At 41.6% G+C, this 115343-nt stretch carries 118 protein-coding genes and 1 riboswitch (1 of these 119 running past the window's edge); of the genes, 2 read left to right on the top strand and 116 right to left on the bottom strand.

Translation table 11 applies throughout. The features are described 5' to 3' along the window. The 78 genes from ABEQ24_RS05395 to ABEQ24_RS05010 form a co-directional block, all read right to left on the bottom strand. Positions 1–1539 carry the start of a PolC-type DNA polymerase III gene (locus ABEQ24_RS05395; protein ID WP_430005811.1) on the bottom strand. It extends 2763 nt beyond the left edge of the window, so only the first 1539 of its 4302 coding nucleotides appear in the window; it begins with the start codon at positions 1537–1539; its stop codon lies off the left edge, out of view. Positions 1540–1660: 121 nt separating this feature from the next. Then, positions 1661–3364, bottom strand: a complete 1704-nt coding sequence (locus ABEQ24_RS05390; protein ID WP_430005810.1) for a proline--tRNA ligase — start codon at positions 3362–3364, stop codon at positions 1661–1663. Positions 3365–3469: 105 nt separating this feature from the next. Then, positions 3470–4732: an RIP metalloprotease RseP gene (rseP, locus tag ABEQ24_RS05385; RefSeq protein WP_430005809.1), complete on the bottom strand. Its 1263-nt coding sequence runs from the start codon at positions 4730–4732 to the stop codon at positions 3470–3472. A 15-nt stretch (positions 4733–4747) separates the two neighbouring features. Next, positions 4748–5893 (bottom strand): 1-deoxy-D-xylulose-5-phosphate reductoisomerase, encoded by a 1146-nt coding sequence (gene dxr / locus ABEQ24_RS05380; protein WP_430005808.1) that lies wholly within the window; start codon positions 5891–5893, stop codon positions 4748–4750. Between the two features lie 36 nt (positions 5894–5929). Beyond that, the gene (locus tag ABEQ24_RS05375; protein WP_430005807.1) at positions 5930–6724 is read right to left on the bottom strand and encodes a phosphatidate cytidylyltransferase; all 795 of its coding nucleotides are present in this window, start codon (positions 6722–6724) and stop codon (positions 5930–5932) included. A gap of 15 nt (positions 6725–6739) precedes the next feature. Continuing rightward, positions 6740–7513 carry an isoprenyl transferase gene (locus ABEQ24_RS05370; RefSeq protein ID WP_430005806.1) on the bottom strand — a complete coding sequence of 258 codons (774 nt, stop codon included), beginning with the start codon at positions 7511–7513 and terminating at the stop codon, positions 6740–6742. A gap of 124 nt (positions 7514–7637) precedes the next feature. Next, complete coding sequence (gene frr, locus ABEQ24_RS05365) at positions 7638–8195, bottom strand: ribosome recycling factor (protein WP_430005805.1); 558 nt, start codon at positions 8193–8195, stop codon at positions 7638–7640. A 2-nt stretch (positions 8196–8197) separates the two neighbouring features. Continuing rightward, complete coding sequence (gene pyrH, locus ABEQ24_RS05360; protein WP_430005804.1) at positions 8198–8920, bottom strand: UMP kinase; 723 nt, start codon at positions 8918–8920, stop codon at positions 8198–8200. Positions 8921–9069: 149 nt separating this feature from the next. Next, positions 9070–9951, bottom strand: a complete 882-nt coding sequence (tsf, locus tag ABEQ24_RS05355) for a translation elongation factor Ts (protein WP_430005803.1) — start codon at positions 9949–9951, stop codon at positions 9070–9072. Positions 9952–10117: 166 nt separating this feature from the next. Next, positions 10118–10816: a 30S ribosomal protein S2 gene (rpsB, locus tag ABEQ24_RS05350; protein ID WP_223442384.1), complete on the bottom strand. Its 699-nt coding sequence runs from the start codon at positions 10814–10816 to the stop codon at positions 10118–10120. 152 nt (positions 10817–10968) lie between these two features. After that, on the bottom strand, positions 10969–11442 hold the full coding sequence (locus tag ABEQ24_RS05345) for a DUF6115 domain-containing protein (protein WP_430005802.1): 474 nt from the start codon (positions 11440–11442) through the stop codon (positions 10969–10971). Positions 11443–11484: 42 nt separating this feature from the next. Continuing rightward, on the bottom strand, positions 11485–12252 hold the full coding sequence (locus tag ABEQ24_RS05340) for a FliA/WhiG family RNA polymerase sigma factor (protein ID WP_430005986.1): 768 nt from the start codon (positions 12250–12252) through the stop codon (positions 11485–11487). Between the two features lie 48 nt (positions 12253–12300). Then, complete coding sequence (locus ABEQ24_RS05335; protein WP_430005801.1) at positions 12301–12798, bottom strand: chemotaxis protein CheD; 498 nt, start codon at positions 12796–12798, stop codon at positions 12301–12303. Between the two features lie 4 nt (positions 12799–12802). After that, positions 12803–13432 (bottom strand): chemotaxis protein CheC, encoded by a 630-nt coding sequence (locus ABEQ24_RS05330; RefSeq protein WP_430005800.1) that lies wholly within the window; start codon positions 13430–13432, stop codon positions 12803–12805. 11 nt (positions 13433–13443) lie between these two features. Then, positions 13444–13905 carry a chemotaxis protein CheW gene (locus ABEQ24_RS05325; protein WP_430005799.1) on the bottom strand — a complete coding sequence of 154 codons (462 nt, stop codon included), beginning with the start codon at positions 13903–13905 and terminating at the stop codon, positions 13444–13446. 27 nt (positions 13906–13932) lie between these two features. Then, a complete protein-coding gene (locus ABEQ24_RS05320; protein ID WP_430005798.1) occupies positions 13933–15933 on the bottom strand; it encodes a chemotaxis protein CheW in 2001 nt (666 codons plus the stop codon). A 15-nt stretch (positions 15934–15948) separates the two neighbouring features. Next, on the bottom strand, positions 15949–16995 hold the full coding sequence (locus ABEQ24_RS05315; RefSeq protein ID WP_430005797.1) for a protein-glutamate methylesterase/protein-glutamine glutaminase: 1047 nt from the start codon (positions 16993–16995) through the stop codon (positions 15949–15951). A 3-nt stretch (positions 16996–16998) separates the two neighbouring features. Further along, entirely contained in the window at positions 16999–17877 is an 879-nt protein-coding gene (locus ABEQ24_RS05310) for a MinD/ParA family protein (protein ID WP_430005796.1), read from the bottom strand. Continuing rightward, on the bottom strand, positions 17877–18977 hold the full coding sequence (flhF, locus tag ABEQ24_RS05305) for a flagellar biosynthesis protein FlhF (protein ID WP_430005795.1): 1101 nt from the start codon (positions 18975–18977) through the stop codon (positions 17877–17879). Before flhF ends, ABEQ24_RS05310 begins: the two co-directional genes overlap by 1 nt. Beyond that, positions 18974–21007 (bottom strand): flagellar biosynthesis protein FlhA, encoded by a 2034-nt coding sequence (gene flhA, locus ABEQ24_RS05300; protein WP_430005794.1) that lies wholly within the window; start codon positions 21005–21007, stop codon positions 18974–18976. Before flhA ends, flhF begins: the two co-directional genes overlap by 4 nt. A 42-nt stretch (positions 21008–21049) precedes the next feature. Continuing rightward, positions 21050–22132: a flagellar biosynthesis protein FlhB gene (gene flhB / locus ABEQ24_RS05295; RefSeq protein ID WP_430005793.1), complete on the bottom strand. Its 1083-nt coding sequence runs from the start codon at positions 22130–22132 to the stop codon at positions 21050–21052. Between the two features lies 1 nt (position 22133). Beyond that, entirely contained in the window at positions 22134–22907 is a 774-nt protein-coding gene (gene fliR / locus ABEQ24_RS05290) for a flagellar biosynthetic protein FliR (protein ID WP_430005792.1), read from the bottom strand. Between the two features lie 3 nt (positions 22908–22910). After that, on the bottom strand, positions 22911–23180 hold the full coding sequence (gene fliQ / locus ABEQ24_RS05285; RefSeq protein WP_430005791.1) for a flagellar biosynthesis protein FliQ: 270 nt from the start codon (positions 23178–23180) through the stop codon (positions 22911–22913). 16 nt (positions 23181–23196) lie between these two features. Then, a complete protein-coding gene (gene fliP / locus ABEQ24_RS05280) occupies positions 23197–23862 on the bottom strand; it encodes a flagellar type III secretion system pore protein FliP (protein ID WP_430005790.1) in 666 nt (221 codons plus the stop codon). Next, on the bottom strand, positions 23859–24515 hold the full coding sequence (gene fliO / locus ABEQ24_RS05275) for a flagellar biosynthetic protein FliO (RefSeq protein ID WP_430005985.1): 657 nt from the start codon (positions 24513–24515) through the stop codon (positions 23859–23861). The genes fliP and fliO overlap by 4 nt, the downstream gene beginning before the upstream one ends. Before the next feature lie 21 nt (positions 24516–24536). After that, entirely contained in the window at positions 24537–24899 is a 363-nt protein-coding gene (locus ABEQ24_RS05270; protein ID WP_070877260.1) for a response regulator, read from the bottom strand. Positions 24900–24920: 21 nt separating this feature from the next. After that, positions 24921–26045 carry a flagellar motor switch phosphatase FliY gene (fliY, locus tag ABEQ24_RS05265; RefSeq protein ID WP_430005984.1) on the bottom strand — a complete coding sequence of 375 codons (1125 nt, stop codon included), beginning with the start codon at positions 26043–26045 and terminating at the stop codon, positions 24921–24923. Positions 26046–26049: 4 nt separating this feature from the next. Then, positions 26050–27048, bottom strand: coding sequence for a flagellar motor switch protein FliM (fliM, locus tag ABEQ24_RS05260; RefSeq protein WP_430005789.1), 999 nt, complete (start codon positions 27046–27048; stop codon positions 26050–26052). Positions 27049–27084: 36 nt separating this feature from the next. Next, on the bottom strand, positions 27085–27516 hold the full coding sequence (gene fliL / locus ABEQ24_RS05255) for a flagellar basal body-associated protein FliL (protein ID WP_430005788.1): 432 nt from the start codon (positions 27514–27516) through the stop codon (positions 27085–27087). Beyond that, positions 27509–27730, bottom strand: coding sequence for a flagellar FlbD family protein (locus tag ABEQ24_RS05250; RefSeq protein ID WP_430005787.1), 222 nt, complete (start codon positions 27728–27730; stop codon positions 27509–27511). The genes fliL and ABEQ24_RS05250 overlap by 8 nt, the downstream gene beginning before the upstream one ends. Before the next feature lie 45 nt (positions 27731–27775). Further along, positions 27776–28729, bottom strand: coding sequence for a flagellar basal body rod protein FlgG (gene flgG, locus ABEQ24_RS05245; protein ID WP_430005786.1), 954 nt, complete (start codon positions 28727–28729; stop codon positions 27776–27778). Positions 28730–28812: 83 nt separating this feature from the next. Further along, positions 28813–29178 (bottom strand): TIGR02530 family flagellar biosynthesis protein, encoded by a 366-nt coding sequence (locus ABEQ24_RS05240; RefSeq protein WP_430005785.1) that lies wholly within the window; start codon positions 29176–29178, stop codon positions 28813–28815. A gap of 8 nt (positions 29179–29186) precedes the next feature. After that, positions 29187–29624 carry a flagellar hook assembly protein FlgD gene (gene flgD, locus ABEQ24_RS05235; protein WP_430005784.1) on the bottom strand — a complete coding sequence of 146 codons (438 nt, stop codon included), beginning with the start codon at positions 29622–29624 and terminating at the stop codon, positions 29187–29189. A gap of 14 nt (positions 29625–29638) precedes the next feature. Then, positions 29639–31882 carry a flagellar hook-length control protein FliK gene (locus ABEQ24_RS05230; protein ID WP_430005783.1) on the bottom strand — a complete coding sequence of 748 codons (2244 nt, stop codon included), beginning with the start codon at positions 31880–31882 and terminating at the stop codon, positions 29639–29641. Positions 31883–31915: 33 nt separating this feature from the next. Next, positions 31916–32512 (bottom strand): MotE family protein, encoded by a 597-nt coding sequence (locus tag ABEQ24_RS05225; RefSeq protein WP_430005782.1) that lies wholly within the window; start codon positions 32510–32512, stop codon positions 31916–31918. After that, entirely contained in the window at positions 32513–32956 is a 444-nt protein-coding gene (fliJ, locus tag ABEQ24_RS05220) for a flagellar export protein FliJ (RefSeq protein ID WP_430005781.1), read from the bottom strand. Further along, positions 32953–34275, bottom strand: a complete 1323-nt coding sequence (fliI, locus tag ABEQ24_RS05215) for a flagellar protein export ATPase FliI (protein WP_430005780.1) — start codon at positions 34273–34275, stop codon at positions 32953–32955. Before fliI ends, fliJ begins: the two co-directional genes overlap by 4 nt. 7 nt (positions 34276–34282) lie before the next feature. Beyond that, on the bottom strand, positions 34283–35041 hold the full coding sequence (gene fliH / locus ABEQ24_RS05210) for a flagellar assembly protein FliH (RefSeq protein ID WP_430005779.1): 759 nt from the start codon (positions 35039–35041) through the stop codon (positions 34283–34285). Then, positions 35034–36053, bottom strand: a complete 1020-nt coding sequence (gene fliG, locus ABEQ24_RS05205; protein ID WP_430005778.1) for a flagellar motor switch protein FliG — start codon at positions 36051–36053, stop codon at positions 35034–35036. Before fliG ends, fliH begins: the two co-directional genes overlap by 8 nt. A gap of 13 nt (positions 36054–36066) precedes the next feature. Continuing rightward, entirely contained in the window at positions 36067–37659 is a 1593-nt protein-coding gene (gene fliF / locus ABEQ24_RS05200; RefSeq protein WP_430005777.1) for a flagellar basal-body MS-ring/collar protein FliF, read from the bottom strand. 81 nt (positions 37660–37740) lie between these two features. Continuing rightward, positions 37741–38046, bottom strand: coding sequence for a flagellar hook-basal body complex protein FliE (gene fliE, locus ABEQ24_RS05195; protein ID WP_430005776.1), 306 nt, complete (start codon positions 38044–38046; stop codon positions 37741–37743). A 12-nt stretch (positions 38047–38058) separates the two neighbouring features. Next, the gene (gene flgC, locus ABEQ24_RS05190; RefSeq protein WP_430005775.1) at positions 38059–38511 is read right to left on the bottom strand and encodes a flagellar basal body rod protein FlgC; all 453 of its coding nucleotides are present in this window, start codon (positions 38509–38511) and stop codon (positions 38059–38061) included. Positions 38512–38513: 2 nt separating this feature from the next. After that, entirely contained in the window at positions 38514–38903 is a 390-nt protein-coding gene (flgB, locus tag ABEQ24_RS05185) for a flagellar basal body rod protein FlgB (protein ID WP_430005774.1), read from the bottom strand. Positions 38904–39189: 286 nt separating this feature from the next. Continuing rightward, positions 39190–39969 carry a GTP-sensing pleiotropic transcriptional regulator CodY gene (gene codY, locus ABEQ24_RS05180; RefSeq protein WP_070877243.1) on the bottom strand — a complete coding sequence of 260 codons (780 nt, stop codon included), beginning with the start codon at positions 39967–39969 and terminating at the stop codon, positions 39190–39192. A 27-nt stretch (positions 39970–39996) separates the two neighbouring features. Beyond that, positions 39997–41400 carry an HslU--HslV peptidase ATPase subunit gene (gene hslU, locus ABEQ24_RS05175; RefSeq protein ID WP_430005773.1) on the bottom strand — a complete coding sequence of 468 codons (1404 nt, stop codon included), beginning with the start codon at positions 41398–41400 and terminating at the stop codon, positions 39997–39999. A gap of 19 nt (positions 41401–41419) precedes the next feature. Beyond that, positions 41420–41962 (bottom strand): ATP-dependent protease subunit HslV, encoded by a 543-nt coding sequence (hslV, locus tag ABEQ24_RS05170; protein WP_430005772.1) that lies wholly within the window; start codon positions 41960–41962, stop codon positions 41420–41422. Positions 41963–41987: 25 nt separating this feature from the next. Continuing rightward, positions 41988–42896: a tyrosine recombinase XerC gene (xerC, locus tag ABEQ24_RS05165; RefSeq protein WP_430005771.1), complete on the bottom strand. Its 909-nt coding sequence runs from the start codon at positions 42894–42896 to the stop codon at positions 41988–41990. A 65-nt stretch (positions 42897–42961) separates the two neighbouring features. Beyond that, positions 42962–44266 (bottom strand): FADH(2)-oxidizing methylenetetrahydrofolate--tRNA-(uracil(54)-C(5))-methyltransferase TrmFO, encoded by a 1305-nt coding sequence (gene trmFO / locus ABEQ24_RS05160; protein WP_430005770.1) that lies wholly within the window; start codon positions 44264–44266, stop codon positions 42962–42964. A gap of 53 nt (positions 44267–44319) precedes the next feature. Continuing rightward, positions 44320–46395, bottom strand: a complete 2076-nt coding sequence (gene topA, locus ABEQ24_RS05155; protein WP_430005769.1) for a type I DNA topoisomerase — start codon at positions 46393–46395, stop codon at positions 44320–44322. A 223-nt stretch (positions 46396–46618) separates the two neighbouring features. Next, a complete protein-coding gene (dprA, locus tag ABEQ24_RS05150) occupies positions 46619–47443 on the bottom strand; it encodes a DNA-processing protein DprA (RefSeq protein WP_430005768.1) in 825 nt (274 codons plus the stop codon). A gap of 161 nt (positions 47444–47604) precedes the next feature. Next, complete coding sequence (sucD, locus tag ABEQ24_RS05145) at positions 47605–48507, bottom strand: succinate--CoA ligase subunit alpha (RefSeq protein WP_070877236.1); 903 nt, start codon at positions 48505–48507, stop codon at positions 47605–47607. A gap of 18 nt (positions 48508–48525) precedes the next feature. Next, complete coding sequence (gene sucC / locus ABEQ24_RS05140; RefSeq protein WP_430005767.1) at positions 48526–49686, bottom strand: ADP-forming succinate--CoA ligase subunit beta; 1161 nt, start codon at positions 49684–49686, stop codon at positions 48526–48528. Between the two features lie 157 nt (positions 49687–49843). Then, positions 49844–50146 carry an EscU/YscU/HrcU family type III secretion system export apparatus switch protein gene (locus ABEQ24_RS05135; protein ID WP_430005766.1) on the bottom strand — a complete coding sequence of 101 codons (303 nt, stop codon included), beginning with the start codon at positions 50144–50146 and terminating at the stop codon, positions 49844–49846. Next, complete coding sequence (locus ABEQ24_RS05130) at positions 50143–51405, bottom strand: hypothetical protein (RefSeq protein ID WP_430005765.1); 1263 nt, start codon at positions 51403–51405, stop codon at positions 50143–50145. The genes ABEQ24_RS05135 and ABEQ24_RS05130 overlap by 4 nt, the downstream gene beginning before the upstream one ends. A 13-nt stretch (positions 51406–51418) precedes the next feature. After that, positions 51419–52195: a ribonuclease HII gene (locus ABEQ24_RS05125; protein ID WP_430005764.1), complete on the bottom strand. Its 777-nt coding sequence runs from the start codon at positions 52193–52195 to the stop codon at positions 51419–51421. Between the two features lie 103 nt (positions 52196–52298). Continuing rightward, positions 52299–53156, bottom strand: a complete 858-nt coding sequence (ylqF, locus tag ABEQ24_RS05120) for a ribosome biogenesis GTPase YlqF (RefSeq protein ID WP_430005763.1) — start codon at positions 53154–53156, stop codon at positions 52299–52301. Positions 53157–53239: 83 nt separating this feature from the next. Next, positions 53240–53773, bottom strand: a complete 534-nt coding sequence (gene lepB, locus ABEQ24_RS05115) for a signal peptidase I (protein ID WP_133311082.1) — start codon at positions 53771–53773, stop codon at positions 53240–53242. Positions 53774–53905: 132 nt separating this feature from the next. Continuing rightward, positions 53906–54250, bottom strand: coding sequence for a 50S ribosomal protein L19 (gene rplS / locus ABEQ24_RS05110; protein WP_029281375.1), 345 nt, complete (start codon positions 54248–54250; stop codon positions 53906–53908). A 165-nt stretch (positions 54251–54415) separates the two neighbouring features. Beyond that, entirely contained in the window at positions 54416–55147 is a 732-nt protein-coding gene (gene trmD / locus ABEQ24_RS05105) for a tRNA (guanosine(37)-N1)-methyltransferase TrmD (protein ID WP_430005762.1), read from the bottom strand. Then, on the bottom strand, positions 55144–55668 hold the full coding sequence (gene rimM, locus ABEQ24_RS05100) for a ribosome maturation factor RimM (RefSeq protein WP_430005761.1): 525 nt from the start codon (positions 55666–55668) through the stop codon (positions 55144–55146). Before rimM ends, trmD begins: the two co-directional genes overlap by 4 nt. Before the next feature lie 11 nt (positions 55669–55679). Beyond that, positions 55680–56060, bottom strand: a complete 381-nt coding sequence (locus ABEQ24_RS05095) for a YlqD family protein (RefSeq protein ID WP_430005760.1) — start codon at positions 56058–56060, stop codon at positions 55680–55682. Between the two features lie 92 nt (positions 56061–56152). Beyond that, on the bottom strand, positions 56153–56383 hold the full coding sequence (locus tag ABEQ24_RS05090) for a KH domain-containing protein (protein WP_223442256.1): 231 nt from the start codon (positions 56381–56383) through the stop codon (positions 56153–56155). Between the two features lie 11 nt (positions 56384–56394). Next, entirely contained in the window at positions 56395–56667 is a 273-nt protein-coding gene (rpsP, locus tag ABEQ24_RS05085; protein ID WP_070877225.1) for a 30S ribosomal protein S16, read from the bottom strand. 94 nt (positions 56668–56761) lie between these two features. Further along, positions 56762–58105, bottom strand: coding sequence for a signal recognition particle protein (gene ffh, locus ABEQ24_RS05080; RefSeq protein WP_070877224.1), 1344 nt, complete (start codon positions 58103–58105; stop codon positions 56762–56764). A gap of 12 nt (positions 58106–58117) precedes the next feature. Continuing rightward, complete coding sequence (locus ABEQ24_RS05075; protein WP_139149128.1) at positions 58118–58450, bottom strand: putative DNA-binding protein; 333 nt, start codon at positions 58448–58450, stop codon at positions 58118–58120. 722 nt (positions 58451–59172) lie between these two features. Then, positions 59173–60162 (bottom strand): signal recognition particle-docking protein FtsY, encoded by a 990-nt coding sequence (gene ftsY / locus ABEQ24_RS05070; protein WP_430005759.1) that lies wholly within the window; start codon positions 60160–60162, stop codon positions 59173–59175. A gap of 14 nt (positions 60163–60176) precedes the next feature. After that, on the bottom strand, positions 60177–63743 hold the full coding sequence (gene smc / locus ABEQ24_RS05065) for a chromosome segregation protein SMC (protein ID WP_430005758.1): 3567 nt from the start codon (positions 63741–63743) through the stop codon (positions 60177–60179). A 199-nt stretch (positions 63744–63942) separates the two neighbouring features. Further along, on the bottom strand, positions 63943–64674 hold the full coding sequence (rnc, locus tag ABEQ24_RS05060) for a ribonuclease III (protein ID WP_191556393.1): 732 nt from the start codon (positions 64672–64674) through the stop codon (positions 63943–63945). A 99-nt stretch (positions 64675–64773) separates the two neighbouring features. Then, positions 64774–65007, bottom strand: coding sequence for an acyl carrier protein (gene acpP, locus ABEQ24_RS05055; RefSeq protein WP_070879146.1), 234 nt, complete (start codon positions 65005–65007; stop codon positions 64774–64776). Between the two features lie 93 nt (positions 65008–65100). Beyond that, the gene (fabG, locus tag ABEQ24_RS05050) at positions 65101–65841 is read right to left on the bottom strand and encodes a 3-oxoacyl-[acyl-carrier-protein] reductase (protein ID WP_430005757.1); all 741 of its coding nucleotides are present in this window, start codon (positions 65839–65841) and stop codon (positions 65101–65103) included. Further along, positions 65841–66785 carry an ACP S-malonyltransferase gene (gene fabD / locus ABEQ24_RS05045; RefSeq protein ID WP_430005756.1) on the bottom strand — a complete coding sequence of 315 codons (945 nt, stop codon included), beginning with the start codon at positions 66783–66785 and terminating at the stop codon, positions 65841–65843. The genes fabG and fabD overlap by 1 nt, the downstream gene beginning before the upstream one ends. Before the next feature lie 3 nt (positions 66786–66788). Next, positions 66789–67799, bottom strand: coding sequence for a phosphate acyltransferase PlsX (gene plsX, locus ABEQ24_RS05040; RefSeq protein WP_430005755.1), 1011 nt, complete (start codon positions 67797–67799; stop codon positions 66789–66791). Then, positions 67783–68382: a transcription factor FapR gene (fapR, locus tag ABEQ24_RS05035; RefSeq protein WP_070879142.1), complete on the bottom strand. Its 600-nt coding sequence runs from the start codon at positions 68380–68382 to the stop codon at positions 67783–67785. The genes plsX and fapR overlap by 17 nt, the downstream gene beginning before the upstream one ends. A 112-nt stretch (positions 68383–68494) precedes the next feature. Continuing rightward, positions 68495–70549 carry an ATP-dependent DNA helicase RecG gene (gene recG, locus ABEQ24_RS05030; protein ID WP_430005754.1) on the bottom strand — a complete coding sequence of 685 codons (2055 nt, stop codon included), beginning with the start codon at positions 70547–70549 and terminating at the stop codon, positions 68495–68497. Further along, positions 70536–71423, bottom strand: coding sequence for an L-serine ammonia-lyase, iron-sulfur-dependent, subunit alpha (gene sdaAA / locus ABEQ24_RS05025; RefSeq protein WP_430005753.1), 888 nt, complete (start codon positions 71421–71423; stop codon positions 70536–70538). Before sdaAA ends, recG begins: the two co-directional genes overlap by 14 nt. 36 nt (positions 71424–71459) lie before the next feature. Next, positions 71460–72122, bottom strand: a complete 663-nt coding sequence (gene sdaAB / locus ABEQ24_RS05020) for an L-serine ammonia-lyase, iron-sulfur-dependent subunit beta (protein WP_430005752.1) — start codon at positions 72120–72122, stop codon at positions 71460–71462. 167 nt (positions 72123–72289) lie between these two features. After that, positions 72290–73966 (bottom strand): DAK2 domain-containing protein, encoded by a 1677-nt coding sequence (locus tag ABEQ24_RS05015; protein ID WP_430005751.1) that lies wholly within the window; start codon positions 73964–73966, stop codon positions 72290–72292. Between the two features lie 17 nt (positions 73967–73983). Then, complete coding sequence (locus tag ABEQ24_RS05010; protein WP_070879137.1) at positions 73984–74346, bottom strand: Asp23/Gls24 family envelope stress response protein; 363 nt, start codon at positions 74344–74346, stop codon at positions 73984–73986. Between the two features lie 276 nt (positions 74347–74622). Between ABEQ24_RS05010 and rpmB the strand changes: the two genes are divergently transcribed. Continuing rightward, the gene (gene rpmB, locus ABEQ24_RS05005) at positions 74623–74811 is read left to right on the top strand and encodes a 50S ribosomal protein L28 (protein ID WP_070879136.1); all 189 of its coding nucleotides are present in this window, start codon (positions 74623–74625) and stop codon (positions 74809–74811) included. Positions 74812–75021: 210 nt separating this feature from the next. On the opposite strand, the gene spoVM is transcribed toward rpmB, so the two are convergent. The 17 genes from spoVM to ABEQ24_RS04920 all read right to left on the bottom strand — a co-directional run bounded on the left by spoVM (position 75022) and on the right by ABEQ24_RS04920 (position 92774). Continuing rightward, positions 75022–75102, bottom strand: a complete 81-nt coding sequence (gene spoVM / locus ABEQ24_RS05000) for a stage V sporulation protein SpoVM (protein WP_003328987.1) — start codon at positions 75100–75102, stop codon at positions 75022–75024. Between the two features lie 139 nt (positions 75103–75241). Beyond that, positions 75242–75883, bottom strand: a complete 642-nt coding sequence (locus ABEQ24_RS04995) for a thiamine diphosphokinase (RefSeq protein ID WP_430005750.1) — start codon at positions 75881–75883, stop codon at positions 75242–75244. A gap of 84 nt (positions 75884–75967) precedes the next feature. Continuing rightward, positions 75968–76615 carry a ribulose-phosphate 3-epimerase gene (gene rpe, locus ABEQ24_RS04990; protein WP_430005749.1) on the bottom strand — a complete coding sequence of 216 codons (648 nt, stop codon included), beginning with the start codon at positions 76613–76615 and terminating at the stop codon, positions 75968–75970. Between the two features lie 2 nt (positions 76616–76617). Continuing rightward, a complete protein-coding gene (gene rsgA / locus ABEQ24_RS04985; RefSeq protein ID WP_430005748.1) occupies positions 76618–77502 on the bottom strand; it encodes a ribosome small subunit-dependent GTPase A in 885 nt (294 codons plus the stop codon). 27 nt (positions 77503–77529) lie between these two features. Then, positions 77530–79506 (bottom strand): Stk1 family PASTA domain-containing Ser/Thr kinase, encoded by a 1977-nt coding sequence (gene pknB, locus ABEQ24_RS04980; RefSeq protein WP_430005747.1) that lies wholly within the window; start codon positions 79504–79506, stop codon positions 77530–77532. Continuing rightward, positions 79500–80261 (bottom strand): Stp1/IreP family PP2C-type Ser/Thr phosphatase, encoded by a 762-nt coding sequence (locus ABEQ24_RS04975; protein WP_430005746.1) that lies wholly within the window; start codon positions 80259–80261, stop codon positions 79500–79502. Before ABEQ24_RS04975 ends, pknB begins: the two co-directional genes overlap by 7 nt. Before the next feature lie 4 nt (positions 80262–80265). Continuing rightward, a complete protein-coding gene (gene rlmN, locus ABEQ24_RS04970) occupies positions 80266–81357 on the bottom strand; it encodes a 23S rRNA (adenine(2503)-C(2))-methyltransferase RlmN (RefSeq protein ID WP_430005745.1) in 1092 nt (363 codons plus the stop codon). 2 nt (positions 81358–81359) lie between these two features. Further along, positions 81360–82706 carry a 16S rRNA (cytosine(967)-C(5))-methyltransferase RsmB gene (gene rsmB, locus ABEQ24_RS04965; RefSeq protein WP_430005744.1) on the bottom strand — a complete coding sequence of 449 codons (1347 nt, stop codon included), beginning with the start codon at positions 82704–82706 and terminating at the stop codon, positions 81360–81362. Further along, positions 82690–83646, bottom strand: a complete 957-nt coding sequence (gene fmt / locus ABEQ24_RS04960; RefSeq protein WP_430005743.1) for a methionyl-tRNA formyltransferase — start codon at positions 83644–83646, stop codon at positions 82690–82692. Before fmt ends, rsmB begins: the two co-directional genes overlap by 17 nt. Positions 83647–83651: 5 nt before the next feature. Beyond that, a complete protein-coding gene (gene def / locus ABEQ24_RS04955; protein ID WP_430005742.1) occupies positions 83652–84134 on the bottom strand; it encodes a peptide deformylase in 483 nt (160 codons plus the stop codon). Positions 84135–84197: 63 nt separating this feature from the next. Then, positions 84198–86615: a primosomal protein N' gene (gene priA, locus ABEQ24_RS04950; protein ID WP_430005741.1), complete on the bottom strand. Its 2418-nt coding sequence runs from the start codon at positions 86613–86615 to the stop codon at positions 84198–84200. A gap of 3 nt (positions 86616–86618) precedes the next feature. Then, positions 86619–87821, bottom strand: coding sequence for a bifunctional phosphopantothenoylcysteine decarboxylase/phosphopantothenate--cysteine ligase CoaBC (gene coaBC, locus ABEQ24_RS04945; RefSeq protein ID WP_430005740.1), 1203 nt, complete (start codon positions 87819–87821; stop codon positions 86619–86621). Between the two features lie 109 nt (positions 87822–87930). Beyond that, the gene (gene rpoZ, locus ABEQ24_RS04940; protein WP_070879124.1) at positions 87931–88128 is read right to left on the bottom strand and encodes a DNA-directed RNA polymerase subunit omega; all 198 of its coding nucleotides are present in this window, start codon (positions 88126–88128) and stop codon (positions 87931–87933) included. Between the two features lie 5 nt (positions 88129–88133). Next, a complete protein-coding gene (gene gmk, locus ABEQ24_RS04935) occupies positions 88134–88748 on the bottom strand; it encodes a guanylate kinase (RefSeq protein ID WP_430005739.1) in 615 nt (204 codons plus the stop codon). Between the two features lie 14 nt (positions 88749–88762). Next, positions 88763–89026, bottom strand: coding sequence for an extracellular matrix/biofilm regulator RemA (gene remA, locus ABEQ24_RS04930; RefSeq protein ID WP_029281439.1), 264 nt, complete (start codon positions 89024–89026; stop codon positions 88763–88765). Positions 89027–89100: 74 nt separating this feature from the next. Beyond that, complete coding sequence (locus ABEQ24_RS04925) at positions 89101–89976, bottom strand: YicC/YloC family endoribonuclease (RefSeq protein ID WP_430005738.1); 876 nt, start codon at positions 89974–89976, stop codon at positions 89101–89103. Between the two features lie 122 nt (positions 89977–90098). Then, the gene (locus tag ABEQ24_RS04920) at positions 90099–92774 is read right to left on the bottom strand and encodes a calcium-translocating P-type ATPase, SERCA-type (protein WP_430005737.1); all 2676 of its coding nucleotides are present in this window, start codon (positions 92772–92774) and stop codon (positions 90099–90101) included. A 143-nt stretch (positions 92775–92917) separates the two neighbouring features. Between ABEQ24_RS04920 and ABEQ24_RS04915 the strand changes: the two genes are divergently transcribed. Next, the gene (locus ABEQ24_RS04915; RefSeq protein WP_430005736.1) at positions 92918–94624 is read left to right on the top strand and encodes an Rqc2 family fibronectin-binding protein; all 1707 of its coding nucleotides are present in this window, start codon (positions 92918–92920) and stop codon (positions 94622–94624) included. Between the two features lie 5 nt (positions 94625–94629). On the opposite strand, the gene ABEQ24_RS04910 is transcribed toward ABEQ24_RS04915, so the two are convergent. The 21 genes from ABEQ24_RS04910 to ABEQ24_RS04810 form a co-directional block, all read right to left on the bottom strand. Beyond that, on the bottom strand, positions 94630–95190 hold the full coding sequence (locus ABEQ24_RS04910) for an NAD(P)-dependent oxidoreductase (RefSeq protein WP_430005735.1): 561 nt from the start codon (positions 95188–95190) through the stop codon (positions 94630–94632). Continuing rightward, entirely contained in the window at positions 95171–95956 is a 786-nt protein-coding gene (locus ABEQ24_RS04905) for a sirohydrochlorin chelatase (RefSeq protein WP_430005734.1), read from the bottom strand. The genes ABEQ24_RS04910 and ABEQ24_RS04905 overlap by 20 nt, the downstream gene beginning before the upstream one ends. A gap of 1 nt (position 95957) precedes the next feature. After that, a complete protein-coding gene (gene cobA, locus ABEQ24_RS04900; RefSeq protein ID WP_430005733.1) occupies positions 95958–96734 on the bottom strand; it encodes a uroporphyrinogen-III C-methyltransferase in 777 nt (258 codons plus the stop codon). A 156-nt stretch (positions 96735–96890) separates the two neighbouring features. Continuing rightward, positions 96891–97484, bottom strand: a complete 594-nt coding sequence (gene cysC / locus ABEQ24_RS04895) for an adenylyl-sulfate kinase (RefSeq protein ID WP_430005732.1) — start codon at positions 97482–97484, stop codon at positions 96891–96893. 16 nt (positions 97485–97500) lie between these two features. After that, positions 97501–98640, bottom strand: coding sequence for a sulfate adenylyltransferase (gene sat, locus ABEQ24_RS04890; RefSeq protein ID WP_430005731.1), 1140 nt, complete (start codon positions 98638–98640; stop codon positions 97501–97503). A gap of 44 nt (positions 98641–98684) precedes the next feature. Then, entirely contained in the window at positions 98685–99749 is a 1065-nt protein-coding gene (locus tag ABEQ24_RS04885; RefSeq protein WP_430005730.1) for an inorganic phosphate transporter, read from the bottom strand. Positions 99750–99761: 12 nt separating this feature from the next. Continuing rightward, entirely contained in the window at positions 99762–100463 is a 702-nt protein-coding gene (locus ABEQ24_RS04880; RefSeq protein ID WP_430005729.1) for a phosphoadenylyl-sulfate reductase, read from the bottom strand. Positions 100464–100576: 113 nt separating this feature from the next. Further along, positions 100577–100687: a YezD family protein gene (locus ABEQ24_RS04875; RefSeq protein WP_430005983.1), complete on the bottom strand. Its 111-nt coding sequence runs from the start codon at positions 100685–100687 to the stop codon at positions 100577–100579. A 134-nt stretch (positions 100688–100821) separates the two neighbouring features. Continuing rightward, positions 100822–100927: riboswitch (SAM riboswitch) on the bottom strand. A gap of 470 nt (positions 100928–101397) precedes the next feature. Further along, on the bottom strand, positions 101398–102030 hold the full coding sequence (gene pyrE, locus ABEQ24_RS04870; protein WP_430005728.1) for an orotate phosphoribosyltransferase: 633 nt from the start codon (positions 102028–102030) through the stop codon (positions 101398–101400). Beyond that, positions 102027–102743, bottom strand: a complete 717-nt coding sequence (gene pyrF / locus ABEQ24_RS04865) for an orotidine-5'-phosphate decarboxylase (RefSeq protein WP_430005727.1) — start codon at positions 102741–102743, stop codon at positions 102027–102029. The genes pyrE and pyrF overlap by 4 nt, the downstream gene beginning before the upstream one ends. Continuing rightward, positions 102715–103647 carry a dihydroorotate dehydrogenase gene (locus ABEQ24_RS04860; protein ID WP_430005726.1) on the bottom strand — a complete coding sequence of 311 codons (933 nt, stop codon included), beginning with the start codon at positions 103645–103647 and terminating at the stop codon, positions 102715–102717. The genes pyrF and ABEQ24_RS04860 overlap by 29 nt, the downstream gene beginning before the upstream one ends. Continuing rightward, on the bottom strand, positions 103641–104426 hold the full coding sequence (locus tag ABEQ24_RS04855) for a dihydroorotate dehydrogenase electron transfer subunit (RefSeq protein WP_430005725.1): 786 nt from the start codon (positions 104424–104426) through the stop codon (positions 103641–103643). Before ABEQ24_RS04855 ends, ABEQ24_RS04860 begins: the two co-directional genes overlap by 7 nt. After that, positions 104423–107635 (bottom strand): carbamoyl-phosphate synthase large subunit, encoded by a 3213-nt coding sequence (gene carB / locus ABEQ24_RS04850; protein WP_430005724.1) that lies wholly within the window; start codon positions 107633–107635, stop codon positions 104423–104425. Before carB ends, ABEQ24_RS04855 begins: the two co-directional genes overlap by 4 nt. After that, positions 107620–108720, bottom strand: coding sequence for a carbamoyl phosphate synthase small subunit (locus tag ABEQ24_RS04845; protein ID WP_430005723.1), 1101 nt, complete (start codon positions 108718–108720; stop codon positions 107620–107622). The genes carB and ABEQ24_RS04845 overlap by 16 nt, the downstream gene beginning before the upstream one ends. Further along, a complete protein-coding gene (locus ABEQ24_RS04840) occupies positions 108717–110003 on the bottom strand; it encodes a dihydroorotase (RefSeq protein WP_430005722.1) in 1287 nt (428 codons plus the stop codon). Before ABEQ24_RS04840 ends, ABEQ24_RS04845 begins: the two co-directional genes overlap by 4 nt. Continuing rightward, on the bottom strand, positions 109987–110907 hold the full coding sequence (locus ABEQ24_RS04835) for an aspartate carbamoyltransferase catalytic subunit (protein ID WP_430005721.1): 921 nt from the start codon (positions 110905–110907) through the stop codon (positions 109987–109989). Before ABEQ24_RS04835 ends, ABEQ24_RS04840 begins: the two co-directional genes overlap by 17 nt. A gap of 206 nt (positions 110908–111113) precedes the next feature. Continuing rightward, positions 111114–112421, bottom strand: a complete 1308-nt coding sequence (locus ABEQ24_RS04830) for a solute carrier family 23 protein (RefSeq protein ID WP_430005720.1) — start codon at positions 112419–112421, stop codon at positions 111114–111116. A gap of 151 nt (positions 112422–112572) precedes the next feature. After that, complete coding sequence (gene pyrR, locus ABEQ24_RS04825) at positions 112573–113118, bottom strand: bifunctional pyr operon transcriptional regulator/uracil phosphoribosyltransferase PyrR (protein ID WP_070879104.1); 546 nt, start codon at positions 113116–113118, stop codon at positions 112573–112575. Positions 113119–113307: 189 nt separating this feature from the next. Then, positions 113308–114222, bottom strand: a complete 915-nt coding sequence (locus ABEQ24_RS04820; protein ID WP_430005719.1) for an RluA family pseudouridine synthase — start codon at positions 114220–114222, stop codon at positions 113308–113310. Next, positions 114203–114685 carry a signal peptidase II gene (gene lspA, locus ABEQ24_RS04815; RefSeq protein WP_430005718.1) on the bottom strand — a complete coding sequence of 161 codons (483 nt, stop codon included), beginning with the start codon at positions 114683–114685 and terminating at the stop codon, positions 114203–114205. Before lspA ends, ABEQ24_RS04820 begins: the two co-directional genes overlap by 20 nt. Positions 114686–114775: 90 nt before the next feature. Next, positions 114776–115147 (bottom strand): TraR/DksA family transcriptional regulator, encoded by a 372-nt coding sequence (locus ABEQ24_RS04810; RefSeq protein WP_430005717.1) that lies wholly within the window; start codon positions 115145–115147, stop codon positions 114776–114778. Positions 115148–115343: the final 196 nt, after the last annotated feature.

Genomic DNA, 115343 nt, shown 5'->3' with positions numbered 1-115343 from the left:
GCCGACGTTTAAAAAGCCCATGTCGAAGCTTGCATTATGCGCAACCAAAATGTCGTCTCCTGCCCACTCTTTGAACCTGCGGAGCACTTCGTCAACATTTGGAGCTGTTGCCACCATATCATCTGTAATGCCTGTTAACTCAATGGTTGTCGCTGATAGACGGTGATGTGGATTTGCAAACGACTCAAAACGGTCGATGATTTCGCCGTTTTTGATTTTAACGGCTGCAAGCTCGATAATCGTGTCGTATACAGCTGATAAGCCGGTTGTCTCTACGTCAAATACGATATAGGCCGCTTCAGGCAATAGCCGATCCTGCTCGTTATAAGCAATCGGCACCCCATCATCTACAAGGTTAATTTCAACACCGTACAGGACTTTGATGCCGTTTTTCTTTCCTGCAGAATACGCTTCTGGGAACGACTGTGCAACAGCGTGATCAGTGATTGCTACAGCAGGATGTCCCCATTTACTTGCCTGTCCCACTAATGAACTGACAGATGATACAGCATCCATTTGGCTCATTGGAGTGTGCAAATGAAGCTCTATTCTTTTTTCATCAGACGTATCTTGACGAATTTCAGGCTTGATTTCATTAATATCATTTGCAATCATGACTAAATCTCTTACAAATGTATCATTCTGAATACTGCCGCGGGCCTTAACCCACATGCCTTTTTTCAATGTTTGCAAAAGAACTGCGTCTTCTTTATCACGGGCAAACATTTTTACTAAAATGGAGTTTGTATAGTCCGTTACTTTAAACGTGCATAATGTTCTTCCGCTCCGGAGCTCTCTTGTTTCGGCATCGAATACATAACCTTGAATAGTGATGCGGCGCTCCTCATCTTCTATCGTGCTGATCTGTTTGATTTCTTCGTCATTCTTAATGGCATAGCCGATCATCAGAGGACCTTGAGGTGCCTCCTGTTCTTGATCTTTCTTATCCATTTCTGTAATGGCTTGCATCATTTTTTCTTGATCTTCAAGCTTCTTCTGCTCTTGGAACTTTTGAATTTCTTCTTTTGATATCTTTACGGTCGTATCCAGCTGAATGAGCGGAAAGCCATATTGTGCAAAGCTGTCCTGAAGAACTGAAGTGTATTTTTTCTTGATGGCCATTGCTTCGGTTTCATTTCTCGTTTTTACAATCAGCTTTAACCCTTGTACTTCAGGGGTTTGCTCATTTAACAAGGAGAGCATAGGGGGGGAAATCCCCTGCATTTCCTGGACACAAACCGACCAATAGTCTGCAATTAAATTTTCATCAAATGTTTGATCATTTACGGTAATTTTAAATGATACATCAGCTATATGTGAAAACGATTTAGTTAATTTCGCATAAAATATCCGGTATACTTCAAAAGGAAGAATCCGCTCAAATGAAAATAGAAATTCCCATTTCTTTGACAGCTTATGGACCGTAAGTTTTGTAATTGCACCGTTTCTAAAATGATTAAAAACAGTGTCGTCTGTTAAATCGATTTGCTGAAGCAGAAGCTGAAACCGCTCTTTTTGAGCTTTCGAAAGTTCGTCCATTCTAACCGTCCCCTCTTACAATAATCGATCCTCATAATTGAAGGTACCTCGCTCTTTGCGAGGTACCTTTGAATGTTTTATTCACTTATCATAACATGAATATATCAGAGCTTCATGTTTTTTATTTGGATAATAAATTGGAAATGGTGCCAGTTAAATCAGACAATGCGACATCCATTCCTTCACCTGTTTTGCGGACTTTCACTTCAACGATTCCGTCAGCAGCCTGTTTTCCGACCACAACTCTTACTGGAATGCCGATGAGATCAGAATCTGCAAATTTCACACCTGCACGTTCAATTCGATCATCGTATAGCACTTCAAATCCAGCATCTAAAAGATCTTCATATAATTTATCACTTAATTCAGCCTGAACGTCATTTTTAGCATTGGCACTGATTAAGTGAACCTGGAACGGGGCAACAGCTGCAGGCCATACAATGCCCTTGTCATCGTTGAATTGCTCGACGATGGCTGCAAGAGTTCTTGAAACTCCAATTCCGTAGCAGCCCATGATCATCGGCTGCGCTCTGCCGTTTTCATCCAGGAACACAGCATTCATAGCTTCACTGTAGCGTGTGCCAAGTTTAAATACATGGCCTACTTCAATGCCTTTTGCAAATTGAATGATGCCTTGTCCATCAGGAGATAAGTCTCCTTCTTCAATAAATCTTAAATCAGTGAATTGAGATACGTTTGCATCACGTTCAATATTCACGCCTTTGTAATGATAGTTTTCTTCGTTCGCTCCGCACACACCGTTTACGATTGCCTGAACGGCCATATCTGCAATTATCTCCACTTCAGAACTGACAGCAACAGGACCTACATATCCCGGCAGTACTCCGACTGCCTGCTTTGTCTCTTCAGCCGATGCAAGCTCTACAACGGAAGCTCCATATAAGTTTTTAATTTTGATGTCATTAACCTCATGATCACCGCGCACTAAAACTAATACGAATTTCTCATCCACTTTAAAAAGAAGAGACTTAATTAATTTTTCTTTAGCTGTATTTAAATACGCAGAAATCTCTTCAATTGTTTTTTGATCTGGTGTTTCCACCTTTTCAAGACTCTGAGCTTCTTCGCCGCTTTTTTCATATTGATTAATGACAGGAGCCATTTCAATGTTAGCAGCATACTGGGAAGTATCGGAGTATGCAATTGTATCTTCTCCTACATCAGAAAGCACCATGAATTCATGCGTATCTTTCCCGCCCATTGCACCTGAATCTGCGATGACTGCACGGAAATTTAAGCCGCAGCGCGAGAAGATATTGCTGTATGCCTGAAACATTTTTTCGTAGACATCATCCAGACTTTCAAAAGATGCGTGGAAAGAATAGGCGTCTTTCATAATAAACTCACGGCCGCGAAGCAGGCCGAAGCGAGGACGTTTTTCATCTCTGAATTTAGATTGAATTTGAAATAGATTCAAAGGCAGTCTTTTATACGATTTTACCTCGTCTCTAACAAGAGAAGTAATAACTTCTTCATGTGTTGCACCAAGTGCAAATTCACGGCTGTGACGGTCTTTCATCCGCATTAATTCAGGGCCGTATGAATACCATCTGCCAGACTCCTGCCAAAGTTCTGACTGCTGTAGTGCCGGCATTAACAGTTCGGAAGACCCTGCACGGTTCATTTCTTCACGCACAATTTGCTCGATTTTTTTCAGGACAATGGAAGCAAGCGGCAAGTAACTGTAAATCCCGCTTGCATTTTGCCGCATGAAGCCTGCACGCAGTAAAAGCTGATGGCTTTTAATATCAGCGTCTGCAGGCACTTCTCTTAAAGTAGGAATAAATGTCATACTTTGTTTCATCTTCAAGCACCTCTATCTATTTATACATTTTAAAAGTCTGGTTTAAGAATAAGAGAGAACGGTCTGAGTAAGAATGACAGCGCCCTCTCATGTCATAGCTAAGCCTTATAAAAAGAATCTTTGAATATCATTCCATGTTACAACCAGCATTAACAGCATCAATAAGGCAAAACCGATAAAATGGACGACGCCTTCTTTTTGGCGGTCAATCGGTTTCCCTCTCAGCGCTTCTACAAGGAAGAATAATAATCTACCTCCGTCGAGTGCAGGAATCGGAAGCAGATTGACAATACCTAAGTTGATGCTGAGAATGGCAGCCCAGCTCATTAAATTGATGATGCCTGTTTTTGCAACTTGATCTGTCATGTCATAAATGCCGACCGGACCTGAAAGCATGTCAATTGAAAACTGCCCAGTGATCAATTTTCCAAGTCCAAGCACAATTTCCTTTGTCCAATTGAATGTTTCCGTTACTCCATATTTCAATGAGCCTACAAATGATTTTTCAACAGGATTATAAGCGCCAATTCTGCCGATCGTTTCTTCCCCTACTTTACTCGCTTCGGGAACTACTTCCACTTCAATGTTTTGACCGCCGCGGTTAATGGCAAAAGTCAGTTCTTGTTCTGGATTTGCCTGAATGACAGAAACGACCTGTTTCCATGAAGACATTACTTTTCCCTCAATGGATGTAATTTCATCGCCTTCTTTAAGTCCGGATTCTACAGCTGAACCGTCTGGGGTCAGCTTACCTAAAATCGGTTCATCAATTGGAGCCCCTTGAATAAAACCCAGGGAGAATAATAGGACAAAAGCTAATATAAAATTCATCAGAGGTCCAGCAATAATCGCTGCTGTCCGCTGACCAAGCGTTTTCGATCCAAACTGGCGGTTATAAGGGGCAATTTGAACTTCAGAACCATCAACAATGAAGAACGATTTTTCGCTCACTTCAAAGTTTTTCAGAATTTCATCCTCTTCGCCCTGTTCATAACCTGAAATGAACATTTTATGTTCAAGGTCAGCCTGTTCTACTTCAATGATTCTTGCACGCGGATATTTTTCCTTATTATTAAGGATGATCTTTTCTACTTTATCTTCTTTATTAAACAGCAATCCTACATTATATCCAGGCTTCACTTCTATCATTTCTGGATCTTCACCAGCCATGCGGACAAATCCGCCAAGGGGAAGGAGTCTGATGGTATAGACAGTTTCATCTTTCATGAATGAAAAGATTTTCGGTCCAAACCCAATTGCAAATTCACGGCATAAAATACCTGCCCGTTTTGCTAAAACTAAATGTCCCAGCTCGTGAAAGAATACGAGTGCTCCAAAAATAATAACAAACGCTAAAACGGTATTCACGTTTCATGACCACCTTTATGAATATAATGTTTGAACAAATTGTCTTGTCTCTTTGTCCACTTCTTGAATGATATGCAAATCCGGGTTTGATATCACACTATGTTTTGTCAAAGCTTTTTCAATGAGATCTTCAATTTGAAGGAAAGCAATTTGTCCTTTTAAAAATGCTCCTACTGCTTCTTCGTTTGCGGCATTCAGCACAGTTGGCATTGTACCGCCTATTTTACCTGAATCATACGCAAATTGTAAGCAGCGGTATCTTTCAAAGTCTGCTTTCTCAAAATGAAGCTTGCCTACTTCCCACAGATTCAATTGCTTGGTTGATGAAAGCGGCAATCGTTCTGGATAGGATAATGCATATTGAATGGGCACTCTCATATCCGGAGATCCAAGCTGCGCAATCACACTTCTGTCATGAAACTCTGCCATAGAGTGAATAATGCTTTCTTTATGAAGCAGAACCTCTATTTTTTCGTACGGCAAATCAAAGAGCCAGTGTGCCTCAATCACTTCAAGGCCTTTGTTCATCATAGTAGCAGAATCGATTGTGATTTTGGCACCCATGGACCAATTCGGATGATTGAGCGCATCCTCCACTGTTACATCTGCCAACTCTTCCCTTTTTCTGTCGCGGAAGCTTCCGCCGGACGCTGTCACAATCAGTCTTTCCAGTGATTTAGGATTTTCACCCTGCAGACATTGAAAAATAGCGGAATGTTCGCTGTCTACCGGAAGAAGATCCACACCATGTTTCCTTGCATGTTCTGTTACAAGATGTCCGGCAGTAACCAGAGTTTCTTTATTTGCAAGCGCAATCGTTTTTCCGCATTCAATAGCTCTTAAAGTCGGCAATAGACCGACACTCCCAACAACTGCATTAACTACTATTTCAGCTTCTGAAATAACAGCTGCTTCTATAAGGCCTTCTGCACCATATGTAAACGTTATGTTCGAAAATTCTTCTTTCAGCTGTGAATATGCTTTAAAATCATTAACAGCTACAAGACTTGGAGAAAAATCACAAATCGCTTTTCTGCCAAGCTCCAAATTACTTCCAAAAGACAAGGCAACAAGCTGAAATTGATCGGGATGACATTTAATTACATCCAGCGTTTGCTGACCAATTGAACCTGTTGCACCCAATAAGCTAATCTTCTTCACCATGTCACTCCCATTCGTTTGTCACAGAGAATCTATTCAGTTAAAGAACAAAAACAAGAAATGCATGATCGGCAACACAAAAATCAGACTGTCAAAGCGATCTAAGATTCCCCCGTGTCCAGGCAGAATATGCCCTGAATCTTTCACTTGATAATGACGCTTTAGTGCTGATTCGGCCAAATCCCCAATTTGTCCAAAAATCGACAGCAAAACAGTGATTAGCGTGATGCTGAAATAGGAGTCGGCAAAGTCAGTCAAAGATTGAAAGATCCACGCGAAGATAACGGCACAGAAGATGCCTCCAATTGAACCCTCTATCGTTTTGTTTGGACTTATTTCCGGCCACAGCTTTCTTTTACCTGCAGATTTCCCGATAAAATAAGCGCCTGAATCTGTAGCCCAAATAATCAGCAGGGCATAAATGATTGAATAAAGGCCAATGTTTCGCATTTCAATAAAATAAAAAAATCCGATTCCGATGTACATGGTTGCTATAATAGTGAATCCTACATCATCAAAGGAAAATCTGTTTTTTGTCACAACGGTGTAACACAAGAATAACAGTACACCAAGCAATGCAATTTCTATTTTTGTTATGCTGAATTCATCTAATAAGTTTATGTAGTTACTGGGGATTAATAGAACCCAAAGCAAGAATAAACTGAGAAGCCCCGGTACACTGTGGATCGTAATTCGCTTCATCTTCAGCAGTTCATATAGGGCAATGGAAGCTAATAAATATATAAATATAGTAAAAGGAACACGTCCATAGATAACGGCCGGCAAAAAAACGGCCAAAGCGATTATGGCAGTTATTATTCGTTGTTTCACTCTGTCACCTTTTTCTTATAAGCCGCCAAATCTTCGCCCTCTATGCTGGTATTCATCAATGGCTGCAAGTAAATGATCCTCGCTGAAGTCCGGCCAAAGCACGTCTGTAAAGACAAATTCAGAATATGCAAGCTGCCATAGCATAAAATTGCTCAGTCTGATTTCTCCGCTTGTTCGAATCAGCAAATCCGGATCTCTCATGTCTTTTGTCATTAAGTATTGTGAAAATAATGCTTCATTAATGTCTTCAGAGCTGATGCTGCCCTTCTCAACGTCCTGAACAATTCCCTGGACCGCATAAATCATTTCAGCTCGGCTGCCATAATTCAGGGCAAAGTTCAGGATAAGTCCATCATTATTTTTCGTATCTTCCTTTGCCTTTTTCACAGCGCGAAGTGTATGTACAGGAATTTTGGATTCTTCTCCAATAATTCTCACTTGCACATTTTCTTCTACAAGTTCCGGCAGGAATGTTCCCAAAAATTCTTCAGGCAGCTTCATTAAGTAATCTACTTCCGTTTTTGGTCTTTTCCAGTTCTCTGTAGAAAAAGCATATAAAGTTAAGGCTTTAACTCCTAGTTCATTAGAAAGCTTCGTTATTTTTCTGACAACTTTCATGCCTTCATGATGTCCGGCAATTCGGGGAAGAGCTCTTTTTTTAGCCCAGCGGCCATTTCCATCCATAATAATTGCAATATGTTCCGGAATTTCCCGTTTCAGAATTTCTTCTTTTGAGAATTCCGATTGCTCGCGGTTAGGATTTCTCCATTTTTTCAGTTTGCCAAGCATGTGATTCCTCCATCACCATTCTGCGGTCTCATATACTGCAACAATGTTAACAGTATTAACAAAAAAACCCCCTGTAAACATTAGAGGGTCTTTTAAGCACAATTCCATTGTACAGAGTTTTTTCTTAAACTTCCATGATTTCTTTTTCTTTATCTTTTGCAATTGCATCAATTTTGCTGATGAAATCATCTGTTGCTTTTTGAACATTCTCATTGTTGCTGCGAAGTTCATCTTCTGTGATTTCGCCATTTTTTTCAAGCTTTTTCAAGTCGTCGTTTGCATCGCGGCGAACATTGCGGACAGCAACTTTCGCTTCTTCTGCATATTTTTTAACAAGCTTTGCAAGCTCTTTGCGTCGTTCCTCTGTAAGTGCAGGAATAGCAAGACGAATTAAAGATCCGTCATTTGTCGGGTTTAAACCAAGATCTGATTTTAAAATCGCTTTTTCAATTTCGCCTAAGACTGTTTTGTCATAAGGCTGGATAACAAGCAATCTTGCTTCAGGAATATTGATAGAAGCTAATTGATTTACAGGTGTTGGAGCACCGTAATAGTCTACAACGATTTTATCAAGCAATGATGCATTTGCACGTCCGGCACGGACAGTAGAAAGTTCCCTGCTGAATGCAGATACTGCTTTTTCCATTTTGTCTTTCGCTTGTGACAGCACTTGTTTTGCCATAATTATTTCCCCCTTACAATAGTTCCGATATTTTCGCCTAATACCGCACGTTTAATATTTCCTTCTTCCATTACAGAGAAGACAATAAGCGGAATATCATTATCCATGCATAGTGATGAAGCCGTTGAATCCATTACTTCTAAACCTTCTTTTAGAACATCCAGATAAGAAAGTGTTTCATATTTAACGGCTGTTGCGTCTTTTTTAGGATCAGCTGTATAAACTCCGTCGACATTGTTTTTTGCCATCAGAATGACATCAGCTTCAATTTCTGCAGCACGCAGTGCAGCTGTTGTGTCAGTAGAGAAATACGGATTTCCTGTACCGGCAGCAAAGATGACAACCCGTTTTTTCTCAAGGTGTCTGATCGCTTTTCTTCTTATGTACGGTTCTGCCACTTGACGCATCTCAATGGAAGTTTGAACACGGGTTTGAATGCCAAACGTTTCAAGGCTGTCCTGCAGAGCAAGTGAATTCATGACTGTAGCAAGCATCCCCATATAGTCTGCTGTCGCACGGTCCATGCCCATCTCACTGCCGATTTTACCGCGCCAGATGTTTCCGCCGCCGACTACAACAGCAACTTCTACGTCCAGTTCTGCTATTTCCTTTACTTGCTTAGCAATGGATTGAATGACGGCAGGCTTTATGCCAAAGCTGTCGTTTCCAGCTAAAGCTTCACCGCTTAATTTAAGTACAATACGATTATATTTAGGTTTGCTCATAATGACCTCCAAGTCTTTTCCAATAGATCTAAATATCGTGTAAATGATTTTTTAAAAAGAGGGAACACAGATGTGTGTTCCCTGTCTTTCATTTACTCATTTCTGTCTTCTGCTAAAGCTGTTGCTTTTAGCAGGCGGAACAGACTTGATTATTTTTTGACTTGGTTCATAACTTCTTCAGCGAAATTATCCTGGCGTTTTTCAATGCCTTCGCCAACTTCGTAGCGAGTAAAGCTCTTCACTGAAGCGCCTTTAGATTCTACGAATTGTTTAACTTTTAAATCAGGGTTTTTAACGAAGCTTTGCTCAAGAAGGCAAATGTCTTCGAAGAATTTGCCAAGACGGCCTTCTACCATTTTCTCAACGATATTAGCAGGCTTGCCTTCGTTTAGAGCTTGCTGAGATAATACTTCGCGCTCGCGAGTTACTTCTTCTTCGCTAACAGCGTCGCGTCCGATATATTTAGGGTTAACTGCAGCAACATGCATAGCAACATCTTTTGCAGTTTCTTCTTCAGTAGTTCCTTCAAGAACAGTTAATACAGCAATGCGTCCGCCCATGTGCAGGTAAGCACCAAATGCGTCGCTGTCTGTTTTTGTTACAATTTCAAAGCGGCGAAGCGTGATTTTCTCGCCGATTTTTGCGATTGCAGCATTAATGAAATCAGCAACTGATGAACCGTTGTCCATTGTTTGAGTCATAGCTTCATCAAGGTTTGCAGGTTTTTTAGCAAGCAAATGAGTTGCAAGTGCATCAAGAAGTTCTTTGAAGCCTTCGTTTTTAGCTACGAAGTCAGTTTCTGAGTTTACTTCAAGGATAACAGCTTCGTTGCCTTCTGACTTAACAAGTGCTAAGCCTTCTGCAGCAACGCGGTCTGCTTTTTTAGATGCAGAAGCGATTCCTTTTTCACGAAGGAAGTCGATTGCTTTTTCCATGTCACCGTTTGTTTCTGTTAAAGCTTTTTTGCAGTCCATCATGCCTGCACCAGTTTTTTCGCGAAGTTCTTTTACCATTTGAGCAGTAATTGCCATGAGAGTTTTCCTCCTTATTATGTGGCCGTTTTCGGCGTTATGTATTGTTTTCATTCATAAATGAATGCTGTTTGCTTCAATATTAAAGGTCGCCCCCTTCAGTGTAAGGGAGCCTCTTTAAAAAAGGTGATAAAAGGCATTCCCCTCTTATCACCTTTCAACCTAATTAAGCAGTTGTTTCTTCACCTTGTTTTGTTTCAAGAATTGCATCAGCAATTTTAGAAGTTAAAAGCTTAACTGCACGGATAGCATCATCGTTTGCAGGGATAACGTAATCAATTTCATCTGGATCACAGTTCGTATCAACGATACCAACGATCGGAATGTTTAATTTACGAGCTTCAGCAACTGCAATACGCTCTTTGCGAGGGTCAATGATGAACAATGCATCAGGAAGACCTTTCATGTCTTTGATTCCGCCTAAGAATTTTTCAAGACGCTCAAGCTCTTTGTTAAGCTGAACAACTTCTTTCTTAGGTAGTACTTCGAAAGTGCCGTCTTCTTGCATTCTTTCGATGTCTTTAAGACGTTTGATGCGCTTTTGAATTGTTTCAAAGTTTGTTAACGTTCCGCCTAACCAGCGTTGGTTAACGAAGTACATGCCTGAACGCTCAGCTTCTTCTTTAACAGAATCTTGAGCTTGTTTTTTTGTACCAACGAAAAGAATAGTACCGCCGTTTGCAGCAAGTTCTTTCGTGAATTGGTAAGCTTCTTCAACCTTTTTAACTGTTTTTTGAAGGTCGATGATGTAGATGCCGTTACGCTCTGTGAAGATGTAACGTTTCATTTTAGGGTTCCAGCGGCGTGTTTGATGACCGAAGTGAACACCTGCTTCAAGTAGTTGCTTCATTGAAATGACTGACATTGTATTTCCTCCTAAATGGTTTTTGCTCCTCCGCACATATCATCTTTAGGCAAAACTGTTATAAACAGCACCATTGCCCAAATCTATGGCGTGTGTATTAACACCAAAAATTAATATATCATAAGGATTGATCATAAGCAAGCAAATATCGACTAGTTTTGACGGAATTTAAGCAAAAGCTCAACTTCTGTTTTCCCTTTATTTAATTTTTTCGCTATTTCCTCAGAAGATAACCCTTGTTGAAACAGGGAAATAATCTTTTTCTCTTCTGATTCCGGCTGGACTTTTTCAATCGGGTCTGATAACTCCAGCTGATCTTCATGGGCTATACGGACAACCGGAAATTCCGGTTCTTCGGGTTCTGTCACTGGTTTATGCGGATGAGAGCTGTTTCTACCTATATTTATATCTGTCTGCTTGGCCATTTTAATTCCGGCTATCAGTTTTTCATTCTCTTCCTTAAATTCAATCATATAAGCTGCAAGCGACTGCTCTGCTTCTTCAAGGATGGCTGCTTGCTTTTCTTCTGATTGTTTAACTGATTGATATTTTAAGTATAAAAGGGCAATAAAATAAAACCCTGCAGCATGGAGAATCATGCTGATGATTAATAAAACGACAGTCATATAGTTTGTTCACTCACTTGTTTTAAGACTTATGCTGATTCATTATTGAATCATTTTTTCAAGTAAATTTCTTAATTTGAACAGTGCTTTCGAGTGGATTTGGGAAATGCGCGATGTCGAAAGCCCCATTACTTGTCCGATTTCTGTAAGCGTCAGTTCTTCTTTATAAAATAAACTGACTACAAGCTGTTCTTTTTCAGAGAGGCCGGTGATGACTTCACTTAATTGCATGATCAGCTCATCCTTCACGATTTTTTCTTCGGGAGAAATCGACTTCTCGTCTCTAAGAACCATTTTCGAATGATGCTCCTGTTCATCCTGATCGTGATTTTGGTCGTCTATTGAAAGAACATTTGCAAAGAAACCTTCATTCATTATGTGGGTTACTTCATCTTCTGACATTTCAAGGTCCTTTGCAACTTCGCTTGGCATCACGTTCCGCAAATACTTTTGCTCAAGACGCTCTATGCTCGCATCCACTTTTTTAGCTTTTTCCCTTGCACTTCGCGGCAGCCAGTCTTCTTTTCTGAGACCGTCTAAAATGGCGCCTCTTATCCGGAAAGAAGCATACGTTTCAAACTTTAGATCTCTTTTGTAATCAAATTTTTCAAGAGCGTCATATAACCCGATCATTCCGATGCTCTTTAAATCCTCTTTATTTACTGATTTTGGCAGACTTACTGAGATGCGCTGCACATGGTAGCTTACAAGCGGCATGTATCTCTTAATCAGCGCATCGCACGCATCATTGTCGCGGCAGTGAATCCATTTGTCCCAATGCTCTTGTTCTTCGATTTTTGCTGCTTGTATCATTTTTCTCCCCTTCAGATTTGTGATTTTTAATTTCTGGTGTGTTTTTTATATCGTTTTAGATCCTTGATTGACCGTTCTAATATGCATCATGCAGGTAGCGGGATCGAATTCGATTGTTCTTCCGCTGCTTCCCCCTACATCCATGCTGACAACGGGAATGTGCAATTGATGAAGCTGTTTGAGTATAGCTTCAACATTTCTTGGACCGATGCGCATCATGCTGTTTTCAGAATGAAATTGAAACATTTGCGCACCTCCTGCAAGTTTTGCTTTTAACAATCCTTTGCGTCCTCCGCATGAAATAACATGTCTGATAAGTTCTTTGACTGCGGTATCTGCATACTTTGAAGGATTTTGCACTCCTGACTTGGCGAGTGCTGAATCAGGAAGCATGACATGAACCAGACCTGCTATTTTTCTGAATTCATCATAAAGTACAAGCCCGACACAAGAACCAAGGCCGGATGTGCGAATCCACTTTGGCGGTTCTACAACATCTTTTTCAGCTATTCCGACTTTTACAATCTCCACTATTTGAGTCATGCTGTTATACCCCTATTGATTTGAAGAGTTTATCAAAAGAGTCCGGGTCCGGCATCAGGAAAAAATGGCCTTGAATCACTTCTGTGCTCTCACCGCCGAATTCTTGGATAGCTGTGTCAATAACAATGGCGTAATCGCTCACATGCGAAACTTCGATCAGTCCATGTGTAATGACGGCTGCGAACATATCAATAGAAAGGCCTGGAACAGATGGATACAGGCTGAGACCTGTAAAGTCAGACAATGCAGTCAAATATGACCCTGTCACAATATTACCGAGCTCTTTGAGGGCAGAAGTTCCAATTTCTTCTTGTTCAATATTTTCTATGTTAAACCCTGGATCCTTAGTCAAATTCCTGATAAACCTTTCGGCCTGTTCAATTGATAAGATAAAATACATGGAACCCGGCAGATCCCCCTCAATTCTAAAGTAAAGGCTGGCCACTGCCATTTCCGGCCCGCCTAAACGTTCTGTCAGCTCATTAAATGAAAGCAGGCTGACATCAGGAATCTTTATTTCAATTCTTTTATTCAAAAGAGCCGAAAGTGCTGTAGCCGAATGACCGGCTCCTATATTTCCCGCTTCTTTTAAAATATCCAAATGCATTGCTGTAAGCTGATTAAAATCATTCATAAATAAGAACCTTAAGATTGAAGAGCAAACGTTTTGTCTGCTGTCATCACTTTATTCAAATCAAGAAGAATAATCAGGCGTCTGCCGATTTTAGCAATACCTTCTACATACTCTGCCTCTACTGCACCGACAACCTCAGGAGCAGGTTCCACTTCATCCATTGCCAAATCGATGACATCATTAGCAGCATCGACGATCAACCCGACCTCAAATTGATCTAATGAAGCAACAATGATCCTGGTACTGTCTGTAAATGGCTTCTGCTCGAGATGAAATCTTGTCCGCAGATCAATAATCGGCGTGACAATCCCTCTTAAATTGATAACACCTTTAACAAAAGGCTCTGTCCCGGGAACACGTGTAAAGGTCTGTATTTTTTCAATAGAGCGCACTTTATCGACTGAAATTCCGTATTCTTCGTGATTTAATTGAAAAACAATCATTTTCATCTGTTTTTTGATTGTATCCGTCATTTCTACATCCCCTATTCGATAACTAAACTATTTGATAAGAGCATTGCAATCTATGATTAAAGCTACTTGTCCATCGCCAAGTATCGTTGCACCTGATACAGCAAAAACAGAGTGAAGGTACTGACCCAGTGACTTTAGAACAATTTCCTGCTGGCCAATAAATGAACTCACTGTCAATGCAGCCGTTTTATCTCCTTTTTTTACAATAACAATAGCAAGATGTGAATCTTCTTCGTTTTCAGCCGGAACTTCAAATACTTCTGAAAGGGAGATAAGCGGTACAATTCTGCCTCTGAAGTCAATGACTTTCTGATTATGTGCACTCATCACTTCATCTTTGCTGATCACGGCCGTTTCAATGATTGAAGATATCGGAATAGCAAATGTTTCATTCGAAAGTTTGACAAGCATCACAGAAATGATAGACAGTGTGAGGGGAAGCTGGATGGAAAATAAAGAACCAGCACCTTCTTTTGAATCGATTGAAATTGAGCCTCCAAGAGCTTCAATGGTATTCTTGACCACATCAAGCCCAACACCTCTTCCGGATATGTCTGATATCGTTTCTGCCGTAGAAAACCCGGAAGAGAAAATCAATTCATATACCTGCTTATCAGAAAGTGTCTCAGCCATTTTTTCTGATACAATTGCTCTGTCAATCGCTTTCTTTAACACTCTTTCTCTGCTGATGCCATTTCCGTCATCTTCAATTTCAATGAAGACATAGTTTCCGCTGTGATAAGCCCTGAGGACAACTTTGCCTTCTTCTGGCTTTCCGTGCTTAAGCCGTGTTTCAGGCGATTCAATTCCATGATCAATTGCATTTCTTAAAAGATGTACGAGCGGATCTCCGATTTCGTCAATAACAGTCCTGTCAAGCTCCGTTTCAGCACCGTTAATTTCAAGATTTATTTTTTTATTTAAGTCTTTAGCAAGCTGCCTGATCATGCGGGGAAAACGGTTGAAAACAGTTTCAACAGGTACCATTCTCATGTTCAGGATAATTGTTTGAAGATCTCCTGATATTCGCGACATATGCTCCACTGTTTCATGCAGCTCGTTATTTTTCAGCTGCTTTGAGATTTGCTCAAGCCTTCCTCTGTCAATCACAAGTTCTTCAAAAAGATTCATGAGACTGTCAAGCCTGTCAATATTCACGCGGATCGTTTTTGAGCTTGCTTGTACGGCAGCTTTAGATACAGCTGCTTCATCTTTTGCAGCTGTCTGTTCGGAATTTGCAGCACTTTCATCAGATTGAGCAGGTTCTTTTTCTATCAATCTTTCATCCATCGAAAGCGGAGAAATTTCAACAGATTGAATTTCAGAAACCTTCATAATTTGTCTTTCGATTTCATTTGCAGATTCCTTAGTAACAAAAGCAAGCTGAAATTGCTGATCAAATTTTTCTTCTTCAAGCAAATCAACTGAAGGAACAGATTTTATGACTTCTCCGAGCTTTTCAGCTATTTCAAAAACCATAAAAACACGCGCTGCTTTCAAGAGACAATCATCTCTTAATTTAATCGTCAATTCATATGTATGAAAGCCTTGCTCTTTAGACTGCTGAAGGACTGTCCGTTCAAAATCATCAAATTCTTTCATGGCTGTGAGGGCTGTTGCTTCAACTGCATGTTCCATTTTCTCAGATTCACCCGTTTCAATCTTTTTCAGCTTGGCAATCACGTTGTTGACATCTTTTTTTCCGTCTCCGCCTTCAGCAATGGATAAAACCATTTCTTCAAGGTCATCAACGGCCTGAAAGACCGCATCAAGAAGGACATCGGATACTTGCAGTTTTTCATTGCGGATGGCATCGAGCACGTTTTCCATTTGGTGGGTTAAATTAGCTAAATCACTGTAGCCCATCGTTGCACTCATGCCTTTTAATGTGTGGGCTGAACGGAAAATTTCATTAACAATCAATAAATCTGCAGGATTTTTTTCCAGCTCCAGCAGCTTTTCATTACAAGACTGCAAATGTTCTTTACTTTCTTCAATGAAGACCTCTAAGTATTGACTCATATCCATTTAAGTTTACTCCCCTTAGCCTCGAATAAATTTCATAATAGAAGCAGCAATATTCTGTACATCTAAAACTTCATCAATTGCTTTTGTCTGAAAAGCGTTCTTCGGCATTCCAAAAACAATCGACGTTTTTTCAGATTCTGAGATGGCATGCAGATCTCCTGACTGCTTTAATTTCTTTAATCCTTCTGTTCCGTCTGCCCCCATGCCTGTCATAATAACAGCCACTTTATGAATATTTTGAAGCATGCTTATTGATTCAAACATTGTATCAACAGAGGGTCTGTGGCCGCTCCGCGGATTTTCTTTATCAAGCCTGATGACCATCCGGTTTTTATCCCCTGCAATCTTCATATGAAATCCGCCTGGCGCAATATAGGCTGTTCCATTTAATGCAAGCTCGCCATCTTCAGCTTCTTTTACATTTATGGCTGAAAGAGCATGCAGTCTTGCAGCTAAAGAAGAAGTAAACCCTTCTGGCATATGCTGTACAATAAAAACTGGAGCTTCAAGATCTGCCGGCAACCTTGGCAAGACCTGCTGAAGAGCTCTTGGGCCTCCTGTGGAAGTTCCGATGCAGACGAGATGTTTAGTGTACCTTTGCACGCAAGTCTTCTTATTTGATTGGATGGGTTCAATTCTTATAGAACTGATTTTTTTAACCCCTGAACGGCTTGCCGTCTTTACTTTTTGAATTAATTCCTGTTTTACTTTATGGAGGTCAAGAGAGATCGCTCCCGAAGGTTTTGCGATAAAATCTATCGCGCCAAGCTGCAGGGACTGAATCGTATGATCTGCCCCTTCTTTTGTGGTGCTGGACAGCATAATCACAGGTTTTGGGGAATCCTCCATGATCTGTTTTAATATCTGCAGACCGTTTTGGCCAGGCATTTCGATATCTAGCGTAATAACATCAGGATCCAATTGGCTGATTTTTGACAGGGCATCTTGCCCATTGCGCGCTGCAGCCACCACTTCTATAAAGCCGCTTTCTTCTAAAAAATCGGTGATCAGCTTCCTCATAAAGGCAGAGTCGTCTACCACCAGAACCCGAATCTTTGTCATTTATTATCTGCCTCCTCTGAAGAATTGCGACATTTTTAAGAGAAACGAAGCAGGTTTTGGCTGAATTTCCGAATCCTTTTTCCCCCGGTCCAAAAAAGAAGCAGCAATCTCATGCAGCGCCCTGCTTGCGGCGCTTTTGGGAAATAGTATAGTAAATGGCATCTGTCTGGTTACAGCCTGTGAAACAAAACCATCATCCGGCATCCATCCTGCATATGACGAATTCATACCTAGAAACTGTTCAATTGCAGCCTGCATCCTCAAAGATGTCTGATGTGCAGCTTTTGCATGATCAGCCCTGTTTACTACAATGGAAATCGGGATGCTTTTATCATGCATGCTTATTTGCTTGATGGCTGAATAGGCATCCGTAATTGAAGTTGGTTCAGGTGTTGTAAGGATAAACAGCTCATCAGCTGACAAAACAAATTTCAAGCTTTCCTCTGTCATACCGGCACCCATATCAAAAATGATGTAATCGTATCTGTTAAACAGCGCTTCAAGCTTAGCCGAGAAAGAATCGAACTGAGGTTTTTCCATTTTGAATAAATAAGACAATCCTGTTCCCCCGCATATATAATCAAATCCTCCGGGACCTGAATGTATCAGTTCTTCCAGCTCCTTTTTCAGATTAAAAAAATCTAAGATTGTTGAAGAGCTGGATTGCCCAATAAGAATGTCAATGTTCCCATATCCAATATCCAGATCAATAACAAGCACACGTTTTCCCTTTTCTGCTAACCTGACAGCGAAATTAATGGTGAAATTTGATTTGCCGACTCCGCCTTTTCCGCTGATGACCGCAATGGATTTAGCCTCATTCTTATTCAGTTGCTGATTCAATTGCTGTAAATGCTGCCTTAACTGCTCTGCCTGATCCATTACCTCAAAATCTCTTTCGCTGTCAGTCTTGCGGTAGCCGTCAAGATATCATCCGGAACGTTCTGACCGTTCGTCATATAAGCAGCACCTTTTTCAGCAGACAGGATAAAATCATACATCGCTCCCCTTGAATTCGTTTCATCAAGCTTTGTAAAGATAATCTTATCAATTTGAATGGAAGAGAAATTCTCATAGATTTCAAGCATGTCAGTTAATTTAGAAGTAACTGAAAGCACGAGGAATGTTTCCACTTCTTCGGTAAAATCAATCAGCTTTTCTAAATCTGATACAAGCTGCCGGTTCCTGAAATTTCTTCCGGCAGTATCAATAAAAACCATATCCATTTCTTTGAATTTTTCTTTAGCGTTCTGAAAGTCTTCAAGTGAATAACAGACCTCAACCGGTGCATTAAATATTTTGGCGTACGTTTTGATCTGTTCGATTGCTGCAATTCTGTATGTATCCGTTGTGATAAAGGCAATTTTCTTTTGATTTTCAAGCATACTTTCAGCTGCGAGCTTTGCAAGTGTAGTTGTTTTTCCGACCCCTGTTGGACCGACAACATTTATATATTTTTTTTGATAAGAGATTCCTCCAAACGACAGGTGTCCCATCTTTTTCTCTATTACCTTAACTGCTTCTGCATGTAATTCAGATGGTGATGGCTCTTCCGGGTCACCCATGAAGGTTGAAAGGATGTCATTTCTGCCTTCAGAACCTATTTCTTTTTCTTGAAGAAATTGATTGAGCTTTATCAGCTGAGGCGGAAGATTCTTTTGCTGTTCATTCATATTTATGGATTTGACTAGTTTTTTCAGTTCAAGAACCTCTGACATCAGGGAATGCTCATGATTCATCTCATATGCCGCTTTCTCTGCAGGCTCATCTTGTACATATCCGGTTTTCAAATGGTTTTTATGAATCAGCGGATCCGGATCGTGCCCGGCAATCACTTCTATCTTTTTTTTCGTAAAAAGACCAAAGATTCCACCGGTATGAACGACCTTTGAGTTTAGAATCACGGCATCATGACCGAGTTCACTTTTGATTTTTTTCATCGCTTCCTGCATATTCGGAGCTATATATTTCTTTACTTTCATGCGATATTCACCACCCCGACACTTTGAACTTCCACATTGGCCTCAAGCTCATTATAGGAGAGCACAGGCAGCTGAGGAAAATAGCGGTCTATTAATTGTCTTACATACATCCTTACAGCTGGCGAACACAGAAGGATCGGCGACTGCTCCTGCAAGGCTAATTGTTCGATCTCTTTTGCAATAGATTCAATAATAGCTTGTGAGATGTCCGGTTCAATTGACAGGTAATTTCCATGCTCTGTTTGCTGCACACCTTCTGCAACAGCTTTTTCGACCCTTCCTGAAAGAGTCACTACTTTTAGGGTTTCACCAGATGAATACTGGCTTGTAATTTGTTTTGCTAATGCCTGTCTGACGTATTCTCCCAATAATTCTGTATCTGACGTCATTTTTCCATAATCAGCCAAAGATTCAAAAATCACCGGCAAATTCCGAATCGACACTTTCTCTTTTAATAGCTTTGCAAGCACTTTTTGAATGTCACCGATTGAAAGCGGAGATGGTGTGACCTCTTCTGAGAGAATCGGATAGGACTCTTTCAAATGGTCAATAAGCTGTTTCGTCTCCTGACGCCCAAGAAGCTCATGTGCATGCTGTTTTATCGTTTCAGTAATATGCGTTGATACAACTGACGGAGGATCAACGACGGTATAGCCGAACATTTCAGCCGCATCCTTGTTTTCTTCATTAATCCATTTAGCCGGAAGCCCAAACGCAGGCTCGATTGTATCAATCCCATCAATGGAATCATCTTCAATTCCAGGAGCCATTGCCAAATAATGATCCAGAAGAACCTCCCCTTTTGCGACTTCATTTCCTTTTAGCTTCAGCCTGTATTCGTTGGGCTGAAGCTGGATGTTGTCACGTATTCGCACAACTGGAATAACAAGTCCAAGTTCAATTGCAAGCTGCCTCCTGATCATCACGATCCGGTCAAGCAGATCACCTCCCTGATTCGTGTCCGCAAGCGGAATCAGACCATAACCAAATTCAAATTCAATGGGATCCACATTCAGCAGCTGTACGACACTCTCAGGTGTTTTCATTTCATCAATCTCAACTTCCTCTTCCACTTCTTCTTCCAATTTAAGCTGATCCTGATTTGATTTAGAAATAAAATAGCCTCCGAAACCAAATGCAGACGCAATCGGCACTGTAACAAATAAACCAATCGGTGTGAAAATTCCGAGCAGGAGTATCGTTCCCGCTGCGACATACATCATTTTCGGATAAGCAAACAATTGACTTGTAATATCTGTACCTAAATTGCCGTCAGAAGCAGCTCGTGTCACAACGATGCCGGTTGCGGTTGAAATAAGCAGGGCAGGTATTTGACTGACAATACCGTCACCAACTGTAAGCATTGTAAAGTGAGCAGCAGCATCTCCAAAACCCATGCCAAGCTGCATCATTCCAATAATGATTCCAAAAATCATATTGATAATCACAATGATGATCCCAGCAATCGCATCTCCCTTTACAAACTTGCTCGCTCCATCCATGGCACCGTAGAAATCTGCTTCTCTGGACACTTTTTCACGGCGTGTCCGGGCCTGCTGCTCAGAAATGACGCCTGCATTTAAATCAGCATCAATGCTCATCTGTTTTCCGGGCATCGCATCAAGAGTAAATCTTGCCGCAACTTCAGACACCCTTTCTGATCCTTTTGTGATAACCACAAACTGAATGATAATCAGGATAAGAAAGACAACAAATCCCACTAATACATTTCCGCCTACTACGAACGTTCCAAACGTTTCAACTACACCGCCTGCTTCTCCATGAGAGAGAATTGCACGTGTAGTAGAAACATTCAACCCAAGACGAAAAAGAGTAAGCAGCAGCAATAAGGATGGAAAAATGGCAAAATCAAGCGGCTCCCTCATATTCATTGAAGTTAAAAGAACGAGCAGGGCAAGGGTAATATTCATCATGATCAAGAGGCTCAGCAGCCATGTTGGAAACGGGATAATCAGCATTGCAACAATCAATATTACACTTAATAAAACAGATAAATCTCGAGCTTGCATGGTTAACCTCTCTTTCAAACAGAAGCAATATCCTATAAAACTTTACATCTTATTTTTCAGCTGATAGACATAAGCCAATATTTCTGCAATGGCTTTAAAAAACTCTTCAGGCACCGCTTTTCCGATTTCAACTTGATCGTAAAGCGCTCTAGCTAAAGGCCGATTTTCAACCATTGTCACTTCATTTGCTTTTGCCGTCTCTTTGATTTTTTGAGCAACAAAATCGACTCCTTTAGCGACAACGAACGGTGCATCCATTTTGTCTTCGTCATATTTTAAGGCGATAGCAAAGTGCGTTGGATTTGTAATGACCACATCTGCATTCGGCACTTCCTGCATCATGCGCCTTGCAGCCATTTCTCTTTGCTTTTGTTTTATGCGGGATTTTATTAAAGGATCTCCCTCTGACTTTTTATATTCATCTTTAAGATCCTGCTTTGACATGCGGATGTTCTTTTCAAAATCGAATTTTTGATAAAAATAGTCAAGCAGCGAGAGAAACAATAGAGCAATGGAAGCGAACAAACCCATTTGGAAGGTTAGTTTTGCAATGAAGATGAATGCTTTTTCTACTGATAATTTTGAAAGAGACAGAATTTCCGCCATCTGAAACCAGATGACAGAAAAGGTTACAGCTCCGACAAAAGATATTTTCAATATTGATTTAAGCAGTTCAACAATCGCCCTCAGAGAGTAAATTCGTTTGAAGCCTTGAATTGGATTAATTTTCTCAAGCTTCATCTGTATAGCTTCCGTTGAAAATAAAAAACCGACCTGCATGTAGTTTCCTGCGATTCCTGCAACTAATGCAACTCCCATAACGGGAGCACTTATATAGGCTGATTCAATGACCATTTCAACCATCAGCTCATGAACATTTTTTTCTGTCAGATTCATTAAAATCGTCTCCTGCAAAGACGCATTCATCATTGTCATGATCCGTTCAAACATGAAAGGCCCGATAAACAGCAAAGATAAAAAAATGGCCAGCAGACTGATTGCCGTATTTACATCTGCACTTTTTGCAACCTGTCCTTTTTTTCTGACATCATCACGTTTTCGCGGTGTAGCCTTTTCTGTTTTTTCACCTGAGAAGAACTGCAGATCAAGTTTAAGAAATTCCATTTCATGCTCCTCCGATTAATTCCATTAAACTCCGCATCGTATAAATCATCGTACTAAACACATCCTTGATGAGCATAAACATCGTTCCCATTACCAATATGAGCATAATAAAGCTCACGCCAATTTTCAGCGGCAGTCCTACAACAAAAATGTTCAGCTGAGGCACTGTGCGTGCAACAATTCCAAGTGCAAGATCCACGAGGAACAGCGATGCCACTATAGGAAAGGACATTTGAAAAGCGATCAAAAACATCGAGCTAAACGATTTGGTGATCATTTTGGCGATATTCCCATCTCCAAAAGGAAAAGCAGAACCCTCAAGCGGAATGTATTGGAAACTGTAAAAAACACCGTCCAGCAACAGATGATGGGCGTTTACACTCAGCATGAAAAGCAAGGCTAATATATTCAGGAATTGACCAATAAGCGGACTTTGCGCTCCTGTTTGCGGATCGATAATATTAGCAATGGCAAAACCCATTTGAAAATCAATCAAGCTTCCTGCCAGTTGAACAGCAGCCATCATAAGATAGGCAGAAAAACCGATGAAAAGTCCGATCATGACTTCTTTTACTGCAAGGAGAATAAATGCTCCGCTAAGTTCCAACGGTTCCGGGTTTATTGCAGTAAATACAATAAGAGATAGAAAAAAAGAAATACCGATTTTATGCGCGGACGGAATTGTGCGATATGAAAAGAGCGGCAGTGTGACAAAAAAGGCACTCACTCTCGCAAATATAAGCAAAAATGCCGGAAAATTTTCAATTACATACATGCTTTAACCTACAAATCTATTAAGATTGCCGAAAATATCCTGTGCATACGAGATGATGATCGACAGCATCCAAGGGCCGAAAAAGACGAGCCCGATCAGCACTCCCACAATTTTAGGAACGAACGCAAGCGTCTGCTCCTGAATTTGGGTTGTTGCCTGAAAAACACTGACAACTAATCCAATGATCAGGGCGATCGCCAATAGAGGACCGCATATGATCAACGTTGTATAAATCGCCTTTTCAGCAATCGAAATGACAAATTCTGAACTCATTTATTTAATCTCCTACTCAGAAACTTTGAAGAAGTGATTTCACGACCAAATACCATCCATCTACAAGGACAAACAGCAGAATTTTAAATGGCAGTGAGATCATCACAGGCGGCAGCATCATCATTCCCATTGACATCAAAATACTTGCAACGACCATGTCGATGACTAAGAATGGGATAAAGATCATAAAACCTATTTGAAAAGCCGTTTTTATTTCACTGATGGCAAACGCAGGGACAAGTGCTGTAAGAGGAATATCTGCTACAGATTCAGGCTTGTCCATCTTTGCGTATTCAAGAAACAAAGCTAAATCCTTTTGCCTTGTATGCTTGCTCATAAATTCCTTCAAGGGAAAAGCAGCTTTCTCATAAGCTTCCTCGAGGCCGATTTCTTCATTAAATAGTGGCGTCAGAGCCTGCTTATTTATCTCTGAAAAAGTCGGGGCCATAATGAAAAATGTCAGAAACAAGGCAATCCCGATCAGAACCTGGTTCGGCGGCATCTGCTGCGTAGCAAGCGACGTTCTGACAAATGACAGGACAATAATGATTCTTGTAAAACATGTCATTAAGATTAAGATGCTTGGTGCTAGAGAAAGGACAGTCAGCAGCAGCAGCAGCTTGATGGACGTGCTGACATTTTCTGCATCACTATTGCTGAAAATTTCCACAAATTCATTCATTTTGTGTCATCCTTTCCAGCTAAATCCTCCAAGCTGCTTCGTCTTTCTTTTTTTAATTGTTCAAGCTGTTCTTTAAAGGAAAATGATTGTCCATCCGCCATCCCATTATTTTTATGACGGAACAACGGTGCTGACACGTTTTTAAGCCAGTCTTTTGTGTCGATTGCAGCAGCAAACCTCTGCTGATGCTCTTCTGTAATTTCCCTGTATTCATCTTCATCGTCAATCTCTTTTAACAGCTGAACAGAATCTGAGACACCTACTACAAGGATTTTTTTCCCTACTTTTATTAATTGAATCGACCGATTTTGTCCGACATTTGTCCCGCCAAGGTTTTCAATAAACTTTGAAGAAGAAGTGAATTTGTTTCGTTTACTCACAAATTTCAAAAGTATGTAAATCAAAACTAGGATAAATGCAGTTGCCAGGATCATCTTAATGAAATCCCATGCTGTTACAGATGTGTCAGCAGCCTGGTATTCTGCATCCGATGTCCCGCTGTTTTTTTCACTCTTGCCGTCAGTCTTTTTTTCATCTGACCCGACCCAGTCTGCCACAGATTCAGCCCCCTGCTCCGCATGAACTGCGGAATGACTAAGCGGATGCAGGAAGATTAGAAGAATCACAGCTATTGGTATCCATTTTATTTTCACTTGCAAGTGGAAAGACTCCTTTTAGCTTAATGTTTTATTTATAGCTTCAAGCACTCTGTCTGCCTGAAAGGGCTTCACGATAAAATCTTTTGCACCCGCTTGAATCGCATCAATAACCATAGCCTGCTGTCCCATTGCAGAACACATGATGACTTTAGCGTGAGCGTTGATTTTTTTTATTTCTTTAAGGGCGGTAATGCCATCCATCTCCGGCATTGTGATATCCATTGTGATTAAATCCGGAAAATGCTCTTTATATTTCTCTACGGCTTGTGCACCGTCAGCTGCTTCTGCTACGACATCAAATCCATTTTTTGTTAAGATATCTTTAATCATCATTCTCATAAATGCTGCATCGTCCACGATCATTATTTTATGTGCCATTCCAGTCACTCCCATGATTGATTACTTTAATTTATTTAAACGCTCAGACTGACTTAATATATCCGTCACCCGCACGCCGAAATTCTCTTCTATTACTACGACTTCCCCTTGAGCGACGATTTTATTGTTGATTAGAATATCAACTGGTTCGCCTGCCAGTTTATCCAATTCAATAATGGAACCGGATGATAATTCCAGGATTTCTTTCACTGAACGCTTCGTGCGGCCAAGTTCAACCGTTACCTGAAGCGGGATATCCAGCAGCATATCAAGATTTTTCATTTCACTTTGATACATTGGAACAGATTCGAAAGAAGAAAATTCTGCCGGCTTAACATCAACTGGAGGTCTCTCTATTCTTTGCTGAACCGGTTGAGCAGGGTGAGCCGCATTACTGCGCTGTTTTTCTGAATAAGCAGGTGCAGGTGCGGGGTCTGGCCGAACTTCTTTTTCTATAGCTTCAACTGTCGCTGCTTGCTGCTGTGGGTTCATCAGCTCTTCAACAAGATCTTTTCCAAATTGCAGAGGCAGCAGCTGCATAATCTCAGAATCTATCAAAAGTCCCACTTTGAGCCTGAACGCAACTTTTAAAAATAGATCTTCTTTTGGAAATGCTCCTGTTCCTTCTCCTTCTTTTATATCTAAAAGCTCTATAGATGGAGGAGAGATATCTACTTTTTTGTTGAAAATCGTAGACATTGAAGTTGCGGCTGAGCCCATCATTTGATTCATTGCTTCCTGAACAGCACTGATCATGATGTCATCCAATGATGAATCGTTTATCTCCCCGTTGCCGCCTATCATTAAGTCCGCGATAATTGCTGCATCACTTTGCTTAATGACCAGTAAATTACTTCCTATAAATCCTTCAGTATAATTCACTTCTATCGCAACATAAGGATGTGGAAACTCATCAGATATTCTTTGCCTTTGAACAACCGAAACAGTTGGAGTTGTAATTTCCACTTTTTGCTGAAGCAAGGTAGAAAGCGCAGTTGCAGAACTGCCAAACGAAATATTGCCAATTTCTCCAATTGCATCTTTTTCCATATCATCTAAATAATCTTTTGTCTCTATCGTAAATTCTTCTGCATCATTTGAATCTGTACCCTTTAAAAGAGCATCAATTTCATCCTGAGATAACATCCCATTACTCACCTTCTTCGCGCCCCCTCTGATAATGGCCGATTACTTGCACTGCAGCTTTTCTTTTTAGTTTACCCGGCTGACCATAAAATTTAGGTTTATCCCCAATTTTAATAACCAAAGGCTGATCAATGGCTGTTTCCAGCTGTATAACATCTCCTGCTTGAATGTCTAAAAATTCTTGAATCGTGATCTCTGATATTCCCAGTTCTGCAGTAATTTTAAGTTCTGCTGAATGAATTTTCCTCTCCAAAGCTTCAACTTCATTTGGCTTCGGTTCTTTTCTTTCCGACTGCATCCAAAAGTGAACACTCAGACGAGGAATAATCGGCTCTAAAATGACATGAGGAATACAGAGATTTATCATGCCGCTGATTTCACCGATCTGTGTATTCAGCGATATGACAACCACCGTTTCATTCGGGGAAACCATCTGCAGGAACTGCGGATTGACTTCCAGATTGTTCATGACCGGGTTTATATCATAGATGGAACTCCATGCCTCTTTGTAATTATCAAGTGATTTTTCAAACAGGTTTGACATAATTCTGCTTTCAATTTCCGTTAATTGATCCGATTTGCTTAATCCCGTTCCAAGACCGCCCATCAGTCTGTCCATCATGGCATAAGCAATATTCGGATTGACTTCCATTAAAATCCGCCCATTTAAAGGACGTACTTCAAATACATTAAGCACTGTCATCTTTGGAATCGAGCGGATAAACTCTTCATAAGGGAGCTGATCTACAGATCCAACGCTGATTTGCACATAAGTTCTCAGCTGAGCTGAAAAATAGGTAGTTAGCAGCCTTGCAAAATTCTCATGTATCCGTGTTAAACTTCTAATTTGATCTTTTGAAAACCTGAGTGCCCTTTTAAAATCGTAAACTTTCACTTTTCGCTCGGTCTCTTCTTTTTTTAATTCATCAGCATCCATTTCACCTGACGAGATTGCAGAAAGCAAAGCATCGATTTCATTTTGAGACAGTATTTCAGTTGACATGCATTCACACCTCCTGCGCATGGGATTTATGCCAAATTATTGAATGATATAGGAGGTTGTGTAGACCTTCTGAATTTTGCCTTTTTGCATTAATTCGTTTGCATGCTTTTTCACCGTTTCTTTAAATGAATTCATGCCGTCTTTTCCATCCAATTCTTCAGCGGAAATATTAGACAGCTCTGAAATGATAATGTCTCTTATTTGAAATTCTCTTTTTTCAAGCTCTTCTTTCGCTTTCTTGCTGTCCGTTTCTAATTTGAATGACAAACGGACAATGTTGTCACTTTCAAGGTTTGTTGTGATTTCCGGAAGATCAAAGGAATATTCGATGACTTCATCGATGGATGGCTCTTTGTCTTTAGCTTCAGCCGTATCCATAAAATTTGTTACGATAACTAATGCTGTTACACCTATTAACGTAATAGATGTAACGATGACAAGCATGATGGTTAATAATTTTTTATTCATGATCATCCACCTCCTGCGGGCCTGATGCATGTAATAGATGAATTTCCTTATAAAAATTGCGGGTTAATAACGAAACGTCGGCTTCTGATTCTTTTACAACAAACTTTTTGCCGCTAGTCAGCGTGATAGTTGTGTCCGGAAAAGACTCGACCTGCTCTATGTAAATCGCATTTAATGTAAAAGGCTTTCCGTTTAAACGAGTTAATAAAATCAAATGCTGCGGGGGTCATAAATAGTTATGAGCCCCCTGCCCCCTAACTTAACGTTTTAAATTCATTAGTTCCTGTAAAATTTCATCAGAAGTCGTAATAATTTTTGTATTGGACTGGAAACCGCGCTGAGCCACAATCATTTCTGTGAATTCATCTGCAAGGTCCACGTTTGACATTTCAAGCATTCCGGCCATGATTGTGGCTGAGCCGTCTTGGCCAGGGACTGAAAGTTCGTCAATTTGTATACCTGCAGTGCCGTTATTATTCACGGTTCCTGAATTACTGGATTCTTTGTATAAATTTCCTCCAACTTTTTCAAGACCGCCTTCGTTTGCAAAATTGGCAACTCTGATTTGACCGGCTGTGTTTAAATTTCCTCCAGCGTCTACAAAGCTGACTTTTCCATCTGGTCCGATATTAAAGCTTTTTGCATCAAGAGGAATTTGGATAAGACCTGCAGCGCCGCTCAGCTGATTATTCCATGTAGAATTTGCCGGATTTTTATTTCCAGTTTCTCCCACTAAGTAATAACCATCTGAAGTTACTAAATAACCCTTGTCATCTAAATAGAAATTCCCTGAACGTGTATAGCTAAGATCCATCGCATTATCAATTGGTCCAATTATTTTATTGTCGCCTTTTGCCGTTTGAGTATCTTCATTAACTGATCCAGGTGCTTTAATCGTCCCAACTACAAAAAATCCATCTCCCGCCAAAGCAAGGTCAAGTGTTCTTCCTGTTGTCTGATTAGACCCTGCTGTGTGAATCGTATCAATAGAACTCAGTGCTGAACCTAGTCCAACCTGTTTGGCATTCATACCGCTTGTATTTCCGGTAGCGGCACTTGCGCCGGCAATCTGCTGATTGATTAGATCTTTATATGTGACACGGCCTTTCTTAAAACCGTATGTATTAACGTTTGCGATGTTATTTCCGATCACATCAAGCTTTGTCTGGAAATTTTTCATACCGCTGACACCTGAGTACATTGAACGCAACATATTTTTTCTCTCCCTATTGAATCTATTTTATTTGCTGCTTCGCTCGTTCCGCAGCAAAGGCTTCCTTTAAAGGTCCAGCCCGTTTAATTTAAGATGATGGTTCCGTTAATATTTGTGAAAATTTGATCGTTTGCTTCTTTTCGGTTCATTGCTGTAATTACGATGCTGTTTTTAACGTTTACGATGAATGCAGCCTGTTCTAATAAAACCAGCGAATCGTTAACACCTTTAGATCTTGCTTCAGACAATTTTACTTTCATTTTGCTCCATTGATGTTCTTCTACCACAATTCCCCGATCAGACATTCTTTGTTTGGCATGTTTGCTTATTTTAATAGGTGAATGCTCATCATGAAGCAGTTCCTGAAAAGTTGGCTTGTGACTTGTTTTTACTTCAGTTGTTATTGGTATTAAAGACAGGGGATGCTTATTTAAATGACTGATTTTCATTGAAAGATTTAGCTTGCATCATTCTGAGCTGTTACTTTTGTAATCAAAGCACTCGGTATCTCTTTCCCGTTTTGCATTTCAAGGATAATATCTGTCCCGGATTGTTTAATGGATTTAACTGTGCCTTTTTCCACTGCCCCGTCTTCTGTGTTCCATTCGACTTGTTTGCCAATCATTTCTGAATATTTTAAGATTCCATCATTTACTTGAACCTGTATAAAGTTGCTTAGCTGTGTATTCATGTTTGTCATTTGCTCAAGCGATGAGAAGCTTGCCATTTGTGAAATAAATTCTTTATCCTCCATCGGGTTTAAAGGATCCTGATTTTGCAGCTGGGCAATCAGAATCTTTAAAAAATCATCTTTGCCGAGATTTGATTTGCCGCCAGATCTTTCAGCGGTCACAGATGATAAAAGCAGCCCTGTGTCAATCGTGTTTTGTGTCATAAGAAACCTCCTTTTTAAGTCAGCATATTTAAGTGAGCCTTAAAGGAATCTTTTTCATCTTCGTTTTCAGTTTCCTCCTTTTCACCGTCTCGTTCATAGCGATTATGATTATTTTCTTCCTGCCTTCGATTAAACGATGTCTCCATTTGCTCTCCGTAAACTTCAAACCTGTCAACTTGAATATTTAATGAAGGCAGTGCCTGCTTCAATTGATGAATGCTTTGTTCAACAAGTTCTTTAGCGGACTTTGTGGAAGTAATAATTTTAGCTGTCATTTCACCATTCTGCTGTTGAAGCTTAACAGTAAGCATTCCTAAATGTTCAGGAGAAAGCCTGATTGTCATTTGTGAAAAACCGCTGGATAGAAATCTCGTTTTCGACCTTTTAAAGACATCTGTCAATTGACTTAACATAAGTTGATTACTGGAATGGACCGTTTTTTCTTTTACAGATGGGGTATCATTATTCAGTTTCAATAAATCGGATTGCAGGATATTTTCGATTGACGTTTGATTGCTTAAGCGATTATTTCTAAAATCATTTACAGCTATATCGTGATCCTTTGACATGGGAAGTTCGCTAGCAGCAGGATTCATTTGATCAGGTTCTTCACTATGTGCTGCAGGAAAGATATCTTGGCTGGTGAATTGATTTTGCTTATTAATCTGACTGTCTGTTTTTATATCGCTATGCAGCAAGCTGCCTTGGCCATTCGCTATCTGGCCTGCTGCTTTCTGCATTATCGCTTTTATAGGAGTTTCAGAAGTCCCGCTGTCTATTTTTAAGAAGGCTCCAGTCATTTCATTGCTTTCCGGTGTCTTATCCATTTTGCTTCCTGTACTGTTTGGCATTTCCATCAATAACTGTTTTGACAGCTGCGCTTGTAGATGGTGAATATTTTCAGCATTCTTGATTGAAACCAGTATGCCTTTCAATGAAGGAATAGAAAGTGTTAATGCCGGCTGATTCAATTGATGTATCACTTGTGTGTACTTTGTTCTGATTTCTGCTGTTTCTCTGTTTTGGCCAATATCTGTCATCCCATTAAAGTGAATCAGTTTAGTAAAGGATTTTAATAATTCAAGCATCTGAGAAGTCTGTGCAGCTTCTTTCGAACTCATTTCAGACATATATGCCTCAAGCGGCTTTATGGCAGATGAAATCTTTGCAGACAATCTCAATCTGTCACCTGATAATTGATCCTTAGATAATTTCCCGCTTATTAAGGACACAAATTTTTCAGCATCCAAAGTTATCATTCCATCTGGAAATCCTGTGGCAGAGTTTGGACTTGCACCCTTCATCCAATCGCTCATTGCTTCCTGAACTGCAGCTATCATTGTTTGAAATCGTTCCTCTTTTAAAACTGACTTGTTATCATAAAAACTTCGCGAAATGGTTTCGAACTTGCTTACCCGGGGGAAATCACCAGTTTTATTAGCTATGAATTCATTTTCTTTATTTAATCTATTTATCAGCTTTTGAACATCATATAAAAAATCAACAACTGATTTTGAATCAGAAACTGATTCAACATTCTTGATTTGTTCGCTGGAGTTTTCTCTCTTATTTATAGCCTGAGTTATTACACCGTTTAGTAAGGATACAGCTTCATTGATTAATTGTGTTTCTTTAACTACTGCTGAATTATACTCAAGCAATTTTCTAGAATCTGCTGTCTGATTGATGTTCATTTCTTCATCTTGACGATTCAATAAAATTGGAACAGCTTTTTCAAAGAGGGTTTTGTTTTCACCATGTTCTGGGTATTTTTGTGATATATAATGACTGACTTGAGCTTCAATCTGTTTTTTTTGATCTGTGTCAGGCAGCTGAATGACTCCAGCCATTAAAGATATTATTTTCACTGTTTCAGGTTGATCAGAGAGCTGAGAAAGAATTCCTTCTATTGATACAGCTTTACTGAGAATTCTTTTTACAGCTTTTATTTCAACCTCATTTCCTAAGATCAATAATTCATTGACTTTCTCATTGGCGATAGGAGTTTCTCTAAAAAAACCTTCTTCTATCGGAATTTCCTGCAGGGCTTTCACTATACCGTCTTCAAGGTTCTGAAATTCAACTTCTATATTTTCCGCTTCAGGCAATCCTTCCGTTTCGGCTGTAAAAGAATTTTCTTTTCCGGTTTCAATCGGAACTTGATTTAAGAACATTTGAAAAGAAACTGAATTTCGGCTTTTTTCAGTGCTGTTTTGCATAAGTGGTGCAACGTTAAATACAGAAAATGGAATTTTCATATTTTCACCCCCTCTCAGACCCTTTATCCCGGGTTAGGAATCCGCAAGCATCTTTGTATATCGCGCAGCATCTTCCGCTGGCATTTTTTCCATGACTGCAATGACCTGATCGTCGTTAATAGACGTTAATATCTTTAATGCCTCTTCATCTGATAGAAAAGGAATGATTTCAGCCGCTTTTTTGCTTGACATCTTTTCATAAAGTTTGGCAATGTCTTTGCCTTCTTTTTCTTTGTTGTCAGATGCCTGAAGCTGTTCTTTAAGAGACTTAACTTCTTGGCTGAGCTGCTCTATTTCTCTCACTTTAAGGTCCGCTTCATTTTCCAAAGCCGAGATTTCCTGCTGCTGTTTTTCAATGGTGGTTTTCTGACGTTCATTTTCTTCCTTAAGCTCTGCTGAAGGAGCGATATTTGTATTTTCGCTGTTATTTTTCTCTTCAACACTCGTAAGATCTGCTGTTCCTGGTATATGCGAGATTGCTTCTTTCATTTTCCCGGCCACATCAACGCCTGCGACTGTTAGAATAACCGTAATGAAAGTGACCGTAAAAAGGACGGGAATAACAATTACAAATAACGTCCATTGAAGCTTGCTTGAATCATTCTCATTGTTTTTCACAGTATTTTTCACCTAATTCCCCCGAAGTGCAAAGGCTTGAATCGAGAGATCATCCATAAACTTTGATTCTGACGCTTTCACGTGTTCGAGATGTACTTCATAATGCTTTTCTTTCATTTTTTCATATTTCTTTACTTCGATATTTTTTTCCGTAAGCTCAAGCTGTTTTTCTTGCATGTTGTCCCGGGTAATGACCACAAGCCTCTGATAATGAGTGATCGTTTTTTCTAAGTTTGCTACAAACTGCTGAAAATGGCGGATTTCCTGAACATGCATGCCCGTGTTCAGCTCTCTTGCTGTTCTCTCTTCAAGCACTTCTTTTTTCTTGAGACAGTCATACAGCTTTTCTGCTGCATTTTCAAACTCAGTAACAGAGCGGTTATAGTCTTCAAGAGACTTTTCTTTTTCATTTTCTTTTAATTCGAGCACCTTTTGAAACCGGTATGTATATTTCACCCATTCTCACCTTTTTCAATCAATCGTTCTAATGAAGCCGCACTCTCTTCAAACGTGATTTTATCGTGCACATTCTGTTTTAAAAATGAAAGAATCTTTGGATAAAACCGGATGGCGTCATCAATTTCTCTGTTAGAACCTCTTTTGTATGCGCCAATATTTATCAAGTCTTCAGAGTTCATATAAGTGGCCAGGTATTCTCTTAGTTTTGCCGCGTTCTTTTTCTGAGGTTCCGACACAATTTGATTCATGACTCTGCTTATGCTTTTTAATACATTGACGGCAGGAAACTGGCCCTTGTTAGCTAAACCCCGGTCAAGCACTATGTGCCCATCGAGTATTCCCCGCACAGTATCCGCAATCGGCTCATTCATATCATCACCATCAACCAGCACGGTATAAAACGCAGTGATGGTTCCTTTTTCATTTGTCCCTGTCCGCTCTAAAAGCTTTGGTAATACAGCAAAAACACTTGGTGTATAGCCTTTTGTTGTTGGAGGCTCACCTACTGCAAGCCCTATTTCTCTCTGAGCCATGGCAACCCTTGTCACCGAATCCATCATGAACATGACATTCATGCCTTTATCACGAAAATATTCAGCGATGGCTGTTGCGGTATAGGAAGCTTTCATTCTCATTAAAGCTGGCTGATCTGAGGTCGCAACTACCACAATTGAACGTTTCAGCCCTTCTTCTCCCAGATCCTTTTCAATAAATTCCCGGACTTCGCGCCCTCGCTCTCCTATTAGAGCGATTACATTCAGGTCTGCTTTCGTATTTCTTGCAATCATGCCCATTAGTGTACTTTTACCCACGCCGCTTCCTGCAAATATGCCTACACGCTGACCTTTCCCCACAGTCAGCAGGCTGTCAATCACGCGAACGCCTACTTCCATCGGTTCATGTATGGGAGGTCTTTTCATTGGGTTTGGGGGGCTTTGTTCAGCAGATATTGGAGTTAATCCCTTTGGCAATGGAGACTGATTCAGAGGATGGCCATAAGCATCTACAACCTGCCCGATCAAACCGGAACCTGCTTTTATTTTCAAAGAATCCTTTGTTGCTTCAACAATACTGCCCGGTGAAATTTGTGATAGATGTTCAAAAGGCATCAATAGAACATTTTCTCCTTTGAATCCCACCACTTCAGCAGGAATTCTTTGTTCTTTCTTTGAACCTGCATGGATATAGCATAAATCTCCGATTGAACTTTCCGGACCTCGAGACTCAATCATCAGTCCAATGACTTTGTTCACTTTGCCATATCTCTTATATGAGTCCAGAGTTTCTATTTTCGAAATCAAATCCCGGGCTTTCAAAAAGTTCTCATTCCTCTCCAATCAATTCGAGCATTTGCTGCTTCAGCTGCTTGAGCTGTGCATCGATTCCAGCATCAATCTTTCCGAAAGGAGATTCAATCTGACAGCTGCCTTCAGGCAGAGCTTCATCAGGAAAGATATACAATTCTGATTTAGACATAAGCATATTCTCTAATTCATTTTTCTGTTTCAGTACAAGTCCATACTGAACAGGATGGACAAAAATTTTAATTTCCGGATACTCCCGAACTTCGTGTAAAGCTTTTTTAACTAGCTCCAAAAACCAATCAGGATGTTCTTCCAATTTTATAAATATCAGTTTTTCGGCTAGTTTGACAGCAAGATTCACAATCGTTTCTTCCGAGCTGACAATTTTACTGATATAGTCTTCCTTCGATTGTTCAACAATTTTCAGCGCTTCCACAAGGTGAGAACTGTACTGCCTTAAGCCTTCTTCTTTTCCGGCATCAAGTCCAGCAAGGAACCCTTCTTGTCTGGCTTGTTCTCTTTGACGCTCCCGCTCAATTTCCCATTCCTGCTGCACATCCGCCATTTCAATTCGGATGCTTTCCGCTTCCGCTTTTGCGCTTTGAATAAGAGCCTCGGCTTCTTTCATTGCCTGCTGTAAATAGAGGTTTGCTTTCATTGACAGTTCTGGGTCTTCTATTTCATTTGAAGAAGGAAAGAAGTCCGTTGTCTGTAATAAAATTGATTTTTTGGCGTCTTCCTGCTGGATGGCATGGGCCGATTTAATCAATTTAGACAATGATATCATCTCCTCCGCCTCGGGCAATGACGATTTCGCCTGCATCCTCAAGTCTGCGGATAACAGCAACAATACGTGATTGAGCTTCTTCAACATCCCGAAGTCTGACTGGGCCCATAAATTCCATTTCTTCTTTAAATGTCTCAACCATTCTCTTAGACATATTTTTATAGACAACCTCTTTTACTTCCTCGCTCGCAACTTTCAATGAAAGCATTAAATCCTCATTCTCCACATCGCGGATCACGCGCTGAATCGCCCTGCTGTCAAGTGTCACGATATCTTCAAACACAAACATTCTCTTCTTTATTTCTTCTGCCAGTTCGGGATCCTGAATCTCAAGAGAATCAAGAATCGTTTTTTCTGTGCTGCGGTCTACACCATTAAGCACTTCTACTACAGCTTCTACACCGCCTGTTTGTGTATAATCCTGCGTGACAGTGGATGATAATTTCCGCTCAAGAATCTGTTCAACTTCATTGATAATTTCCGGGGAAGTACGGTCCATTTTAGCGATGCGCCTTGCGATGTCAGCCTGCTGTTCATGCGGCAAGCCTGATAAAATCTGCCCTGATTGTACAGGGTCCAAATAAGATAATATTAGAGCGATTGTTTGGGGATGCTCCCCCTGAATAAAATTAAATATTTGAGCCGGATCAGCTTTTCTTGCAAAATCAAATGGTTTTACCTGCAAAGAAGAAGTCAGCCGGTGAATAATGCTTGATGCTCGTTCTGATCCCAAAGCTTTTTCCAGGATTTGTTTCGCGTAAGAGATGCCTCCTTGCGAAATGAATTCCTGAGCCATGGCAATCTGATGAAACTCTTCAATGATCTCTTCTTTATTTTGAGAATCTACTTTTCTGACTCCTGAGATTTCAAGAGTCAGTTTTTCAATTTCCTCTTCTGATAGATGCTTATAAACAGATGCAGCTGTATCCGGACCGAGGGAAATCAGAAGAATGGCGGCTTTTTGCTTGCCAGTAAGTCTTCCATTGTTTGCTCTTCTCACCATCACTTAAAACCTCCTATTCTTCCGTCAGCCAAGATCTTAGCAGCTTTGCAAAGTCTTCTGGTTTTTCTCTTGCCATTTTCTCTAATTGCATTTTCCTTACAGATGTTTCGCTTTCATGTTCGGTGTTTACATCCGGTACTATGATTTTCTCCTGTACAAAAATGTCTTCCTCTTCATATTCCTCGTCCGCTTTGCGGTTTTTTCTGAATAGCAGGAAAAGCAGGATGATAATGATCAGCAAAAGAATTCCACCTGCTGCATAAAGCCAGAGCGGAAGAGACGTATTTGTTTCCTCCAGCATGTCCATTTTCCCTGCAAACGGTTGTACAGAAACGGAGATTTTTTCCTCAACCTGTTCATCTGTAAGGGGCTCTTCTGTTTCATCTTTATTGATTGATGTGCGGATGATCGTACCAAGGAGCTGTTCGATGTCATTTACACTTTCAGCAGATAAAGAATTTGGATCCTCTGCTTCAGGTGGTTCCACCATGACTTGAATTCCTAAATCACGAACTTTATATGGACTCTCGACGATTTCTTTTTTCACACGGTTAACTTCATTATTTATCCGTTCTTCGATTTTTTCGTAATCACCTGTTCCACTGCCTTGAACAGCTTCGTATCCGGGTACGTCATCTTCACCAGTCCCTGTTACGCCCCCTTCAGGAGCGCCTTCGCCTGTATAAGTTTCTGTAATTCTTTCTACACTCACCGCAAGGCCTTCCATATTTTCCTTGTCTACAGGTTCAACGATGTTTTCTTCTCTATTTTCTTGGGTAAAGTCTAAATCAGCTGTAACAGATACAACTACTTTATCCTGCCCCATCATGGTTCCGAGCATTTTTTGAACTTGACGCTGAATATCCCTCTCGATATTTGTTTTTAATTCATGCTGAGTGGAAATATTTTCTACAACAGGAATATTTTTATCACTTTTTAAATCAAAGTACTCAAAATCTTGATCCATGATGACGATATTATCTGTAGATAAACCTGGTACGCTTTTTGAGACAAGATGGTAAAGAGCATTTACTTTAGTCTGATCAAGCTGTATTCCAGGCTTCATGTTTAATACAATCGAAGCGGTAGAAGAGCCATTGTCTTCATTAACAAAAACCGATTCTTTCGGAAGATTAATCATGACTTTAGCGTCATGAACTCCCTCAATGCCTTTCATTAAATTTGAAAGTTCTGTTTGGGTTGCTTTAAGCTTCAGAACATCAAATTCATTATCAGTCATTCCAAATCCAATATTTTGACCAAAGAAAGAATAATCAATCACACCGCTGTTAGGGATGCCTTCTGCAGCAAGCTCAACTTTTAGTGTATCAACCATTTCAGAGGGAACCATGATTGTTGCACCATTGTCAGCAATTTTTGATGTAACTCCTTGAGCATCCAGCGTTTCTTTAATTTGCCCCGTCTCCTGGGGTGACAAATCCTTATAAAGCGGTACAAGATTGGGGTTTGATGACAGATAAGCACCTATTGCAATAAAAAGAACCAAAGCAGCCGCGCCGCCAATAATGAATCCCTTTTGAGCTTTCGTGCGTTCTGCCCATACCTGTTTTAGTTTATTTCTAAATTCCGTTAACTTCTGATTCATTCCTGGAAATCCCCCGATAATGTCGACATGAATGCTGCATGTAGAAGTCGGCATCCATCGCTAGTTTTATACATATTTAGGTTATATTTGCATTCTCATCATTTCCTGATATGCTTCTACTGCTTTATTTCTGATTTCAATTGTTGTAAGCATGGTTACACTCGCCTTTTCAGCAGCAATCATGACATCCTGCAATTGAACATTTTTCCCTTCTGCTAAAGCAGCGGTCATTTGATCTGATTTGATTTGCATGGAATTCACTTCATTAATTGATTGATTCAGGAAATCGGAAAATGAAGTTTCCTGATTCTGTTTACTGCTTTTAACGACCTGAGATTGACTGTCCTGAATACTCTGGGTCTGAAAGGGTGTAATGGCATTAATCATAGATCTTCAAACCTACTTTCCAAGCTCTAATGTTTTCATCAGCATATCTTTAGAAGCGTTAAAAACTGTTACATTTGCTTCATATGACCTTGTGCTGCTTATTAAATCAACCATTTCCTTTAAAGGATCAACATTCGGCAGTTCTACATACCCTTGATCATTCGCATCCTGATGTTCCGGGTCATATACAAGTTTAAAAGGAGTGCGGTCCTCTCTGATTCCAGAGACCTTTACACCTGACAATTCACTTGACTCTTTCCCTTGCGCTCTATGTAAGTGTGATAAAAACGTATTTCCGCCGGGCTCTGTCACGACCGTTTTGCGCCGGTAAGGCTGCCACTCCCCATTTTCAAAAACCGCTCTTGTAGTATCTGCATTTGCCATGTTCGATGAGATGACATCCATCCGCAGTCTTTGTGCTGTTAAAGCTGAAGCCGTTGTATTTAACTGACTGAAAATATTCATAATCAGCTTCCTCCTCTAATCACCGTTTTGAGAGAATTAAATTTGCTGCTTAAACGGTCGATAAGTGCATTGTAGTAAATTTGATTTTCAGCCAAGTCAGACATTTCCCGATCCACGTCAACATTATTGCCGTTTGCCTGGTAGGACGTGTTCGCTTTAGATTTAATCAAATAGGATTCTTGTCCTGAGCCGAAAGATAGATGACGCTGATCTGTCTTAGTGGCTTGTAGCCTGCTCACTTCAGAATCTAATGATTGTTTAAATGTGATTTCTTTCGATTTATAATTTGGAGTATCAACGTTGGCAATATTTTGACTTATTACTTTTTGCTTAACCGCGGAACGATTCACAGCATTTTCAAGTGAATTGATTGTTTCAGAAAATATTTTCATTTAGTCCCCTCATAAAATCCTTATACCTTTCGAATGGTATATTGTCGAATTATGTTAAATCCATACTGTAATTGTAAGAAATAATAGTCTTAAAGTCTATGAAGGTTTTGTAAAAAAAGGTCGGAATTTGTATCTATTTTTTATTAAGTTCTTTTTACCTAGTAATTTTACACTATTTACCACGATAATTTAATAGTCATGGGAGTTTTTACACTCAAACACATAAATAAGATCGGCAAAACAAAAAAAGCACTTCAAAAGAAGTGCTTTTTTTGTAAACGTATTGTTAATTTGTTTTTAATTTTTCAAGTTCAAACAAGAATTTATCATTCAACACTTTAATGTAAGTGCCTTTCATACCTAGTGAACGCGATTCAATGACACCCGCACTCTCAAGTTTGCGGAGTGCATTTACGATAACCGAACGGGTAATCCCTACTCTGTCAGCAATTTTACTTGCAACCAGTAAGCCTTCATTGCCGTTTAGTTCTTCAAAAATGTGTTCGATTGCTTCTAGCTCACTATAAGATAATGAGCTGATTGCCATTTGAACGACTGCTTTGCTTCTTGCTTCATCTTCAATCTCTTCTGCTTTTTCACGCAGGATTTCCATACCAACTACAGTTGCTCCATATTCTGCAAGGATTAGATCATCATCTTCAAATTGAGCCTGCAGACGGGCTAAGATAAGCGTGCCAAGACGCTCTCCTCCTCCAATGATAGGTACAATTGTAGTCAAGCCGCTTTTGAACAGCTCGCGGTTCTCAACAGGGAAAGCTGTATATTCACTGAAAACATCAAGGTTTGATGATGTTTCATTCACGTTAAACAAATTCTTAGTGTATTCTTCCGGGAATTGGCGATCCTCAAGCATTTGAATCATGCGCTCGTTTTCAATCTGCTGATTGATAGCAAATCCCAAAAGTTTGCCGCGGCGGCTGACGACGAAAATATTTGCTTCGATAACGTCACTTAATGTCTCAGACATTTCTTTGAAGTTAACTGGTTTACCTGCTGCCTTTTGAAGCATAGCATTGATTTTTCTTGTTTTTTGCAATAAAGCCATTAGTAAGTTCCTCCTGGAAATATGTAATTATAAAATAAATTGACTCAAGTCTTTGTTTTTAGCAATTTTGCTTAATTTATCCTCAACGTACTGAGGTGTAATCGCTATTTTATCCAGTGTAATTTCGGGTGCTTCAAATGAAAGGTCTTCTAGAAGCCTCTCAAGGATCGTATGAAGTCTTCTTGCCCCGATGTTATCTGTGTCTTGATTAACCTGGAATGCAACTTCCGCAATCTTACGAATAGCATCGTCAGAAAATTCAAGTTGTATACCTTCTGTTTCCAATAAAGCAGTATATTGCTTGAGCAAAGCATTGTCTGGCTCAGTTAAAATCCGTACGAAGTCTTCGATGTTTAACTTTGTCAGTTCAACGCGGATCGGGAATCTTCCCTGCAGCTCTGGAATTAAATCAGAAGGTTTTGCAATATGGAATGCACCTGCTGCTATAAATAGGACATGATCTGTTTTGACAGAACCATATTTTGTTACAACGGTTGATCCTTCAACAATTGGCAGAATATCGCGCTGAACGCCTTCTCGTGAGACATCTGCTGAAGAACCGCCTTGATTCTTCTTGGCAATTTTGTCAATTTCATCGATGAAAATGATGCCCATTTGCTCTGCGCGCATAACAGCGTCCTGTGTAACATCATCCATGTCGATCAGCTTTTGGGCTTCTTCACTGGTCAGAACCTTACGTGCTTCGCGCACTGTGAGCTTGCGTTTTTTCTTCTTTTTAGGCATGAAACTGCTTAAAGCATCCTGCATATTCATCCCCATTTGTTCCATACCCGATCCCTGAAGCATGTCAAACATGGAAGCATTCTGTTCTTCAACTTCCACTGTTACGTGATAGTCCTCTAGTTCGCCTAAAGCAAGCTGATGGGCCATTTTGCGTCTTTTTTCTTCAACAGACTGCTCTTCCGCTGAATAGTCATCTTGATCCTGTGAGGTGCTGCCTTGAGCACCGCCAAAAAGCATTTCTAATGGGTTCTTATAAGATGTTTGTTTTTTCTTGCCCGGAACTAATAATTCTACAAGTCTTCTATTGGCATTTTCTTCAGCAGCGGATTTCACTTCTGCCATTTTTTCTTCTTTGACTAAACGGACAGATGTTTCGACAAGATCACGGACCATCGATTCAACATCGCGTCCCACATAGCCGACCTCAGTGAATTTTGTTGCTTCAACTTTAATAAAAGGAGCTCCTACAAGTTTTGCGATTCTTCTTGCAATTTCTGTTTTCCCTACGCCTGTAGGTCCGATCATTAAAATATTCTTAGGCACTACTTCATCACGGAGGTTTTCTGACAGCCTGCTTCTTCGGTAGCGGTTTCTTAATGCTACAGCAACTGCTTTTTTTGCGTCTTTCTGACCAACAATATACTGATCCAATCGTTCAACAATTTGTCTTGGCGTCATTTCTTTCATTTGATCATTACTCCTCCCTTTATAACTCTTCTACTGTTATATTCAGATTTGTATAAACGCAAATTTCACCGGCCATCTGAAGAGCTGCTTCTGCAATTTCTTTTGCTGTCAGAGTCTCTCCTGAATATCTTTTAAGAGCTCTTCCTGCTGAAAGTGCGTAATTTCCGCCAGATCCAATTGCTAAAATTCCATCATCAGGTTCAATCACTTCACCGGTACCGGAAATGAGAAGAATATCGTCCTCATTCATGACGATAAGCATAGCCTCAAGCTTGCGGAGCACTTTATCACTGCGCCATTCCTTTGCAAGCTCGACCGCTGCACGCTGGAGGTTTCCGTTGTACTCTTCAAGCTTGCTTTCAAACATTTCAAATAAAGTGAACGCATCTGCTACTGAACCGGCAAATCCTGCAATTACCTTGCCGTTAAATAGTTTTCGCACCTTTTTTGCAGTATGCTTCATAACAACTGCATTGCCGAATGTTACTTGACCGTCGCCTGCCATCGCACACTTGCCGTTATGCTGAACAGCAAAGATGGTCGTCGCATGAAATTGAGACATACAAATACCTCCGTATTCTTTTTCTTTATGCACGCGGATGATGAGACATATAGATGTTCCGCAAATGATCTTTTGTTACATGAGTATAAATTTGTGTAGAAGATAAATGAGAATGACCTAAAAGCTCCTGAACACTCCTCATATCAGCACCTTCATTAAGAAGGTGTGTTGCAAATGTATGCCTGAACATATGCGGGCTGATATTCATTGTAGAAGAAGTCTTCTTAATCATTTCATTCAGAATGTGCCTGACTCCCCTTACTGTCAAAGGGCCGCCGCGCTGATTTACAAATAAATGATCATGATCACCGGCTTGTTTTTCTTTAAGAAGAAGCTGCTTTCTGCCTGAAGATAAATACAGCTCCAATGTATCCTGCGCATAGCTTCCAAAGGGAACATAGCGCTGTTTTCCGCCTTTGCCGTTTACAAGGACCGTTCCAATCTGCAAATCAAGATCGGTAAGCTTGATCTGACACAATTCGCTTACCCTAATACCAGTGCCATATAAGACTTCAAGAATCGCCTGATCTCTCTGTCCGGCTGCAGTTGCAGAATCTGACAGCGTGAAAAGCTGCTCGAGCTCTTTTTCATACAGAAACTGAGGGAGTCTGTGTTCTTTTTTTGGAAGAGAGACGCTTGCAAAAGGATTTTCTGATGCGATCTTCTCCCGGTTAAGAAACCTGTAAAAACTTCTTAACGCGGAAATTTTTCTTGAAATTGTTTTTCTGGCAAAATTTTTTTGATGCAGCTGAGTTAAGTATAATCTTGTATCAGAATATGTAATGAGCTGAAGATCAATCAATGATTGTTCCTTCATAAATATAAAAAAATCTTCTATATCAGCAACATAATTCACAATTGTATATTGTGAATAGTTTTTCTCAATTTGTAAATATTCTACGAACAAACTTAAAGAATTCTTAACATTTTCCATCTTAACACCTCACAAGGGCTACTAAATGTTATCACACATTCAGCAGCCCTTGCAAATGATTTCTATTATTTTTTCGAAATTTTTTGAATTGTTTCTATCGCTCTGTTTGCGTATCTTTCGTAGCGTTCTTTTTTATTTTTTATACGCTCCGGAAGCTCTGCAAATATGCCAAAATTCGCATTCATCGGCTGGAAATTGTCAGGATTTGCTGTTGTAATATATCTTGCCATGCTTCCCATTGCTGTCTCATGAGGAAGGACAAGCATTTCTTCGCCCAAAACGTAATTAGCAGCATTGATGCCTGCTAATAAGCCTGAAGCAGCAGATTCTACATAGCCTTCAACGCCTGTCATTTGACCTGCAAAAAACAGATCCTCTCTCTCTTTATACTGATAAGTCGGCTTCAGCATTTTAGGAGAATTAATGAAGGTATTCCTGTGCATCACACCGTATCTGACAATCTCTGCATTCTCTAAACCCGGGATCAGCTTCAGTACTTCTTTTTGAGGACCCCATTTTAAATGTGTCTGAAAACCGACAATGTTATAAAGTGTGCCTGCAGCATCATCCTGCCTGAGCTGAACGACCGCATGAGGTCTTTTTCCAGTCTTTGGATCTTCTAATCCGACTGGTTTAAGCGGGCCGAAAAGCATTGTCTTTTTCCCGCGTTTTGCCATAACTTCAATCGGCATGCAGCCTTCAAAGAAAATTTCCTTTTCAAATTCTTTGAGAGGAACTGTTTCGGCTTCAACAAGCGCATCATAAAAACGATCAAACTCTTCTTCTGTCATCGGACAGTTTAAGTATGCTGCTTCTCCCTTATCATAGCGGGACTTCAAGTACACCTTGTCCATGTCAATGCTGTCTTTTTCAAGGATAGGGGCAGCAGCGTCATAGAAATAAAGATATTCTTCACCCGTAAGTGCCTTTAATTGCTCAGATAATGCTTTTGAAGTAAGCGGTCCTGTAGCAATAATCGTCGGACCAGCCGGAATTTCAGTAACTTCGTCTGTGATGACAGTTACATTGGGGTGCCCTTTCACACGATCCGTAACGAGCGCTGCAAATTCATGACGGTCTACTGCGAGTGCGCCTCCAGCTGGAACTGCACAGTCATCAGCAGATTTAATGATCACTGAATCGAACAATCTCATTTCTTCTTTCAAAACGCCAACTGCATTCGTTAGGCCATTTGAACGAAGCGAGTTGCTGCAGACTAATTCTGCGAATTTATCTGTGTGATGTGCAGGAGTCTGTTTAACCGGCCTCATTTCATACAGGTTTACATGGACTCCGCGATTTGCCAGCTGCCATGCAGCTTCACTGCCGGCAAGACCGGCACCAATTACATTTACTGTTTTCATGTTCATCTATACAACCTCCATAAAACACATAAAGAAGGTGAGCAAGACTTCGCTCACCTTTACTTTTGCTGTTCTTCTTTATAATCACAGTTCACACACTGTACCTGCATGCCCTTTTTGAGTTTTTTCTCAACTAGCATATTATCACACTTTGGACACGATCTTGCAATCGGTTTATCCCATGATAGGAAGTCACATTCTGGAAACTGATCACAGCCATAAAAAATACGGCGTTTCTTTGATTTTCTTTCGACGATATTCCCTTTTTCACACTTAGGACATGGTACACCGATTTCTTTAACAATCGGTTTAGTATTGCGGCAGTCAGGGAAGTTCGAGCATGCCATGAATTTTCCGTAGCGTCCCATCTTAAAGACCATCGGGTTGCCGCACTCTTCACAGTCAACGCCAGCCGGTTCATCTTTAATTTCGATTTCTTCCATTTCATTTTCAGCGACTTCAAGGCGCTTTTCGAAATCTTTATAGAAATCGTCGATGATATTGACCCATAAAACATTCCCGTCTTCAATTTCATCAAGACTGCTTTCCATTTTAGCCGTGAATTCAACGTTGATGATTTCCGGGAAAAATTCCATAATCAATTCAAGGACAATCTCACCAAGCTCAGTCGGAATAAACCGTTTATTATCAAGGGCAACATAGCCCCTTTTCTGAATGGTATCAAGTGTAGGCGCGTACGTAGACGGTCTGCCTATTCCAAGTTCTTCAAGCGTTTTCACTAGTCTTGCCTCTGTATAGCGCGGAGGCGGCTGAGTAAAATGCTGAGCTGGTTCGATATCTTTAGAATATACCACATCTCCATTTTGCAGATCCGGAAGCATGCGGTCCTTCTCTTCCACTCCATCATCATTTCCTTCGACATACACTTTCATAAAGCCGGGAAATTTAATTTTGGAGCCATTCGCTCTGAACATAACATCATTATTATTTAAATCCACGCTCATTGTATCCAGTACCGCTGATGCCATTTGACTTGCCACAAATCGTTCCCAGATCAATTTGTACAAACGGAGCTGATCCCGGCTTAAAAATTCCTTTAAAGAAGCAGGGTCTTTCAACGTTGAAGTAGGACGGATCGCCTCATGAGCATCCTGCGTATTTGAATTTTTCTTTGCAGCTTTCTTTGCTGTGTTCGTAAATTCTTTGCCGTACTTCTGCTCGATGAAAGTATATGCTTCTTGCTGAGCTGTTTCAGAAATTCTTGTAGAGTCTGTACGCATATAAGTAATCAGACCGATTGTTCCTTCTTTTCCAAGGTCCATTCCCTCATATAACTGCTGGGCAATCATCATTGTTTTTTTCGCTCTGAAATTCAATTTGCGGGCTGCTTCCTGCTGTAATGTAGAGGTAGTAAATGGCACCGCGGGATTGCGTTTTCGTTCCTTTTTTGAAACATTTGTGACTGTGAAATGATTGCCTTTGATTTTATTTAGGACTGCTTTAACATCATCTTCGGTTTTTAATTCCGCTTTTTTTCCATTAATTCCAAAAAAGGCGCCATCAAACAAATCCTTGTCTTTTAGAAATTGACTTTCGATTGTCCAGTATTCTTCCGGAATAAACGCTTTTATTTCTTTCTCGCGGTCAATAATCAAACGGACTGCTACAGACTGAACACGGCCTGCACTTAAGCCCTTTTTAACTTTTTTCCAGAGAATCGGGCTGATTTTGTAACCGACTAATCTGTCGAGAATCCGTCTAGCCTGCTGAGCATCGACTAAATCCATGTTGATTGGGCGCGGATGTTTAAATGATTCTTTGATGGCATCCTTAGTAATCTCATTGAAAACGACTCGGCAGTCTGACAATACATCAACGTCCAGACTATGAGCCAGGTGCCATGCAATAGCTTCCCCTTCGCGATCCGGGTCAGCTGCGAGATAAACTTTTTTCGCTTTTTTTGCTGCTGTTTTTAATTCTTTAAGTACTGGCCCTTTTCCCCGAATCGTAATATATTTTGGTTCGTAATTCCCCTCAGTGTCCACGCCGATCTGACTTCTCGGTAAATCGCGGACATGCCCCATTGAAGCTTTCACCTTATATTTTTTCCCTAGATATCGTTCGATTGTTTTCGCTTTTGCCGGCGATTCAACAATCACTAAAAAATCCGACATACATGATCCTCCTTAAAGAGGTGTTCTCTCTCTTTATTTTCATACTTTCACTTTTTTCAATTTATGTGTTTATCTTTTAAATGAAATGATATTCCTGTCTGCATATAAAAAGAATCGCATACATTCCATGATTTGCTTAAACAGGTTAAATCTCCACTATTATTAAATATAGTGATGCAGTTTGTCAAACAGTAAATGAACATAGGAAGGAAAATCACACATATTATACCTGTAAGATTAGATCATTTATGATATCGCTTCCCTCTTCTGCGAGGTAGGCGCCCTGCTTAATCAGCTGATTTGCTCCTGCAGAAAAATCGTCAAAAATAGACCCTGGAACAGCAAAAACCTGTCTTCCCTGATCCAAAGCGGTGTTTGCTGTAATCAGTGAGCCGCTTTTCTCTTTTGCCTGCATGACTACTGTTCCAAGACTCAAGCCGCTGATGATCCGGTTCCTTTGAGGGAAGTGCCATTTTTGAGGTTTTGTTTTTGGAGGATATTCTGAAAGGACAAGTTGTTCAGAGCACATTTGTTCAAACAAAGCTTTATTTTCCTTAGGATAAAAATGATTCAGTCCCCCTGCAATAACTCCGATTGTTCTCCCGTTTCCACTTATCGCCGCATGGTGAGCAAGGGAATCTATGCCTTTTGCAAGCCCGCTTATGATCGTCCATCCGTCTATGACTAAAGGATTTACGATTTTCCTGAGAGCGCTCGAGCCATATAATGTTGGATTCCGTGTTCCGACAACACTGATCATTTTTTTCATTTTCAGAAGAGTTATGTCACCTTTATAAAAAAGAATTGGAGGGGGGTCTGGTATTTCACGGAGCAGCTCTGAGTAGTTTTCATCAAAAAGAGTGAGCATATGAAGATTTTGTTCACTATATTGAGAGGTTACTTCATGAAGATTGAATGAGTGGAAATCCTGCAGGAATTGGAGAAGAGCTTGATCTGACAGGCGGAAAAGCTGCTGTAACTCTTGATCTGTAAGTCTATATAGAGATTTCATGGTTGGATCGGCTTTCAGCAGGCTGAAAAAATTCATATGGCGAAAGCCCCGGCAATGGGATAAATGAATAATTTTATGTTGGATTTCGAGCATTTTTTGTCCCTTTCTACTATTATATATAGTTTTATTAGAAAGCTTTGTAAATCATGTTCAATAGAAAGAAGGGAATAGCATAAAACGCTATCCCCAGATCTTTTTTAGTGTGTTTTGCATTTTTCAAGTAAATTGTTTTCTTTTAATGCTTCAATCAATGTTTCACCCATAACGGATGGAGTGTCAGCTACTTTGATGCCGCACTCATTCATTGTTTTGATCTTTTCAGCCGCAGTACCCTTGCCGCCTGAAATAATTGCACCAGCATGGCCCATGCGCTTTCCAGGAGGTGCTGTCTGGCCGCCGATAAAGCCTACAACAGGTTTTGTCATGTTTTCTTTGATCCATAACGCTGCTTCTTCTTCAGCTGTTCCGCCGATTTCGCCGATCATGATGACTGCATAAGTGTCTTCATCTTCATTGAAAGCTTTTAAAACATCGATGAAGTTTGTGCCGTTTACAGGATCTCCGCCAATACCTACAGCTGTAGATTGACCGATGCCTGCTTGAGTAAGCTGATGAACTGCTTCGTATGTTAATGTGCCAGAACGAGAGACAACCCCAACATGGCCTTTTGTATGAATATATCCCGGCATGATGCCGATTTTACATTCATCAGGTGTAATAACACCAGGGCAGTTTGGACCGACAAGACGTGTTTTCTTGCCTTCCATGTAACGCTTCACATTCACCATATCAAGAACAGGAATGTGCTCAGTGATACAGATAACAAGGTCAAGTTCAGCATCAACAGCTTCCATGATAGCATCTGCAGCAAATGGTGCCGGAACATAAATGACTGATGCGTTCGCACCTGTTTCTTTAACAGCATCTTCAACTGTATTAAAGACAGGAACTCCTTCTACTTCCGTGTTTCCTTTTCCCGGTGTAACTCCGCCTACTATCTTCGTGCCATACTCTAGCATTTGCTTTGTATGGAATAGAGCAGTAGATCCTGTAATTCCCTGTACAATTACTTTAGTATCTTTGTTAATAAATACGCTCATCTTAGTCCCCTGCCTTTCTTACCCTACTAAAGATACGATTTTTTGTGCGCCATCAGCCATTGATTCTGCAGATGTGATATTCAAACCGGATTCATTTAAGATATTTTTGCCAAGCTCAACGTTCGTTCCTTCTAAACGGACAACTAAAGGAATTTCAAGTCCAACTTGTTTTGTCGCCTCAACTACTCCCTGAGCGATAATGTCACATTTCATGATTCCTCCGAAAATGTTGACGAAAATCCCTTTTACGTTTTGATCGGAAAGGATAATCTTAAATGCTTCTGTTACCTTCTCAGCTGTTGCACCGCCCCCAACGTCCAGGAAGTTTGCGGGATCCCCACCATAGTACTTGATAATATCCATCGTAGCCATAGCAAGTCCTGCTCCGTTAACCATACAGCCGATATTTCCATCTAAAGAAATATAGCTTAAGTCGTATTTAGAAGCTTCGATTTCTTTCGCATCTTCTTCGTCAAGATCACGGTATTCAAGAATATCTTTTCTGCGGTAAAGGGCATTTGAGTCAAAGTTTAATTTTGCATCAAGCGCCATTACTTTTCCGTCTCCTGTTACAACAAGAGGGTTAATCTCAGCAATTGAACAGTCTTTTTCAGTGAACGCTTTGTACAGGCTCATCATGAATTTAACTGCCTGTCCCACTAATTCTTTTTGAATATTAATATTAAAAGCAATTCTGCGAGCCTGGTAAGCTTGTAAACCTACAGCAGGATCAATTACTTCTTTAAAAATCTTCTCAGGAGTCGCTTCTGCAACTTCTTCAATTTCCGTTCCGCCTTCTTCAGATGCCATTAAGACAACACGTGAAGTTGCACGGTCCAGAACAAGTCCGATATAGTATTCTTTCTTGATATCGCAGCCTTCTTCAATTAATAAGCGTTTTACTTCTTTGCCTTCAGGACCTGTCTGGTGAGTAACCAGCGTTTTCCCTAAAATTTCTTTCGCATAAGTTTCTACTTCTTCAATATTCTTTGCAACTTTTACCCCGCCGGCTTTACCGCGGCCGCCCGCATGGATCTGAGCTTTTACGACAACTACCTCAGTACCTAATTCTTTTGCCGCTGACACAGCTTCTTCAACTGTGAAGGCAACTTTGCCGTTTGGTACTGCTACTCCATATTTTCTAAGGATTTCTTTTCCTTGATACTCATGGATATTCATTTCCCATCCTCCTAACTTATGTACGAAAAAAATAGACTGCGCTTTCATTTTATAAAATAGTTGATTCCTTGTCTACTATTCTGCAGAAATTCGTCGAATCCTTCATTTTTTTCGGATTTTTTCACAAAAATTATTTTTCTAGTAATATAAAATATTATCAATCGCTGCCTTTATCGATCGCTTGCTTCGTTTTGGCTTCTTTATCCGCCAGATAAAGAAATGAAAAAATTTCGGCGACTGCCTGATAAAGTTCTTCCGGAATCTGTTCGTTCACTTCCATTTTATGGAGGACTTCAATTAATGAAGGGTCCTCCTGAACTGGTACATCATTGAGTTTGGCAGCTTCGATTATCGTGTCTGCCATATGACCTTTGCCTTTAGCAGTGACCCGCGGAGCAGCATCCTTTTTATCTTGATACCTGAGTGCTGCCGCTTTCTTTTGCCTAATTTCATTTTTCATATTTTCAGATCCACTCCCTGCACTGCAAAATGATTACGGTACATGACCTTGTTCATAAATTCAGAATGATGATCTTCAGCTTCTTTAAACTGTTCAATTTTGATTGAACTCACTATATAATCCTGCTGCTGCAATTTTTGTTTTAACGCATCTGCATGATTGCGCAAGAGCGAGCGAAACAGCTCAGACTGATTGTAAATCGTGACAGTCACAATGCGGTGTTGAATATGTAAATCAATCATAATTTCTTTCAGGACATTCATATTTAAGTAAAAAAGGATCCTGCAGTAATCCGGGTCAATTTCTCCCTTATCATTCTTTCTGCCAGTCCATTCAATGTTCAGGTCAGATTGAAAATCCCCATAATGCAGCGGGATTTGCATAAATTGATTTTGAGTGAATCCCTGGTCAGCACTTAACAAAGTTTGTCCGTTCAGTTTTGTAATCAGCTGATCGATTTTTTCTTTTGCCGCAGGATCAGACTGCGTGAGACTTGCAGACAGCAGGAGAAGCTTCAGATTCTCCTCCTGCCGAATAGAATCAGTTCCTTTTGCAAGCTGCTGTAAAATGGAGATTTCCGCCTTTATTCCAGCCTTTTTTTGAAAGGAAGATAATACTCCAGCAAGGGCGTCAGCATTTTTATCGATATCTTGAGCGATTAATGAACCTATATGAGCCTTTAGGACATCTTCAGTCTCCAGTACACTGTGAAGCTGTTTTAATTGATCGTATAGGGTTTCCCTGCTTTGCACATCAAAAAGCGCGTTTAAGACTGCCGCAGACAGAGGAACGTTGTTTTTCAAAGCGAATGTTATGGACGCAATCAGCTTTGCCGGATCTCGCCTTCCCGTTTCAGCAGCATCCTTCACTGTCTGCTGCAGATCTTTTCGCTGGATTCCAGGGGACTCATGCAGCAGCTGAAGCAAAAAATCACCATTCCCTTTTGTCCGTGCAGCATTTAAAAGATTCAAGATAAATTCCGGTGCATCTGATGGGTTTCCGGATATCTCAGCATTCGTCAGTAATTTCAGCTGTATCGCATCGTTCTCTTTAATGGATTTCACCTCAAACAAATAGGTGCCTGAAGAAGGGAAACTGCTGTCAATCCTTGCATGAAGCTTAGTTTCTCCAATTTGCAGGACTGCACGGTCCCCCTTTTTTTCAAGGATTTTCCCATAAACGATATCATTTTTCCTGAAAACTGGCATATCTTCTTTTTGAATGATTATCTGAGGTTTACCAGTAATGATATGATCCATTAGCGCTGCCCCCTTATCTAATGAGTGCCATTTCTTTTACAGGAGAAAAACTCTTGCGGTGATATTCTGTTATCCCATGCTTGTTTAAAGCTTCAAGATGCTGTTTCGTTCCATATCCCATATTTTGATCGAAGCCATACTGAGGAAATGTTTCTGCCAGCTTTTTCATGATTCGGTCTCTCGTTACCTTTGCCACGACAGAGGCCGCAGCGATGCTCACGCTTCTTGCATCTCCTTTTATCAATGATTCTTGAGGGATTGGGAGGGCTAGCTCCATCGCATCAATAAGCATGTACTCAGGGCTCACAGCGAGCTCATCTACAGCCTTCAGCATCGCCGCTTTTGCAGCCTGATAGATGTTCAGCTCATCAATTTGCGCAGGTGAAATCATGCCTACTCCATAAGCAACAGCCTCACTCAGAATTGTCTCGAAAAAAAGTTCTCTTTTTTCTGCAGACAATTTTTTGGAATCCGTTAACCCCGGCAGATAAAATTCTTCAGGCAGGATAACTGCTGCAGCCACAACAGGGCCTGCAAGCGGACCTCTTCCTACTTCATCAATACCGCATATGTATTTGTATCCCTTGTCTCTTGCCTGACGCTCAAATGTCATCATGTCTTCAAACATCTGCATTTCTTTTTTCCCGAGTTCAAACTTGCGCATCCATTTATTGACTAGTGCTTGTACACTTTTTCGTTCATCTTTTCTGCATTCGAGTAAAAAAGGGTCGTCTGAATGCTGTACTTGAATCAATTTTTGTTTTATTTGTTCAGTTGATTGCTTTTTCATGGATATCACTGCCTTTTTTTATCGATAAGTAAGGAGTAAAAGAGTCTGACAGAACCCTTTTAGAAAAAAAATAAAGACGCGCCATTTAGCGAGTCTTCTTTTCTTATTGCTGAATGCTTTCTGTCGTTTCAAAGCTCAGGCGTCCAAGCTTTTCAGAACGGATTTCTCTCAGGAGAAGCTCTGAAGCTTTATCATAGTCCACCCATCCGCCTGACATGATGCAGCCTCTTTTTTTCGCTACAGCATCAAAAAGCTCTACACGGTCTTCAGGAATTTCTTCAAGTGCATATCTTTCTTTAAGGCGGTGAGGATACTTTTCGCCCAAAAATTCCAATGCATAAAAAGCAACTTCCTGGAGATTTAAGATAGCATCTTTTATGGCACCTGTAGTTGCAAGCTTGAGCCCGACAAGCTCATCCTCAAATTTAGGCCATAGAATCCCTGGAGTATCAAGCAGCTCAAGCTCTTTGCCTACTTTTACCCACTGCTGTGCAGTAGTCACTCCCGGACGGTCTCCTGTTTTTGCCATATTCTTTTTAGCGAGACGGTTAATAAGAGTCGACTTTCCGACATTCGGAATGCCGATAATCAATGCGCGAATCGCTCTTGGTTTAACACCTCTTGCTGCCAGTCTGTCAAACTTTTCTTTCAGAACTTCTTTTGACATCGAAACGATCTGCTTCATGCCTGTACCCGTTTTAGCATCTATCGGCAGTGCGTGAATGCCCTGCTCTTTAAAATAGGCCAGCCATTGCTGGGTCGCCTTAGGATCAGCCATATCTGCTTTATTAAGCAGGACAATTCTCGGTTTGCTTGAAATAATCTCATCGATCATCGGGTTTCTTGAGGAAACCGGAATTCTTGCATCGACAAGTTCAAATACGATATCTATTAACTTTAATTTTTCGGTTACTTGACGTCTAGCTTTGGCCATATGGCCGGGAAACCATTGGATAGTCATTCTTTACACCTGCTTTATTTCTTTACTCATTCGCATCTTTTTCTGTGTACTTGCTCTAGAAAACACGGGCTGCCGCATGAGCATTACTTAACAAATCGGATATCATTTAATGGCCAGTAGATCAGGCTGGTTTGACCCATAACCTCATCTTTTGGCACCGGGCCGATATGGCGGCTGTCTTTGCTGTATCTGCGGTTATCCCCCATTACAAACAGCTGGCCTTCCGGAACTTCTTCAACTGTAAACGGTTCTGTTAAAGGTCCGTCAATCAGCGTATTTTTATACTCATCTAAATAAGGCTCAGCGTAGGCTTTTCCATTAATATAGAGCGTATCATCACGGTATTCTACACGGTCACCGGGAAGTCCGATGACTCTTTTGATGTAATCCTTTTCCTCTGTTGCATGAAACACGACAATATCAAACCGCTCGGGTTCACCTATTTTGTAGCCAATTTTATTAACAATCATGCGGTCCTGATCGTGCAGGGTAGGCATCATGGACAAACCATCCACAACAATTGGTGCAAATAAGAAATAACGGATAACAGCTGCGAGTATTACTGCAATAGCGAGTGCTTTGATCCATTCAAACAACTCGCTCTTTTTTCGGGTCATCTTTATAGTTCACCTTCTTATACACGTTTTTGTCATGAATCTTTTATAGTCGGGCTGCGCAGAGCCATTGTTTGTTTACATTAAGAAAAAAGGGCTTGTTCAAAGTAGACAAGCCCTTTTAGGTACGATCGATTATCGAATTTCTTTAATACGAGCCGCTTTACCGCGTAGTTCGCGCAAGTAGTAAAGTTTCGCACGGCGTACTTTACCGCGACGGATAACTTCTAACTGTGCGATTTTAGGTGTGTGAACTGGGAATGTACGCTCAACGCCTACCCCATAAGAAATTTTGCGAACTGTGAAAGTTTCGCTGATTCCACCACCACGACGCTTAATGACAACACCTTCAAAAATCTGAATACGCTCACGAGTTCCCTCAACAACTTTAACGTGTACACGTACAGTGTCTCCAGGACGGAAAGCAGGAAGATCAGATCTTAATTGTTCTTTAGTGATATCTTCAATTAGTTTTTGCATCGTTTTCAACTCCTTCCAACAGATGCTCATTACAAAATAGATCATGCAGCGGAACACCGTTTTAGTGTGGATAGCGCCAAATGCCTTTCAAGGAAAAACACTTTATAGGCAACTAAATCACAAGAAACATCATATCATATCAATACAGCTCACGCAATACTGCATTTAACCTTTTTTAAATTCTTCTATCCACTTTTTCTGCTTGTCTGTTAAATCGAAGGAACTGAGCAGATCAGGTCTTCTGCTATAGGTCCTCCGCAATGATTCTTTTTCACGCCATTCATCAATTTTAGCGTGATTGCCGGAGATTAATACATCCGGAACCTTCATGCCGCGAAAATCAGATGGACGGGTGTAGTGAGGATGCTCCAGGAGCCCTGTACTGAAAGAATCAAGCACAGGAGAGTCCTCATTGCCCAAAACGTCAGGAAGCAGCCTGACGACACTGTCTGCGATAACCATCGAAGCTAATTCGCCGCCAGTAAGGATAAAATCTCCAATAGAAATTTCATCCGTTACTAAATGCTCTCTGATTCTCTCATCATATCCTTCATAATGTCCGCAGATAAAGACCAAATGCTCTTCCTTTGCAAGCTCCTCTGCTTTTCTCTGGGTATACGTTTCACCCTGAGGACATACGAGAATAATTTTAGGAGCAGATTCTCCTTCTTTTTGAATATCCTCTACAGCGTCGAATATAGGCTGCGGCTTCAGAACCATGCCCGCTCCTCCGCCATATGGATAGTCATCCACAATTGAGTGTTTATGGTCAGAGTAATCTCTGAAATTGGTTACTTTAAAGCTGACGGCACCTTTTTCTTCCGCTTTTTTCAAAATGGAATTGCCGATCACTCCATGAAACATTTCCGGAAAGAGAGTTAAAAAGTCAATTCTCATTCGTCAATTAGTCCTTCCATAAGTGAAATAACAATGCGCTTTTCTTCAACATCAATCTCTTTAACAACATCATCAATAAAAGGAATTAAAGCATCTTTTTTATTTTTTCTTTTGACAATCCAGACGTCGTTCGCCCCTGTTTCAAGAATTTCTTTAATCGTTCCAATTTCTTCTCCTTCTTCCGTTAAAACCGTACACCCGATAATTTCGTGAAAGTAGTACTCACCTTCATCAAGATCTGTTAACTGGCTTTCAGGGACTTTAATAAGAGAATTTTTATATTTCTCGACATCATTGATAGAACCATGCCCTTCAAATGTAAGAAGATCAAAGGTTTTATGAAAACGATGTGTTTTAATTTTTACTTCTGCAGGCTCTTTTTGTTCATTTTGAAAGAGATAGAGAACATTTCCTGTCTGATAGCGCTCTTCAGGAAAATCCGTCGTAGATAAAACTCTGACTTCTCCTTTTACCCCATGAGTATTTACGATTTTGCCTACATTAAACCATTTTTCTGACATTCCAATCACCTCTAGCGTATTTCGACAACTATTCCATCTTTAATCACAATTGTCTTTTCTTTTATAAGATCATCCCAGCGGTCCCCGACTTGAATCTCCAGGATGGCATTCATCTCTTTTTCTTTCATTTCGCTTCCAAGCGGCAGAGTATGTAATTGCTGTATTTGAAAATCGGCTATTTTTATTTTATCCATCCGCTTTGATATTTCCCGCTGATATTGTTTGCGCATTTCTTCTGTCTGATTCGTTTTTTCTTTTTTCTTCAGCTGAAAAGCAAGCTGATCAATTTCCCGTTCCAGCTGCTGTTTAGTTTGCATGAAATGATTTAAAAGCTGTTCCCTGCTTGTTTCTGTCAATATTTGTTTGACCGTAACTGTCTGGAAGATTTCCATCGCCATTCCTCCGGTAACCTATTCTACTAACAGCATATCTTAATCACTTTCATTGTACAAAAAAAAGGGAGGTTATACCTCCCCTTTTTTGCTTAATCATTAATTTCCAACTGGACTCTTTTTTTAGAGTTAGATCCTGCTGCGTAGACAACAGTCCGAATCGCTTTCGCTATCCGGCCGTGTTTTCCAATCACCTTGCCGATATCATCTTGATGTAAGGTTAATTCGTAGACAATTTGATGTTCACGTTCATTTTCTACAACAGACACATCTTCAGGATGGTCAACAAGCGGCTTCACGATCGATTCGATTAACTCTATCATCGATTCAGCCCTTACTTGCTGTGTTTAGCGTTATGGAATTTTTCCATAATGCCTTGGTTTGAGAACAAGTTGCGAACTGTGTCAGATGGTTTTGCACCATTTTGCATCCATTTAAGAGCAAGCTCTTCGTTGATGTCAACGATTGCCGGGTTAGCAACTGGATTGTAAGTTCCAACTGTTTCGATGAAACGTCCATCACGTGGTGAACGAGAATCTGCAACTACGATACGATAGAAAGGAGATTTGTTAGCTCCCATGCGTTTTAAACGAATTTTTACTGCCATTTTATAAAGCACCTCCGAAAATATTTCAACAAGATAGTATGATATCAATGAAAAAGCACTTTGTAAAGTGTTTTTTCTTAACACCTAAAAATTGTTACATAAACGGAAATTTCATTCCGCCTTTTTTCTTCCCTTTTGACATGCTCGTCATTTGTTTCATCATCTTTTTCATGTCCTCAAATTGCTTTAAGAGACGGTTTACTTCCGGTACGGTCGTTCCGCTTCCTTTTGCAATCCGCTTTCTGCGGCCAGAGTTGATGATTTCAGGATGCTGTTTTTCTTCCTTTGTCATCGACCGGATGATGGCTTCAACAGAACCAATCTGTTTTTCATCGACTTGAGCATTTTTTAAGCCTTTAATTTTGTTTGCACCAGGGAGCATTCCAAGAAGTTCATCAAGGGGCCCCATGCTGCGGACTTGTCCAAGCTGTTCGAGGAAGTCGTCAAATGTAAACGAAGCCGTCCTCATTTTTTGTTCAAGTTCTTTTGCCTTATCTTCATCCACATTGGCCTGTGCTTTCTCAATCAATGTGAGAACATCGCCCATTCCTAATATACGGGATGCCATGCGTTCAGGATGAAATGCTTCAATTGCATCCAGTTTTTCCCCTAAACCAACAAATTTAATTGGTGTTTGGGTGACAGATCGGATTGATAGTGCAGCCCCGCCCCGTGTGTCGCCATCAAGCTTTGTCAGGACTACGCCTGTTAAGCCGAGCTGATCATTGAAGCTTTGTGCTACATTTACGGCATCCTGCCCTGTCATTGCATCAACGACGAGGAAGATCTCATCAGGTTTAGATAATTCTTTTACCTGCTGAAGTTCATCCATCAGTGTTTCATCAATATGAAGGCGGCCCGCCGTATCAATCAGAACGTAATCAAGATGTTCTTTTTTTGCATGTTCAATCGCCTGCTTGGCAATTTCAACAGGACTTACTTGATCACCAAGGGAAAAGACAGGCATATTCAGCTGTTTTCCAAGTGTTTCAAGCTGTTTGATGGCAGCAGGACGGTAAATATCTGCAGCGACCAATAAAGGATTGCGGTTATGTTTCTTTCGAAGCAGATTCGCAAGCTTTCCTGTAGTCGTTGTTTTACCGGCACCTTGCAGACCAACCATCATAATAACGGTTGGCGGTCTGTTGGCGACGGCAATTTTGCTCTGCTCGCCGCCCATTAAAGCAGTCAGTTCTTCTTTAACAACTTTAATGACCTGCTGGCCAGGAGTTAAGCTTGTCATAACTTCCTGTCCTACTGACCGTTCGCTTACTTTTTTCACAAAATCTTTTACGACTTTAAAGTTAACGTCTGCTTCTAAAAGTGCCAATCGCACTTCACGCATCATTTCTTTTACATCAGACTCCGACACTTTGCCTTTGCCGCGGATTTTTGCGATTGTATTCTGCAGTCGGTCGGCTAATCCTTCAAATGCCATACATGCCGCCTCCTAATCTAATTTCTCCAGCGCCTCAATCAGCGTCAAAAGTGAACGTTCCTGATCAATCTTGAACGCTGCAGCTTTTAATTGTTCAATCAAATGTTGACGCTCTTGAAATTTTTGAAAAAGCAATAATTTGGTTTCATATTGCTCTAACATTGCCTCAGTTCGTTTAATGTTATCATACACGGCCTGCCGGCTAATGTCGTACTCTTCAGCAATTTCTCCCAAGGAGTAATCATCAAGATAATAAAGCGACATATAGCTTTTTTGCTTTGGTGTCAACAACGATTGATAAAAGTCAAACAGATAATTTACTCTCGTTGTTTTTTCAAGCATCACTCAGCGTCTCTCCTTTGTTAAGGGAATTGCCTTTACAAGTCACTAGTTTACAAGCTATAGGTATTGATGTCAAGTTTTTTTCTTAACAGTAATTGAAATGCGGAATCGCCCGTTTAGCTCTGACAGACAGATAAGGATCCGCCAGTAAAGGCGCTTTTTGCCTTTTCTGGCGGATCCGTTCTGGCCGAGGGGCTGGGAGGTGAAGCTGGACACCGAGTTATGCGGAATCGCCCGTTCTGGCCGAGGAGCTAGACACTAGGAAACGCAACAACCTTGAGCAACTCAGAAGCATGCGGCCCAAATCGGCAAATTCTCACTTACTTGCCGCTTTTATAAAAATACTTGAATATCTTCATCATACACTTGAAAAAATAGACATTTTACTTGCCGAAGTTTTAGTTTTACTTGAAAATTTCCAAATTCATCCTAATTATCATTAGATAAATTATAAGACCTGCAAGATAAGGTTCTTTCTAGTTGCTTTTGGCCATCTGATTCAGTCTGTTTAGCTCCTCAGCTTCGATCCCCAATCTGCAGATTCACATTTACTTGCCGCTTTTATAAAAATACTTGAATATCTTCATCATATACTTGAAAAAATAGACATTTTACTTGCCAAATCTTTAGTTTTACTTGAAAATTTCCAAATTCATCCTGTTCCCATGCAAAAAAGCCGCTCCCTCCAGCCGGATAACAGGCTGAAGAGAACAGCTTTCATTCACTTATGCTTCTTCAACTAAATCAGCAAATAAGCCATATACATATTGTTCTGCATCAAATTCCTGCAGGTCATCCATTTTTTCGCCGAGGCCGACAAACTTAACCGGTATGCTAAGTTCATTGCGGATGGCAAGAACGATGCCGCCTTTCGCTGTACCGTCAAGCTTCGTAAGGACGATGCCTGAGACATCTGTCGCCTGAGAAAATTGTTTCGCCTGAACCATGGCATTTTGGCCCGTTGTTGCGTCAAGGACGAGCAGCACCTCGTGGGGAGCGCCTGGAATTTCACGTTCGATCACACGCTTCACTTTTTCAAGTTCTTTCATGAGGTTTACCTTATTTTGCAGACGTCCTGCCGTATCGCATAATAGAACATCTACTTTTCTTGCTTTAGCTGCCTGGACTGCATCAAACATGACAGCTGCGGGATCGGATCCCGCTGACTGCTTAATGACATCCACTCCTGTGCGCTCTCCCCAAACTTCCAGCTGTTCAATCGCACCTGCGCGGAATGTGTCTCCTGCAGCGAGAAGAACGGATTTGCCCTCGTTCTTAAGCTTGTGGGCGAGTTTGCCGATTGTCGTTGTTTTTCCAACCCCATTTACTCCGACGAACAGGACGACGTTTAATCGGCCTTCCTGAATATCAAGTTTTGGGGATTCAGCATCTTCCCCTTGATAGATGTCAACGAGCTTCTCAGAAATGACAGAACGCACATCTTTTGAATCTTGGATGTTGCGGCGCTTTACTTCTGTTTTCAGCTCATCAATCAGTTCCATGACCGTTGATACGCCAACATCGGCACCAATCAAAACTTCTTCAAGCTCTTCAAAAAATTCTTCGTCTACTTTGCGGTAGCGGGCTACAAGATTATTCACCCGTTCTGAAAATGAGACCCGAGTTTTTGTCAGGCCGTCTTTAAATTTTTCCGGTGAAGAATCCGGCTCTTGCTGCTGTGTAAATTTCTCTTTTAATTTTTTAAAAAAACTCATTCAGCTTCTTCCTTTCATCCTGATTGCACAAATTCTTTTGTTTCTTCTAGGCGGACTGAAACCATCTTGGAGACGCCTGACTCCTGCATCGTGACGCCATAAAGGACATCAGCATCTTCCATCGTGCCTTTGCGGTGAGTAATAACGATAAATTGTGTGTCTTTGCTGAATTTCTTCAGATATTGAGAAAACCTGTGGACATTCGCTTCATCAAGCGCCGCTTCGACCTCATCAAGGACACAAAAAGGCACCGGCCGGACTTTTAAAATGGAAAAAAGCAATGCGATTGCTGTTAATGCACGCTCTCCGCCTGATAAAAGACCGAGGTTTTGCAGTTTTTTTCCTGGAGGCTGAGCGACAATATCTACCCCTGTGTTCAGCAGATCATCTGGATTTGTAAGCCTGAGCTCTGCACGCCCGCCCCCAAACAGCGCTTGAAAAACAGATTCAAAATGAGATCTGATTTGGGTAAAGGTATGATGAAATCTCTTTTTCATTTCTTCATCCATTTCGCCAATAACCTGATAAAGAGTGTCTTTGGCTTCTTGAAGGTCATTGCGCTGATCACTCAGAAAATGGAATCGTTCTGAAACCCTTTCATATTCATCAATCGCTCCAAGATTGACCGTTCCAAGCTCTTCAATCGCAAGTTTAATGAGTTTTACCCGCTTGCGTGCTTCAGCTGCATCGAGATCCAGAACATACTTTTCTTTGGCAGCTTCAAAAGAAAGCAAGTATTCCTCACGTAAATGATTCAGCCGATTATCAAGCTCTACATCGAATCGGTTTAATCTGACTTCTTCATCTTTCAGCAGATCTGAAAGCTGCTTATGCTGCCTGTTTAATTCTTTCACTTCCCGTTCAGAAACATCAAGCTGATCCTGAAGTTTCAGGCGCTGATTTCGTCTGACGGAAATCAGTTCAATTGTCTTGTTTTTGTCTTCGCGTTTTTGACGGGCTGTTTCCTCTAATTTTTCTTCACCAGAAAAATTGGAATTCATTTCATCGTGCAGGAAATTCAAATCTTCCCGCGCTTCTGTCAGTTTTTTATGCTGATCATCCAGCTCAAGCTTTGAACGATCTGCTTTTTCAAGCTGATTTTCGAGTGATTGCTTTTTGCTTGCTAATACAACTTTCAAATCGGTTATCTCGTTTTGAACTTCTTCTTTTGAAGACTGCTGAGTTGTTTTTTGTGCAGATAATTCGGCGATAAGCTGATCAAGATTCTTCATTTTCCCCTTTGAAGAATCAAGCTGCAGAGAAAGCTCTTCTTTCCGCTTTATCATTCTGGCCTCTTCAGTCTGATATGATTCTTTTTCGGCATCATAAAGAGAAAGATGATTGTTTACATTCTTCTCGTTCATTTCCATCTCTCTCAGTTCGGAACGGACTGATTGTGTTTCAATCCGAAGCTGCTCTCCTTTTTCTCTTTGAAGTTCAACCTGCTGATCAAGAGCTGAAATCGAGTGCTTCAGAGATTTTACGTCTTCTTCAAGCTGATTTGTTTTGTCGCTCATTTCATTAAATTGCTTATCGATTGTTTCTATTTCGCGGCTTCGGCTTAAGAGAGAATTGTTTTTTTGCTTGACGGCTCCGCCTGTCATCGATCCCCCGGGGTTTACAACATCTCCGCCCACAGTAACGAAGCGAAAACGGTAGTTTAGCAGTTTAGCAAGTTCATTTGCACCCTTTAAGTCTTCTGTGACAACGACTGTGCCGAGCAAATTAGCAACAGCTTTCTGATAGCGGGGGTTAAAAGAAACCAGTTCAGAAGCAATTCCTTTAAAAGCATTGTGGCTTCTCAATGTTTGAAGATCATGCGCTGAAACGGTGCGTTCTTTCATGACAGTCAGTGGCAGGAATGTCGCACGCCCAAATGCATTTTTCTTAAGATAAGAAATTGCTGTTCTTGCAGCTTGTTCGTCTTCAACTACCACATGCTGCGCTGCACCGCCAAGAGCAATTTCTACCGCTGTCTCATATTGCTTGTCCGTTGATATAAGCTCTGCAATCGCGCCATGAATACCTTGAAGCTGATTGCGCTGCTTCAGGACTTCCTTTACCCCCTGGAAAAATCCTGCGTAATCCTCCTGCATGGCCTCAAGCATTTCTTTGCGCGATTTTGTCTGCTGCAAATATTGATAGGCTTGATAAAGTGCCGTTTCTCTTTTTTGATAAGCTGCTTTGTCCTTCTCTAATTTTGCCTGTGCGGCACGGAAGGTTTTAATTTGTTCATCCAGCTGAGCTTCAAGTAAAGAGAGCTTTGCTTCAAGTCTTCTCTTTTTCTCTTCAATCTCATTTCGTTCGTTAATGTACTTTTGATTTGCTTCTTTTAACCGGCCGGTTTTTTTTGTTTGCTGATTCACTTGATCATCTATGTACGTTATTTCATTTCTTGCCTGTGCCTGTGCATTCAGCAAATCAAAATATTCACTTTTTAGAGATTCAATTTTCTCTTCAATGTTCTGATCGTACGTTGACAGCAGTGTTTGTTTCTCCTGAAGCTGCTTTTTAAGATCACTGACTTCTTTTTGGAGCTGTTCCAATAATGCTGACTGGGTTTCCTTTTCATTCAGGAGAGCTGCTGTTCGTTCAGATGCTTCTTCTATTATTTTTTGCAGCTGAGATTTATTCTGATGAGCATTTTTTTTGCGCTCTTTCAGAACTTCTTTGCGGCCTTCAAGCTTTTCTAGGTCTTCGCTTGCAAGAAGCAGCACTTGCTGAAGGTCATTAATTGATTCGTCGAGTGCATGGGACTGATCCCTTGTTTGTTCAATTTCAGCCTCTTTCTTTTGAACAGAGGCAAACAGACTGCTTTCTTGCAGTCTTCCATTCTCAACAGTCTGTGATAAAGATTCCCATTTTTTATGAAGCTCTTCAATTTCATAAACCGTGAGAGCCACTTCAAATTGCTCAAGCTCTTCTTTTTTCTCCAGAAAATCCTTTGCAATCGATGCCTGCATTTTAAGAGGCTCTACCTGGTCTTCAAGTTCATGAAGAATATCTTGTACACGATTAAGATTTTCCTGCGTTTCCGCTAATTTGAATTCTGCTTTTTTCTTTCGTGTTTTATATTTTAAAACACCTGCCGCTTCTTCAAAGATGCTGCGTCTTTCCTCTGCTTTACTGCTGAGTATTTCTTCCACTTTTCCTTGGCTGATGATTGAAAATGCTTCTTTGCCAAGTCCGGAGTCCATAAAAAGATCGACAATGTCTTTCAGCCGGCAAGACTGATTATTAATATAAAAGTCGCTTTCACCAGATCTGTATACTCTTCTCGTAACCGATACCTCATGATAATCGATCGGCAGAAACTGATCCTCATTATCAAGAGTGAGCGTAACCTCCGCCATATTAACGCCTTTTCTTGAGTCGCTTCCGGCAAAGATAATATCCTCCATTTTCGTTCCCCTGAGCGACCTTGCCGACTGCTCGCCAAGCACCCATCTTATAGCATCGGTAATATTGCTTTTCCCGCTGCCGTTTGGTCCGACTACAGCGGTCACGCCTTTTACAAAATCTACATTCACCCGCTCTGCGAATGATTTAAATCCTACTATATCCAAACGTTTGAGGAACATTTAGGATCCTCCCTACTATTCTTTAAAATCAACCATATTCTATCATAATTCAGGGCAGTTTGTTTAAAAAGATAAAGCCCCTTCCCGCAATCCATGCAGATGCGGGGAATTTCAAATAGAAATCTTGCACGAAACTTTTATTTGAAAACTGCCGGACATAAAGAGAACCCCCTGATATCCGGGGGTTAATTCATTCTTCTTAATGAGGTTTCAGTTTTGTTAAAGCTTCCTGCGCGGCATGCTGTTCAGCCGCTTTTTTTGATTTTCCGTTTCCGGTTCCGAGGATTTCCCCGTTTAAAGAGACAGTCGCCACAAATTCGCGATTGTGTGCAGGGCCTTTCTCCTGAAGAATTTTATATTCCAAGGAACCTTTGCTGTCTCTTTGAACAAACTCCTGAAGCTGACTTTTAAAATCCATCACATGAGAAAAAGCACCATCATTAATTTTAGGAAATACACATTTTTCTAAAAAGGCAACGACAGGATCAAGTCCTGAATCCAAATATAATGCTCCAATAAAAGCTTCAAAAACATCTGCCAGCAGAGCAGGTCTTGCTCTTCCGCCAGTCATTTCTTCACCTTTACCAAGCAGTACAAGCTTTCCAAATGATAATTCATTTGCAAATGCAACAAGCGACGGCTCACATACAATAGCCGCTCGGACCTTTGTTAAATCTCCTTCGCTCATTGTTGGATATTTCTTAAATAAAAACTGAGAAATCGTTAACTCTAAAACCGCATCTCCTAAAAATTCCAGTCTTTCATTGTCCTCGTAAGGCTTTTTGCGATGCTCATTCACATAGGATGAATGTGTGAAGGCTTGATACAAAAGTCTTTCATTTTGAAATGTATGGCCAATTTGTTCTTGAAATTGTTTGAATTCTGCTTTTTTGACAAACGATCTTCTCTCTCTGTAATTCATCTTCGGCATAGGTACCTCCATCACTTAAACAACCGCATCTTTTCTTTTTTATTGCCGTGTTTTAAAAGGGATAAAGCCCCGCTTAAAAACGGGACTTTAAATGCAACATTACTGTTGACTTTGTATGTAGTTCACAGCGTCACCCACTGTTGCAATTGTTTCTGCATCTTCATCAGAAATCTCCATGTCGAACTCATCTTCAAGTTCCATTACAAGTTCTACTACATCAAGGGAATCCGCACCTAAATCGTCTTTAAAAGAAGCTTCCATTTTTACTTCAGCCTCATCAACACCAAGACGGTCAACGATAATTTTCGTTACGCGAGCTAGTACATCTGCCATAACATTTCACCTCCCCTCAAAGTATTATAGTGTATATCCTATTAAAAAACTAGCCGAAATCAGAGAATCCAAAGCAAGACTCAAAATTCTTTTTTACATGACCATTCCGCCATCAATATGAATCGTCTGCCCTGTGATATAGCTGCTTTTATCAGAAGCTAAGAAAGTGACCGCATTTGAAATATCAGATGGCTCACCAAAGCGGGCAAGCGGAATTTGCTTCAGCATTTCAGTTTTTACTTCTTCAGTCAGTTTATCCGTCATATCGGTTGTGATAAACCCGGGTGCGATCGCATTGACTGTAATATTTCTTGATGAAAGCTCTTTGGCAGCTGTTTTTGTTAAACCGATCACACCTGCTTTAGCCGCTACATAATTTGCCTGGCCGGGATTTCCGCTGACACCGACGATCGATGCAATATTGATGATTCGGCCTTGGCGCTGTTTCATCATTTGGCGTGTTACCGCTTTTGTTGTCAGGAAAACACCTTTTAAATTGATGTTGATGACATCATCCCACTCAGAGTCTTTCATTCTCATCAGGAGATTATCTTTTGTTATGCCTGCATTGTTTACTAGTATATCCAGTCTGCCAAATTGCTCAACTGTTGCTTTTACCATAGCAGCAACAGCCTCACTGTCGCTGACGTCTGCCTGAACGGCAAAAGCTTCTCGTCCGAGTGCTTTTATTTCATCGACAACTTCATTGGCTTTCGCTTCGCTTCCTGCGTAATTCACCGCTACATTTGCCCCGTTTTTAGCCAGTTCAAGAGCAATGGCGCGGCCGATTCCTCTTGATGCTCCAGTAACTAATGCTACTTTACCTTCAACCATTATTTGACCTCCCTGAGCTTTTCGATTGCAGCTTCGATTGATGCCAAGTCAGAAACAGCAATCGTGTTTACCTTGCGATCGATTTTTTTCACTAATCCTGAAAGAACTTTTCCTGGTCCGATTTCAACGAAAGTCGTTACACCCTGTTCAATCATTTCTATGACCGATTGCTCCCATTTAACTGGAGAAAACAATTGTTCAACGAGCAGGTTCTTTATGTCTTCACTGTCCGTTACAGGCGCTGCTGTAACATTTGCCACTACAGGCACAGATGCATCTTTAAGGCTGACTTCATCAAGTATGCCTTTAAACTTATCTGCAGCAGGCTTCATCAGCTCTGAATGGAACGGACCGCTTACATCCAGCGGAATTGCTCTTTTAGCGCCATTCTCCTTCGCTAAAGCTGACGCCTTTTCTACACCTTCTGCCGATCCTGATATGACAATCTGACCAGGGCAATTTAAATTCGCCAGCTGCACAGAGAAGCCATCGCTTGTGATTTGTTCTGTCACTTCACGCAGATCATCTGTGTTCATTCCAAGAATTGCCGCCATCGCACCTACTCCTGCAGGAACTGCTTCGTTCATATATTCTCCGCGTTTTCTGACAGCATATACAGCATCTTCAAATGAAAGGACTCCGCCTGCTACGAGTGCCGTGTATTCTCCAAGACTGTGTCCGGCAACAAAATCAGGCTGAATTCCGCTTTCTTTGAATTTTCCCAAAACAGCGATGCTTGCTGTTAAAAGAGCAGGCTGTGCATTGTATGTCAATGTCAGTTTTTCTTGCGGACCTTCAAAGATAATGTCAGTAAGCTTAAAACCAAGCTTTTCATCTGCAGCTGCAAACACACTGCGTGATGCTTCCACTTCATTAAATAAATCTTTCCCCATGCCGACAGTCTGTGATCCTTGACCGGGAAAAATAAAGGCAAGTTTACTCATATTCTATCTCCTCTCAAGATTCCGAACAGAGTTCGTGTTCTCAATTGTTTGCTGTATCGTCTTGCAGACATCATTGTTTACCATTTCACGCGCCTGGCGGATTGCATTATATACAGCGTTAGGGTCTGAAGATCCGTGTGCTTTTATAACAGGAGCTTTCAGCCCGAACAATCCGGCACCGCCGTATTCAGAATAATCCATTTTCCCTTTGATTTCTTTTAATTGCGGCTTTAATACAGCAGCTGCAAGTTTTGATTTCAGATTGCTGGTTAAAGCTGACTTCAGCATTTTAAATACGGAGAGTGCCGTTCCCTCTACCGTTTTTAAAGCTACATTTCCGGTAAATCCGTCTGTTACGACAACATCTGCTGCACCGTCGAGCAAATCTCTCGCTTCAACGTTTCCAATAAAGTTAAGATCAGATTCTTTTAATAACTGAAAAGCTGCTTTTGTCAGTTCATTTCCCTTTTTGTCCTCTGTGCCGACATTCAGCAATCCTATTCTTGGATTTGCAAGTCCGCGGACCTTTTTGGCATAAATAGAGCCCATGATCGCATATTGCTGCAAATGCTCAGGCTTTGCATCCACATTTGCCCCGACATCAAGCATGAGGAATCCCTGCCCTTCAATCGTAGGAAGTGTCGGCGACAATGCAGGGCGTTCAATCCCGTCAATTCTGCCGACAATAAATAGACCGGCTGTCATTAATGCTCCGGTGTTGCCTGCAGAAATACAGGCATCAGCCTGTCCTTCTTTTACAGCGTTTGCCATCAGCACCATCGATGCATCTTTTTTTCTTCTCACCGCTCTGACAGGTTCATCTGTTCCTTCAATGACGGTATCCGTATGTACAATTGTCATTCTTTCCGGATTAGAAAGATGTTCTTTTATAAGAGCTTCACTGCCGTATAAGGTAATCTCAATATCTTTAAATAGAGTGACAGCTTTCATTGCACCTTCTACGATTGCTTTAGGAGCGTTGTCCCCTCCCATTGCATCAATTGCGATCTTCATTGCTGAAACCTGCCTTTTTCATTGTTTTTGACCGGTACATTTCAAATGTGCCGGAGAAGACCAGCTCCGTTCCGACATAACTGTTTACATCGACCGTGGTTCTTCCTTTGTCTTCATCCATTTTTATCACTTTAGCTTTAGCGATTACTCTCTCTTTTTCTTTAACCTGCCTGGTAAAACGAATATTTGCCTTAGCTGTTAAAGCCAGTTCATCATCTATGACCGCAACTGCCAGTGAATTCGCCTGTGCAAACAAATGATGGCCGCGGGCGATTTGGTTCCGGACAAACACGTGCTCTTTTTTCACTTCAAAAATAGAAATGGCAGAGGAATCCAGATCAAGGTCGATGATTTCGCCGATTACTTCTTCTAAAGGAAGTGATTTCACTTCATCATCAAGCTGCTTGACGGCTACATGCTTAATCCGTTCGCGAAGTTCCGGAATAGAAAGCTCAAGGCGGTCAAGCCTGATTGTCTGTATGCTGACACTGAATTTATCTGCCAGCTCTTCGTCAGTAATAAAAGGTGTTTCATTTATAGTCTGCTGCAGCATTGACTGCCGCTCTTTTTTTGATTTTCTCATTTAGTCTGACACCGTCCGCACTCTTAAGACTAGGTACTAATAGTAGTATATAATCAAATAAAGCAGATTGCAAGGTCCAAATGCAATCTGCTTTCTCTAATGTAGGATTCTATTAATCTAATTTATCTCCATCTACGACCCCTGTTTGTTCAAGATACTCCCTGAGTTCCCTGTAGTCTTCTGAGTGCCAGAAAGCATCGGATTGTACGAGCTTTGCCGCATCACTCCTTGCAGTTTCAAGCGCACGGTAATCATGAACCATATCAGCCACTTTAAATTCAGGCATTCCGCTTTGCTTCCTGCCAAAAAAGTCTCCTGGCCCTCTGAGTTCCAGATCTTTCTCTGACAGCTCAAAACCATCTGCTGTTTCTGTCATCACACGCATGCGTTCTTTGCCTGTTTCTGATTTCGGATCAGCAAGCAGAATACAGTAAGACTGGGAGCTTCCTCTTCCTACCCGTCCTCTTAATTGATGGAGCTGTGAAAGTCCGAAGCGCTCTGCATCATAAATCATCATAACCGTCGCATTCGGCACATTGACACCTACTTCAACAACAGTTGTGGAAACCAGAATTTGAACCCGGTTTTCACTGAACTCCCTCATCACTTCGTCTTTTTCCGCACTTGTCAGCCTGCCGTGCATCAGTCCCACATTCCATTTATCTTTATAAAAATGAACAAGTGTACTGTGGACGTCAATTGCATTTTGAACATCAAGCTTATCAGATTCCTCAATAAGGGGGCAGATCACATAAGCCTGTCTTCCTTCCTGCAGTTCTTTATGAATAAACCGAAGGATGCGGTCCAGCATTTCGTGCTTCACCCAATACGTTTCGATTTGTTTTCGCCCAGCAGGAAGTTCGTCAATCACAGAGACATCCATTTCCCCAAATGCAGTGATGGCAAGCGTCCTTGGAATGGGTGTCGCTGTCATAAACAGGACATCCGGGTTTTCTCCTTTAGCCCGCAGCACTTTTCTCTGCTCAACACCAAAGCGATGCTGTTCATCTGTAATGACAAGTCCTAGCTTTGCAAAATGGACATCCTGCTGAATCAGAGCGTGGGTTCCGACTAAAAAGTGGATATCGCCATCTGCCGCTTTTTGAAGCAGCTCTCTTCTTTTTTTGCCTTTCACTGAGCTTGTAAGCAAGGCAACAGTTACAGGAAAGCCGCTGAAGGTTTGCGCAAGAGATTCTGCATGCTGCTCTGCCAATATTTCTGTCGGCACCATCAAGGCAGCTTGATAACCGGATAAATGAGCGGCATACATAGCAATCGCCGCAACCACTGTTTTACCTGAGCCGACATCTCCCTGAAGGAGGCGGTTCATGCGGTAGTTTGACTTCATGTCGGTTAAAATTTCACGGACAACCCTTTGCTGGGCATTTGTAAGCGGAAAGGGAAGTGATCCCGTAAATCCTTCTAATTGCAATGGATCGATCTGATGGATAATTCCATGAGACTGTTCCCGCTGAAACTTACGCAAAGCCTGCATTTTCAGCTGAAAAAGAAGAAATTCTTCATAGACAAAATATCGCCTTGCATGCTTTAGATCTTCATGCTTCAAAGGGTGATGCATCGTAAAAATGGCTTCTTTTTTTGCAGGCAGACGATACGCGGCCATCAGCTGCTCCGGAATCATATCCGTGATGTCAGATGAGTATTGACTAAGTGCCTGATTGATGAACTTTCTCATCGTTTTGACCGTCATCTTTTCTTTAACAGAGTACACCGGTTCGATTTCATGCTCCTTTGCCTGAGGGCCAAAGACGATTTCGCTGACGGAAATCGTCTGCCGGTGCTTGTCCCACTTTCCTGAAATCGTAATGACAGACTGCAGCTCAAGCTTCTTTTTATAATACGGGCGGTTAAAAAACACGGCACTTATTAAATATCTTCCAACTAGAACCCGGACAGTCAGCCTTGATTTCTTTTTGCCGAAAAAGGCAAGAGAAGGTTCACTATGAACCTTCCCCTCGACTGTCACCCGTTCATCATGCTGTACTTCCGCTAAGTCCTTCAGGCGATAATCTTCATAACGATATGGCAAATATTCAATTAAATCTTTTACAGTATAAATGCCCATCTCATTCAAGATTTCTTCTGACTCAGCTCCTATCCCCTTAACGGAACTGACAGGCTGCATGAGTGAATTAGCCGCGTTCATCAAGTGAGATCCCAAAAATTTTCGCTTCGAGTTCACGGCCGGTCGGTGTGGCCGCGAGTCCGCCTTGAGCTGTTTCTTTAAGAGCAGTCGGCATTGATTGGCCGATGCGGAACATAGCATCGATTACTTCATCACACGGGATGCGGCTCGTAATGCCCGCTAAAGCCATGTCTGCCGCGATCATGGCATTTGCTGCACCCATTGCATTTCTTTTTACGCATGGTACTTCCACTAGCCCGGCAACCGGATCACAAACAAGTCCAAGCATATTTTTAAGTGTAATGGCCATTGCCTCTGCAGCCTGACCTGGAGTGCCGCCAGCCATCTCTGTTATCGCTGCTGCAGCCATGCCTGATGCAGATCCGACTTCTGCCTGACAGCCGCCGGCAGCTCCGGAAATGGAAGCATTATTTGCAACAACAAAGCCAAAAGCACCAGAAGTAAACAGAAAATCGATCATTTCTTCTCTGCTTGGATTTAATTTAGCTTTCACCGCAAATAGAGTTCCCGGAACAACGCCCGCCGATCCTGCAGTAGGGGTTGCGCAGATGGTCCCCATTGCAGCATTCACTTCGTTTGTGGCAACCGCTTTACTGACGGCATCCAGAATAATTTCTCCTGACAGGAAATTTCCCTTTTGGATATATGCCTGCATGAGAACGGCGTCTCCTCCAGTCAGCCCGGAATGAGATTTCACTCCTGCAAGTCCCTTTTCAACAGCCTGTTCCATAACCGTTAAATTCTGATCCATCATGGACAAAATTTGCTCGCGTGTTCTGCCCGTCATTTCCATTTCCTGCTCAATCATGATTTCTGCTATTTTAACGCCCTTGCTTTCAGCAAGTTCGACTAGTTCCGCTACATTTCGAAACATGTTTTTTCCCCCAGTCACATCACTGCTAATATTGGCCTAATCTGCTATTTTCGTTACTTGAAGAATATTCGGCAGTGTTTTAAGTTCATCCAGTACTGCGATATCGATGTTTTGATCCACTTCAATTGTCATTAAAGCAAGCTTGCCTTTTTCCTTGCGCGCTACATTCATATGGCCAATATTAATCGCATATTTGGCCAGTACATTCGCTACAGCAGCAATGGCGCCAAACCGGTCGTTGTGAACAACTAATATGGCAGGATGATTTCCTGATAGTTTCAGTTCAAACCCATTCAGTTCAGTGATCTCAATTTTCCCGCCGCCGATCGAAATTCCTACAAGTTCAAGCTGGCCTTGATCGTCACCGATGATGACACGCGCCGTATTCGGGTGATCCGTTATCGCTTCTTCTTCTGTGAAGGTTACTTTCATTCCTTTTGCATCTGCAATCTCCAAGGATGTTTTAATTCTTTCATCAAAAGTATCAAAGTCAAGCAAGCCGCCGATTATGGCTACATCTGTGCCATGGCCTTTAAATGTTTTGGCAAACGAGCCGTAAAACGAAATCGCCGCCCACTTCGGCTCTCTTCCAAAAAGGCTCCGTGCCACTCTGCCGATTCGTGCAGCCCCTGCTGTATGCGAGCTTGACGGGCCGATCATTATGGGTCCAATGATATCAAATACACTTCTATATTTCATAAAATCCCCCTAAGCTTAGAAAAAAGTTACTGTAAAAACTAGTATCTCCCCCTGCAAGTTTATCAGAAAAAGATCCATTGCGAAAACGTAATCATACAGAAAAAAAAGGAAAATGAAATTTCAGCTTACATAAGAAATAGAAGGGGGATCCCCTTCTATGTTTTGTTTTATTCAATTGAAAAGATGTAAGAATATAAAGGCTGTTCACCTTTATGAACTTCTACTTCTATTTCTTCATATGTTTCTTCGATGAATTGCACCAATTCCTGAAGCTCATCATCAGCAGCATCTTCGCCTTGTAAAACCGTAAGAATTTCATCATCGTCTGAAATCATCGTTTGGAGAAGCTTTTTCGCTGAGGCTAATTGGTTCCTGTCTTTTGTAACAATTTTGCCATTTGCAATTCCCATGAAGTCTCCCTTTTCAATATCAAGACCATCAATATTCGTATCGCGGACAGCGTACGTAATTTGACCTGTTTTGACTGAATCAAGGGCATCTTTCATAATTTCTTCATTGTCTTCTGCAGATGCTGAAGGATTAAATGCAAGCAATGCAGCCATTCCTTGCGGCACTGTTTTTGATGGAATCACGATCACGTGATCATCAACAACAGAAGCTGCCTGCTGTGCAGCCATGACAATATTTGAATTGTTAGGCAGAATGATCACATTCTCTGCATGAACATCTTTAATGGCCTGAACAATATCCTCTGTGCTTGGATTCATCGTTTGTCCGCCTTCAATGACAGAATGAGAACCGATGCTTCTGAAAAGATCAGCAATGCCTTTTCCCATTGTCACGGTAACGATGCCGTATTTTTGTTTTTCTTTCTTTTTGGAAACAGGTTCAGCAGCAGGCATAGACGGAGCGTCATCAAGCAAGCTTGTATGCTGCTGGCGCATGTTTTCAATTTTCATGTTGATCAGGCTTCCATAACGCTGTGCATATGTAAGTACCTGGCCGGGATATTCTGCGTGGATATGTACTTTAACGATTTCTTCATCTGCAATAACTAATAAAGAATCACCATGCTCGCTCAGATCCTGTCTGAACGTCTCTTCAGTAAAAGCGTCTTTATCAGCTTCAAACCGCACCATAAATTCCGTACAGTAGCCAAATTCAATGTCTTCTGTATTGATGTGGGAAGCTACACTTTTGTGATGTTCAGCACTAACAAGATCTGTCATCGAAGCAGTAACTTTAATATTTGACACTTTTTCGCCTCTTAGTTCGGCAAGGAAACCTTCATAGACAAATACAAGTCCCTGCCCGCCGCTGTCGACTACTCCAACTTCTTTAAGAACAGGCAATAAATCCGGCGTTCTCTCTAAAGATGCTTTAGCTTCTGTTAAAATCGCTTCCATTAATTGATCAATTGAAATAGATGAATCAGCTTCAATAGTATCAACCGCTTTTTTAGCAGAGTCTTTAGCTACAGTTAAAATCGTACCTTCAACAGGTTTCATCACCGCTTTATAAGCAGTATTTACACCAGCCTGAAGGGCATTTGCAAAATCGGCGCTTGTAATCGTGCTTTTGGATTCAATCGCTTTTGAAAAACCTCTGAACAGCTGAGACAAAATGACACCTGAATTTCCCCGGGCTCCCATCAATAAACCTTTTGAGAGTGCTGCACCGACTTTGCCGATGTGTTCAGATACATGATTTTGAACCTCTTTTGCACCTGAAGTCATCGAAAGGTTCATATTTGTTCCGGTATCACCGTCCGGAACAGGAAAAACGTTTAATGCATCAACGTATTTTGCATTGTTTGACAGATGTCCTGACCCCTGCAAAATCATTTCTGCAAAACGTTTTCCATCTAAAGTTGTAATTGACACGGACTTTTTCCTCCTTACTACGGGTTCGTTACACGAACACTCTGAACAAAAATATTGACTGAATCAACAGCTAGTCCAACTGTTTTATCCAGTGTGTACTTCACTTTCGTTTGAACATTATGAGCCACTTCAGAGATTTTAGTTCCGTAGCTGACGATAATGTACATATCAATATTGATATGATCCTCTTCTTGACGGACAATAACTCCGCGGCTGAAATTTTCTTTTCTTAAGATCTCAGTGATGCCGTCTTTAATTTGATTTTTTGACGCCATTCCGACAATGCCATAACAGTCTATTGCTGCACCGCCTGCAACCGTTGCAATGACTTCGTTGGATATGTCAATTTGTCCGTACTTTGTTTTCATCTCAATGGACATGATTGTTCCCCCTTTGGAATTGTTCGCATAGGCTAATGCTATTTTACTATATACAAGCGATTTTTAAAAGTCATTCTACTACCAGCCACGGCACATCTTACCCTATAGTATTATTCAGCATCAATTAATCATGTATGTCAAGGAAAAATTCTTGAAAGCAAAAGCAAGAACTATTGCATTCCGAAAGGAGTTGTGATAAATTATTAAAGTATCTCATGACAAACAAGATCAGTATGTTTGAATTGGAAAGGTTTTTTGCAGTTAGGAGGGAATACGATGGCACGTAAATGCGTAATCACAGGTAAAAAAACACGTTCTGGAAACACACGTTCTCACGCAATGAACGCTTCAAAACGTACTTGGGGTGCTAACCTTCAAAAAGTACGTATCTTAGTTGACGGCAAACCAAAACGCGTATATGTATCTGCTCGAGCTTTAAAATCTGGTAAAGTTGAGCGTGTTTAATCAAAAGCTTTAAGCTTTTGACCCGTTCATTTCTATAGATTTTCGAAACGAATTCAGGACGGGATTTAAAACATATGAAAAAGGCACCGCTTTAAGCGGTGCTTTTTTTATATTCACAGAATGCCTCGGAAAATCGCCCGGCAAGGCAAAAAGCGCCTCCTTAGGCCATTTCTATATTACCTTAATGACCAGAGCGCTTTGCTTTTAGATTTAGTCTTTTTTAAATGACCCAAGCATCGCCCGGACGATGCCACCTAAAAACTTCGGTAATTTGATCGTATAAAATTTCATACTTTCCCTCCTCAGCCATGCGTTCAAAATGATGATGAAAGATTCAGCGGATCAGTTTTTTTCATTTTTCATCGTATGCGAAGCACGTGCAGCCCCGATTATTTTTTTAAACATCATAGTTTAAAAAACGCTCCAGAAGTTATTCATCAGTACTTCTTACCATCATTAATATGCCTTGCTCAAACGAAAAAGTACCGAACGGAAGAATAAGTTCATTACTAATACATAGTGTAGAGCCAAGCTTTATATGACAATTTGAAAGCGGATATTTAAAGCCTTTAAGGGTAATGCCTCTTACTTCACCGCTTACAGGAAGAAATGAAATGTACGGATGGCTGCTTTCTCTTCCGATATGATAAGTGCCAGGCAAATGCACTGTTATTTCATTCGTATGATCAATGATTTTAATTGGTGCAACCGGATATTTTGCCAGCAGCTGAGTATTCGCAAGAAAATGATCCAGTCTTCCTCCTGTCGAACCGAATAAATAAATTTCATCCGGTTCCTGTAAAATTGCCCATTCTAAAGCAATCTCCGTATCGGTTTGATCTTTTTCTGACGGAAACAAGTTCATATCAAGAGATGATTTCGCTAAATCCTCACGCTCATGATCTGAAATGGAATCAAAGTCTCCAAAAGCTCTGTCGGGAGTAATGCCTGCATCCTGCAGGAAAATAACTCCCCTGTCCACACCGATCCAGATAACTGAATCTTTGTCATAGCTTGCTAAAGTTGGTATGTACCTTTTCGGTCCTCCTGCAACAATGTAGATTGATTTCATTTCACTCACCTTATCTAGTTTACATAATAATATTATTTAATTGATTTTTCATGTGCTTTAAAAAAAGAACCGCAAAAGCGGTTCTTAAGCATTTCTTATTTCACGGATGGCTTTCATGCGATCCTGCTGATTGTATATAGCAGAACCCGCAACAAGGACATTTGCACCTGCCTCAATGCAAAGTCTGGCAGTCTCTGCATTAACTCCGCCATCCACTTCGATTTCCGTATGCAATCCGCGGTCTTTCACCATATTTGCTACTTCAGTGATTTTCGGCAGCACAGAATGAATAAACGATTGACCGCCGAACCCTGGATTCACGGTCATAAGAAGAACCATGTCAAGTTCGTCTATAACGTGTTTAATGACTTCAGCAGGTGTATGAGGATTAAGAACTACCCCCGCTTTTACACCTTCAGACTTGATCAGCTGAATTGTCCGGTGCAGATGAGGGCATGCTTCTGCGTGTACAGTTATGATATCCGCCCCCATTTTAGCAAACGTACCAATGAAAGCATCAGGATTCTCAATCATTAAATGAACATCTATAGGGAGCTTTGTAACCGGTCTGATCGCTTCAACAATCAGCGGTCCGATTGTGATATTAGGTACAAAATGACCGTCCATCACATCGACATGAATATAATCCGCTCCCCCTCTTTCAACATCCTCAATTTCTGCTCCAAGGCGGGAAAAGTCAGCTGAAAGAATCGATGGTGCAATTTTAATCATGGTTAGTACCTCGGCTTTCTATCCTTAATTTCTTCAATAAAACTCAAATAATGGTCATACCGGTATTTGGGGATTTCCCCTTTTTCAACTGCAATCTTAACCGCACATTTCGGCTCTGACACATGTGTGCAGGCTCTGAATTTACATTGATCGCTTTTTTCTCTCATTTCCGGAAAACAATACGAAAGATCTTCAACTTCGATATTCATAAATTCCAATGAACTGAAGCCAGGTGTATCTGCTACTAGTCCTGATCCGACAGGAATTAGCTCTACATGTCTTGTTGTATGCTTTCCGCGGCCTAAATGGGCAGAGATATCGCTCGTTTTAAGGGCAAGTTCAGGGCGCAGCACATTTAAAAGAGATGATTTTCCGACACCCGACTGTCCGGCAAATACAGAAATGCGGTCATTTAACAATGGCAGCAGCCCGGCAATGCCATCAGCTTCAAGGGTAGAAGTCAGCCTCACTTCATATCCCATTTTGCGGTAATCATCCGCATAGGCAAAAATCTCATTCTTTTGTTTTTCATCTTCAATCAAATCGGTTTTGCTGATACAAATAATTGGCTCAATTTCGTTTGATTCAATCAGAACCAAAAAGCGGTCCAGCAGCACCGTGCTGAAATCAGGCTCAACAGCTGAAAATACAAGGATGGCCTGATCGACATTTGCAATCGGAGGACGCACAAGCTCATTTTTTCTGTCCAATACCTCCTGGATGGTGCCTTCCCGTTCATTTTCGTAATCATAAATGACTTCGTCGCCAACGAGCGGGGTTACTTTATTTTTGCGGAAGACTCCGCGTCCGCGGCACTGAATCGTCCGTTCTCCATCAAGACAATAATAAAATCCGCTTAACGCTTTAATAATTTTGCCTTTAGGCATACATTTCCTCCTTGATGCTGCAGGGACTTACTCAGGGTAAAGAATGATTTCAGATTTCACAACCCGATTGTCAATGATAACCTGATAAAATGCTTTATCACCAGGTTCTATCGAAAATTCTATGTCACGTGAAGTGTTCTCAGTGATCGTAAACTTATCAAACACATCTGATATAGAATGCTCTGCATCATCTATGTTAATACTGACCTCGGCTGGCTGTCCCGCAAGCTCTGGCGGATAAGGTATTTCGATCTTTTTCTTCACTTTTTGAATTGGCAATGGTTCAGGACCAAGCGATATTGTCGCTTCAAGCGTATCTCCAGGCAGTACTTTTTCAGAGGGTCCAGGAGATTGTTTGACGACTTCTCCTTTGCTTACCGTGTTTGAATAAACATCTTTCCGGACCAATTCCAGATCATTTTCTTCAACATAAGCATTTAAGGCTTCCTCTGAATACCCTGTCAAATCCTGGAGCTCAAACTCCTCAGGTCCTTTGCTTACCGTTAAGACCAGTTCATCTTCTCCCGGAATGACCTCAACTCCAGGTTCAGGGTCCTGTTCTAAAATCGTTCCCGCTGCTGCTTCATTAAATTCTTCTTCAATTTTAATATTTGTAAACCCTTTTCTTTCAAGAAGATCGCGGACCCGGTTAATATCACGGTTCACATAATCATCGAGCTCTGCCTTTTCTTTGCCGGAGCTTTCATAAATGATGATTGTATCCCCTTCTTTTACGGTTTTTCCCGCTTCAGGTTTTGTTTTTACAACATAACCTTCCTGAATTTCTTCATCTTCAATAAAAATAGGATCATCCACAACAAATTTGGCAGCAATCAGCTGTTCAACCGCTTCTTCATATTGCATACCCGTTAAATCAGGCACTTCAATATCCTTTGGCATAAACAGTTTAGGGACAATCGTTACCGCGGCAACACCGGCGACCAAAAGCAGAATAAAGATTGTCAGTATAACCATGCCGGCTTTGTTCTTTTTCTTTTTTTCTTTTTTGCCTTTTTTATTTGCCTCTTTAACCGGCTTTTTTGATTCATCTCCTCCTATGTTCTCAGGAGCACGGACCATTGTATCGTCGGTTTTTTCATACATATTGGAATCCGTAATGATCGGAATCGCTTTTGTGGCTTCATTATCTTCCGGAATGACGAATTTTTCTTCGTTAAGCCGTTCTGGTTTCAGGGCAGTTGAGATATCTTCTTCCATTTCTTCAGCGGATTCATATCTGTGAAAGGTATCTTTGGCCATTGCCTTTAAAATGATATTCTCCACACTCTGCGGTATTGTGGCATTCCACCGTTTTGCAGAAGGAGTTTCTGACTGCAGATGTTTCAGCGCAATGGAAATGGCAGATTCGCCGTCAAACGGAAGTCTGCCTGTAAGCAGTTCAAAAAGAACGATTCCAAGGGAATATATATCTGATTTTTTATTGGCCATTCCTCCGCGCGCCTGCTCTGGCGACAAATAATGAACAGAGCCCAGTACAGAGTTCGTCTGGGTAATTGTTGTAGAGCTGAGTGCCATTGCGATGCCGAAGTCGGTTACCTTCACATTACCATGCGGATCGATCAAAATATTGTGCGGCTTTATATCACGATGAACAATATGATTTTCATGGGCGTGTGCTATCGCGGATACGATTTGCTCCATGATATTTAAAGCTTCTCTTGGATGAAGGGGTGCATATTGCTGTATGTATTGTTTTAACGTATTGCCTTCAACGTACTCCATGACGATGTAATAAATGCCATCCTCTTCTCCAACATCAAAAATACTGACGATATTCGGATGGGCAAGACTAGTTGCTGATTGAGCCTCTCGTCTGAATCTCTTAATAAATTCATCATCATTTGAAAAATCAAATCTTAGAACTTTCATTGCAACATCTCGATCTAAGATCATATCCCGCGCCAAATATACGTTTGCCATTCCTCCGCCGCCAATAACCCGAAGAATTTTATACCTGCCGCTTAATCGCTTGCCAATTAACACGTCTGATCACCCTCTTTGATTTCAGACAGCTGTTTGACAATGACGAGTGAAATATTATCCTCTCCTCCATTATCATTTGCCTGATTAACCAAAGATAATGCGATTTCCTCGAGTGACCCGGGAGAAGTAAGCGTCTGCTCCATTTCACTCTCGCCGACTTTGTTGGATAGTCCGTCGGAACATAAAAGCAGAATATCTGATTCCTCAAGACAAATGGATGTCAGATCAAGTTCAACGTGTTCTTCTGTCCCTAAAGCCCTTACAAGAACATTTTTTCTTGGATGATGTTCTGCATCTTCCTTTGAAATCTGTCCTGATCGCACGAGTTCATTTACAAGTGAATGATCCTCGGTAATTTGTTTAAAACCGTCAGTGTTGCATAAATAACCCCGGCTGTCGCCGATATGACCGATTGTGGCAAAACTTTCTGTGCAGATTGCCGCAACTACCGTTGTCCCCATTCCTTTACAGTCTGGATGTGTCAATGCATGCTCAAGCAAAATAGCATTCACTTTTTCGATATGCTCTTTCAGCCAATGTACAGCAAGGTCAGGGGAAGAAATGCGGGAAGCTGATTCCCACATTTCTTTTAAAGTTGCAATCGTCATCTGACTTGCAACATCCCCTGCTAAGTGACCTCCCATACCATCTGCAACAACTGCCAGCACATCCTTGTCTTCATTTTCAAAGACGCCAACACTGTCTTCATTATGCTGCCTTACTTTTCCCCTGTCTGTTACAATAACGGTTTCCATGAAGTCACCTCGTCTCTTCTTTGCGCTCCTTCGCTCTAAGCTGACCGCATGCTGCATCAATGTCGTGTCCCTGTTCACGTCTGGTCGTTACGTTTATGCCGCGTTTTTTCAATGTCTTCTCAAACAGATCAATCTGTTCTCTTGGCGTTCTGACATAGTCTCGTTCAGGCACATAGTTGACAGGAATTAAATTCACATGACATTTGAGATGCTTAATAAGCTTCGCGAGCTCTTCAGCGTGCTCTACCTGATCATTTACTCCGCCGAACAAACCATATTCAAAACTTACACGGCGGCCTGTTTTATTCACATAATACTCAATGGCTTCCATCAGTTCAGGAAGCTTGTATGCCTTGTTGATTGGCATTAAACGGCTTCTAAGCTCCGTATTTGGAGCATGAAGAGAAACGGCAAAGTTTATCTGCAGGTGTTCATCTGCAAATTTATAAATTTTTGGAATGATTCCGCTCGTTGAAACCGTAATATGGCGTGCTCCAATATTTAATCCATCATCATGATTAATGATTTTAAGGAATCCCATCATTTCATCATAATTGTCAAATGGTTCGCCAATGCCCATGATCACCACATGACTTACGCGTTCCCCAAGCTCATCAAGTGCCTTCTGTACTTTTACGACCTGAGCAACGATTTCTCCTGCTTCTAAATTCCGTTTTAACCCGCCAAGTGTTGATGCACAGAACGTACAACCAATCCGGCATCCGACCTGAGTTGTTACACAAACCGAATTTCCATATTCATGACGCATCAGTACGGTTTCAATCGAATATCCGTCATGAAGTTCAAATAAGAACTTCATTGTACCGTCATTTGAAGTTTGCTGAATGATTGTTTTAAGGGTTGTTAAAACGAAATGCTCATCAAGCTTGCTTCTCAGCGTTTTCGATAAATTAGACATTTCTTCAAAAGAAACTGCTCTTTTGATATAAAGCCAGTCAAAAATTTGAGCAGCCCTGAACGGCTTCTCGCCTTTCTCTGTTAACCAATCTTGCAATTCTCCGAGTTCAAGAGAATAAATGGAAGGTTTTACTTGTTCTTTGGTGACTGTTTTTTTTGTGCGTTTTACCTCTTCCATTTTTACACCTTCTTTCTTAAGCTTGCTATATAAAATCCGTCCGTGCCGAAATAATGCGGCAATATTTGAAGCTGTCCATCAGCAGCAAATGCTTTTGCAGGCTGCGGCAAACGGTCAATTAATGAATGATCGAGCTCGTAATCACTGTGTTTTTCTAAAAATGCCTGTACGACTTGTCCATTTTCTTCATGATCAATTGTACATGTGCTATAGATTAGTGTACCATCTTTTTTCAATAAAGGCGCGACTGAAGAAAGAATTGCCAGCTGAATTTCGGAAAGACGGCCTACATCCTCTTTTGTTTTAGAATATTTAATATCCGGTTTTCGGCGGATGACGCCAAATCCTGAACAAGGTGCATCAACTAAAATTTTATCAAACTGGCCGTTTTCAAATCGGGTATGAGCCTTCCTGCTGTCAAGCGCCTCTGTTTCAATATTGCTCAGGTGAAGACGGTGTGCCTGCTCTTGAATTAATTTCACTTTATGCTCATGCAGATCAAGTGAATGAACAGATCCTGTGTTTTCGAGGATTTCAGCAATATGAGTTGATTTCCCGCCTGGTGCAGCGCATGCATCCAGCACATTGTCGCCTTTTTGCAATCCAAGCGTTCGTGCTACAAGCATTGAGCTTTCATCCTGGATTGTAAAACAGCCCTTTTTAAATTCTTCTGTTTGAGCAAGATTTCCCTTCAGGCTTTTTATGGCGTCTTCTGTCAGGTCGCCTTTCTCAGTTTGGATTCCTTTTTGCAGAAGCATGTCCATCAATTCCTCAGGTGATTGTTTCATTTGATTCACCCGTGCTGTCACACTTGGCGGTGTGATATTTGCCTCGCACATTTTTCTGGTCTCAATGATTCCAAGCTGGTCGATCCAGCGCTGAACAAGCCAGAGCGGATGACTTGTTTCTACTGCAATCCGTTTTCCTTCATCTTTAATGGAATCAAAGGCAGGTACACCTTCTCGCTGAAGCGACCTTAAAATCCCGTTTACAAAAGAGGCAATCCCTTTATGCCCGCGGGATTTGGCAATTTCCACAGCTTCAAATAATACGGCTCTCTCAGGCACCCTGTCAAGATAGACCATTTGATAAACTGAAAGGCGAAGCAGATTCATGACCCATTGTTCTGTCTTTTTGGCATTTTTCAAAAACGGTGACAGGTAAAAATCAATCGTATCTTTGCGCTGCAGTGTTCCATAAACCATTTCAGTCAGCAGAGGAATATCGATTTCTTTCACGTTATTCTTCTTTATCATAGAATTTAAAAGAAGATGGCTGTATGCCTGATTTTTTTCAATTGTCAGCAGTGTTTCCAAAGCAACCTCGCGGACATTATTTGTTTTCTTCATTTTGCTCTCCCAACTTTTCTCCTGCCTGCATTTGCGTGCCTCTCAGAAAATCTTCTCCGCTCATCTTTTTCTTTCCGGATGGCTGGAGCTCTGTAATTTTGATTGCCGTGCTGTCACCAGTTGCCACAACAAACCCATCAGAATCGATTCCAATGATTGTACCAGGTGCTGCAGTGTTTTTATTCGGCAGTTTTTCACCCCACCAAATTTTCACAGCTTGATTATTCATGTGGGTATAGGCAACTGGCCACGGATGCAGACCCCGGATATGATCATAGATTTCCTGGCCGCTTTTCGTCCAGTCAATCTTCTCTTGTTCCCGCTTGATGTTCGATGCGAATGTCGCTTTTTCATTATCCTGCTTGCGGGGAGTCAGCTTTCCTTCAAGCAGCAGGGGCAGCGTTTCTGCCAATAGATCTGCTCCGGCAGCACTCAGTTTATCATGAAGAGTTCCTACATGATCCCGCTCTTCTATTGTCACTTCTGCCTGAGTCAGGATATCGCCGGCATCAAGTTTTTCGACCATATACATGATCGTGATGCCCGTTTTCTTTTTGCCCTGAAGAATGGAATAATGAATAGGAGCTCCGCCTCTTAGCTCAGGCAGCAAGGAGGCATGAACATTTATGCACCCGAACTTGGGGGCTTCTAATAATTCATTCGGCAGAATTTGGCCGAATGCAGCTGTTACGACCAGATCCGGTTTAAGAGCAAGCACTTGTTCAAGCTCTTTTTTATCTCTGATTTTTTCCGGCTGGAGCACAGGAATCTTCTGTTTTTCCGCTTCTACTTTTACTGGAGGAGGTGTCAGTGTTTTTTTACGGCCTTTAGGGCGGTCAGGCTGAGTAACAACTCCAACAACTTCATATCCTTCTGCCACGAGTCTTTTTAAAACAGGAACTGAAAAATCAGGCGTTCCCATAAAAACGATTCTTGTCATGCCAATCATCCTTCCAATTCTTCTAGCTCTTCTTCATTAATATATTTTTTCACTTTAGACGTAAATAAAATTCCGTGAAGGTGATCAATTTCATGCTGTAATGCTCTAGCCAAAAAACCATTTGCTTCAATGACAAATGGTTTGCCTTTTCGATTTTGAGCTCTTACTTTCACAAAATCGCTGCGTTCTACTTCGCCATATAAACCCGGGAAGCTTAAGCAGCCTTCTGGACCCGTCTGAGACCCGCTCTTTTCTAAAATAACTGGATTAATCAGTTCAATTGTTCCATGATGATCATCTATGTCAACAACAGCGGCTTGAATGGGTATTCCCACTTGAGGAGCAGCAAGACCCACCCCGTCAAGTTCAATCATTGTATCATACATGTCTTTTAATAACTTTGAAAGCTTTCTGTCAAAGACGGTGACAAGTTCGCATTCCTGCTCCAGCACTTCTGCCGGGTGCACGACAATTGGTTTTATAGCCAATGAAACATCCTCCAGATTTATCTTTATTTTATTTAGTTTAGACGCATATGCTTCATCTAAACCCTACATCATAGTATTTGGATTTAAATCAATGCTGATGGATAATTGATTTTTATTCATATCCTGCTGATAGTGTTCGATAATCATTTTAAGCGATGCGTGCAGATTTTCTTCCCGCTTGTATTTTATCATGCATTGATAGCGATATCTATCGTTTATCCGTGGAATGGGCGATGCTACAGGTCCAAGGATCTGCACAGTATCTGAAAGTCTTTGATTCAGGTGCTTCGCTATTTTCTCTGTAACAGAAACAGCTTTCAGGAGATCCGGATGAGACACCGTGACTAATGCAAGATAATAAAAAGGAGGATAAGCATGCTGCTTTCTTGTCAGCATTTCCTGCTGATAAAAAGTATCATAGTCATGATGGCTTGCAAGCTGAATGCTGTAATGCTCAGGTGAATAGGACTGAATCACAACTTCGCCGGGCAGTTCATGCCTCCCCGCTCTGCCGCTTACTTGTGTCAGCAGCTGAAACGTTTTTTCAGATGAGCGGAAATCCGGCAAATGCAGCATCGTATCTGCGGTCAATACCCCTACAAGGGTTACATCTGGAAAGTCCAGTCCTTTTGCAATCATTTGCGTGCCTAAAAGAATATCTGCCTCTTTATTGCCAAACTGTGTCAATAATTTTTCATGAGACCCTTTCCGTCCGGTCGTATCCACATCCATGCGGATAATTCTTGCTTCCGGCAGTACCTTTGCAAGCTCTTCTTCTACCCGCTGGGTTCCCGTTCCAAAGAAACGGATATGCTCGCTGCTGCATTCAGGACAAACCTTTGGCATGGGCTCCTCATGACCGCAATAATGGCACTTTAATTGAGAACCATGTTTATGATACGTTAAGGAAATATCACAATGCGGGCACCCGGTCACACAGCCGCAGTCTCTGCACATGACAAAAGAAGAATATCCCCGTTTGTTTAAAAATAAGACGGATTGCTCCCCTTTTTGAATTCGGTCCTGAAGCTTTTCAAGCAGGGAAGATGAAAACATCGTTCTGTTTCCGCTTCTTAATTCATCTCTCATATCAATTACTTCGACTCGTGGCAGCGGCCGCTGATTCACACGCTCTTTTAAGGATAGAAGCTGATAAACCTCTTTCCCTGCTCTGGCAAACGATTCCAGCGAAGGTGTTGCACTTCCCAAAACAACAGGGCATTGATGTAATTTTGCTCGGTAAACGGCGACATCCCGCGCATGATAGCGGGGATTCTCTTCTTGCTTATAGCTTCCTTCGTGTTCCTCATCGATAATAATCATTCCAAGGTTCGTGAATGGAGCAAATACGGCAGATCTTGCTCCAACAACAACTTTAACCTCACCGCGATGAATTTTTCTCCATTCATCGTACTTTTCTCCGACTGAAAGTCCACTGTGCAGTACTGCCACAAGCGACCCGAATCTTCCTTTAAATCGATTGACCATTTGCGGGGTAAGCGAAATTTCCGGAACGAGAACAATTGCATCTTTCCCCTGATTGAGGACAGACTCGATTGACTGCAGGTACACCTCTGTTTTCCCGCTGCCAGTTACACCATACATTAAAAAGACATCATGCCGGTTTTGTTCAACCGAGTTCAGGATTGGAGAAATGGCGGTCTGCTGTTCATCAGTAAGTGCAAGGGGCTCTGTCTTTTTAAATGTGCGGTCCTCGTAAGGATCACGATAAACCTCTATATTTTCTTCCCTTAACAAGTTCTTTTTAATTAGCGTTTTTACAGGAGAGTCTGTTATGTTCAGCTGCAAAAGAAGTTCCTGAAGCTGCACAGATTGACCGGTATTTTCAATAAAGTAATCGAGAACAAGCTTTTGTTTTGCTGCCTGTGACGAACATGACTCTGATTCCTTCTTTAGTTCAGCTATTTCTGCATTAGAAGAGATGTACTTATGAGTCTTTTTTTTGTTTTTTTGTTTTACCTGGTAAATCACTTCAAGGAGTCCCCGTTCGATTTCCAGCTGAAATTCTTTTACAGCATCGCTTTTTTCGACATCTTTCCAATAAATGCTTCTTCTGCTTTGAAACCACGGAAGGACTTTCGGATGAAGGTTCGGTCTGAATTCATCTGAAACAAGGACGATTTCCTTCTCATATTTCGCTTTCATCGCAGCCGGCAGCATGGCCCCGAAAGCAGAAATCTTAAAGCATAATGTTGTTTGAGTAAGCCAGTGGCCGATATCAAGCAGTTCATTTGTCAATGCAGGCGTAATATCCATTACTTCAGAGATTGGCTTTACCTTGTCAAATTCACTTTCATTTTTAAGGCCAATCACAAACCCCTGAACTTTGCGGGGGCCAAACGGCACGATCACGCGCATTCCGGCTTTAATAAATCCTGTCCATTTATCAGGAATGAGATAATCAAATGCTCTGTCTGTCTGCATTGCTTTCACATCAACGATTACGCTTGCGAACCTCATGATTTATACTCCTTTATCAAGACGGCTGATTTCTCCTAAAATTTGCTTTGCTACTTCTTGTTTAGACAGCACAGGAAGCTCTATTTTTTCACCGCTCTTTTTGTACATGGTCACAATATTTGTATCTGTTCCGAAACCTGCTCCCTCTAGCGTCACATTGTTTGCCACTATCATATCCAGGTTTTTCTTCTGGAGTTTTCTTAACGCATATTCTTCCACATTTTCCGTTTCGGCTGCAAATCCTACGAGAATCTGGTTTTCTTTTCGTTCACCCAGATCTTTTAAAATATCTTTTGTCCGTTCCATTTCAATCGTTAAAGAACCGTCCTGTTTTTTCATTTTCTGATCAGTGACGATGCTCGGCCGGTAATCGGCAACGGCCGCAGATTTAATGACAATATTCATTTCATTGAAGCGGTTCAATACTTCACGATGCATTTCTTCTGCCGATTCAACCTTCACAACCGTCACACCTGAGGGAGGAGATATCGCAACCGGACCTGAGATCAACGTAACTTCCGCACCCATTTGATAGGCAGCCTCTGCAATGGCATAACCCATTTTGCCTGAAGAATGATTCGTAAAATAACGGACTGGGTCTACTTTTTCGCGAGTCGGTCCCGCAGTGATCATCACATTTTTGCCTTTTAAAGGCAACATGTCCTTATCAGAAAAAAAACCTTCTATTAAAGTGACAATTTTCTCTGGTTCTTCAAGTCTTCCTTTTCCGACATAACCGCAGGCTAAATAGCCTTCACTTGGCTCTATATATTGATATCCATACTGAGATAACGTCAGAATGTTTTTTTGAACAGCCGGATTGTCATACATATGAACATTCATTGCAGGAGCAATCCAGACCGGTGCCGTCGTGGCAAGAAGTGTCGTTGTCAGCATATCGTCTGCAATGCCATTAGCTAATTTACCGATCGTATTTGCGGTGGCAGGTGCGACAACAACAAGATCTGCCCAATCGGCAAGATCAATGTGTGAAATAACGGCAGGATTTTTCTCATCAAATGTATCAAAATAAACGTCATTTCTGGATAAAGCCTGGAATGTCAGCGGGTTAACAAATTCGCGCGCTGAGTTTGTCATAATTACTTTTATTTCCGCTCCAGCCTGAATGATTTTGCTTGTTAATGCTGCTGCTTTATAGACGGCAATTCCTCCGCTTACGCAAAGGAGGATTTTCTTCCCCTTCATTTCACATTCCCCCACCAAAGTTATAATTGTTATTATAGCTGTGAATTATCAAGAATGAAAAAATAACAACCCATGTTGTTTCAGGTTGTTATTTTAAAGTGCCATTTAATTAGTCTTGTTTTTCATAATCAAGCAAGCCTGAATTAATTTCTTCAAGTGCTTTGCCGACATATTTATGCGAGACAGGCTTTACGATTTGCTGATCGTGATTTTCCTGCATTTCACGTGCGCGTCTTGCAGCCACTGTAACGAGTGTATATTTAGAATCAAGCTTATTCATGAGTTTATCAATAGATGGATATAACATATTATTTATTCAACCTCCAGCATTTTCTTATAACGAAGTGCAATGCGGTCACGTCTGCAATGTTCAGCTGTGACAATCGCACGAATACGTCCGCATGCAAGATCCACATGATCATTTTCAACGACGTAATCGTAAGCATCCATCATTTCAATTTCTTCTTTGGCAACCTTCATGCGATTATTGATAATATCCTGTGTTTCTGTTCCCCGTGTGACGATGCGGTTTTTTAGCTCGCTTAAGCTCGGCGGCATAAGGAAGATGAACAATCCTTCCGGGAATGCCTTTCGCACCTGCAAAGCTCCCTGAACTTCAATCTCAAGGAAAACATCTCTTCCTTCGCTTAATGTTTTCTCCACATAGTCTATCGGCGTTCCGTAGTAATTGCCAACGAATTCCGCCCATTCCAACAAACGTTCTTCTTTAATTAATTGTTCGAATTCTTCTCTTGATTTAAAGAAATAATCAATACCGTCAACTTCGCCTTCACGCGGTTTGCGTGTCGTCATGCTGATTGAATATTGAAAATCTGTATCATTCTGTGAAAAGATAGCTTTTCTTACAGTACCTTTACCAACACCAGAAGGACCCGAAAGCACGATGAGTAATCCTCTTTCTTTCATATCCAGAACTTTCCCTACCCTTCATCTGTTAACTCGTCTTTATTTGAAAGCCTGTGGGCAACCGTTTCTGGCTGAACCGCAGATAGTATAATATGATCACTGTCCATAATCACGACCGCTCTCGTTCTGCGGCCATATGTTGCATCGATAAGCATGGCGCGGTCACGGGCGTCTTGAATGATCCTTTTAATCGGAGCTGATTCAGGACTTACAATGGAAATAATGCGATTGGCAGAGACGATATTGCCAAAGCCGATATTAATTAACTTAATACTCATCTGTTCGCTCCCCCTAGTAAACGACAAAACTATTTTTGCCCTAAATGGCCCATTATAAACGATTTAACTGCGAATTATTCAATATTTTGGACTTGCTCTTTTAATCTTTCTATGACACTTTTCAGTTCTACTGAACATTTGGATATATCTTTGTCATTTGCTTTAGAACCGATTGTATTCGCTTCTCTATTCAGCTCCTGAACAAGAAAATCTAATTTTCTTCCAATTGATTCTTCTTTTTGCATCGTTTCGCGAAATTGTGAGAGATGGCTTCTGATTCTCGTAATCTCTTCTGCAATATCCGCTCTGTCAGCAAAAAGGGCAGCCTCTGTTGCCAATCTGCTTTCATCAATTGTGCCCTCGGAGAGCTCTGCCATCTTTTTTTCCAGCCTCTGTTTGTAGCGGATAACGACTTGGGGTGCATATTTCTCCATATCAGATACATAAGATTCCAAAAATGCCAGCTGCTTTTGGAGATCGATTTTCAGATGTGCACCTTCTGCCATTCGCATTTCTTTCAGCTTTTCTGCTGCATCCTGCACAGCCGCAAAGATCATGGTATGAATTTCTTCATTCCCTTTGGCCTGTTCCCCAATTGCAAGAACTTGATCCAGCTTAAGGAGATCTGTCAGCTGCAATCCATTATGTAAATCATACCGGTTTTGCATGGAAGCCGCCGTCTGAACATATTGATCAAGCAAATTCCAATCCACTTCGATAAACCGGTCTGCCAATGATTCGCCTTCAATTGTTATGTATAATTCAACGCGTCCTCTATAAATGATAGAAGAGACCACTTTTTTGATTTTATCCTCTATGGACATCAATTGTCTAGGCATTCTTACGTTAATTTCAAAAAAACGGTGATTAACCGATTTCATTTCGGCTGTAATGGTCAGTTTATCATTCCCAATTGATGAACGCCCATATCCTGTCATGCTGCAAACCATTCATTTCACATCCAATTCTTTGATCAACTCATAAGTATGCTCTTTGAGTCGTCCTGAAAAAGACCCTCAAACAAAAGAAAAGGTAATAGACGGAGCTATTACCCTTCGAATTATAGCATATTTTAACTTTTTTTTCTTGTCAAAAGTGATCCTGCCAGCAAAAAAGTTGGAATGGCTGATAATCCTAGCACCAAGAGCCAGTCTCTTGCCATGATCGGGACTGTATGGAAGACCGGCTGCATCGGTGCATAGTAGATTACAGCAAGCATCAGCAGCACAGATGAAATAACCGCACCCACAAGGTAGAGATTCTCAAACGGATTTCTTAAAAACACAGATCTTTCGCTTCTGCAGTCAAACACATGAATCAACTGAGCCATGACCAATGTTGCAAACGCAATCGTCTGGGCATAAATCAAGTTGTCCGGATCCCGGTGATAAACGATCATAAACGCAGCCAGGGTCACAATTCCAATCAGGAATCCCCTTGAAATGACTTTCCAGCCAAGACCCCGTGCAAATACCCCTTCCTTATGATGCCGCGGTTTTCTCTGCATTAAATCTCCTTCTGGCTGATCTAATCCTAGAGCCATCGCAGGCAGACCATCCGTCACAAGGTTGACCCACAAAATCTGAATTGGAACAAGGGGCAGCGGAAGCGCAAGCAGCATGGCAAAAAGCATAACCAGAATCTCGCCGACGTTGGATGCAAGCAAATATCGGATAAACTTCCTTATGTTCTCATAGATATTCCGGCCTTCTTTAATAGCAAGCTTGATCGTGGCAAAATTATCATCGACTAAAACAAGGGCAGATGCTTCTTTAGCTACATCTGTTCCTGTTATCCCCATTGAAATGCCAATATCAGCAGCTTTTATCGCAGGAGCATCATTTACCCCGTCTCCAGTCATCGCAACGATATGCCCTCTGCTTTGAAGCGCTTTAACAATTTTCAGCTTGTGTTCAGGCGATACCCTTGCAAACACATAAATATCGTCTACTATCTGTACTAGCTCCTCATTTGGCATAACGGACAGGGCTGCCCCGTCTATTACTTTCCCATTTGGCGGCAGGAGATCGAGCTGTTTGGCAATAGCACTTGCCGTATTGACATGGTCACCTGTGATCATCACCGTTTTTATTCCTGCCTGCCTGCATTCTTTTACTGCTTGTTTTACTTCAGGACGCGGCGGATCGATCATTCCCTGAAGACCCAGGAAAACCAAATTCTTTTCTGCTTCATGCTGATGATAAACGGCCTGAGCAGAAACAGGCTTAAAGGCAACCGCAATTGTCCTTAGTGCTTGAGATGCAAGGTTATCGATCGCTTCATTTATTTTTGTTTCGTATTTTGAGGATATATAGTGCTGTTTTTCGTCCCACAGCACAAAATCTAATTTCTGAAGAAGAATATCTGGCGCACCTTTTGTGATAACAAAGCGCTTGCCGTTTTTATCCTCGATGATGACGCTCATCATTTTCCGGATAGAGTCAAATGGAAATTCCTCGATGATTTTAAATTGCTTGGAAAGTGCTTCTCTTGAAAGTCCTGCTTTCATCGCAGCTACAACAAGGGCGCCTTCTGTCGGATCTCCGTCCAGAATGTAGTCATCATCTTTCTCATAAATGTTTGCTGTATTGCAAAGCATGCCAAACGTAAGAATTTGCTGAAGGGATTTATTGTCCTTTACTAATACCTTTTGTTCATTTACGAAGAATTCGCCTTTGGGCTGATAACCTGTGCCGCTGAGCTGCCAGGTGCGTCCGCCGGACCAAATATGCGTAACAGTCATCTTGTTTTGTGTCATCGTTCCAGTTTTATCTGAACAAATGACGGATGCACAGCCAAGCGTTTCTACAGCAGGCAGCTTTCTGACAATCGATCTTTGCTTAATCATTCTTTGAACACCCAGTGACAAAGCAACGGTTACGATGGCAGGAAGGCCTTCTGGAATCGCAGCTACAGCAAGAGATACACCTGCAAGAAACATATCGTAGAGCTCATGTCCTTGAATAACTCCGACTGCCACTACTAGAAAAGTTAATGCGAGAGCGACAACAATTAAGATTTTCCCGAGCTGCTCAAGTCTTCTTTGAAGCGGTGTTTCCATCGTCTCGGCAGACTGCAGCAAGTCGGCAATCTGTCCCATCGCCGTATTCATGCCAGTTGCAACCACAACTCCGACCCCATTGCCGCGAGTGACTAATGTTCCCATGAAGGCCATGTTGGTTAAATCCCCAATACCCGCATGACCGTCTGAGAGAGCATTCGTAAATTTAGAAACAGGAAGGGACTCTCCCGTTAAAGCAGATTCCTCTATTTCCAGGCTTTTTGCTTCAATCAAACGCAGATCTGCGCCTATTCTGTCCCCGCTTGCAAATTTCACAATATCTCCGGGAACAAGATCCTTCGATTGAAGTCTTGTCCATTCTCCTTCTCTAAGTGCCTGAACTTGAGGCGCTGACATCTCTTTTAGTGCTTCAAGTGATTTTTCCGCACGCCGCTCCTGAAAAAAACCAAGTATGCCATTAATTAAAACGATGGCAATGATGGCAATAGCATCGATATATTCGCCAAGCAGACCCGAAATCAATGTAGCCGCCAGCAAAACAAGCACCATAAAATCTTTAAACTGTTCCAAAAACAATAAAAATGCTGAAGGTTTTTCAGCTTCCTTAAGTTCATTGTAACCGTGATGCTTCACTCTTTTTTGAACATCTTTTTCCGTTAATCCGTTTTCTCTGCTTGTATTAATTGACTGAAGAACTTCTTCCGGTCCAATTTCATGCCATTTCATGAATTTTTTTTACACCTCTCAATACGTGGAATAGTAGGACAATCTCTTATAATGTCAATTTATTCAGCCCTGTCCAAAAAAATGCTATAATAATTTGAATGTGGAGGTTTGATCCAACTTACCTATAGAAAAGGGTGCTTGCGATGTCATTTGATGGCATGTTTACATATGCGATAACAGAAGAATTGAAAAAAGAACTGGAAAATGGAAGAATCTCAAAGATCCATCAGCCATATAAAAACGAACTGATTTTTATCATCCGGGCAAATGGGGGTAATCATAGGCTCCTGCTGTCAGCCCATCCAAGCTATGCAAGAATTCACTTAACAACGGAAAGCTATGAAAATCCGAGTGAGCCACCAATGTTCTGCATGCTGCTCAGAAAGCATTTAGAAGGCGGAGTCATAGAAAGAATCGGACAGATTGAATTAGAACGGATTCTGTACATTGATGTGAAAGGCAGAAATGAAATCGGCGACGTAACTTATAAGCGCCTGGTTATTGAAATAATGGGCAGACACAGCAACATTCTTCTCATCGACCGTGACCGCAATATGATTCTTGACAGCATTAAGCACATCTCACCTGCTGTTAACCGTCACCGCACGATTATGCCGGGCCAGGAATATGTACTGCCTCCTGAGCAGAATAAACTGAATCCCTTTGAAGCGACAGAAGAAACGATTTTGCGTAAAATTGATTTCAATTCAGGAAAATTGGATCAGCAGCTTATGCAGCAGTTTGCCGGAATCTCGCCTATCTTTGCAAAAGAGATTTTGTTCAGAGCAGGTCTTGCAAGCAGGGTCAGCCTGCCGGAATCCTTTTTAAAGCTTGTTTCTGAGATTAAGAATAATGACATCTCAGCTTCTATGATAGAAACAAGTGATAAAGAATATTTCTATATTCTTCCCCTTACTCACTTAAACGGAACGAGCAAGGTTTTCCCTTCGATTTCTGAGATGCTTGACCGCTATTACTATGGAAAAGCAGCCCGTGACAGAGTGAAGCAGCAAGGCAATGATCTAGAACGTTTTGTACAAAATGAACTGAAGAAAAATAAAACAAAAATCAAAAAGCTGCAGGCGACGCTTAAGGATGCTGAAAAAGCAGAGAAATACAAGCTTCGCGGCGAGCTGATTACAGCTAATATGTATGCAATAAAACGCGGGGATAAAACGGCAGATGTCATAAACTATTATGACGGGGAAATGGTCAGCATTACCTTGAATCCGCAAAAGACGCCGTCTGAAAATGCACAGGCATATTTCCAAAAATACAATAAGGCAAAAAAATCGGTTGCTTTTGTTGAAGAACAAATAAGCCTCGCTGAAAATGAAATCATCTATTTTGAAAACGTGTTTCAGCAAATTGAATCTGCTTCTCCAAAAGATATCGAAGAAATTAGAGAAGAATTGATGGACGGCGGCTACTTAAAGAAAAAACAAGCAAAAGGAAATAAAAAGAACAAGCCGGCAAAAATAATTCTTGAAAAATATGCGGCTAGTGACGGAACGGAAATTCTTGTCGGAAAAAACAACAAGCAAAACGATCACTTGACAAATAAGACAGCAGCACGGGATGATATTTGGCTCCATACAAAAGACATACCAGGCTCTCATGTTGTCATTCGAAGCCAGGAACCAAGCGAGGAAACGATATTAGAGGCGGCAAGTCTTGCAGCTTATTTCAGTAAAGCAAAAGGCTCAAGCTCTGTCCCGGTTGATTTCACAAAAATACGGCATGTCAAAAAACCGAATGGATCGAAACCCGGTTTCGTCATTTACGACAACCAGCAAACCGTTTATGTGACACCTGATCCGGATTTAGTCATTAAATTAAAAAAAGCATAGACTCTTTATGAGTCCATGCTTTTTTTTGCAAGCTGAATTAACAGTCTTTTCTTTTCATCCTGACTAAGATCTGAAGCTTTAATTTTTTCCCGTTCTTTAAAGAGGCTATCTAATCGATCATAAAACGTTTCATCAAACTGATCAAAAAATTGCTTCGATATATCTTTCGCAAGTGTCGGACTTGCCCCGCCTGTTGACACTGCAAGCGTCAATCTCCCACGCTGATGAAAAGAAGGAACTTGAATATTGCCAAGCTCTGACTCACCGGCAATGTTGACAAGCTGATGTTCGCCCGCTTCCCTTGCAGCCCAGGCATTCACTTCTTTGCTGTCAGTTGCAGCAACAATCATGAATGCTTCTTGTAAATCGCCTTTATCTGCTTCTTTTTGCTTCCACTCAATTTGTGATTGAGCGTGAAGATAGTTGATTTCTTCGATCACGGCCGGACTGATCACCTTTATTATTGCACCTTGCTTTAAAAATACAGTAAGTCTTCTGTAAGCAATTTTCCCGCCGCCAATGACGATAACCAGACGATTTCGGACATCAACCATTAATGGCAGCATCGGATGTCTCTCCATATGTGAACGTATATTTTGAATCATGATTATTGATTGCTGACTTCACTCTCTCGGCAAAAACTTGTTCAACTTCAGAATCATAGCCCAGGTACCGGCAGACCCTGATTTTTTTATGATCAAGCTTATCAGCCTTTGTCTGAATTTCCCTCATTAGCAGCCCTGTAAATAATAAATAAGGAACCAGGAAAACCGTTTTTTCTTTGAGAAGCGAAAGATTTGAAAGCATCTCATCAAAGCTCGGTTTTGCAGCAGTCAAAAAGCAGATTTCTACCTTGCTGACACCCGCCTCACTCTTTACAAGTTCACTTATGGCTGTCAAATCTCTTACTACGTCAGGGTCTGAGCTGCCGCGTCCAATCAGAACGATGATCGATTCTGCATCTGGTCTTCCCTGTTCATAGATTCGATTCATGATGCTTCCTGCCATCTTTTGGTGCACCCCGATAGGCAAGCCATATGTAACTGCAACTTCCGGATAATTTTCTGCAGCCTTTTTCACTTCCAAAGGAATGTCCTCTTTTGCATGAACAGCCGTAAGCAATAATAATGGAACCACGGCAACATTTGTGGCTCCTTGCTTGATGCAGGAAGCGAACCCTTCTTCAATAGAAGGCTCTGCCAGTTCAAGAAAACAGATTTCCTGAATATCAGCATGAATATGCTTTTGCGTTCTCTCGATAAAAGCAATGGCTTCATCACAGGCTTCCTTCACACGGCTGCCATGACAAACATATAATACAGCTTGTTTCATTTTATAACGCCTCGCTGATGGGAGATGAAGTCTGCAATTTTTCTTCAAACCACTTAATCTTCTCGCGGTAGCGGACTACTTCTCCGATAATAATCATACTTGGATTTTTTATCTTCTCTTCACAGACAACATCCAGAATATTTTCAAGTGTGCCTGTGACCGTTTTCTGAACATCTGTTGTTCCCCAGTGAACGAGCGCTACTGGCGTCTCTTTGCTTTTTCCATTTTTTAAGAGCTGCTCCTGAATATATGGAAGATTGCCGACGCCCATATAAATCGCCAGCGTATCTATGCCTTTTGCAAGGCCAGCCCACTTCTCATCTTCTTTTTCATCATTTTTGTGATGGCCTGTTACAAAAGCAACGCTTGCACTTACATCCCTGTGCGTAACAGGAATTCCTGCATAGGCAGCCGCTGCTATGCCCGAGGTGATGCCAGGCACAATTTCAAACGGAATCTTCTGTTTTGCAAGTGCTTCTGCTTCTTCTGCCCCGCGCCCGAAAACAAACGGATCTCCCCCTTTTAAACGGGTTACGATCTTGCCGCTTTTCGCATAACGGATTAAGAAGTGATGAATCGTTTCCTGCTTCATTAAATGATAGTCAGGGAGCTTGCCGCAATAGATGAGGTCTGCCTCCTTTTTAGCATAGGAAAGCAGCTCTTTATTGACGAGGCGATCATACAAAATAACATCTGCCTGCTGGATGCATTTGATGGCTTTGAGCGTGATCAGCTCAGGATCACCAGGCCCCGCTCCAACTAAATAGACCTTTCCCATGGATAGACCCTCCTTACTAACACGCAAATGTCCCGCTTTTCATGATGAGACAGCTGCCTTCATTGATGATTTGATATTCTTATTGAATAATATAACAATAAATTCAAATGTTTTGAGGTTTTTTTTCCTGGATATTCAGACCTTAGTTGAAAACCTTTAAATCAAACCCTTCTCAATTAAGGTTTTCGTTAATTGTTTGACACAGTCTTCAATTGAATATTTTTCTGTATCCAGGACAATTTCAGGATTAGCAGGCTCTTCATACGGTGCACTGATTCCTGTAAAATGTTTGATTTCTTCATTTCTCGCTTTTTTATAAAGTCCTTTTGGATCGCGTTTCTCACATTCTTCAATCGAACATTTAATATAGACTTCAAGGAATTCATCTTTTTCTACCAATTCTCGTACAAGATCACGGTCAGCACGATAAGGAGAGATAAAAGCGGTTAAGACAATCTGGCCGCTTTCAACAAACAGTCTCGAAACTTCTCCAATCCGTCTGATATTTTCCTTGCGGTCTGTCTCGTTAAAGCCAAGATCCTGATTCAGGCCATGGCGCACGTTATCCCCATCAAGAACAAATGCCTGTGCGCCGCGGTCAAATAAAGTCCGTGCAAAAGCATTCGCAACAGAAGATTTGCCGGATGCTGACAGCCCTGTAAACCAAAGGATAAAACTCTGGTGCTTATTTTTATCTCGTCTCTCTTGTTTTGAAATAGAGGATTCGTGCCATACAATATTGCTGCTCATCGCTGTTTCTCCCTTCTTATGAAACGACTTCTTTTTTAAGTCCGTTTATTAAAACCTCAATGACTTCAGGGCGGCTGAACGTGCTTGGCGGAACTTCGCCATTTCTCAGCATTTGCCTTACCTTTGTTCCTGATAGAATGATATGTGCGGAGCTGTCATGAGGACAAGTTTTCGTTGTCGCCATTCCTTCGCATTTGCTGCAGTAGAAGCTGTGATCGAATTTCAGCGGCTTGATTCCAAGCTCCTGCTCCTCAAATTGATCAAAAATCTTCTGGGCATCATACGTTCCGTAGTAATCACCTACACCGGCGTGGTCTCTTCCTACGATAAAATGAGTGCAGCCGTAATTTTTGCGGACAATGGCATGGAAGATGGCTTCTCTTGGTCCGGCATATCGCATCGCTGCAGGGAATACGCCAAGCTCAACCCGTTCTTCCGGATAGTAGTTTCTAAGAAGAACCTCATAGCTCTCCATTCTAATTGCAGCTGAAATATCATCTGATTTTGTTTCCCCTACAAGCGGATTTAAAAATAATCCATCTACCGTTTCAAGGGCTGATTTCTGAATATATTCATGCGCTCTGTGAACAGGATTCCTGGTTTGGAATCCAACAACTGTCTTCCAGCCTTTGCTTTTGAAAATTTCACGTGTTTCAAGCGGATCGAACGTGTATTGCTTAAACGGTTTTTCTGGTCGTTTCAGCAGCGTGATTTTGCCGCCTACATAGATATTTTCCCGCTCATGCATTTTTTTTACGCCAGGATGTGCAAGGTCTGCCGTTCCATAAACGTTTATGGCTTCAATCGCTTTGTCTGGTTCATATACATCCTCAACCTGTATCAGGCCATATACCTCTCCATTGTATAGCAGTCTTGCTTTTTCTCCGACTATTAATCTCTCAGCTGTTTCCCTTGAAACAGGCAATGTAATCGGGATGCTCCAGACAGTCCCTGAGGCAAGTCTCATCTCATTTACGACCTGCTCATAATCTTTCTGTGACAGAAATCCTTCAAGCGGGCTGTATGCTCCAATGCCGATTAATTCCAAGTCACTTAATGCCATTGCATCAATTTCAATTTGCGCTGTGATCTCCTGATATTTTTCCTCCGGGTTATATGCTTGTATTAGTAGTCCTCCATGCGGCTGTAAACTCATTTTTATATTTCCTCCTAAACATACCATTTTAATTGGTTTTAACGCTAAATGCCCCCGCCTTCTTCATGCACTGCCCGCTTTTCCTCTTTTATAGCCTTCATCAAACTGAGTGCTCCCAGGGTTGCAAGCATGACACTGACAAGAACGACGATTGAATAAAGATCACTTTCTAAAAATAATTTGACTAAGAAATAAGAAATGGCAAGTGAAAATAAAGGTGAAACAATCCATATACGGACAATCTTCTTCACGATATGCTTATGAAGAATTTCGCTTCCATTTTTCGCCATCCCAAGCCCGATAATTGCTGATGAAGTAACCTGAGTGAGCGGAACAGGCAATCCGAAAATGGAACTGATAATAACGAGACCGGCACCTGTTCCCGAGATTAATATCCCTTCAGGCTTTGAGTATCTGGTAATTTTTTTGCCATTGGTCTCAAGTACTTTTTTTCCAAGGAAAATAGCTCCAAGGGCTACAAAAGCGCCTCCGATCCACGTTCCTTTTGAAACAGTGATTAAGCCTGCTCCTACAAGAGGACCAACTGCATTTGCGACATTATTCATCCCCGCAGAGAAGGCTTCAAGAAATCCTGCAAGAATCAAAATGCCGGTTAGCCAAGGCCGATCATGCAAAAACCCCTTATTCTGCAGCTTATAGAGTCCTTTGCCGAAAATCCAGGATATACCGAAAGCAGCAACAGGAACGATCACCCAAAACATCATAATGACCAGCAGTGAATTAACAAACAGCACCTGATACGCAATGCCGACTCCTACTACCGCCCCAACCGTAACTTCACTGGTAGAAAGCGGAATGCCGAGCAAGTTTGCAAAAAACAGGGAGCTTGTCGCAGATAGAATAATAATCAGCACGATTTTCACATTAATGATGTCCTGAGGTATGATGCCTCCGCTGATTGTCTTTACAACTTCTCCGCCTCCCAGCACCGCACCGGCAAAGACCCCGGCTGCGCATATCAATAGGGCATGCCTTGCTTTTGGGACTGCACCTGACCCGTAAGCAACACCCATCGAGGCAGCAGCACCGCTTGCCCCTATATTCATTGCAAAAAAGAGACTGATGGCAAGAGCCGCTAATTCAAGCATGGCGCCTGCTCCTTATCCATGTAATCCGCATTCTGTTTTACCTTGCCCGCTCCACCTTCCGGAGCGCAAATCGTCAGCACTAAATGCAGGTGCGGTGCAGTGGGAGCAGCCAATGCTCGGGTAGCCCCTGTCATGCAGAGGGTTATAAGGCAAATCATTTTTGTGAACGTACCGCCACACATCTTTCCATGTCCAGTGGATAAGCGGACAAATTTTCACCGACTGAAATTTGTCATCCCTGTTAATAAATTGCACATGTTTCCTCGTTTCTGACTGCTCTCTGCGAAGTCCCGAGATCCATGCTTCAGATTCGGATAACGTCTCGTTCAGAGGCTGAAGCTTTCTGATTTGGCAGCATTTATTCGGGTTGGTTTCCCAAAGCTTATCTCCATGTTCCGCTGCCTGTTCCGCTAATGTGAGTTCCGGCTTCTTCATCACGATATTCAGGCTCGGATATTTTTCCCGGACCCTGTCGATCGTTTCATATGTCTCTTTAAAATGGACGTCCGTATCGAGAAAAACAATGGTTGCATCCGGCTTTACTTTTGAAATTAAATCTACAAGCACAATCCCTTCTATTCCAAAGCTGCAGGCATAAACGATTTCTTCGCCGTAATGACTGTAGCTCCAATTTAATACGTTTAATGCACCTTTGTAAGTGTCATCAACTTCAAACTCGGCCTCTCTCTCCTGCCAGTTTTCATACGTAAGCATGTGTATTCTTCCTCTCTGTCAGCCAGGTCCCGTTAAAAAAAAAAGACATTTTAACAGAATGACGGAACCCGTTCCAAGTTAAAATGCCTCTAGTTTGTCTAGTCAGCACATGATTAAATTCTTACTTTTTCATTCTTTTCAAGCTGAATCACTTTACCGTCTTGAACAATAAGTGTTACAGACCCATAATTCATCGTTTTCAGCATTTCCCTTAATTTACCGATGACGAGTTCAAGCTGTTCTTCTTTTCCCACTGCAGTCCCCCATTTCATTTCTTATCCGCTCTTTTTCTGAGAAATGCACCGCAATCTGAGAATGTAAAAAAGCCTTCCAACTTGAAAGACTGTGCAGGCAATGTACCTTATCTTTCAAAATGGGTTTGCATTTTGCTGGATTTAGCACCTTGCCAAACGCAGGTTGCCGGGCTTCACAGGGCCAGATCCCTTCGCCTCTCTGGATAAGTTTATTATATTTTTCTAAATTTTATCACAATTAGACGTTCTGTCAACCCTAGTTTTTCGATCGGAATTATTTTTTTTATTTTTCAGCGAGAATTAGTTCTAAAATTTCGAATCAGAAATAAAGTTTATGGTCAAAAAATTACTACTGTAGAGGTGAAACAAATTCTGATTCTATTCATTATGACTCTTTTCTCTTTCGTTATAGGCGGATTTTCGTTAGCTTATGCCATTGTATCTCTTGATGATCATCATATTTTCCAAAAAATCAAAAATGAACAATCCGGCCTTTTTTGGATATTTGGCTGGATCGGCCATGCGAGCTTCTCGTTTTGCAAAAGGTTTGATAAAAAAGCATGGCAAATAAAATTGTTCCGAACTGGTTATCTGCTTCTAAGCCTTGTTTCTATTTTATTTTCGATTTTGATTTGGATATAAAAAAGCAAAGCCAATGACGGCTTTGCTTTTTTGCCTATTTAAACTGTCATCCATGCTTCATTTGCCGGATTTTCACGCCATTTTTTCAGCTTTTCAAGATCTTCTTTTTCAATGGATCCATTATTCAAAGCTGCATCTATCAATGATGAATAATCGGTAAGAGATACAGCATGGATGCCTGCTTCTGCAAGCATTTCTGCGCCTTTTTGCAGTTCATATGTGAAGATGGAGACAACTCCAATAACCTCACATCCTGCCTCTCGCAGCGCCTGAACTGCCGTAATAACACTTCCTCCTGTTGAGATTAAATCCTCAACGACTACGACTTTTTGACCTTCGTGCACTTTGCCTTCGATCTGATTGCCTTTTCCATGCCCTTTCGGCTTGCTTCTTACATAGCACATCGGCAAATTAAGAAGATCACTTACCCATGCAGCATGCGGTATGCCGGCTGTTGCTGTTCCTGCAATCATTTCAGCTTGGGGATACTCTTCCCTGATCAGCTTTGTCAGTCCCTCTGCAATGGCTTTTCTCACTTCAGGGTAGGATAATGTTAAGCGATTATCGCAATAAATTGGAGATTTGAGGCCGCTAGACCATGTAAATGGCTCATTTGGACTTAGAAAGACGGCTTCAATTTTCAACAGCTGCCGAGCAATTTGATGTTTCATACAGGCAGACCCTCCCATGCGTTTTTCATTTGTAAATATGCCGTCAGCGGATCATCCGCTTTTGTGATGCTTCTGCCGACAACTATGGCAGTTGATCCAAGCTCCTTTGCCTTCTCTGGAGTCGCCACTCTCACTTGATCATTCACTGAGTCTTCCGCCATGCGGATACCAGGCGTAATGGTTTTGAAAGAACGGTCCAGATGCTGATAGATATCAGGTACTTCAAGCGAAGAACAGACAATGCCATCGAGTCCGCTCTCACTTGCCAATTTTGCATAGTGCAGAACGGTTTCATTCAGGCTTTTTTCGATAAGCAGTTCATGACTTAACATGGACTCAGATGTACTTGTTAATTGCGTGACAGCAATACAGTCAGGTCTTTTTGCCCCTGCACTCGTTCCTGCTTCGAGCCCTTCTATCGCAGCCTGCATCATCGCGCTTCCCCCTGCAGCATGAACATTGACAAGATCCACTTCAAGCTTTGCAAGTCCTTTCATTGCCTGCTTGACTGTCTGCGGAATATCATGGAGCTTCAAATCAAGAAAAATGTCATGCCCGTCTGATTTAAGCTGATGGATAATCGCTGGACCTTCCTGATAAAACAGCTCCATCCCCACTTTTACATATAGCTTTTGATCAGGCAGCTTTTTTAAAAATCCGTCCACTTCGTTTCCGTCCGGAAAATCAAGCGCGATGATAAGCGGTCTGTTCATTCTTCCAGCTCCTTCCGATGCATTCTGAAATATGTTCAAATCCATATTCTTTTAATGTTTGAGGCAATTGTCCGATGATTTCAGGACATACAAACGGATTGACAAAGTTTGCTGTTCCGACAGCGACAGCACTTGCACCTGCATACATATATTCAATCACATCCTCAGCTGTCTGCACGCCTCCCATGCCGATAATCGGTATGGATACTGCCTGGCTTACTTCATACACCATTCGGATCGCGACAGGCTTGATGGCAGGGCCTGATAATCCGCCGGAGCGGTTGGCGAGAATTGGCTTTGCATTTCTCATGTTGAGCCTCATCCCAAGCAGCGTATTAATCATCGTTAAACCATCAGCACCTGCGTTTTCAATGGCTTGGGCGATTTCAACAATGTTGCTGACATTAGGAGAAAGCTTCACATAGACAGGCACCTCGGATACTTCTTTTACTGCCCTTGTCAAAGAGGCGGCAATCTCCGGGTTCGTTCCAAAAGCAATTCCACCTGTTTTTACATTCGGGCAAGAGATATTCAGTTCTATTGCGTGAACATTTTTTGCTCTGCTGATCTCTCTTGCGACTTCAACATAATCCTCCTGTGCGGAGCCCGCTACATTCGCAATAATCGGCACATCATAAGACTCGAGCCATGGAAGCTCTTGCTCAAGCACTCCTTTTAGGCCCGGATTTTGAAGGCCAATGGCATTCAGCATGCCTGCCTCAGTTTCCGCGACTCTTGGCGTCGGGTTGCCAAAGCGCGCTTCTGCCGTGGCAGCTTTAATCATGATCGCACCAAGACTGCTTAAATCGTAAAGGTTTGCAAATTCTTTACCGAAGCCAAAGCAGCCTGATGCCGGCATAACCGGATTTTTCAGGGATAAACCGGGCAATTCGATGTTCAGCATGATAAAAGCACCTCCCCGGCTTTAAATACTGGACCGTCGCTGCACACCTTTTTATAAGAAGTGCCATGAGGATCATCAGCTGTATGACACACACATGCGAAGCATGCGCCAATTCCGCAGCCCATCCGTTCTTCGAGTGACAGAAAGACAGGCTTATCGTGATAAAGTCTTTCTATGTTTGCAAGCATCGGAGTGGGTCCGCAGGAAAACAGGGCATCAAAACTAAGCCCATATTCTTTAATCAAATCTGTGACGAACCCCTGCATTCCATAAGTGCCGTCTACAGTCGTTACATAGGTATCTCCAAGCTTTTGAAACTCTTTTTCATAGAAGACGTGCTCTTTTGATTGAAAGCCCAGAACATGCTTAACCGTTACCCCTCTTTTAATCAGGCGTCTTGACAGTTCATATAAAGGAGGCACGCCGATCCCGCCGCCGACAAGAAGGGCTGTTTCGCCTTTTTCCAACTGCTCAGGATCAAATCCATTGCCAAGCGGACCAAGTACATCAACAAGCCCGCCCTTCTTTCTTGCAGAGAGGAGCTTCGTCCCTGCTCCCTCTGCTCTGTATATCATGGTAAATTCCTGATTCTCTTTATCTATTTTCGCGATGCTGATCGGTCTTCTTAACAGCGGTGAGGCGGTCTCTGAAACTTTCACATGTACAAACTGCCCTGGCTGATTCATGTGATCGACTAAACTGCCTTTTAATGTGAGTTCATAAATGCCTGCAGCCAACTCCCTGTGATCTGCAATCGTCATCCATTCTTTTTGTATCAAGCGTATGTCACCTCTTTGCTGATAGCGCGCTTTGGCATTTCATCTGCACTGAAAGTCATTGATTCTAGCACTCTTAAAATCGCTTTAGCAGTATCAAGTGATGTTAAGCACGGAATGCCGTTTTCTACTGATTCTCGGCGGATCCGGAATCCATCCCGCTGAGGCTGTTTGCCTTTTGTCAGCGTATTGATGACAAACTGTGCTTCGCTTGTGCGGATGATATCAAGCATGTTTGGCGCCTCGCTGCCGATTTTATTGACAATCTTTGCAGAAACTCCATTGGCATGAAGGTATTCAGCCGTTCCGCTTGTCGCCATGATCTGATAGCCAATGGCGCTGAAGCGTCTTGCAACTTCAAGGCCTTCTTCTTTATCTTTATCTGCAATCGTGAGCAGAACCTGTCCGTAATTCTGCACCTTCATTCCGGATGCAATCAGGCCTTTATACAGAGCTTTTTCAAGCGTTGTATCCTTGCCCATGACTTCTCCGGTAGATTTCATTTCAGGGCCGAGTGTAATATCGACTCTGCGCAGTTTTTCGAAGGAGAATACCGGCACTTTCACATAGACGCCGGCACTCTCAGGCTGAATGCCTGTTGCATAGCCAAGCTCATGAAGTGTTTTTCCTAAAATCACCTTTGTAGCGAGATTCGCCATTGGTACACCCGTAATCTTGCTTAAAAATGGAACCGTGCGGCTTGATCTTGGGTTCACCTCAAGCACATAAACTTCATTTTTGTAGATAACAAACTGGATATTCAGCAAACCTTTTATATTTAATCCTTTGGCAAGAGCGATAGTTCTCTCTACAATCGTTTCCTTGATTTCTGCAGACAGAGTTTGCGGCGGATAAACGGCAATTGAGTCGCCTGAATGAACGCCTGCACGTTCGATGTGTTCCATAATTCCTGGAATAAAGACCGTTTCGCCATCTGAAATCGCGTCTACTTCGATTTCTTTTCCGGTTAAATATTTGTCAATAAGAACCGGATGCTGCGGATTTATTTTTACAGCATTTTCCATATAATGCAGCAGGTCTTTCTCTTCATATACAATTTCCATAGCCCGGCCGCCGAGAACATAGGATGGCCTTACTAATACCGGGTAGCGGATCTCAGCTGCAATTTTCACTGCTTCTTCAACAGAAGTGGCTGTTTTCCCCAGGGGCTGCGGGATGTTCAACCTGCCTAATGTGTACTCAAACTTATCTCTGTTTTCAGCGCGGTCCAAATCTTCAAGGGATGTGCCAAGGATCTGCACGCCTCTTGCTTCAAGCTCTTCTGCCAGATTAATAGCTGTCTGTCCGCCAAATTGCACGACTACGCCGCGCGGATTTTCAAGATCTACAATATGCATAACATCTTCCACAGTCAGCGGTTCAAAGTAAAGCTTATCTGAGATGCTGAAATCTGTAGAAACCGTCTCAGGGTTATTGTTGATAATGATTGCCTCATACCCGGCTTCTTTGATGGCCCATACAGAATGTACCGTTGCATAATCAAATTCCACGCCTTGGCCGATTCGAATCGGTCCCGAACCAAGGACAATCACACTTTCTTTGTCTGTTACAGCAGATTCGTTTTCATCTTCGTACGTGCCGTAGAAGTAAGGAGTTTCTGATTCAAATTCTGCTGCACATGTATCAACTGTTTTGAAAACCGGGAACAGCTTCAGCTGTTTTCTGTAGTCATAGACTTCTCGTTCAGTCATGTTCCAGAGCCTTGCGATTGCAATATCAGAGAAGCCCATTTTCTTGGCTTGTTTTAGGACATCTGCATCAAGCTTTGCTTCTTTCAGCACATGTTCAAACTTGATGATTTTTTCTATTTTCACTAAGAAGAACAGATCGATTGCACTCCACTCATGAATCGTTTCAATGGATACCCCTCTTCTGATTGCTTCAGAAAGATAGAATAGACGCTCGTCTCCTGCCTTCCTGATTCTCTTTTCGATCAGTTCATTGCTGAATTCATCAGCATTCTTCAGATCCAGGTGATACTCATCTGATTCAAGTGAACGTACAGCTTTCAGCAATGATTCTTCAAATGTTCTGCCGATTGCCATGACTTCTCCTGTTGCCTTCATTTGAGTGCCAAGGCGGCGGTTTGCTGACTCAAACTTGTCAAAAGGCCATCTTGGAATTTTCGTCACGATGTAGTCAAGGGCAGGCTCAAAGCAGGCATATGTCTTGCCGGTAACAGGGTTCATCATTTCGTCAAGCGTCAAACCGACTGCGATTTTTGCAGCAAGCTTTGCAATCGGATAGCCAGTTGCTTTTGAAGCAAGCGCGGATGATCTGCTGACGCGCGGATTGACCTCGATGATGTAATATTGAAAGCTGTTTGGATCAAGTGCGAGCTGTACGTTGCAGCCGCCTTCGATTTGCAGGGCCCGGATGATTTTAAGCGAAACATTCCGGAGCATTTGATACTCGCGGTCACTTAAAGTCTGACTTGGTGCAACGACGATTGAGTCACCAGTGTGAATGCCGACAGGATCGATGTTTTCCATGTTGCAGACTACAATCGCACTGTCATTTTTATCGCGCATTACTTCATATTCAATTTCTTTAAAGCCCGCGATGCTTTTTTCAAGAAGACATTGAGTAACCGGGCTGTACTTTAATCCGCTTGTGACGATCTCAATCAGTTCTTCTTCGTTCGAGCAGATTCCGCCGCCTGTGCCGCCAAGTGTGTAGGCTGGTCTTACAATAACGGGATATCCGACTCTATTTACAAAAGTGAACGCTTCTTCAAGGTTATGCACGATGTCACTTTCAGGCACAGGTTCACCAAGTTCGTTCATTAACTGGCGGAAGAGATCACGGTCTTCCGCTTTTTGAATCGCGCTGAGCTTTGTTCCTAAGATTTCAACATTGCACTCTTCAAGCACACCGGCATTTGCAAGCTCTACTGCCATATTCAGTCCCGTTTGTCCTCCAAGTGTCGGAAGAAGGGCATCCGGGCGTTCTTTTCTGATGATTTTTGTTAAAAATTCCACAGTTAATGGCTCAATGTAGACTTTATCCGCCATTTCGGTATCCGTCATGATTGTTGCCGGATTTGAGTTTACTAGAATAACCTCATAGCCCTCTTCTTTTAAAGCAAGGCATGCCTGCGTTCCGGCATAATCAAACTCTGCCGCCTGCCCAATAATAATCGGACCTGAACCTATTACTAGAATTTTTTTGATATCTACGCGTTTTGGCATACTTTGACCCCTTCTTTCTTGTGAGTTTCAATCATGTCGATAAATTGATCAAAAAGTCCGTTTGCATCTTCCGGTCCTGGTGATGCTTCCGGATGATATTGAACCGTAAATGCAGGAAGTTCTTTATGTTTAAGTCCTTCAACCGAGCCGTCATTGAGCGCAAGATGTGTTACTTCAAGATCTGTTGAAGCAACTGAATCAAGAGTGACAGTATAGCCGTGATTTTGAGAGGTTATCGCAATTTTCCCTGTTCCTAAATCTTTTACAGGATGATTTGAACCGCGATGCCCGAATTTCATTTTTTCAGTGTTTGCCCCTCCTGCGAGTGCGAAAAGCTGATGGCCAAGGCAGATTCCAAATAACGGAATTTCCCCGAGCACTCCGTTGATCATTTCAAGTGCATGCGGCACATCTTTTGGATCTCCAGGCCCGTTTGAAAGCATAATGCCGTCTGGATTCAATTGAAGGATTTCTTCTGCTGTCGTTGTATGAGGAACAACAACCACGTCACAATCGCGCTTATTGAGTTCGCGCAAAATGCCATGCTTCATTCCAAAGTCCACCAATGCAACTCTGCAGCCGCGTCCGGGACTCGGATAAGATGTTTTTGTTGAAACGGTTTCCACTTGATTGGTTGGAAGGTTTGCCTCTTTTAATTTTGCAAGCACCTCATCCTTATCTGCATTTTCTGAGCAAAATGCTCCTTTCAGAGTTCCGTATGTGCGGATAATTCTTGTCAGTTTGCGCGTATCGATTCCTGCCAAACCCGGTATTTTTTTCAGCTTGAAATATTCGTCCAGAGAATATTCGCATCTGAAGTTAGATGGAAGTTCACATAATTCTTTTACGATAAACCCATTAATGAAAGGCGAGATGGTTTCAAAATCATCGCGGTTAATTCCATAGTTTCCGATAAGCGGATAAGTAAGTGTGACAATTTGTCCGCAGTAAGAAGGGTCAGATAAAATTTCCTGATAACCTGTCATTCCAGTGTGAAATACGATTTCTCCAATCGTATCTTCTTCGCTTCCAAATCCTTGTCCCGTGAAAATCGTACCGTCTTCGAGAATTAGATGTCTGATCATGCGTTTACTCTCTCCTTTTCCCATACCAGCTGTCCTTGTGCGATTGTTGCAATTGGCCATCCTTTACATTTCCATCCTCCAAACGGAGTGTTCTTCCCTTTTGACAGGAATGCTTCAGGATCGATTTCTTTTACTTCTTCTAAGTCAATAATTGTAAGATCTGCCGTACTGCCAACTTCTAATTTTCCATATGGAAGGTTAAATGCTTTACTCGGCTTAATTGTCAGATAGTCGATAAGCTGTTTCAGTGTCCATTCGTTCGTCTCTACAAAGCGTGTGTAAAGCAGAGGGAAGGCCGTCTCTAAACCGACAATTCCAAATGGTGCAAGCTGAATGGTTTCTGCTTTTTCTTCTTTTGTATGCGGAGCATGGTCTGTTGCTATAAAATCGATGGTTCCGTCAAGCAGTGCTTCAATTAAAGCTTCCTTGTCCTCACTTCCGCGCAGCGGCGGATTCATTTTGTAGTTCGTATCAAGTTCAGGAATATCACTGTCGCAAAGCAGCAGGTGATGTGGCGTAACTTCAGCCGTGACGTTGATGCCTGCTTTCTTTGCATCTCTTACCACTCTTACAGATTCTTTTGTGCTGATGTGACAGACATGATAATGACAGCCTGCAGCTTCTGCTAGCAATACATCTCTCGCAATCTGGACCGCTTCACACACGGATGGAATACCGTTTATGCCATTTCTTTCTGCAAATTCTCCGGCATGCAAAGCTCCCTTATAAATCAGCGAGTTATCTTCACAGTGTGCAACAATACTTACTCCAAGCGCGGCAGCTTTTTTCATTGCCTCAAACATCATGCCTGCTGACTGCACGCCTACACCGTCGTCTGTAAAAGCAAACGCGCCTGCCTGTTTCAAACCTTCAAAGTCTGTCAGTTCTTTTCCAGCCTGCCGTACTGTAATCGATGCGTATGGCAAAACACGGACTGTAGCCGTTTCTTTTATTCGGCTTTGCAGCCAGTTCATTTGTTCAGGATGATCCGGCACCGGTTTTGTGTTTGGCATCGCGGCAACCGTTGTGAATCCTCCTGCTGCAGCTGCTTTTGTCCCTGTTTCAATTGTTTCCTTGTGTTCTCCGCCTGGTTCTCTGAGATGGATATGTAAATCGACGAAGCCGGGAGAAACAAGATTGCCTTTAGCATCAATGATCTGCGCTGTTTCATGCTTGATATTTTCTTCTATTTTAGTAATGATTCCATCCTGAATCAGAATATCCGCTTTTTTCTCTGCACCGCTGTTATCTAAAATTCGTCCATTTTTAATGATAAATTGCATAAGTAGTTTCCCCCTCGCTTAATTTGGCACTCTCTAAAGCACGCTTCAATACGGCCATTCGGATAAATACGCCATTTTCCATTTGCTTGAAAATCCTTGACTTTCTGCTCTCTACAAGCTCGCCTGCAATTTCTACTCCGCGATTAACCGGTGCAGGGTGCATGATAATGGCATTCTTCTTCATGTTTTTTTCTCTTTCAATCGTTAATCCATACTTGCTGTGATAGTCTGAGAAACCGTCATTTTGACCGCGGTGCCGTTCATGCTGAATTCTAAGGAGCATCACAACATCGGATGACTCTATCGCTTCATCTGTCGGTGCGTATTGCCCGAACCCATTTGATGAATCTCTCCATTCCTCAGGCCCTGAAAGTATAACGTTTGCCCCGAGACGCTTCAGCACTTCTGCATTTGACCGCGCTACCCGGCTGTGTTTGATATCTCCGTGAATGGAGATTGTCAGGCCTTCAAAATGTTTGAACTCCTGCTGAATCGTAAGAAGATCAAGCAGAGACTGTGTCGGGTGATGACCGCATCCGTCTCCGGCATTCAATATTGGAATTTTTACTTTATCTTGCAATTCGTTAAAATACTCATCGTTTGGATGTCTGATGACGACTGCGTTTGCTCCAATTGCCTCAAGTGTCCTTACCGTATCGTACAAGGTCTCTCCTTTTTGAACACTTGAGTGAGAGGCGTCGAAATTGAGCACATTCAGTCCAAGTCTTTTTTCTGCAACTTCAAAGCTGAATCTTGTTCTTGTGCTTGGTTCAAAAAACAAATTAGCAACAAATGCCGGTGTCTCCTGCAGCACGGTCTTTCCTGCTTTAAAGCGTTCTGCATCTTTTAATATCCTCATGATTTCATCTGCAGGTAAATCAGTCATTTTCAATAAGTGCTTCAAAGTCATCTCTCCCCATCTTTTTATAAGAAAAGCGCAAGAGCTGTTTAGCTCCCAGACATCAATGCCCAAACTTTATCCTTTCTTATCTTCAAAAAAACACCCTGATCAGAGATTCAGGGTGTGAGGGAGCATGACAAATCATCAGGCTGATCTGCCAATACTCAATCCACCCTTAAAAGCCTCTCTGGACTTTCATTAAAAGGTGATTATGCAGCTGTGTTTTCTTTCATGTTCTGTTCCGCTTCAGCGTCTTTTCTTCCAGGCAGAACCAGGTTTAGAAGAATGCCGATGATGGCTGCAAGCGCCATGCCATGAAGTTCAAATTGTTCACTTACTTTTATCATTGCACCGCCGATGCCGATTACCAGAATGACGGATGATATTACAAGGTTACGTTTATTTCCAAAGTCAATTTTGCTGTCTGTCAGCATTCTGAGTCCAGATGAAGCGATAATTCCAAACAGCAGGATGGACACACCGCCCATGACCGGCGTTGGAATGGAGCTGATCAGTGCCGAAATTTTCCCGATAAATCCGAACACGATGGCCATAGCTGCAGCGCCGGCGATAATATAGACACTGTAAACTTTCGTTATGGCCAAGACGCCGATATTCTCGCCGTATGTTGTATTTGGAGGGCCTCCTATTAGGGACGCAATGATTGTAGCTGTGCCATCTCCTAAGATCGAGCGGTGAAGACCCGGCTTTTCAATATAGTCACGTCCGACAACTTTTCCAAGCACAAGCTGATGTCCGATATGCTCTGACAGGGTGACGATTGCGACCGGCACCATCAGCAGGATGATTTCATATGAGAAGCTAGGTGTATATGTGATAAAAGGAATGATAAAGTCCGGTTTTTCAAACACATTTGCTTGTGCTACTTTGCTGAAATCAACAATTCCAATTGCAAGGGCATAAACATAGCCGCCAATGATTCCGATGAGCACCGGAATCAGGCTGATAAATCCTTTAAACACAACCGAGCAGATGAGCGTAATCGCAAGAGTTACTAATGCGACCGAGAAGTAAGTCAGGTTATATTCCCCGTCTGGATTATTCATCGCCATGTCAACTGCCACGTTTGCAAGGCTGAGTCCGATTACGATGATCACTGGTCCGACAACAACCGGCGGCAAAATCTTCATTATCCATTTATGTCCGACCATTTTGATCAGTAATGCGACAAAGCCATAAACCACACCGGCCAGAAAGCTGCCGACCATTGCTCCTTCAGGGCCCGCCGCAGCTTTTGCTGCAATGATCGGCGCAATAAACGCGAAGGATGAGCCAAGGTAAGCCGGCACCTGTCCTTTCGTAATCAGCAGGAAGGCTATTGTTCCAAGTCCGCTTGAAATCAGCGCTATTGCCGGATCGAGACCTACAAGGAAAGGTACTAGTATCGTTGCACCGAACATGGCGAACAAATGCTGAAAGCTGAGCGTGATCCATGTGAGCGGCTTTGGTACCTCATTTACATCCAGCTGTATGTCATTCTCTTGATTCTTTTTCATTTTCATTCCTCCGCTTCTTCTTTTTACTGAGAAACAAAAAACCTCTTTGCAAGGTGCAAAGAGGCAGAATAATCCCGCCGGACTCAAACTGATGCCAGGCGTGTGATTTTCTTTCCCTTTTGCAGCCTCTCTGGACTTCATTAAAAGGTCTTTATTCTTTTTCGTAGATGGTTACTTGATCTGTTTCGTCCACTTCCAGCAGTTCAACAACAATTTTTTCCGAGCTGGAAGTCGGAATGTTTTTCCCGACATAATCTGCTCGAATCGGCAGTTCGCGGTGACCTCGGTCAACTAGAACTGCCAGCTGAATTTGCGATGGCCTGCCAATATCGATAAGAGCATCAAGTCCTGCTCTTACTGTTCTTCCCGTGTATAAAACGTCGTCAACAAGGATGACGGTTTTGTTTGTAATATCCGCAGGAATGTCAGATCCTTTTACAAGAGGCTCCTGATCGTCCGTTTTTTTTGAAAGATCATCACGGTATAACGTGATATCAAGCTCTCCTACTTCAACTGGCTTCCCTTCAATCTGTTCGATGCGTTCAGCAAGCCTTTTAGCAAGGTGAATGCCTCTTGTCTTGATGCCGACAAGAATGACTGAATCAATTCCTTTATTGCGTTCGATAATTTCATGTGCGATTCGGGTTAAAGCTCTTCTTATAGACTGCTGATCTAAAACGATTGCTTTTTGCGGCATGATTCTCACCTCTTTTTTTAGAACCTTAAAAAGAAAAATCCCTCTCGCCGTAATGGAGAGAGGGATTTGGATGCATAGCTTAAAATACGCAGTATTAGCGTATAAAATCCGTTTCCTTCTCAGCCTCACGGGACTGTATTAAAGGTTCTTTTTGAACTATAGTCATTATGTCAGAATAACATGAATGTGTCAATGGTTATTTTTAATCTCTGAGATAACTTCTTCAAACTCTGCAGGCAGAGGAGCTTTAAACTCCATATATTCCCCTGTTCTCGGATGCTTGAATCCAAGTACGCCCGCATGAAGCGCCTGACCGTTTATTTTCATTGTTTTCTTAAGTCCGTACTTTGGATCTCCTGCAATCGGGAAACCGATATATTTCATGTGTACACGAATTTGGTGGGTTCTTCCCGTTTCAAGCTGACACTCGATTAAAGTATATCCTTCAAAGCGTTCAAGCACATGAAAATGGGTAACCGCATCCTTACTGTGCTCATTTGTTACTGTCATGCTCTGGCGATCCTGCTTATCACGGCCAATTGGAGCATCGACTGTCCCTTTATCATGCTGAATCACTCCGTGAACAATTGCCTGATAACGTCTAGTCACCGATTTTTCTACTAGCTGGCTGACTAATGATTCATGTGCTTTATCATTCTTTGCAACCATTAGGAGCCCAGACGTATCTTTATCAATTCTATGAACGATTCCAGGTCTCATTACTCCATTAATGCCAGACAGGTCTTTACAGTGAGCCATCAGGCCATTAACCAGAGTGCCCGATAAGTGGCCTGGTGCAGGATGAACAACCATTCCTTTTGGCTTATTCACAACGAGGACATCACTATCTTCATAATAAATATCAAGATTCATCTCTTCAGGCATCACATCAAGCGGCTCAGGGTCTGGAATGAGAAGTGTGACTGTATCGCCTGGCTGAACTTTGTAATTGCTTCTTGATTCAGCATCATTCACTTTGACATGCCCTTCTTTTATCCAAATCTGTACCTGACTTCTCGACCAATCGGAATTCTCTGCTGCAAGCAGCTTATCCAGACGTTCAAATTTATTGCTGTCATCAATCTTAATTTCTATGCTGTTCATTCACTTTCTCCTTCTCTTGTTTCCCTTCAAAAAGCATGACAATAAATAACAAAGCAACCCCTGCACATAGAGCCGAATCCGCTATGTTAAAGATAGGAAATGGGTATGTTCCTATGTAAGTTTGTACAAAATCCACCACTTCCTGATGAATAACACGGTCTATAAAATTGCCAATCGCTCCGCCAAGCATAAGTCCGAGCGCAATTCCCATCAATCGCTGGTCTTTTGCATATTTTTGAATATAAATCACGAGTCCAATTACGACGATAACGGTAATGACATAAAAAAACCACATCTGACCCTGAAGAATTCCCCAGGCAGCACCTTGATTCCGATGTGATGTAATATACAATACGTTTTCAATAACAGGTATTCTTTCTCCGATTTCCAATTCGTTTACAATCAGCCATTTAGTCAGCTGATCGAGCGCAATAATAACAAGTGCGATGATATAGTAAAGCACAAGCTTTCCCCAACTTTCCTATAATGTACCTTTGAATTGTATCACAGGCAAAAAAGAAGAGTAAAGCTTGTATCTCATGAAAGCAGTGTTTTAATGATATTCTCCCACTTCATAGTGAGATTGGTGATTGAGATAGAGGTGAGGCAGAGATTTTCTTTCATAAAGTTCTTGAAAAGCAAAATCATGAATGGTTCTGGCTGTGGGGATAATGGCTAATTTATCAAGCGCAATTGAAGTACCTGTCTCTTCACAAATGCCAAACGTGCCGTTTTCAATCTTCTGAAGAGCTCTTTCTACATCATTTAACTCTTCTTTCACATGAATCATAATCGTTTTTTCCTTGAATGGATAAAATAAATTTTGTTCATTCATATCCACTTCAAACAAACAATGATTAAAAAGCCTAGTTTTCAATTCCTGCTGCATAATTTGAAGCTCATACCAAATGGCGTCTAAACTCATAGCGGACAACTCCTTGTGTACTTGCTTTGTACTCATAGTGTATCCGTTCTCAATCCGCTCACGCTTTTAAGAATTTTCCTGTAATGACATTGAAATGCTGAACCGACTGTTCAGACCCGACAGACAGATAAGGATCCGACAGAAAAGGCGCTTTTTGCCTTTGCTGGCGGATCTGTTCTGGCCGAGGGGCTAGGAG

Source organism: Metabacillus idriensis (genome assembly GCF_050483325.1).
Classification (GTDB): domain Bacteria; phylum Bacillota; class Bacilli; order Bacillales; family Bacillaceae; genus Bacillus_P; species Bacillus_P idriensis_A.
Note: the sequence above shows the minus strand (reverse complement) of the source record. Positions and strands in the feature narration are given on the sequence as shown.

Excerpts from the sequence above, each read along its gene's own strand:
- ABEQ24_RS05390 (WP_430005810.1), bottom strand. The coding sequence starts at position 3,364 with ATGAAACAAAGTATGACATTTATTCCTACTTTAAGAGAAGTGCCTGCA.
- ABEQ24_RS05370 (WP_430005806.1), bottom strand. The coding sequence starts at position 7,513 with ATGCTTGGCAAACTGAAAAAATGGAGAAATCCTAACCGCGAGCAATCG.
- frr (WP_430005805.1), bottom strand. The coding sequence starts at position 8,195 with ATGGCAAAACAAGTGCTGTCACAAGCGAAAGACAAAATGGAAAAAGCA.
- pyrH (WP_430005804.1), bottom strand. The coding sequence starts at position 8,920 with ATGAGCAAACCTAAATATAATCGTATTGTACTTAAATTAAGCGGTGAA.
- tsf (WP_430005803.1), bottom strand. The coding sequence starts at position 9,951 with ATGGCAATTACTGCTCAAATGGTAAAAGAACTTCGCGAAAAAACTGGT.
- rpsB (WP_223442384.1), bottom strand. The coding sequence starts at position 10,816 with ATGTCAGTCATTTCAATGAAGCAACTACTTGAAGCAGGTGTTCACTTC.
- ABEQ24_RS05345 (WP_430005802.1), bottom strand. The coding sequence starts at position 11,442 with ATGACTGTCGTTTTATTAATCATCAGCATGATTCTCCATGCTGCAGGG.
- ABEQ24_RS05335 (WP_430005801.1), bottom strand. The coding sequence starts at position 12,798 with ATGACTCAAATAGTGGAGATTGTAAAAGTCGGAATAGCTGAAAAAGAT.
- ABEQ24_RS05330 (WP_430005800.1), bottom strand. The coding sequence starts at position 13,432 with ATGAATGATTTTAATCAGCTTACAGCAATGCATTTGGATATTTTAAAA.
- ABEQ24_RS05325 (WP_430005799.1), bottom strand. The coding sequence starts at position 13,905 with ATGACGGATACAATCAAAAAACAGATGAAAATGATTGTTTTTCAATTA.
- ABEQ24_RS05320 (WP_430005798.1), bottom strand. The coding sequence starts at position 15,933 with ATGGATATGAGTCAATACTTAGAGGTCTTCATTGAAGAAAGTAAAGAA.
- ABEQ24_RS05315 (WP_430005797.1), bottom strand. The coding sequence starts at position 16,995 with ATGACAAAGATTCGGGTTCTGGTGGTAGACGACTCTGCCTTTATGAGG.
- ABEQ24_RS05310 (WP_430005796.1), bottom strand. The coding sequence starts at position 17,877 with ATGGATCAGGCAGAGCAGTTAAGGCAGCATTTACAGCAATTGAATCAG.
- flhF (WP_430005795.1), bottom strand. The coding sequence starts at position 18,977 with ATGAAAGTAAAGAAATATATAGCTCCGAATATGCAGGAAGCGATGAAA.
- flhA (WP_430005794.1), bottom strand. The coding sequence starts at position 21,007 with ATGCAAGCTCGAGATTTATCTGTTTTATTAAGTGTAATATTGATTGTT.
- flhB (WP_430005793.1), bottom strand. The coding sequence starts at position 22,132 with ATGGAATTTCTTAAACTTGATCTGCAGTTCTTCTCAGGTGAAAAAACA.
- fliR (WP_430005792.1), bottom strand. The coding sequence starts at position 22,907 with ATGTATGTAATTGAAAATTTTCCGGCATTTTTGCTTATATTTGCGAGA.
- fliQ (WP_430005791.1), bottom strand. The coding sequence starts at position 23,180 with ATGAGTTCAGAATTTGTCATTTCGATTGCTGAAAAGGCGATTTATACA.
- fliP (WP_430005790.1), bottom strand. The coding sequence starts at position 23,862 with ATGAATGAATTTGTGGAAATTTTCAGCAATAGTGATGCAGAAAATGTC.
- ABEQ24_RS05270 (WP_070877260.1), bottom strand. The coding sequence starts at position 24,899 with ATGGCACATAAAATAATGATCGTGGACGATGCAGCATTTATGAGAATG.
- fliY (WP_430005984.1), bottom strand. The coding sequence starts at position 26,045 with ATGTTATCTCAGGATGAAATTGATGCTCTTTTAAAGGGTACAGATTCA.
- fliM (WP_430005789.1), bottom strand. The coding sequence starts at position 27,048 with ATGTCAACTGAAATACTGTCTCAAAATGAAATCGATGCTTTGCTTTCT.
- fliL (WP_430005788.1), bottom strand. The coding sequence starts at position 27,516 with ATGAATAAAAAATTATTAACCATCATGCTTGTCATCGTTACATCTATT.
- flgG (WP_430005786.1), bottom strand. The coding sequence starts at position 28,729 with ATGTTGCGTTCAATGTACTCAGGTGTCAGCGGTATGAAAAATTTCCAG.
- ABEQ24_RS05240 (WP_430005785.1), bottom strand. The coding sequence starts at position 29,178 with ATGAAAATCAGTCATTTAAATAAGCATCCCCTGTCTTTAATACCAATA.
- flgD (WP_430005784.1), bottom strand. The coding sequence starts at position 29,624 with ATGACACAAAACACGATTGACACAGGGCTGCTTTTATCATCTGTGACC.
- ABEQ24_RS05230 (WP_430005783.1), bottom strand. The coding sequence starts at position 31,882 with ATGAAAATTCCATTTTCTGTATTTAACGTTGCACCACTTATGCAAAAC.
- fliG (WP_430005778.1), bottom strand. The coding sequence starts at position 36,053 with ATGGTGAGAAGAGCAAACAATGGAAGACTTACTGGCAAGCAAAAAGCC.
- fliF (WP_430005777.1), bottom strand. The coding sequence starts at position 37,659 with ATGAATCAGAAGTTAACGGAATTTAGAAATAAACTAAAACAGGTATGG.
- fliE (WP_430005776.1), bottom strand. The coding sequence starts at position 38,046 with ATGATTAATGCCATTACACCCTTTCAGACCCAGAGTATTCAGGACAGT.
- flgC (WP_430005775.1), bottom strand. The coding sequence starts at position 38,511 with ATGAATATTTTCAGTCAGTTAAATACAACGGCTTCAGCTTTAACAGCA.
- flgB (WP_430005774.1), bottom strand. The coding sequence starts at position 38,903 with ATGAAAATATTTTCTGAAACAATCAATTCACTTGAAAATGCTGTGAAT.
- codY (WP_070877243.1), bottom strand. The coding sequence starts at position 39,969 with ATGGCTTTATTGCAAAAAACAAGAAAAATCAATGCTATGCTTCAAAAG.
- hslU (WP_430005773.1), bottom strand. The coding sequence starts at position 41,400 with ATGAAAGAAATGACGCCAAGACAAATTGTTGAACGATTGGATCAGTAT.
- hslV (WP_430005772.1), bottom strand. The coding sequence starts at position 41,962 with ATGTCTCAATTTCATGCGACGACCATCTTTGCTGTTCAGCATAACGGC.
- xerC (WP_430005771.1), bottom strand. The coding sequence starts at position 42,896 with ATGGAAAATGTTAAGAATTCTTTAAGTTTGTTCGTAGAATATTTACAA.
- trmFO (WP_430005770.1), bottom strand. The coding sequence starts at position 44,266 with ATGAACATGAAAACAGTAAATGTAATTGGTGCCGGTCTTGCCGGCAGT.
- topA (WP_430005769.1), bottom strand. The coding sequence starts at position 46,395 with ATGTCGGATTTTTTAGTGATTGTTGAATCGCCGGCAAAAGCGAAAACA.
- dprA (WP_430005768.1), bottom strand. The coding sequence starts at position 47,443 with ATGAATTTTTTCAGCCTGCTGAAAGCCGATCCAACCATGAAATCTCTA.
- sucD (WP_070877236.1), bottom strand. The coding sequence starts at position 48,507 with ATGAGCGTATTTATTAACAAAGATACTAAAGTAATTGTACAGGGAATT.
- sucC (WP_430005767.1), bottom strand. The coding sequence starts at position 49,686 with ATGAATATCCATGAGTATCAAGGAAAAGAAATCCTTAGAAAATATGGA.
- ABEQ24_RS05135 (WP_430005766.1), bottom strand. The coding sequence starts at position 50,146 with ATGAAAAATGAAATTAGGCAAAAGAAAGCGGCAGCACTCAGGTATCAA.
- ABEQ24_RS05130 (WP_430005765.1), bottom strand. The coding sequence starts at position 51,405 with ATGGATCATATCATTACTGGTAAACCTCAGATAATCATTCAAAAAGAA.
- ABEQ24_RS05125 (WP_430005764.1), bottom strand. The coding sequence starts at position 52,195 with ATGAAAAAGCAATCAACTGAACAAATAAAACAAAAATTGATTCAAGTA.
- ylqF (WP_430005763.1), bottom strand. The coding sequence starts at position 53,156 with ATGACTATCCAATGGTTTCCCGGCCATATGGCCAAAGCTAGACGTCAA.
- lepB (WP_133311082.1), bottom strand. The coding sequence starts at position 53,773 with ATGACCCGAAAAAAGAGCGAGTTGTTTGAATGGATCAAAGCACTCGCT.
- rplS (WP_029281375.1), bottom strand. The coding sequence starts at position 54,250 with ATGCAAAAACTAATTGAAGATATCACTAAAGAACAATTAAGATCTGAT.
- trmD (WP_430005762.1), bottom strand. The coding sequence starts at position 55,147 with ATGAGAATTGACTTTTTAACTCTCTTTCCGGAAATGTTTCATGGAGTG.
- rimM (WP_430005761.1), bottom strand. The coding sequence starts at position 55,668 with ATGTCAGAAAAATGGTTTAATGTAGGCAAAATCGTAAATACTCATGGG.
- ABEQ24_RS05095 (WP_430005760.1), bottom strand. The coding sequence starts at position 56,060 with ATGGAAATCTTCCAGACAGTTACGGTCAAACAAATATTGACAGAAACA.
- ABEQ24_RS05090 (WP_223442256.1), bottom strand. The coding sequence starts at position 56,383 with ATGATAGAGTTAATCGAATCGATCGTGAAGCCGCTTGTTGACCATCCT.
- rpsP (WP_070877225.1), bottom strand. The coding sequence starts at position 56,667 with ATGGCAGTAAAAATTCGTTTAAAACGCATGGGAGCTAACAAATCTCCT.
- ffh (WP_070877224.1), bottom strand. The coding sequence starts at position 58,105 with ATGGCATTTGAAGGATTAGCCGACCGACTGCAGAATACAATCGCAAAA.
- ftsY (WP_430005759.1), bottom strand. The coding sequence starts at position 60,162 with ATGAGTTTTTTTAAAAAATTAAAAGAGAAATTTACACAGCAGCAAGAG.
- smc (WP_430005758.1), bottom strand. The coding sequence starts at position 63,743 with ATGTTCCTCAAACGTTTGGATATAGTAGGATTTAAATCATTCGCAGAG.
- rnc (WP_191556393.1), bottom strand. The coding sequence starts at position 64,674 with ATGCCGAAGATGAATTACAGAGAGAGAAGATCGTTTGTCAAAAAAGCA.
- acpP (WP_070879146.1), bottom strand. The coding sequence starts at position 65,007 with ATGGCAGATGTACTAGCTCGCGTAACGAAAATTATCGTTGACCGTCTT.
- fabG (WP_430005757.1), bottom strand. The coding sequence starts at position 65,841 with ATGGTTGAAGGTAAAGTAGCATTAGTTACTGGAGCATCAAGAGGAATC.
- fabD (WP_430005756.1), bottom strand. The coding sequence starts at position 66,785 with ATGAGTAAACTTGCCTTTATTTTTCCCGGTCAAGGATCACAGACTGTC.
- plsX (WP_430005755.1), bottom strand. The coding sequence starts at position 67,799 with ATGAAGATCGCAATTGATGCAATGGGAGGGGACAACGCTCCTAAAGCA.
- fapR (WP_070879142.1), bottom strand. The coding sequence starts at position 68,382 with ATGAGAAAATCAAAAAAAGAGCGGCAGTCAATGCTGCAGCAGACTATA.
- recG (WP_430005754.1), bottom strand. The coding sequence starts at position 70,549 with ATGAACGCGGCTAATTCACTCATGCAGCCTGTCAGTTCCGTTAAGGGG.
- sdaAA (WP_430005753.1), bottom strand. The coding sequence starts at position 71,423 with ATGTTTCGAAATGTAGCGGAACTAGTCGAACTTGCTGAAAGCAAGGGC.
- sdaAB (WP_430005752.1), bottom strand. The coding sequence starts at position 72,122 with ATGAAATATAGAAGTGTATTTGATATCATTGGACCCATAATGATCGGC.
- ABEQ24_RS05010 (WP_070879137.1), bottom strand. The coding sequence starts at position 74,346 with ATGTCCATTGAGATGAAAACAAAGTACGGACAAATTGACATATCCAAC.
- rpmB (WP_070879136.1), top strand. The coding sequence starts at position 74,623 with ATGGCACGTAAATGCGTAATCACAGGTAAAAAAACACGTTCTGGAAAC.
- spoVM (WP_003328987.1), bottom strand. The coding sequence starts at position 75,102 with ATGAAATTTTATACGATCAAATTACCGAAGTTTTTAGGTGGCATCGTC.
- ABEQ24_RS04995 (WP_430005750.1), bottom strand. The coding sequence starts at position 75,883 with ATGAAATCAATCTACATTGTTGCAGGAGGACCGAAAAGGTACATACCA.
- rpe (WP_430005749.1), bottom strand. The coding sequence starts at position 76,615 with ATGATTAAAATTGCACCATCGATTCTTTCAGCTGACTTTTCCCGCCTT.
- rsgA (WP_430005748.1), bottom strand. The coding sequence starts at position 77,502 with ATGCCTAAAGGCAAAATTATTAAAGCGTTAAGCGGATTTTATTATTGT.
- ABEQ24_RS04975 (WP_430005746.1), bottom strand. The coding sequence starts at position 80,261 with ATGGAAACCGTTATTGTAACAGACAGGGGAAAAGTAAGGCAGCATAAT.
- rlmN (WP_430005745.1), bottom strand. The coding sequence starts at position 81,357 with ATGGAAGAGGTAAAACGCACAAAAAAAACAGTCACCAAAGAACAAGTA.
- rsmB (WP_430005744.1), bottom strand. The coding sequence starts at position 82,706 with ATGAAGAAAACAAATAATGTCCGCGAGGTTGCTTTGGAAACACTGCTG.
- fmt (WP_430005743.1), bottom strand. The coding sequence starts at position 83,646 with ATGACAAGAATCGTTTTTATGGGAACGCCTGATTTTTCAGTTCCTGTT.
- priA (WP_430005741.1), bottom strand. The coding sequence starts at position 86,615 with ATGAGGTTCGCAAGCGTAATCGTTGATGTGAAAGCAATGCAGACAGAC.
- coaBC (WP_430005740.1), bottom strand. The coding sequence starts at position 87,821 with ATGAAGGGGAAGAAAATCCTCCTTTGCGTAAGCGGAGGAATTGCCGTC.
- rpoZ (WP_070879124.1), bottom strand. The coding sequence starts at position 88,128 with ATGTTATATCCATCTATTGATAAACTCATGAATAAGCTTGATTCTAAA.
- gmk (WP_430005739.1), bottom strand. The coding sequence starts at position 88,748 with ATGAAAGAAAGAGGATTACTCATCGTGCTTTCGGGTCCTTCTGGTGTT.
- remA (WP_029281439.1), bottom strand. The coding sequence starts at position 89,026 with ATGAGTATTAAGTTAATTAATATCGGCTTTGGCAATATCGTCTCTGCC.
- ABEQ24_RS04925 (WP_430005738.1), bottom strand. The coding sequence starts at position 89,976 with ATGGTTTGCAGCATGACAGGATATGGGCGTTCATCAATTGGGAATGAT.
- ABEQ24_RS04920 (WP_430005737.1), bottom strand. The coding sequence starts at position 92,774 with ATGAAATGGCATGAAATTGGACCGGAAGAAGTTCTTCAGTCAATTAAT.
- ABEQ24_RS04915 (WP_430005736.1), top strand. The coding sequence starts at position 92,918 with ATGTCATTTGATGGCATGTTTACATATGCGATAACAGAAGAATTGAAA.
- ABEQ24_RS04910 (WP_430005735.1), bottom strand. The coding sequence starts at position 95,190 with ATGCTGCCATTAATGGTTGATGTCCGAAATCGTCTGGTTATCGTCATT.
- ABEQ24_RS04905 (WP_430005734.1), bottom strand. The coding sequence starts at position 95,956 with ATGAAACAAGCTGTATTATATGTTTGTCATGGCAGCCGTGTGAAGGAA.
- cobA (WP_430005733.1), bottom strand. The coding sequence starts at position 96,734 with ATGGGAAAGGTCTATTTAGTTGGAGCGGGGCCTGGTGATCCTGAGCTG.
- cysC (WP_430005732.1), bottom strand. The coding sequence starts at position 97,484 with ATGAGCAGCAATATTGTATGGCACGAATCCTCTATTTCAAAACAAGAG.
- sat (WP_430005731.1), bottom strand. The coding sequence starts at position 98,640 with ATGAGTTTACAGCCGCATGGAGGACTACTAATACAAGCATATAACCCG.
- ABEQ24_RS04885 (WP_430005730.1), bottom strand. The coding sequence starts at position 99,749 with ATGCTTGAATTAGCGGCTCTTGCCATCAGTCTCTTTTTTGCAATGAAT.
- ABEQ24_RS04880 (WP_430005729.1), bottom strand. The coding sequence starts at position 100,463 with ATGCTTACGTATGAAAACTGGCAGGAGAGAGAGGCCGAGTTTGAAGTT.
- pyrE (WP_430005728.1), bottom strand. The coding sequence starts at position 102,030 with ATGAAACATCAAATTGCTCGGCAGCTGTTGAAAATTGAAGCCGTCTTT.
- pyrF (WP_430005727.1), bottom strand. The coding sequence starts at position 102,743 with ATGAACAGACCGCTTATCATCGCGCTTGATTTTCCGGACGGAAACGAA.
- ABEQ24_RS04860 (WP_430005726.1), bottom strand. The coding sequence starts at position 103,647 with ATGCTGAACATCGAATTGCCCGGTTTATCCCTGAAAAATCCGGTTATG.
- carB (WP_430005724.1), bottom strand. The coding sequence starts at position 107,635 with ATGCCAAAACGCGTAGATATCAAAAAAATTCTAGTAATAGGTTCAGGT.
- ABEQ24_RS04845 (WP_430005723.1), bottom strand. The coding sequence starts at position 108,720 with ATGATCAGACATCTAATTCTCGAAGACGGTACGATTTTCACGGGACAA.
- ABEQ24_RS04840 (WP_430005722.1), bottom strand. The coding sequence starts at position 110,003 with ATGCAATTTATCATTAAAAATGGACGAATTTTAGATAACAGCGGTGCA.
- ABEQ24_RS04830 (WP_430005720.1), bottom strand. The coding sequence starts at position 112,421 with ATGAAAAAGAATCAAGAGAATGACATACAGCTGGATGTAAATGAGGTA.
- pyrR (WP_070879104.1), bottom strand. The coding sequence starts at position 113,118 with ATGCCGCAAAAAGCAATCGTTTTAGATCAGCAGTCTATAAGAAGAGCT.
- ABEQ24_RS04820 (WP_430005719.1), bottom strand. The coding sequence starts at position 114,222 with ATGAACAGCATAGAAATTAAGATTGATGACAGCAATAAATTTGAACGT.
- ABEQ24_RS04810 (WP_430005717.1), bottom strand. The coding sequence starts at position 115,147 with ATGAGTTTAGACGCCATTTGGTATGAGCTTCAAATTATGCAGCAGGAA.